The organism is Aerococcaceae bacterium zg-252 (assembly GCA_016237705.1).
GTDB lineage: Bacteria > Bacillota > Bacilli > Lactobacillales > Aerococcaceae > Globicatella > Globicatella yangjingiae.
Map to the genome: position 1 here is coordinate 1,725,344 of CP066204.1, position 115,343 is coordinate 1,840,686.

The 115,343-nt window shown below is 36.3% G+C and carries 114 protein-coding genes, 1 pseudogene, 1 riboswitch and 1 other annotated feature (2 of these 117 running past the window's edge); of the genes and pseudogenes, 18 read left to right on the forward strand and 97 right to left on the reverse strand.

All coding sequences use genetic code 11. The features are described from left to right. On the forward strand, positions 1-239 hold the 3' portion of the coding sequence (locus JDW14_08050; GenBank protein ID QQD65236.1) for a helix-turn-helix transcriptional regulator. It extends 103 nt beyond the left edge of the window; only the last 239 of its 342 coding nucleotides appear in the window; its start codon lies off the left edge, out of view; it ends in the stop codon at positions 237-239. Positions 240-389: 150 nt separating this feature from the next. Here JDW14_08050 and thrS read toward each other — a convergent pair whose 3' ends face one another. Both thrS and JDW14_08060 read right to left on the reverse strand, forming a co-directional pair. Continuing rightward, positions 390-2,333: a threonine--tRNA ligase gene (thrS, locus tag JDW14_08055; GenBank protein QQD65237.1), complete on the reverse strand. Its 1,944-nt coding sequence runs from the start codon at positions 2,331-2,333 to the stop codon at positions 390-392. Between the two features lie 497 nt (positions 2,334-2,830). Then, entirely contained in the window at positions 2,831-4,015 is a 1,185-nt protein-coding gene (locus tag JDW14_08060; GenBank protein ID QQD65238.1) for a methionine adenosyltransferase, read from the reverse strand. Continuing rightward, positions 4,013-4,099: riboswitch (SAM riboswitch) on the reverse strand. It overlaps the preceding gene by 3 nt. A gap of 78 nt (positions 4,100-4,177) precedes the next feature. On the opposite strand from JDW14_08060, the gene JDW14_08065 reads away from it, so the two are divergent. Next, positions 4,178-4,972: a hypothetical protein gene (locus JDW14_08065; protein QQD65239.1), complete on the forward strand. Its 795-nt coding sequence runs from the start codon at positions 4,178-4,180 to the stop codon at positions 4,970-4,972. A gap of 98 nt (positions 4,973-5,070) precedes the next feature. Here JDW14_08065 and JDW14_08070 read toward each other — a convergent pair whose 3' ends face one another. The 13 genes from JDW14_08070 to rlmH all read right to left on the reverse strand — a co-directional run bounded on the left by JDW14_08070 (position 5,071) and on the right by rlmH (position 17,236). Beyond that, the gene (locus JDW14_08070) at positions 5,071-6,426 is read right to left on the reverse strand and encodes an FAD-dependent oxidoreductase (protein ID QQD65240.1); all 1,356 of its coding nucleotides are present in this window, start codon (positions 6,424-6,426) and stop codon (positions 5,071-5,073) included. A gap of 386 nt (positions 6,427-6,812) precedes the next feature. Beyond that, positions 6,813-7,127: a thioredoxin family protein gene (locus JDW14_08075; protein ID QQD65241.1), complete on the reverse strand. Its 315-nt coding sequence runs from the start codon at positions 7,125-7,127 to the stop codon at positions 6,813-6,815. Between the two features lie 14 nt (positions 7,128-7,141). After that, a complete protein-coding gene (locus tag JDW14_08080) occupies positions 7,142-8,185 on the reverse strand; it encodes a M42 family metallopeptidase (GenBank protein QQD65242.1) in 1,044 nt (347 codons plus the stop codon). A 27-nt stretch (positions 8,186-8,212) separates the two neighbouring features. Further along, a complete protein-coding gene (locus tag JDW14_08085; GenBank protein QQD65243.1) occupies positions 8,213-9,220 on the reverse strand; it encodes an alpha/beta hydrolase in 1,008 nt (335 codons plus the stop codon). A 185-nt stretch (positions 9,221-9,405) separates the two neighbouring features. After that, positions 9,406-10,443, reverse strand: coding sequence for a PhnD/SsuA/transferrin family substrate-binding protein (locus tag JDW14_08090; GenBank protein QQD65244.1), 1,038 nt, complete (start codon positions 10,441-10,443; stop codon positions 9,406-9,408). Positions 10,444-10,798: 355 nt separating this feature from the next. After that, the gene (locus tag JDW14_08095; protein ID QQD65245.1) at positions 10,799-11,014 is read right to left on the reverse strand and encodes a CsbD family protein; all 216 of its coding nucleotides are present in this window, start codon (positions 11,012-11,014) and stop codon (positions 10,799-10,801) included. Between the two features lie 64 nt (positions 11,015-11,078). After that, a complete protein-coding gene (locus tag JDW14_08100; GenBank protein ID QQD65246.1) occupies positions 11,079-11,411 on the reverse strand; it encodes a hypothetical protein in 333 nt (110 codons plus the stop codon). A gap of 8 nt (positions 11,412-11,419) precedes the next feature. Beyond that, positions 11,420-12,262 carry an HAD family phosphatase gene (locus JDW14_08105; GenBank protein ID QQD65247.1) on the reverse strand — a complete coding sequence of 281 codons (843 nt, stop codon included), beginning with the start codon at positions 12,260-12,262 and terminating at the stop codon, positions 11,420-11,422. Positions 12,263-12,420: 158 nt separating this feature from the next. Then, the gene (locus JDW14_08110; GenBank protein QQD65248.1) at positions 12,421-13,338 is read right to left on the reverse strand and encodes an aldo/keto reductase; all 918 of its coding nucleotides are present in this window, start codon (positions 13,336-13,338) and stop codon (positions 12,421-12,423) included. Positions 13,339-13,401: 63 nt separating this feature from the next. Then, entirely contained in the window at positions 13,402-14,448 is a 1,047-nt protein-coding gene (locus JDW14_08115) for a galactose mutarotase (protein ID QQD65249.1), read from the reverse strand. Positions 14,449-14,580: 132 nt separating this feature from the next. Beyond that, entirely contained in the window at positions 14,581-15,750 is a 1,170-nt protein-coding gene (locus tag JDW14_08120; GenBank protein QQD65250.1) for a galactokinase, read from the reverse strand. A 132-nt stretch (positions 15,751-15,882) separates the two neighbouring features. After that, entirely contained in the window at positions 15,883-16,584 is a 702-nt protein-coding gene (locus JDW14_08125; protein ID QQD65251.1) for a hypothetical protein, read from the reverse strand. Between the two features lie 172 nt (positions 16,585-16,756). Next, positions 16,757-17,236 carry a 23S rRNA (pseudouridine(1915)-N(3))-methyltransferase RlmH gene (rlmH, locus tag JDW14_08130; protein ID QQD65252.1) on the reverse strand — a complete coding sequence of 160 codons (480 nt, stop codon included), beginning with the start codon at positions 17,234-17,236 and terminating at the stop codon, positions 16,757-16,759. A 99-nt stretch (positions 17,237-17,335) separates the two neighbouring features. Between rlmH and JDW14_08135 the strand changes: the two genes are divergently transcribed. Continuing rightward, a complete protein-coding gene (locus tag JDW14_08135) occupies positions 17,336-18,007 on the forward strand; it encodes a TrkA family potassium uptake protein (GenBank protein QQD65253.1) in 672 nt (223 codons plus the stop codon). Positions 18,008-18,082: 75 nt separating this feature from the next. Here the strand turns inward: JDW14_08135 and JDW14_08140 are convergent, their stop codons facing one another. Further along, positions 18,083-19,807, reverse strand: coding sequence for a phospho-sugar mutase (locus tag JDW14_08140; protein ID QQD65254.1), 1,725 nt, complete (start codon positions 19,805-19,807; stop codon positions 18,083-18,085). A 453-nt stretch (positions 19,808-20,260) separates the two neighbouring features. On the opposite strand from JDW14_08140, the pseudogene JDW14_08145 reads away from it, so the two are divergent. Beyond that, a pseudogene (locus JDW14_08145) lies at positions 20,261-20,555 on the forward strand (DUF898 family protein). Between the two features lie 169 nt (positions 20,556-20,724). Here the strand turns inward: JDW14_08145 and JDW14_08150 are convergent. The 10 genes from JDW14_08150 to JDW14_08195 form a co-directional block, all read right to left on the reverse strand. Beyond that, positions 20,725-20,988 (reverse strand): type B 50S ribosomal protein L31, encoded by a 264-nt coding sequence (locus JDW14_08150; GenBank protein ID QQD65255.1) that lies wholly within the window; start codon positions 20,986-20,988, stop codon positions 20,725-20,727. A 148-nt stretch (positions 20,989-21,136) separates the two neighbouring features. Then, a complete protein-coding gene (locus tag JDW14_08155) occupies positions 21,137-22,234 on the reverse strand; it encodes an aminoglycoside phosphotransferase family protein (protein ID QQD65256.1) in 1,098 nt (365 codons plus the stop codon). Next, complete coding sequence (locus JDW14_08160) at positions 22,231-23,130, reverse strand: NTP transferase domain-containing protein (protein QQD65257.1); 900 nt, start codon at positions 23,128-23,130, stop codon at positions 22,231-22,233. Before JDW14_08160 ends, JDW14_08155 begins: the two co-directional genes overlap by 4 nt. A 382-nt stretch (positions 23,131-23,512) precedes the next feature. After that, a complete protein-coding gene (locus tag JDW14_08165) occupies positions 23,513-23,845 on the reverse strand; it encodes a hypothetical protein (protein ID QQD65258.1) in 333 nt (110 codons plus the stop codon). 62 nt (positions 23,846-23,907) lie between these two features. Further along, on the reverse strand, positions 23,908-24,189 hold the full coding sequence (locus JDW14_08170; protein QQD65259.1) for an N-acetyltransferase: 282 nt from the start codon (positions 24,187-24,189) through the stop codon (positions 23,908-23,910). A gap of 13 nt (positions 24,190-24,202) precedes the next feature. After that, positions 24,203-24,352: a hypothetical protein gene (locus JDW14_08175; protein ID QQD65260.1), complete on the reverse strand. Its 150-nt coding sequence runs from the start codon at positions 24,350-24,352 to the stop codon at positions 24,203-24,205. Between the two features lie 78 nt (positions 24,353-24,430). Next, positions 24,431-24,784: a helix-turn-helix transcriptional regulator gene (locus JDW14_08180; GenBank protein ID QQD65261.1), complete on the reverse strand. Its 354-nt coding sequence runs from the start codon at positions 24,782-24,784 to the stop codon at positions 24,431-24,433. A gap of 131 nt (positions 24,785-24,915) precedes the next feature. Continuing rightward, positions 24,916-25,839, reverse strand: a complete 924-nt coding sequence (locus tag JDW14_08185) for a hypothetical protein (protein ID QQD65262.1) — start codon at positions 25,837-25,839, stop codon at positions 24,916-24,918. A 16-nt stretch (positions 25,840-25,855) separates the two neighbouring features. Further along, positions 25,856-26,212 (reverse strand): Spx/MgsR family RNA polymerase-binding regulatory protein, encoded by a 357-nt coding sequence (locus JDW14_08190; GenBank protein ID QQD65263.1) that lies wholly within the window; start codon positions 26,210-26,212, stop codon positions 25,856-25,858. Between the two features lie 92 nt (positions 26,213-26,304). Further along, a complete protein-coding gene (locus JDW14_08195) occupies positions 26,305-26,892 on the reverse strand; it encodes a hypothetical protein (GenBank protein QQD65264.1) in 588 nt (195 codons plus the stop codon). Between the two features lie 384 nt (positions 26,893-27,276). Between JDW14_08195 and nagB the strand changes: the two genes are divergently transcribed. Then, positions 27,277-27,978, forward strand: coding sequence for a glucosamine-6-phosphate deaminase (gene nagB, locus JDW14_08200; protein ID QQD65265.1), 702 nt, complete (start codon positions 27,277-27,279; stop codon positions 27,976-27,978). Positions 27,979-28,032: 54 nt separating this feature from the next. Here nagB and JDW14_08205 read toward each other — a convergent pair whose 3' ends face one another. The 12 genes from JDW14_08205 to JDW14_08260 form a co-directional block, all read right to left on the reverse strand. Further along, entirely contained in the window at positions 28,033-29,577 is a 1,545-nt protein-coding gene (locus tag JDW14_08205; protein ID QQD65266.1) for an ABC-F family ATP-binding cassette domain-containing protein, read from the reverse strand. A 385-nt stretch (positions 29,578-29,962) separates the two neighbouring features. Then, the gene (locus JDW14_08210; GenBank protein QQD65267.1) at positions 29,963-30,844 is read right to left on the reverse strand and encodes a DMT family transporter; all 882 of its coding nucleotides are present in this window, start codon (positions 30,842-30,844) and stop codon (positions 29,963-29,965) included. Positions 30,845-30,981: 137 nt separating this feature from the next. After that, entirely contained in the window at positions 30,982-31,158 is a 177-nt protein-coding gene (rpmF, locus tag JDW14_08215) for a 50S ribosomal protein L32 (protein QQD65268.1), read from the reverse strand. A gap of 29 nt (positions 31,159-31,187) precedes the next feature. Beyond that, positions 31,188-31,736: a DUF177 domain-containing protein gene (locus tag JDW14_08220; protein ID QQD65269.1), complete on the reverse strand. Its 549-nt coding sequence runs from the start codon at positions 31,734-31,736 to the stop codon at positions 31,188-31,190. Positions 31,737-31,895: 159 nt separating this feature from the next. Beyond that, the gene (locus JDW14_08225) at positions 31,896-33,053 is read right to left on the reverse strand and encodes a nucleotidyltransferase family protein (GenBank protein QQD65270.1); all 1,158 of its coding nucleotides are present in this window, start codon (positions 33,051-33,053) and stop codon (positions 31,896-31,898) included. Beyond that, positions 33,050-33,793, reverse strand: a complete 744-nt coding sequence (locus JDW14_08230) for a class I SAM-dependent methyltransferase (GenBank protein ID QQD65271.1) — start codon at positions 33,791-33,793, stop codon at positions 33,050-33,052. Before JDW14_08230 ends, JDW14_08225 begins: the two co-directional genes overlap by 4 nt. After that, a complete protein-coding gene (gene rsfS / locus JDW14_08235; protein ID QQD65272.1) occupies positions 33,783-34,157 on the reverse strand; it encodes a ribosome silencing factor in 375 nt (124 codons plus the stop codon). The genes JDW14_08230 and rsfS overlap by 11 nt, the downstream gene beginning before the upstream one ends. A 107-nt stretch (positions 34,158-34,264) precedes the next feature. Beyond that, positions 34,265-34,858: a bis(5'-nucleosyl)-tetraphosphatase (symmetrical) YqeK gene (gene yqeK, locus JDW14_08240; protein ID QQD65273.1), complete on the reverse strand. Its 594-nt coding sequence runs from the start codon at positions 34,856-34,858 to the stop codon at positions 34,265-34,267. A 3-nt stretch (positions 34,859-34,861) separates the two neighbouring features. After that, a complete protein-coding gene (locus JDW14_08245) occupies positions 34,862-35,536 on the reverse strand; it encodes a nicotinate-nucleotide adenylyltransferase (protein QQD65274.1) in 675 nt (224 codons plus the stop codon). 33 nt (positions 35,537-35,569) lie between these two features. Continuing rightward, on the reverse strand, positions 35,570-35,884 hold the full coding sequence (gene yhbY, locus JDW14_08250; GenBank protein ID QQD65275.1) for a ribosome assembly RNA-binding protein YhbY: 315 nt from the start codon (positions 35,882-35,884) through the stop codon (positions 35,570-35,572). A gap of 16 nt (positions 35,885-35,900) precedes the next feature. After that, complete coding sequence (gene yqeH / locus JDW14_08255; protein ID QQD66540.1) at positions 35,901-37,028, reverse strand: ribosome biogenesis GTPase YqeH; 1,128 nt, start codon at positions 37,026-37,028, stop codon at positions 35,901-35,903. After that, positions 37,006-37,524, reverse strand: a complete 519-nt coding sequence (locus tag JDW14_08260; GenBank protein QQD65276.1) for a YqeG family HAD IIIA-type phosphatase — start codon at positions 37,522-37,524, stop codon at positions 37,006-37,008. Before JDW14_08260 ends, yqeH begins: the two co-directional genes overlap by 23 nt. Positions 37,525-37,692: 168 nt before the next feature. On the opposite strand from JDW14_08260, the gene JDW14_08265 reads away from it, so the two are divergent. Continuing rightward, the gene (locus JDW14_08265; GenBank protein QQD65277.1) at positions 37,693-38,133 is read left to right on the forward strand and encodes a DUF1836 domain-containing protein; all 441 of its coding nucleotides are present in this window, start codon (positions 37,693-37,695) and stop codon (positions 38,131-38,133) included. After that, positions 38,130-38,780, forward strand: coding sequence for a hemolysin III family protein (locus JDW14_08270; protein QQD65278.1), 651 nt, complete (start codon positions 38,130-38,132; stop codon positions 38,778-38,780). Before JDW14_08265 ends, JDW14_08270 begins: the two co-directional genes overlap by 4 nt. A gap of 70 nt (positions 38,781-38,850) precedes the next feature. Here the strand turns inward: JDW14_08270 and JDW14_08275 are convergent, their stop codons facing one another. From JDW14_08275 to JDW14_08330, 12 genes are all read right to left on the reverse strand, one after another. Then, entirely contained in the window at positions 38,851-39,273 is a 423-nt protein-coding gene (locus JDW14_08275; protein QQD65279.1) for an Ohr family peroxiredoxin, read from the reverse strand. A 152-nt stretch (positions 39,274-39,425) separates the two neighbouring features. Next, positions 39,426-39,656, reverse strand: coding sequence for a YkuJ family protein (locus JDW14_08280; GenBank protein ID QQD65280.1), 231 nt, complete (start codon positions 39,654-39,656; stop codon positions 39,426-39,428). A gap of 154 nt (positions 39,657-39,810) precedes the next feature. Next, complete coding sequence (locus JDW14_08285) at positions 39,811-41,043, reverse strand: glycosyltransferase (protein ID QQD65281.1); 1,233 nt, start codon at positions 41,041-41,043, stop codon at positions 39,811-39,813. 292 nt (positions 41,044-41,335) lie between these two features. Then, positions 41,336-41,773: a GNAT family N-acetyltransferase gene (locus JDW14_08290; protein ID QQD65282.1), complete on the reverse strand. Its 438-nt coding sequence runs from the start codon at positions 41,771-41,773 to the stop codon at positions 41,336-41,338. Positions 41,774-41,932: 159 nt separating this feature from the next. Then, complete coding sequence (ptsP, locus tag JDW14_08295; protein QQD65283.1) at positions 41,933-43,669, reverse strand: phosphoenolpyruvate--protein phosphotransferase; 1,737 nt, start codon at positions 43,667-43,669, stop codon at positions 41,933-41,935. Position 43,670: 1 nt separating this feature from the next. Further along, on the reverse strand, positions 43,671-43,937 hold the full coding sequence (locus JDW14_08300) for a phosphocarrier protein HPr (GenBank protein QQD65284.1): 267 nt from the start codon (positions 43,935-43,937) through the stop codon (positions 43,671-43,673). A 262-nt stretch (positions 43,938-44,199) separates the two neighbouring features. Next, on the reverse strand, positions 44,200-44,475 hold the full coding sequence (locus JDW14_08305) for a DUF1827 family protein (protein QQD65285.1): 276 nt from the start codon (positions 44,473-44,475) through the stop codon (positions 44,200-44,202). A gap of 281 nt (positions 44,476-44,756) precedes the next feature. Continuing rightward, positions 44,757-45,113 carry a 50S ribosomal protein L20 gene (gene rplT / locus JDW14_08310; GenBank protein ID QQD65286.1) on the reverse strand — a complete coding sequence of 119 codons (357 nt, stop codon included), beginning with the start codon at positions 45,111-45,113 and terminating at the stop codon, positions 44,757-44,759. 29 nt (positions 45,114-45,142) lie between these two features. Beyond that, complete coding sequence (rpmI, locus tag JDW14_08315; GenBank protein QQD65287.1) at positions 45,143-45,340, reverse strand: 50S ribosomal protein L35; 198 nt, start codon at positions 45,338-45,340, stop codon at positions 45,143-45,145. Between the two features lie 23 nt (positions 45,341-45,363). Continuing rightward, positions 45,364-45,897 (reverse strand): translation initiation factor IF-3, encoded by a 534-nt coding sequence (gene infC / locus JDW14_08320; protein QQD65288.1) that lies wholly within the window; start codon positions 45,895-45,897, stop codon positions 45,364-45,366. Positions 45,898-45,927: 30 nt separating this feature from the next. Next, positions 45,928-46,066: a sequence feature (ribosomal protein L20 leader region), on the reverse strand. 119 nt (positions 46,067-46,185) lie between these two features. Continuing rightward, positions 46,186-47,094: a homoserine O-succinyltransferase gene (gene metA, locus JDW14_08325; protein QQD65289.1), complete on the reverse strand. Its 909-nt coding sequence runs from the start codon at positions 47,092-47,094 to the stop codon at positions 46,186-46,188. 59 nt (positions 47,095-47,153) lie between these two features. After that, on the reverse strand, positions 47,154-48,311 hold the full coding sequence (locus JDW14_08330) for an O-antigen ligase family protein (GenBank protein QQD65290.1): 1,158 nt from the start codon (positions 48,309-48,311) through the stop codon (positions 47,154-47,156). A 216-nt stretch (positions 48,312-48,527) separates the two neighbouring features. Between JDW14_08330 and JDW14_08335 the strand changes: the two genes are divergently transcribed. Then, a complete protein-coding gene (locus tag JDW14_08335) occupies positions 48,528-49,754 on the forward strand; it encodes a D-alanyl-D-alanine carboxypeptidase (GenBank protein ID QQD65291.1) in 1,227 nt (408 codons plus the stop codon). 182 nt (positions 49,755-49,936) lie between these two features. Further along, a complete protein-coding gene (locus JDW14_08340) occupies positions 49,937-52,534 on the forward strand; it encodes a YfhO family protein (GenBank protein ID QQD65292.1) in 2,598 nt (865 codons plus the stop codon). A gap of 20 nt (positions 52,535-52,554) precedes the next feature. On the opposite strand, the gene JDW14_08345 is transcribed toward JDW14_08340, so the two are convergent. Both JDW14_08345 and JDW14_08350 read right to left on the reverse strand, forming a co-directional pair. Next, the gene (locus JDW14_08345) at positions 52,555-55,254 is read right to left on the reverse strand and encodes a cation-translocating P-type ATPase (GenBank protein ID QQD65293.1); all 2,700 of its coding nucleotides are present in this window, start codon (positions 55,252-55,254) and stop codon (positions 52,555-52,557) included. A 345-nt stretch (positions 55,255-55,599) separates the two neighbouring features. Next, a complete protein-coding gene (locus JDW14_08350) occupies positions 55,600-57,054 on the reverse strand; it encodes a hypothetical protein (GenBank protein ID QQD65294.1) in 1,455 nt (484 codons plus the stop codon). A 119-nt stretch (positions 57,055-57,173) separates the two neighbouring features. Between JDW14_08350 and JDW14_08355 the strand changes: the two genes are divergently transcribed. Next, on the forward strand, positions 57,174-57,521 hold the full coding sequence (locus JDW14_08355) for a carboxymuconolactone decarboxylase family protein (GenBank protein QQD65295.1): 348 nt from the start codon (positions 57,174-57,176) through the stop codon (positions 57,519-57,521). A 215-nt stretch (positions 57,522-57,736) separates the two neighbouring features. Here the strand turns inward: JDW14_08355 and JDW14_08360 are convergent, their stop codons facing one another. The 11 genes from JDW14_08360 to polA form a co-directional block, all read right to left on the reverse strand. Continuing rightward, positions 57,737-59,023, reverse strand: a complete 1,287-nt coding sequence (locus tag JDW14_08360) for a purine permease (GenBank protein ID QQD66541.1) — start codon at positions 59,021-59,023, stop codon at positions 57,737-57,739. A gap of 151 nt (positions 59,024-59,174) precedes the next feature. Next, a complete protein-coding gene (locus JDW14_08365) occupies positions 59,175-59,849 on the reverse strand; it encodes an amino acid ABC transporter ATP-binding protein (GenBank protein QQD65296.1) in 675 nt (224 codons plus the stop codon). Between the two features lie 2 nt (positions 59,850-59,851). Continuing rightward, the gene (locus tag JDW14_08370; GenBank protein ID QQD65297.1) at positions 59,852-60,484 is read right to left on the reverse strand and encodes an amino acid ABC transporter permease; all 633 of its coding nucleotides are present in this window, start codon (positions 60,482-60,484) and stop codon (positions 59,852-59,854) included. A gap of 36 nt (positions 60,485-60,520) precedes the next feature. After that, the gene (locus JDW14_08375; protein QQD65298.1) at positions 60,521-61,309 is read right to left on the reverse strand and encodes an amino acid ABC transporter substrate-binding protein; all 789 of its coding nucleotides are present in this window, start codon (positions 61,307-61,309) and stop codon (positions 60,521-60,523) included. 431 nt (positions 61,310-61,740) lie between these two features. Beyond that, positions 61,741-61,941 (reverse strand): hypothetical protein, encoded by a 201-nt coding sequence (locus JDW14_08380; protein QQD65299.1) that lies wholly within the window; start codon positions 61,939-61,941, stop codon positions 61,741-61,743. After that, entirely contained in the window at positions 61,938-62,876 is a 939-nt protein-coding gene (gene dnaI / locus JDW14_08385) for a primosomal protein DnaI (protein QQD65300.1), read from the reverse strand. The genes JDW14_08380 and dnaI overlap by 4 nt, the downstream gene beginning before the upstream one ends. Then, positions 62,876-64,288, reverse strand: a complete 1,413-nt coding sequence (locus tag JDW14_08390) for a hypothetical protein (protein ID QQD65301.1) — start codon at positions 64,286-64,288, stop codon at positions 62,876-62,878. Before JDW14_08390 ends, dnaI begins: the two co-directional genes overlap by 1 nt. Beyond that, positions 64,281-64,760, reverse strand: a complete 480-nt coding sequence (gene nrdR, locus JDW14_08395; protein QQD65302.1) for a transcriptional repressor NrdR — start codon at positions 64,758-64,760, stop codon at positions 64,281-64,283. The genes JDW14_08390 and nrdR overlap by 8 nt, the downstream gene beginning before the upstream one ends. A 154-nt stretch (positions 64,761-64,914) precedes the next feature. Beyond that, positions 64,915-65,499 carry a dephospho-CoA kinase gene (locus JDW14_08400; protein ID QQD65303.1) on the reverse strand — a complete coding sequence of 195 codons (585 nt, stop codon included), beginning with the start codon at positions 65,497-65,499 and terminating at the stop codon, positions 64,915-64,917. A gap of 159 nt (positions 65,500-65,658) precedes the next feature. After that, complete coding sequence (mutM, locus tag JDW14_08405) at positions 65,659-66,519, reverse strand: DNA-formamidopyrimidine glycosylase (protein QQD65304.1); 861 nt, start codon at positions 66,517-66,519, stop codon at positions 65,659-65,661. Between the two features lie 29 nt (positions 66,520-66,548). Continuing rightward, on the reverse strand, positions 66,549-69,203 hold the full coding sequence (polA, locus tag JDW14_08410; protein QQD65305.1) for a DNA polymerase I: 2,655 nt from the start codon (positions 69,201-69,203) through the stop codon (positions 66,549-66,551). Between the two features lie 585 nt (positions 69,204-69,788). Between polA and pflB the strand changes: the two genes are divergently transcribed. The 4 genes from pflB to JDW14_08430 all read left to right on the forward strand — a co-directional run bounded on the left by pflB (position 69,789) and on the right by JDW14_08430 (position 74,345). Beyond that, positions 69,789-72,056 (forward strand): formate C-acetyltransferase, encoded by a 2,268-nt coding sequence (gene pflB / locus JDW14_08415; protein ID QQD65306.1) that lies wholly within the window; start codon positions 69,789-69,791, stop codon positions 72,054-72,056. 174 nt (positions 72,057-72,230) lie between these two features. After that, complete coding sequence (locus JDW14_08420; GenBank protein ID QQD65307.1) at positions 72,231-72,701, forward strand: DUF2975 domain-containing protein; 471 nt, start codon at positions 72,231-72,233, stop codon at positions 72,699-72,701. 62 nt (positions 72,702-72,763) lie between these two features. Beyond that, entirely contained in the window at positions 72,764-72,991 is a 228-nt protein-coding gene (locus JDW14_08425; protein QQD65308.1) for a helix-turn-helix transcriptional regulator, read from the forward strand. After that, positions 72,984-74,345, forward strand: a complete 1,362-nt coding sequence (locus tag JDW14_08430; protein ID QQD65309.1) for a DUF4173 domain-containing protein — start codon at positions 72,984-72,986, stop codon at positions 74,343-74,345. The genes JDW14_08425 and JDW14_08430 overlap by 8 nt, the downstream gene beginning before the upstream one ends. Before the next feature lie 52 nt (positions 74,346-74,397). Here JDW14_08430 and JDW14_08435 read toward each other — a convergent pair whose 3' ends face one another. From JDW14_08435 to JDW14_08515, 17 genes are all read right to left on the reverse strand, one after another. Next, positions 74,398-74,958 carry a TIGR00730 family Rossman fold protein gene (locus tag JDW14_08435; GenBank protein QQD65310.1) on the reverse strand — a complete coding sequence of 187 codons (561 nt, stop codon included), beginning with the start codon at positions 74,956-74,958 and terminating at the stop codon, positions 74,398-74,400. A gap of 222 nt (positions 74,959-75,180) precedes the next feature. Beyond that, on the reverse strand, positions 75,181-76,488 hold the full coding sequence (gene eno / locus JDW14_08440) for a phosphopyruvate hydratase (protein ID QQD65311.1): 1,308 nt from the start codon (positions 76,486-76,488) through the stop codon (positions 75,181-75,183). A gap of 119 nt (positions 76,489-76,607) precedes the next feature. Then, positions 76,608-78,140 carry a 2,3-bisphosphoglycerate-independent phosphoglycerate mutase gene (locus JDW14_08445; protein QQD65312.1) on the reverse strand — a complete coding sequence of 511 codons (1,533 nt, stop codon included), beginning with the start codon at positions 78,138-78,140 and terminating at the stop codon, positions 76,608-76,610. Further along, a complete protein-coding gene (locus JDW14_08450) occupies positions 78,140-78,898 on the reverse strand; it encodes a triose-phosphate isomerase (protein QQD65313.1) in 759 nt (252 codons plus the stop codon). Before JDW14_08450 ends, JDW14_08445 begins: the two co-directional genes overlap by 1 nt. Positions 78,899-79,002: 104 nt before the next feature. Beyond that, a complete protein-coding gene (locus tag JDW14_08455; protein QQD65314.1) occupies positions 79,003-80,193 on the reverse strand; it encodes a phosphoglycerate kinase in 1,191 nt (396 codons plus the stop codon). A gap of 156 nt (positions 80,194-80,349) precedes the next feature. Next, complete coding sequence (gene gap, locus JDW14_08460; protein QQD65315.1) at positions 80,350-81,351, reverse strand: type I glyceraldehyde-3-phosphate dehydrogenase; 1,002 nt, start codon at positions 81,349-81,351, stop codon at positions 80,350-80,352. 31 nt (positions 81,352-81,382) lie between these two features. After that, positions 81,383-82,423: a hypothetical protein gene (locus JDW14_08465; protein ID QQD65316.1), complete on the reverse strand. Its 1,041-nt coding sequence runs from the start codon at positions 82,421-82,423 to the stop codon at positions 81,383-81,385. Between the two features lie 239 nt (positions 82,424-82,662). Next, positions 82,663-83,259, reverse strand: a complete 597-nt coding sequence (gene clpP / locus JDW14_08470; GenBank protein QQD65317.1) for an ATP-dependent Clp endopeptidase proteolytic subunit ClpP — start codon at positions 83,257-83,259, stop codon at positions 82,663-82,665. A 212-nt stretch (positions 83,260-83,471) separates the two neighbouring features. Beyond that, a complete protein-coding gene (locus JDW14_08475) occupies positions 83,472-84,737 on the reverse strand; it encodes an ABC transporter substrate-binding protein (protein QQD65318.1) in 1,266 nt (421 codons plus the stop codon). A gap of 129 nt (positions 84,738-84,866) precedes the next feature. Then, the gene (locus JDW14_08480; protein ID QQD65319.1) at positions 84,867-85,688 is read right to left on the reverse strand and encodes a carbohydrate ABC transporter permease; all 822 of its coding nucleotides are present in this window, start codon (positions 85,686-85,688) and stop codon (positions 84,867-84,869) included. 1 nt (position 85,689) lies between these two features. After that, positions 85,690-86,586, reverse strand: coding sequence for a sugar ABC transporter permease (locus JDW14_08485; GenBank protein QQD65320.1), 897 nt, complete (start codon positions 86,584-86,586; stop codon positions 85,690-85,692). 1 nt (position 86,587) lies between these two features. Further along, positions 86,588-87,613 (reverse strand): ABC transporter ATP-binding protein, encoded by a 1,026-nt coding sequence (locus JDW14_08490; protein ID QQD65321.1) that lies wholly within the window; start codon positions 87,611-87,613, stop codon positions 86,588-86,590. Continuing rightward, a complete protein-coding gene (locus JDW14_08495) occupies positions 87,604-89,199 on the reverse strand; it encodes a bifunctional metallophosphatase/5'-nucleotidase (protein QQD65322.1) in 1,596 nt (531 codons plus the stop codon). Before JDW14_08495 ends, JDW14_08490 begins: the two co-directional genes overlap by 10 nt. Continuing rightward, positions 89,186-90,529 (reverse strand): MBL fold metallo-hydrolase, encoded by a 1,344-nt coding sequence (locus JDW14_08500; GenBank protein QQD65323.1) that lies wholly within the window; start codon positions 90,527-90,529, stop codon positions 89,186-89,188. Before JDW14_08500 ends, JDW14_08495 begins: the two co-directional genes overlap by 14 nt. Before the next feature lie 249 nt (positions 90,530-90,778). Next, positions 90,779-92,392, reverse strand: a complete 1,614-nt coding sequence (gene groL, locus JDW14_08505; GenBank protein ID QQD65324.1) for a chaperonin GroEL — start codon at positions 92,390-92,392, stop codon at positions 90,779-90,781. Positions 92,393-92,641: 249 nt separating this feature from the next. Further along, positions 92,642-92,908, reverse strand: coding sequence for a co-chaperone GroES (locus JDW14_08510; protein QQD65325.1), 267 nt, complete (start codon positions 92,906-92,908; stop codon positions 92,642-92,644). 254 nt (positions 92,909-93,162) lie between these two features. Beyond that, positions 93,163-94,338, reverse strand: a complete 1,176-nt coding sequence (locus JDW14_08515) for an iron-containing alcohol dehydrogenase (protein QQD65326.1) — start codon at positions 94,336-94,338, stop codon at positions 93,163-93,165. 321 nt (positions 94,339-94,659) lie between these two features. Between JDW14_08515 and JDW14_08520 the strand changes: the two genes are divergently transcribed. Next, positions 94,660-95,469, forward strand: coding sequence for a helix-turn-helix transcriptional regulator (locus JDW14_08520; protein ID QQD65327.1), 810 nt, complete (start codon positions 94,660-94,662; stop codon positions 95,467-95,469). A 57-nt stretch (positions 95,470-95,526) separates the two neighbouring features. On the opposite strand, the gene JDW14_08525 is transcribed toward JDW14_08520, so the two are convergent. The 11 genes from JDW14_08525 to JDW14_08575 all read right to left on the reverse strand — a co-directional run bounded on the left by JDW14_08525 (position 95,527) and on the right by JDW14_08575 (position 106,946). Further along, on the reverse strand, positions 95,527-96,207 hold the full coding sequence (locus JDW14_08525) for a redox-sensing transcriptional repressor Rex (GenBank protein QQD65328.1): 681 nt from the start codon (positions 96,205-96,207) through the stop codon (positions 95,527-95,529). 172 nt (positions 96,208-96,379) lie between these two features. Continuing rightward, a complete protein-coding gene (locus JDW14_08530; protein QQD65329.1) occupies positions 96,380-97,279 on the reverse strand; it encodes a serine hydrolase in 900 nt (299 codons plus the stop codon). 224 nt (positions 97,280-97,503) lie between these two features. Then, positions 97,504-98,547 (reverse strand): recombinase RecA, encoded by a 1,044-nt coding sequence (gene recA / locus JDW14_08535; GenBank protein QQD65330.1) that lies wholly within the window; start codon positions 98,545-98,547, stop codon positions 97,504-97,506. Positions 98,548-98,607: 60 nt separating this feature from the next. Further along, positions 98,608-99,492, reverse strand: coding sequence for a UTP--glucose-1-phosphate uridylyltransferase GalU (gene galU / locus JDW14_08540; GenBank protein ID QQD65331.1), 885 nt, complete (start codon positions 99,490-99,492; stop codon positions 98,608-98,610). 120 nt (positions 99,493-99,612) lie between these two features. Beyond that, the gene (locus JDW14_08545; GenBank protein ID QQD65332.1) at positions 99,613-101,205 is read right to left on the reverse strand and encodes a C40 family peptidase; all 1,593 of its coding nucleotides are present in this window, start codon (positions 101,203-101,205) and stop codon (positions 99,613-99,615) included. Between the two features lie 244 nt (positions 101,206-101,449). Continuing rightward, positions 101,450-102,718 (reverse strand): tyrosine--tRNA ligase, encoded by a 1,269-nt coding sequence (locus tag JDW14_08550; protein QQD66542.1) that lies wholly within the window; start codon positions 102,716-102,718, stop codon positions 101,450-101,452. A gap of 31 nt (positions 102,719-102,749) precedes the next feature. Then, positions 102,750-102,914 (reverse strand): hypothetical protein, encoded by a 165-nt coding sequence (locus JDW14_08555; protein QQD65333.1) that lies wholly within the window; start codon positions 102,912-102,914, stop codon positions 102,750-102,752. 4 nt (positions 102,915-102,918) lie between these two features. Beyond that, positions 102,919-103,593: an NAD(P)H-dependent oxidoreductase gene (locus tag JDW14_08560; GenBank protein QQD65334.1), complete on the reverse strand. Its 675-nt coding sequence runs from the start codon at positions 103,591-103,593 to the stop codon at positions 102,919-102,921. Between the two features lie 89 nt (positions 103,594-103,682). Continuing rightward, a complete protein-coding gene (locus JDW14_08565) occupies positions 103,683-104,726 on the reverse strand; it encodes a hypothetical protein (GenBank protein ID QQD65335.1) in 1,044 nt (347 codons plus the stop codon). A 95-nt stretch (positions 104,727-104,821) separates the two neighbouring features. Then, the gene (locus JDW14_08570) at positions 104,822-106,231 is read right to left on the reverse strand and encodes a HAMP domain-containing histidine kinase (protein ID QQD65336.1); all 1,410 of its coding nucleotides are present in this window, start codon (positions 106,229-106,231) and stop codon (positions 104,822-104,824) included. Between the two features lies 1 nt (position 106,232). Beyond that, positions 106,233-106,946 carry a response regulator transcription factor gene (locus JDW14_08575; GenBank protein ID QQD65337.1) on the reverse strand — a complete coding sequence of 238 codons (714 nt, stop codon included), beginning with the start codon at positions 106,944-106,946 and terminating at the stop codon, positions 106,233-106,235. Positions 106,947-107,103: 157 nt separating this feature from the next. Between JDW14_08575 and JDW14_08580 the strand changes: the two genes are divergently transcribed. After that, positions 107,104-107,505: a single-stranded DNA-binding protein gene (locus JDW14_08580; GenBank protein QQD65338.1), complete on the forward strand. Its 402-nt coding sequence runs from the start codon at positions 107,104-107,106 to the stop codon at positions 107,503-107,505. A 124-nt stretch (positions 107,506-107,629) separates the two neighbouring features. On the opposite strand, the gene whiA is transcribed toward JDW14_08580, so the two are convergent. Genes whiA through rapZ form a run of 3 tightly spaced genes read right to left on the reverse strand, consistent with a single transcriptional unit; the run spans position 107,630 to position 110,483 of the window. After that, positions 107,630-108,559, reverse strand: a complete 930-nt coding sequence (gene whiA / locus JDW14_08585) for a DNA-binding protein WhiA (GenBank protein ID QQD66543.1) — start codon at positions 108,557-108,559, stop codon at positions 107,630-107,632. Between the two features lie 29 nt (positions 108,560-108,588). Continuing rightward, complete coding sequence (locus JDW14_08590) at positions 108,589-109,599, reverse strand: YvcK family protein (GenBank protein QQD65339.1); 1,011 nt, start codon at positions 109,597-109,599, stop codon at positions 108,589-108,591. Continuing rightward, positions 109,596-110,483 (reverse strand): RNase adapter RapZ, encoded by an 888-nt coding sequence (gene rapZ / locus JDW14_08595; protein ID QQD65340.1) that lies wholly within the window; start codon positions 110,481-110,483, stop codon positions 109,596-109,598. Before rapZ ends, JDW14_08590 begins: the two co-directional genes overlap by 4 nt. Positions 110,484-110,732: 249 nt before the next feature. Between rapZ and JDW14_08600 the strand changes: the two genes are divergently transcribed. Further along, a complete protein-coding gene (locus tag JDW14_08600) occupies positions 110,733-112,691 on the forward strand; it encodes an ABC-F family ATP-binding cassette domain-containing protein (GenBank protein ID QQD65341.1) in 1,959 nt (652 codons plus the stop codon). A 151-nt stretch (positions 112,692-112,842) separates the two neighbouring features. On the opposite strand, the gene fba is transcribed toward JDW14_08600, so the two are convergent. The 3 genes from fba to JDW14_08615 form a co-directional block, all read right to left on the reverse strand. Next, positions 112,843-113,700 carry a class II fructose-1,6-bisphosphate aldolase gene (gene fba, locus JDW14_08605; GenBank protein QQD65342.1) on the reverse strand — a complete coding sequence of 286 codons (858 nt, stop codon included), beginning with the start codon at positions 113,698-113,700 and terminating at the stop codon, positions 112,843-112,845. Between the two features lie 214 nt (positions 113,701-113,914). Beyond that, complete coding sequence (gene rpoE / locus JDW14_08610) at positions 113,915-114,553, reverse strand: DNA-directed RNA polymerase subunit delta (GenBank protein ID QQD65343.1); 639 nt, start codon at positions 114,551-114,553, stop codon at positions 113,915-113,917. 42 nt (positions 114,554-114,595) lie between these two features. Continuing rightward, the gene (locus tag JDW14_08615; GenBank protein ID QQD65344.1) at positions 114,596-114,991 is read right to left on the reverse strand and encodes a DUF1934 family protein; all 396 of its coding nucleotides are present in this window, start codon (positions 114,989-114,991) and stop codon (positions 114,596-114,598) included. Positions 114,992-115,148: 157 nt separating this feature from the next. Between JDW14_08615 and JDW14_08620 the strand changes: the two genes are divergently transcribed. Further along, positions 115,149-115,343, forward strand: the beginning of a protein-coding gene (locus JDW14_08620; protein ID QQD65345.1) for a hypothetical protein. 642 nt of this gene lie beyond the right edge of the window; the window shows 195 of its 837 coding nt (coding positions 1-195); the start codon lies at positions 115,149-115,151; the stop codon falls past the right edge of the window.

A 115,343-nucleotide genomic window follows, 5' to 3' on the forward strand; every position in this document is an offset into this window, starting at 1 on the left:
TCGAAAATGACATTGATGTTTCGATTTCTACTGCTATCAGTTTTGCACAATATTTTAGAGTATCCTTAGACTATTTATGTGGACTATCGACAAGCAAATACCCTCATGTTGCTCATGCCGACTTTTCTGATGACCATACACAAGGATTACTTTATCATTACAACACAATAGAAAAGACGCATCAAGATATTGTCTACGATTTAGTAGAGCAATTTTCCAAAAAATTCCCAAAAGAATAGCCTTGAAATCACACATACGATTCCAAGGCTATTTGTTGTTCATCTATTTGCTAGAGTTTTCTTGACGTCCACTTCAAAAATCGTTTCTGTGCGATTCTCGCACGTCAGCGACTTTCTCCAGTGATTCGTGGCAGAACGTCCTTTCTCTCACTATAGTTTACGGCTTTTGTTTTCTACTTCTGTTGTTAATTGGCTAACAAATGCATCAAATGATAGGGTTTCTGAATTTGTCGCACCGTATTGGCGTACATTAACTGTACCGTCTGCTACTTCTTGGTCACCAATAACGATTTGATATGGTACTTTAGATGTCTGAGCTTCACGAATCTTGTACCCTAATTTTTCATTTCGTAAGTCCATTTCCACACGGAAACCTTTCGCTTTCAATGTTTCATAAATTTCTTGAACACGGTCGCCATGTGCATCTAAGTTAACCGGTAAAATAACTGCTTGAACTGGTGCTAACCAAGTTGGGAAAGCTCCTTTATACTCTTCAATTAAGTAAGCCACGAAACGTTCCATTGTTGAAACAACACCACGGTGAATCACGACTGGACGGTGAATGTCTAATCCATCTTCACCCACATAAGTCAAATCAAAACGTTCTGGTAATAAGAAGTCTAACTGGATTGTTGACATTGTTTCTTCGATACCAATTGCTGTTTTAAATTGAATATCTAATTTTGGCCCATAGAAAGCAGCTTCTCCTGTCGCTTCGAAGTACTCTAAACCTAAATCGTCCATTGCTTCTTTCAACATACCTTGAGCTTTTTCCCACATTTCATCATCGTCAAAGTATTTCTCTTTGTTTTCAGGGTCACGATAAGATAAACGGAAACGATAATCAGTAATGTTGAAATCTTTGTACACATCTTCAACTAAGTTAACCACACGTTTAAACTCATCTTTAATTTGGTCTGGACGAACGAAAATATGTGCATCATTTAAAGTCATTTCACGTACACGTTGTAAACCAGATAAAGCACCTGATTTTTCATAACGATGCATCATACCTAATTCGGCAATACGAATTGGCAATTCACGATAAGAATGAATATCATCTTTATAAATCATCATATGATGTGGGCAGTTCATTGGACGCAATACTAACATTTCGCCGTCACCCATATCCATTGGTGGGAACATATCTTCTTGATAATGTGCCCAGTGACCTGATGTTTTATATAAATCGACTTTCGCCATAATCGGTGTATACACATGGTCATAACCGAGTGCAATTTCTTTATCCATAATGTAACGTTCGATAATACGACGAATTGTTGCACCTTTCGGCAACCAGAATGGCAAACCAGAACCAACTTCTTGGCTCACCATGAATAAACCAAGTTCTTTACCTAATTTACGGTGGTCACGCTCACGTGCCTCTTGACGTAGACGCATAAATTCATCTAAGTCTGCTTGATTGAAAAAGGCAGTACCGTACACACGTTGCATCATTTTATTATTCGAATTACCCCTCCAATAAGCACCAGCTAATGATAATAATTTGAATACTTTGATTTTGCCTGTTGACGGCACATGAATTCCACGACATAAGTCTGTAAAGTCTTCTTGTGTGTAAACAGTAATCACTTCATCTTCAGGTAAATCATTAATCAATTCTACTTTATATGGGTCTTTAGCAAAAATTTCTAACGCTTCTTGCCGTGATACTTCACGACGTACAATCGGATAATTTTGTGAAATAATTTTTTTCATTTCTTTTTCGATTGCTGGTAAATCTTCTTCTGTAATTTGGACTTCTTTATCCGTATCGTAGTAGAAACCTGAATCAATTGCTGGTCCAACACCAAAATGTACATCTGGAAATAGACGTGTCATCGCATGAGCCATTAAATGAGCAGTTGAATGACGCATAATTTGTAATGCTTCTTCACTTTTATCGGTAATAATTTCAATCGCACCGTCTGATTCAATCGGACGAGTAAAATCGATTAATTCCCCATTTAATTTACCTGCTAAAGCAACCTTAGCAAGTGATTTACTAATTGATTCTGCTACTTCTTGTGTTGTTACACCAACTGGATACTGACGCTCATTTCCGTCAGGAAATTTTAACGTAATCTTTGACATTTTTTCTTCCTCCTAATGCTTGAACTATGCTCTAAATCATTTTGGACAGCAACGAAAAAAATCCCATTGTATACCAAATAAGATATACAATGGGACGATTTACTCGTGGTTCCACCCAATTTTAATTGAAATAGAGTCCTATGCCTACTTCAATCCTCACTCAGTTTAACGCACTGCACGTCTACCGTTTTAAAATCCCGATAGCATCTAACAAAGTGGTCTATCATAAGTCGATACAAGACGTTTCACCAACCCGTCTCTCGCTAATTCTCGTACTTATCATCGCTGTCTTTGCTCAAGTCAATTTATGTTTATATTTTGGTTCGTTCGGCTTGACTTGCCCTCCACTTCAGAAAATCACAGTGTGTGTTTTATGCACGCCGATATTTTCCCCCGATGATTCAAGCTAAAGCCGCATCTCTCATACCATGTTCATTATGCCACTAAATTTTCTGAAATTCAAGTGGTATTTATTAGCTATTCTAAACTATTTTCGATTATTTGTTTATGGCTGCTTTCAAAGCATCGACCCTATCTAACCGTTCCCATGGCAATGCCACATCTGTACGACCAAAATGTCCGTAAGCTGCAGTTTTAGAATAAATCGGTCGACGTAAATCCAACATATTGATAATACCACGTGGAGTTAATTGGAATACTTCACGTACGGCAGCAATCAATGCTGATTCATCTACGGTACTCGTTCCAAATGTATCTAATGAAATCGAAACCGGCTCTGCAACACCAATTGCATACGCTAATTGTACTTCACAACGTTTTGCTAAACCAGCAGCTACGATGTGTTTTGCAATATAACGAGCTGCATAACTAGCTGAACGGTCAACCTTAGTTGCATCTTTACCTGAAAAAGCACCACCACCATGACGAGCGTACCCGCCATAAGTATCTACGATAATTTTACGTCCTGTTAAACCAGAGTCACCAACTGGCCCACCAATAATGAATTTACCAGTTGGATTGATAAAGTATTTAGTTGCTTCATCTAATAATTCTGCTGGAATAATTGGTTTAATGACATACTCAATCATATCTTGATAAATTTGTTCTAGCGTTACATCTTCTGAATGTTGTGTACTAATAACCACTGTATCGACACGTTTCGCCACTTGCTTTTCATCATATTCAATGGTAACTTGTGTTTTTCCGTCTGGACCTAAATAAGCTAACTCACCTGATTTACGTACTTGTGCTAAACGAAACGCTAAGCGATGACTTAACGAAATTGGTAAAGGCATTAATTCTTCTGTTTCGTCCGTTGCGTAACCAAACATTAATCCTTGATCGCCGGCACCAATTTCAGCTTCTTTTTGACTATCACGAGTTTCAATCGCATTATCAACCCCTTGTGCAATATCCGGTGACTGCTCGTCTAATGACACTAACACAGCAACATTTTTAGCATCAAAACCATATTGTTGTTTATTATAGCCAATTTCATCAATCTTTTGACGTACAATTTGTTGAATATCAACATATGCTGATGTTGTAATTTCTCCGAAAACTAAAACTAAGCCAGTATTAACTGCCGTCTCACACGCAACACGTGCATAAGGGTCTTGTTCTAAAATCGCATCTAAAATCGCATCACTAATTTGGTCGGCGATTTTATCTGGGTGCCCTTCGGTTACTGACTCTGATGTAAATAAACGTTTTTCTGACATTTATATTCCCCCATATTTCAATTTGGTTACAAGGCATTTTCACTTTTAATAAAGTGAACCCTATCGGGAAGATTTGTATTGTAACTGTTAAGATTATAACTTAAAATATAACTAATAGAAAGCATTTTAACTGTTTAAATCATCAAATTCAGGAGGGAATTTATGACGACTATATTAAAGATACTACAAAATCCATTATTGAAAATCTTTTTATCTCCGATTTCAGTTATTCTCATTGGACTAGCTGTCGGTTTAACCAACACGACAAATCCGCAATGGTTAAGCATACTTTATCTCGTAGTAATTGCTATCAGTTCTCAATTAATCGACCATTTTTTCCATCAGAAATTTATCAAACAACACGATAATGCAACTCCTGAAATCATTCTATTCATCAGTGAGTTTCTATTGATTGGTGCCAGTATCTTATTCGCACTCTCTAATCACTGGATTTTAAATGTGTTACTTGTTTTTTATATTCTCTTTATTCATATCCAATATAAGCCATTCATCATGGTCAATAGCTTTTATCAATTTATTTTGTCGATTTTCTTTAACGGCTTTGTTTTAAATTGTATCGCTTATTATAGCCAAACAGCTACACTTACAACGCAATATCTAATTTTACTGATTCCATTTTTATTATTAGTTCTCGGTATTACGATTGATTCAATGCATTTAAAATATGGATTTATTAGTAGACGCCCACAATCGTCGCTCTACCACTGGACAGCTATTGCATTATCTTTTGTTTCATTACCAATTGCATTTTACCTTGCTTTGCCGAGCAAAAGTTATTTTTTAGTTCAATTATTATTTATCGTTATTTCCGGATTAGTAATGATACCTTTAGTAGTGAATGTCAACAATGAAAAGCGTCGTCAAAATAAACTAAATTACTTAAATGCAGTATTATTTATTTTCAGTATATTTTATTGTCTAGCTATACTATTTTAAAAAACAGGTGGCATATTCGTGACGTTTCGGCACGAATATACCACCTATTTTTATGCAAATAAAGAGCCAGTCAAATTACCGACTAGCTCTTAAATAAATTAGTTTTCTGAAATTGTACGTTCTTGTTCTACTGCAGCTTGTGCTAAGATATTTAAGTAGTTCCAAGGACGATCGAATACTGGTTGGAAGAAGAAGTCTACATATGCTAAATCATCAATTGTCATTTTGTTTTGAACCGCTAATGACAATGTGTTAGCTGATGCAGTACAGTCATATTTAGACATTACTTGTCCACCAACGATACGATTTGTTCCTACTTCATATACTAATTTCATGTAGATTTTTTCGTTTGTTGGCATAAATTCTGGACGGTAATTATCTTCCACGTATACTGAACGTGTTTCTAAACCAAACATTTTAGCTGAATTATCAGTTACACCAGTTGAACCGATATTCCAACCGAATAAGTGTAAACCAGAAGTTGCTTGTGTACCACGGTAAGCTACTTTATCACCATTGATGTTTTTACCAACTAATGAACCCATACGAACAGCATTTGTTGCTAATGGAATATATGCATGACCATTGTTAGGGTTGTAGTTAACAGCTGCAGAATCTCCCGCTGCAAAAACATCTGGGTGAGAAGTTTTCATGTAGTTATCAACAATAATCGCACCGTTAGGCATTGTTTCTAATTGGTCTTTAACTAAGTCAGTATTTGGACGGAAACCAACACAGACAATTACCATATCTGCATCGTATTCACCTTTATCCGTAATTACTTTCGTTACTTTTCCATTTTCACCTTGGAAACCTTTAACCATTTCGTTTAATTGAACAGTAATATTACGGTCACGTAAATCTGCTTCTAATACATCTGTAAATTCTTTGTCTAAGTATTTGTTTAAGATACGATCTAAACCGTCGATTAAAGTTACTTGCTTACCTTCTAAACCAAATGCTTCTACTAATTCGATACCGATGTATCCACCCCCGATTACGACTACTTTTTCAGCATCGCCTTTGCGTGCAAAAATTTCTTTCGCTTGGTTATAGTTTTTACATAATAATACGTTTTCTAAATCATAACCTTCAAATGGTGGTAAGATTGGCCAAGAACCTGTTGTCACAACTAATTTATCGAATGAAGTTTCTGTTACTTCACCTGATTTTAAGTCTTTAACAGTTACTTTTTTGCCATTAATATCTACATTTGTTACATCATGTTCCATATGAACTTCTGCACCTAATGCAGCTAATTCTTCTGGGTTTGAGTAGAATAAACCTTGAGGGTCTTTTACTACACCACCAACATATAAGGCAATCCCACAAGATAAGAATGAGATATTATCATTGCGTTCATACACTACTACTTCTGCTTCTGGGTTCTCATTTAAAATTGTTTTAACCGCTGCAGTCCCAGCATGTGTACATCCAATTACTACTACTTTCATGTTAACCTCCTAAGATTAAAAACAAAAATTGTATTGCTATGTTTTTAATATACCACACATTTCACAAAAAGATAGCGTTTATGTTATAAACGTTTTTTATAAACAAACACTATCTTTCTTTATCACATCAACATTTATCAAATGTTTATCAGTGAATCTTATACTATTTTCACATGAAAGTTAAATTTTTACGAATTTTAATTCACAAATCATCTTATAAATAACTATAAATATCACGTTTCACTTGCTCACACTTTTTGAGTGCTTAACAAACCGAAAAAGTTTTTCACAACATTTTATCGTAAGTATCACCGTCAAAAATATTTATATAAATTTATTATAAGAACACAATGACTTCTCTAAATTAAGATAATAGTAATCTCTTACTAGGCTTCCATTAACTGCTTCATGCGATAATCCAATACATCAAAATCAATAATTCGTGCTTGACGATGCCATTCTTTCCCTTGATAAAACAAGAGAACAACGGGGGCTGTAAACAATTGAAATTGTCCAGCAGCTTCGGGTATTTCATTAGCCTTAATCTCAAATGCTGGTATTTTAACATCGTTTACTAATGTCTCAACTCGTGGCTTATCCGCTGTACAGACACTACAATTCTCCATTGACACATAAATCAATACTTTTTCTAACTGCTCAATTTTTGTTAATAAGTGGTCAAATTGCGTAATTTTTTCCAATCAAACATTCCTTTCTATTTCACGACAACCAATGCACTTTTTAAGTATGCATCTACCAAACGTTCCGTTGCTTCAATCGACTCTCGATGTGTTCGTTCATAAGAGTGGCTCGATTCAATTCCTGCACCTAATAACGCATGCTTCACTTCTGCTCCTGCACTCATCGCTGCTGATGCATCACTACCATAATATGGATAAATATCTAATTTATATGGAATCTCTTGTTCTTCACACAATGCAACTAAATGTTGACGGAACTCATAATGATATGGCCCACTAGCATCTTTCACACAAATTGATGTCGTATATTCATCGGTTTGTTGGTCATCTCCCATTGCTCCCATATCCACTGCCAAATACTCCACAACTTTATCTGAAATCGTACTATTGGCACCATGCCCTACTTCTTCAAATACACTAAACATAAAATGTGTCGTTTGTGGCAAGATGACTTGTTCCTGTTGATACACTGTCAATAAATTCAGCAAAATACTAGCTGATACTTTATCATCTAAAAAGCGTGATTTAACAAATCCAGTCGGTGTAATAATTGTTCTAGGGTCAAATGAAATAAAGTCCCCTACTTCAATCCCTAAATCACGTGCTTCTTGAGCATTCGTCACTTTAGCATCTAAACGCACTTCCATATTATCTTGTGTCCGTTCAGCTGTCCCAGCATCACGGTAAACATGTGTACTCGTTTGATGAATCAAGATTGTTCCACTGATAACTTCCCCTGTTTTAGCACTGTGAACTAAACAATTTTCTCCCTCAATCATATTCCAAGGAAATCCACCAATTTTGTCCATTTTCAAACGACCGTCACCTTTAACTGCACGAACAATCGCACCTAAGGTATCGATATGTGCCGTTACCACACGATGATGTTCATCATCAGCACCTAGAACGGTAACAATCACATTTCCTTTTGCCGTACGATAAGGCTTATAGCCCAAATTCTCTAATACATTGATTAAATAATTCGTCACACCTGTCGTAAAACCTGTAGGTGACGGAATTTCAAGTAATTGTGTCAAATAATCTAAAGTTTTATTCATATTATTTATTCCTTTCATTTAATTGGTTTATTTCGTTTCAAAAAAGGCAAGCATATCTTGATATACCTGTTGTGCATTTTCTTCATGAATAATTTCATGACGCATTTCAGGATAAATATGTTGTTGAATCTGATGATAACCAGCACGTTTTAATGGCATCAGAGAACGTTGCAGTCCCTTTTCACCACCAGTAATAACAGTATCTTCTTCTCCCACCAAGTTTAAAATTGGTAAATTAGGATTTTTGGCCTTGAATGATTCCTCAAATTGTAAGGCTGCATTCATTTCAATTACCGATAAATTTCCTGCGTTCATAAATAGTGGTGTAGATAAACGGTCTTGTGCAATAGCTTTGATATTTTCTTCATTGCGACTCAACCAATCTGACCCTTTTGGCAAAATATTTAATAACCGATTGTACTCATGTTCACCTTGATAAAAACTCACCATTCTTGCCAACCATACACCTACTGGAGCGACTTCACTAGGATACGGAGTTCCACTTAATACCAGCTTATCAATTTTAACATCATGCTCTTTTAGGTAAAGTCTCGCTAACATCGAACCCATTGAATGTCCATATAAATAAATTGGTAAATCCGGATACAAAGTTTGTCCGAAATCTGTTACTAATGCTAAATCACTAATCAATTCATTGAAACCATTTAAGTAGCCTTTTGGATATTTTGTTGTTAAAGAACGACCATGTCCACGATGATCATTGGCAATGACGGCATATCCCTTTTGATTCAAAAATTGGATTAAAGGTGCATAACGACCTTGATGCTCCAAAGCCCCATGTACAATTTGGACAAGCCCTCTAGGCTCTTTCACGTCATAACACTTCACAAATAACGGAAAATTACCACTTGCTTTTAAGCGATATTCTGTTTCTCTTTTTCTTACTTTACTCTCATCTAAAATTTGCACCGGTTGTATCTTACCACGATGAAACCAACGTTTCTGTGCGTAAAATATTTGTGGTAAAGCAATCGCAACACCTGCTGCCAATCCTAAAAATCGTTTAATTTTCATCTTTATATACCCTCCTCGTCATACCAAAGATTCATACACCTATTCTCTTTACTATTAGTTTAACATATTTCGACTACGACTCCCAACAAATGAACCGACACATTCTGTACAACATTCTTCCGTAATACAAAAAGGAGTTGGGCTTTACCCCAACTCCGATAAGGAAGTATTGTATAAATTAAAGATTAATTTCCGTTGTTTTGTTCACGTAAAATACGTTGTGCTTCACGCTCTGTTTCATAATCATCAGCCGATGCTGGTTTGTAACCTTCATGACTGTAAATAGCGATAACTTTTTTCCCTTCTTCTGTTTGAGAAATATTAATTAACGCTTGTTGGAATGCTTTCTTAAATTCTGGTGTCATAATATCTGATGCTAAACTTACAGAAATTGTATCATTGTAAACATTTGGTGTTACACCGATAACATTTGTTTCTTCCCAGATAGATACTTTACGACCCATGTCTTTCGTCCAGTCATCAGCATTATCTGAACGTAAATCAGCATATCCTACCATAACGTCTACTTGTTCAGCAGCTAAACGTGCAACAGCACTACCGTATGATTCAGCTTGAACTACATTTGATAAATCAGAAAGTGATTTACCTTCAAATTGTTTACCTAACCAAATAGATGGGTAAATATAACCTGAAGATGATGATGATGACATAACTGCCCATTTAGCACTGTCTAAATCTTCCCATGTTAATTTTTCACCAGCATTGATTTTTGCAGCTAATTCTTTACCTTTAGCTGACGGTCCAGCGATAATTAACCCTTTGTAATAAGTTACTTGATCTTCTGTACGCTCAGTTGGTTTGCCGTCATTCCAATCAGCTGGATTTTCAGAATCTTTATTCAATCCTCTTCGTGTTGACGTTAAAATAACTTCCATTTCATCTTCATATAAAACAAAAGTTCCTCCAGGAATAAAACCAGCGTCAGCTGTACCTGCTGCTAAAGCTTCACCTGCTGCTTCGTAGTTTGTACCTACTGTAATATCTACTGCTCCTACTTTAAAGCCTAATTTAGCCAATTCATCAATTAATAATTGTTTCAATGGCTCTGTTGTTGTGATAATATCTTCAGGATCACGAGACGGAACGAACATTAAACGTAATGTTTCAATTTCTTCTTCTGCACTTACCTTTGTAGCAAATAAACCTGTGAACAATGTTGCGACTAAACTTAATAACGCGACATAACGCCATACTTTTGTCATGAGAAAATTCCCTCCAAAATAATGTTATGAGTGAGTTCCCTAGAATACTTGACTCCAGTGCCCTACTCAACTTCATTATAACAAACGTTTTTTCAGGTTGGTAGGTGCTCTAAGGCTTTTCAGCAAATATTCTCGTAACAAAACTTAGATACTCATTCAAAGCCCGTCATTATCACTTTTTCACCCCATAAAAAACACGAACATTTAAAAGACTGCAAGTTAATATTGTTAGATTCACTATTTTTTCACATGAATGGTGTGGACATGGGCGTAAAACTTAGGATTTTACTGAAGTAAAAAAATAGTACATGAAGTTAATCACCCAACTCCATGTACTTGATTTTAATTCGACTTATTATTTGTCAAAGATGTTTTTTACACCGTCAACAGCACCTTTAATCGTTTCTGATACATCATCAGCTGCTTTTGATACTGATTCAACTGTTTGAGCAGCTTTTTCTTTTAGATTTTCTAATGTCGATTCAACTGCACCCTCTGCTTCAGTATGTTTATCTCCTAAAGCTTTACCTAATAATTCTTTACCTTTTGCTGTTAATTCTTCTAATGACATATTATAACACTCCTTTTATTCAGCTAGTCTTATTATACCGTACCATTCCTATTTTCTCAAATTATTACTGTATAAATGATTCAATAAATTTATCTAATTGGTCACGGTCACGAGCTTTTTGAGCTAACGAAATATTTTGTGGGTTCAAATAAATACGCACCACTTCTTCTTGGCTATCAGTTAAAGCAACGATTGCTTCTCCCTCTTCTTTATGCCGAATACGTTCGACCACTGGATAGCGTGTTGATAAAAATTCGTTTATATCTTCGGCAACTGCTTCTCGTAAAATACGATACATCTCTGCTTGCGGCTCTGGTATCATATAGGCATCAATTTGCACAAAGGCTTCTTTTGATTGTTTTTTCTGTGACTGTTTCTCTCTTTTTTTATTTGCCATATTTTCACCTACCGTTTAATAACATATTGTTCCATAAAACGTGCCTCAGCATCGTCTACTAATTGCTCTAAAACATCAATAACTGCCTGACTTTCATTATCGCCAATTTGATAGTGACTATGCAATACTAAATCTTGGTCAGCATTTGCCATTGCGACACTATAAGTTGCCTCTGACATCATCGTTTGGTCGTTCAAACTATCACCAAACACTATTGTTTCATCTTTTGAAACATTTAACTGTTGTTGCAACCATGCAACTGCTCTTCCTTTACCACCTTGTCGATGATAAATATCAATCCATTCATCGCCACTCGTCACGATTGAGATATCTGAAAATTTATCTTGAACCGTACGAACTATTGCCTTATTTTTTGCTAGAGTATGGCGACTATAAATCGCAATTTTAACAACTGGCGCATCATTAGGCAATTGGCTAAACGAATCAAGATGTTCAACTTGGTTATTGTAACGCATCACTTTATCATAAGCAGGACCCGATGTTTCTCTAAAATAAGTAGTCATCCCTGTACTCATATTCAAATAGTATCCGTCCATTTCATCAAAATAATTCGCTAAACGTAGCACCAAATCTTTTTCCATGCCTACAACACGTTGTACTTTTTGATTAATCATCAAATAATTTCCATTATCAGCAGCAAAATGCAACTTAGACTGCGTTTCCTCATCGAAAAATTCTGTCAATTTATGATACGAATTTCCACTCGCAATGCAAATTGTCATACCTAACGAAATCAGTTTAGGTATAACTGCCGCAAACCGCTCTCGGTCATAACTTTTGTCACGTCGCAGTAAAGTTTGGTCCATATCAATACAGATTAACTTAATCATTATATTATCCCTTTCATATCACAATCTCTCCGAGTGATTAAATTATACCAAATAATCGTCTTAGACGCTAATGAGGTTTTGCAAATAATCATTTCAAAAAAGCCTTGGAGCTACTCGCCCCAAAGCTAAAAAATCATTTCTCTTTCGCATCATCATACTTATGGCAATACGTTCCCTGCACTGCGATAAATGTCATACCACTCTTCACGGCTCAACTGCACTTCACTAGCTTGTGCCATTGATGCAATGCGCTCCGGATTCATCGAACCAACAATCGGTTGCATCTTAGCTGGATGACGCATAATCCATGCCATAACCATTGCTTCAAAAGATACACCTTTGTCTTTGGCATATAAATGCAAAGTAGTCGTTAATTTCTGATATTTCGGATGCTCCATAAATAACCCTTGTCCTAAATCAACTTGAAACGGTGACCATGGCTGAATCGTCATTTCGTGCAGACGACTAAATTCTAATAACCCACCAGTATGATTAACCGATGCATCATTTAACATATTCACATTCAAACCCTCATCAATTAACGGCGTATGTGCTGGTCCAAATTGTAATTGGTTTACAGCTAAAGGTTGCGTGACAAAATGCTGTAATAATTCAATTTGCGCTCGATTTTGATTACTAACACCAAAATACCGCACTTTACCACTTTCAAATAATGTATCAAAAGCAGCAGCTACTTCTTCAGGCTCCATTAATGTATCTGGACGATGTAATAATAAAAAGTCCAAATAATCTGTTTGTAACCTTGATAAAATTTGCTCAACAGATGATACAATATGCTCTTTTGAAAAATCAAAGAATCCTTTACGGATACCCACTTTTGATTGCAAAAAGATATCACTACGTTGAATGGCTGTTTGACTTAACCCTTGTGCAAAAATAGTTTCTGATTGACCACCCCCATAAATATCAGCATGGTCAAAAAAATTAATGCCTACATTATACGCTGTTTCAATTACTTTCGCTGCCTCTTGTGTAGTTAAAGCTGCCATTCGCATACAACCATGTGCTAATTGACTTGCTTTAACCGGTGTTTTCCCAATATTAATTGTCTTCATTCACTATCCTCCAAATATTTAAAATAGAGCTAGAACCCACTTCATTCTAGCTCATTTCACACTCTATACTTCAAGCTCAAGTCGATACATAGTTGAACTACGATAAACTTCTTCCGGACGCAAGATTGTATCGCCGAAATAGCCATAGGTAGTAGCTCCCGGAACATTTTGCGTTTCCAATGTAATACCAGCAAATTGCTCTAATGGATGACCCCAAATTTCATCAATCGCCACTAAATAACCATGCGTATAAATAACCACTGCCACTTCATCAGTCGTCATGACAATACGACGTTTCGTATCCGCACAATAAATTTCTGCATGAACAGAATCTGTTTTATCTAATACAAACGGATGATCAAATCCTTTGGTAAATACAAATTGTGGTTCAGCAGATTCAATACAATCAGCTAATAATTGAGGCTGCCGCAAATCGAATACCGTTCCCTCAACTGACGCAATCGGCCCAACCGGTGTAGTATCTTCTTTTAATGGCAAATAACGACTACTATTTACTTTTAATGTATGATTGGTCGCCGGCTTTTTGTTATCGCCATTTAAATTGAAGTACACATGATTAGTCGGATTAAATAAGGTCGCTTTATCCGTTGTCGCTTCATATGTCACACGCCATTCATTTTGCTCATTAAACGAATGGATAACTGTTAATCTCAACTCACCAGGATACCCATTTTTCCCATCGGGGACAACCAAGGTAAACACTATACGAACTTCATCTGCAAATTCTTCAATTGTGTAATCAAATAATTGTTCATCAATCGAGTTAGGGCCACCATGGAGATGATTGGCACCATTATTGAGTGGCAATTGATAATTTTCTCCGTCAATTGAAAACTGACCTTTTTCAATACGACCAGCTACACGTCCAACCGTTGAACCATAGTAACTTCCTGATTCAAACACATCACTTGCTGTATTATGACCTAAAATAATTTGTTCGTACTCACCCGAATTAGTTTGAATCCCCCAACGATTGATACGTGCCCCTAAATTTGAAAAGCCAATTTGCACACCTTGTTGATTCGTAATTAAAATTTCATCATATTGTTGCTCTTGAAAAGTACCAAATGGTTTTACTTCAACCTTCATACTGACAATCTCCTATTCTGGTTCGTTCGGGCAGCCTCGACGTCCACTTCAAAAACCGCCTCTGTGCGTTTTATGCACGCCGTTGGTTTTCTCCAGTGGTTCGAGGCTGAACGCCCTCTCTCTCACCATGTTCTAAACTTCTAAAGCACGAGCACCGTCGCCCACTTGTGCTACATAAAATTCAGCTGGATAACCTACCGTATTTTCGTACACCGCTTGAATCGCAGATTGGATTGCTTCTACTTTGTCCTTATTCACTAACGCAATCGCACAACCACCCATTCCAGCTCCAGTCATACGTGCACCTAATACACCCGGTTGTTCCCAAGCAGTATGCACTAAAGTATCTAATTCTAACCCTGTTACTTCATAATCATCACGCAAACTAATATGTGATTCATTCAATAATTGACCAAATCGTACTAAGTCACCTGACGTCAACGCTTCTTTCGCTAATTTTGTTCGTTCATTTTCATAAACAGCATGTTTAGCACGACGCTCTAATACTTCGTCGTCAATCAAATGACGGTTTGCTTCAAATTGTTCAATTGTCAATTCGCCTAGTGCCTTAATGTCCAGTTCAGCTTGCAAACGGCGTAAAGCCTCTTCACATTGACTACGACGCTCATTATAATTCGATTCCACTAACTCACGACGTTTTTTAGTATTCATAATTAAAACAACATTATCACCAAATTCAGCCGGTACTAACTCATATTCCAATGTATTAGTATCTAAATAAATAGCTTGCTCTTTCGCTGCCATACCAATCGCAAATTGGTCCATAATGCCTGAATTAACACCGATAAAATGATTTTCAACACGTTGACCGATTTTCACTAATTCAACACGGTCAATATCAAAGTTAAATAAGTTCTCAAGTGTTACCCCTACTAATAATTCAAGTGATGAAGAAGAAGATAAACCAGACCCATTTGGAATATTTCCATAGATTAAAATATCGAATCCTTTATCGACATGATAGCCTGCTTCTCCTAAATATTTAATAACACCTTTAACAAAGTTCGTCCAACTATCTTCTTTGCGATTAACTAATTCAGATAACTCAAACGAAATAATCCCTACTTCGTCAAAATTCATCGAATAACACCGCACAGTTGTGTCATCACGTAAGGCTGCTACAGCATATGTACCATTCGTAATCGCACAAGGAAAAACTCGTCCACCATTATAATCTGTATGCTCACCAATTAAATTAATACGTCCCGGTGCAAAAAATACTTTGCCGTCCTCTCGTTTAAAGACTTCCGTAAATTTTTCTTTTAGTGTTTGACTATTCATTCGATACCCTCCTAAGAATACTAATGCAAATGTTAAGTAGAAAAAATATAATAACTCTTTCAACTTAACAGGATAATCTCATTATATAACTAATTTGAAATCGCTTCAATAATTTTCAAAAAAAATACTTTTTTATCCATCATCTTCCTCATACACTTCTAGCTCCTCTCGAACACTACTTGATGTAAGCATTAAAGCGTACAACGTCTTATATAATTCCGGTTTACGCAATTTGACAAAAGTATGTTTGAATAATGCCCCCTGCCCCAATAAATCAGAAAAATAAAAACAGTTATTATGCTGACATTTACGGATGATTGTTTCAGATTCATACATTTCATTAATTAATGTAATATCTCCTTGACGATAGTCAGCCTCAGTTTTCAATTGAAATAATTGATTACACACACACCAAAATTCTTTCCAATCAATATGAGAAAAATATTGATATAAACATTCTATGGGCACCTTATCAAAAAAAGAATCTTGTTTTCCATACAATAAATTTTCAAATTGTGAATGATTCGGTTTCCAATGGAGTAACGTATTACAAAACACAGTCTGCCCCTTTTGATGTTCACTAACGCTAATATAATGAAACTGATTAATTGAAGATAATATTTTATTTTGAATTAAAAATCCACGCATTACCCATTCAGCATAAAAATAATATTGCGACTGCGTATGAACCAGCGGAAATCTTGTAAAATGATAGGCGTTATCAGGATGGTACATCAATTGACACAGCAGTTTCTGCTGACACGCAACTTCTTTTGTGCCATAACAAATCGGAACAAATAGACTATATCCATAAATATTTCGTAATACTCCCATGCAAATCCTCCCTTTACTTTATATCGTGTATATATTATTCTTTTTATAATTTTATATTATAATGTTAACATATTTGATAACTTATTTCAATTGCCTTGTACATAAAAAAACACCTGAGAACTAGCTAATTATCCTCAGGTAAAATCTATTGATTAAACTAATAAAATCAAACTTATTTATGATACGCATGCCCATTAATAATACGAAACGCACGATAAATTTGCTCCACTAAAATCAATCGCATCAATTGATGTGGTAAAGTAATCCGACCAAAACTAACTCTTAAATTCGCTCGTCTTTTTAAACGCTCTGCTAAGCCTAATGAACCACCAATAATAAACGTTACCTTGCTATCACCATAGATTGCATAATCATTTAGTTGTTGGGCTAATTCTTCCGAAGAGATAAGTTTCCCCTCAATTGCTAGCACGATTACTTTACGCTGTTCATCTAGACGTTGTGCAATTTTATCTGCTTCTTTTTCCAATACTTGATTTATCTCTACCTCACTCATATTTTCATCAGTCGACTCATCACTCACTTCGATAACCGATACTTTCGCATAAGCTTGTAGTCGTTTGAGATACTCATCAATTCCTTGTTTTAAATACTTTTCTTTCAATTTGCCAACACAAATAATTTCAATATTCATCTTTATTTCTCCAATTATCACATTCTTTATATCTAATCATAGCATTATTTGCAATTTTTTTGTATGATTAAATTAATGATTCACGAACGGAGTGTTTTTTTGAAACCATCAATTATTGGAGTATTAGGATTAGGTATTTTCGGTCGAACTGTCGCTAAAGAATTAAGTAGATACGGAAAAGAAGTCATTGCTATCGACAATAACGCTAGCCACGTCGAATTAGTTGCTGATGACGTAACCACTGCCACTATTGGTGACTTTACTGATTTTGAGTTACTTGAAGAAGTGGGATTAGCTAATTGTGAAGTGGTTATCATTGCTACTGGTACTAATTTAGAGAGTGCTGTATTAGCTGTCATGCACTGCAAACGTCTAGGTATCCCTAAAATTATTGCTAAAGCACGCAGCACTTCCTTTGAAGAAGTATTGAACGAATTAGGTGCTACAACTATCATTTCACCTGAGCGTGATTCTGGCAAGCAATTGGCATCTAAACTATTGAGAACCTATATCGAAGAAATTTTACCATTAGATGAAGACACATCAATTATTGAATTTGAAGCCCCTGAAAAATGGGTAGGCAAAAATCTATTGACTTTAGATTTAAGAAATCAATATGACATGAATATTATCGGTATGCGAAAATCTCGCAAAGAAAAAATGCGAACGCAATTCGATATCCAAGCCCCAGTCGAAGCTGGTACAATTTTCATCGCTATTACAAGCGAAAAAACATTTGAAACATACGATTACTTAGACCGCATAAAGTAATGAGCCGTAATAAAAAACGAGAGAAACATCGATAGTGTTCTCTCGTTTTTCTATTTGATTGCTCACACGATGTTATTACTCATCTGCGATTAAGATTTGAATGTCTTCTTCGATTTTTTCTGCTTTTGCTTTTACTTCTTCGTGAGAATTACCGGCAGTACCTAAATATAATTTAATTTTCGGTTCTGTTCCACTCGGTCTAAACGCTACCCAACTACCGTCTTCCAATGTATATTTCAACGCATCAGACTTCGGATAAGACAATTTCAATGTTTTGCCGTCAGCATAAGACATCGTACCTAATAAATAGTCTGCTGAAATTTCAACTTTCAGGCCACCCATTGATTGAATTCCTTCTTGACGAATTTTTTCCATAATCGCTGACATTTTTGCCTGTCCTGATAATCCAGGGAAATCAAGCGAAATGGTTTTTTCATAGAAGTAACCATATTTTTCATAAATCCCGTTCAGCGCATCTGCTAATGTTTTACCTGCTTTTTTATGATAAGCAGTCAGCTCTGCCAAAACGACTAATGCTTGAATCGCATCTTTATCACGTACAAATGGCTTAATCAAGTAACCATAACTTTCTTCAAATCCCATTAAGAACGTATACTCACCTGACAACTCATACTGATGAATTTTTTCAGCGATAAATTTGAACCCAGTAAGTACTTCGACCATTTCAAGTCCATTCGCTTCCATAATAGCATCTGCTAATTTTGTCGATACAATCGATTTCACTGCCACACTATTTGGCACTAATTCGCCTTTTTCTTTTTTCGCTTGAATCAAGTAATCCAACATTAAGGCTGCAATTTGGTTACCAGTTAATAAATCATAAGAACCACTTGCTGTTTTGACTTTCGCACCTAAACGGTCTGCATCTGGGTCTGTCGCAAGTAAAATATCAGCATCAACTTGTCTACCTAATACTTCAGCTAAATCAAAAGCTGCGTCCGATTCAGGGTTTGGTGACTTAACAGTAGGAAAATCACCGTCCGGTTGTGACTGCTCATCAACTACTTTTACATCGGTGAATCCAGCTTGCACTAATGCTTTCATACCTAAATACATACCTGTTCCATGAAGTGGTGTAAAGACAATATTCACTTTATCAGCCATTTCAGCAACTAACTCAGGATTAATCGTCACAGCTTGCATTTCTTTTAAATACGCTTGGTCGATACGGTCGCCGATAATTTCAACCAATCCACTACCTAAACTTTCCGTTTTATCTGCAATTTCTACTGTTAATGGATTTTCAATCGCACGAACATATTGTGTTAAATGATTCGCATCTTCAGGCGGCATTTGACCACCGTCTGCACCATAAACTTTGTAACCATTGTATGCTGCTGGGTTATGACTTGCAGTAATCATAATACCAGCAAACGCATTTAAATAACGCACTGCGAATGATAATACTGGCGTTGGTCGTAAACTTTCGTACACATAACTTTTAATACCATGTTTAGCTAAAACTAATGCTGATTCCATTGCAAATTCGGGTGAAAAATGTCGAGAATCATACGCAATAGCCACACCACGTTTTTTCGCATCTTCTCCATTATCGAGAATCAATTGCGCTAATCCTTCCGTCGCTTGACGAACAGTATAGCGATTCATTCGATTTGGTCCTGCACCTAATATGCCACGCATACCAGCAGTCCCAAAATTTAATACAGATGCAAATGCATCCTCTAATTGTGTTTCATCTGCTGTTTCTATTTCATGTCTCAACGCTGAATCTAGCGTTTCGAACGCTTTCCAAATCGCTAATGTATCTTGCCAAGTCATTAGAAATCTCTCCTTTTGAATGTAAAAAATATAGTTATTTTAATTATCACTACATGTATAGCAGCTTCTCAATACTCCATTACACACTACTCTCGTCAACTAACTTCAACATCATCATATGTCTTGAAAATATCTCAACGCTTTCATTATAGCATTTTTTTCAAATTCCGACTATATTTATTGTAGAATATTTACTTTTCTATGAAAATCAGTAAATTCCGTTAATTATTCACAAATCTGAATTTTATTTCTTCTCTTATTTTTTTGAAAATTAATTTACACCTTAGATTTGTCAGCGTATAATTAAATTAGCGTAATCATTAGTCCGTCAACTATTAAAATGATTTGTGCGTTTTTTAACATATAAATTTCTGCAGAAAGGTGCGCCATATATTCCAAACTCGTTGCTTTCGCAATTATATCAAACATTAATAAATAAGGAATGTTAGTTTTATGAAAAGTTACTTTGACGGTGGATTATTGAGTTTAGTTGGGTGGACATTACTAGGCAGTATCATTACCTTTTGCACACTCGGTATTTGCTACCCATGGGCATTTGGTGTATGGTTGGAAAATCAATCACACTGTTATTGAGGGACGTCGATTACGTTTTACAGGAACAGCCATAGGACTATTCGGCAATTGGATTAAATGGTTTTTATTAACAGTCATCACATTTGGTATTTACGGATTTTGGCTTGGAATCAAACTAGAACAGTGGAAAGTTAAGCATACAACGTTTTATTAAAAGCGTAGGCGATGCTGCACAAACGTTATTTAGAGATATATTAAATCAGAAGATGCATAAAATTTAAATATACATGAAAAATTTTAACAAATAAGTTAGTACAAGTCAAAAACAGCACTCTCTGACCCTATCAGAAAGTGCTGAAAATGTTGATTTAATAACCTGTCGATTACTCTGCAGCGTTTGCGTCTTTGAAACCGTACTTTTTGTTGAAACGATCCACACGACCATCTGCTTGAGTGAATTTTTGACGACCAGTATAGAATGGATGAGAATCAGATGAAATCTCAACACGAATTAATGGATAAGTGTTTCCGTCTTCCCATTCTACTGTTTCGTTTGAAGATTTAGTAGAACCTGATAAGAATTGGAAACCAGTAGTAGTATCCATAAATACAACTTTTTGATATTCTGGATGAATTCCTTGTTTCATAATTTTTACGTCCTTTCTGCCCTAAACTATTTGCTAATCTAGAGTTATTCCTTTGCATTTCTGCAACGATAATATCATACCATGCAACACAGTAAAATGCAAAGACTTTTTGCACCCCAACATTAAAAATGCGTTACGCTTATATCAACTATACGAAACGTTGAACCACTTCATTCATCTCTTCCCAGAGCACTTCCATTTCCTTCACTAATTTAAACTGAACTCGTGTTCGGTCAATATTTTGATGTGGACGAGTTGTTCCATAGTACACATCACCATTAAGATAATCTGTTAAAAAGCGAATACCTTGTTCTAAAGTAATCACTTTTGCTCCCCATGGTAATAACGCTATCTCTCGCTCCGTCAAAATTCCCTTACTACCTTCTAAATACCCTTTAACATAAACTTCATATAACGATAAATCAAATGAAACTTTAGTTAAATCTGGCTCATCTTCTGCAGCTGTATTCGCACCAAAACGAATTGCATCACCAAAATCAAACAATACTAATCCTGGCATAATCGTATCTAAATCAACAATACAAATCCCTTTTTGTGTCTGTTCATCTAATAAAATATTATTCAATTTCGTATCGTTATGCGTCACACGCAATGGCAACTCCCCTGCATCCAATAAATCATACAAGTAGTAACAATCATCACGTCGACTACGCACAAATTCAATTTCTTCAGTCAAATCTTTTACACGTCCAGCAGCATCATTCGCAACTGCTTCTTCAAATTGACGATAACGGTCACGTGTATCATGGAATTTCGGAATGACTTCCACCAACTCTCTTGCATCAAAATGATGTAACTTAGCAGCAAAATCTCCAAACGCACGAGCTGCCTCAAAAAAGTGTGCTTCTTCTTCTACACGATTAAGACAAAAAGTTCCGTCTACAAAACGATAAATACGCCAATACGTTTCATCATCTGTTTTAGCAAATAGTTTGCCGTCCTTTGTCAATTCAACCGTCATCGTTTCACGTTCAGGATTTCCACCACGCTCACGTGCTTCATCTTTCAAAAATCGTGTTACTTTATCAATATTATTCATTAATCCCTCCACATCTGGAAAAATTTGATTATTGATTTGTTGTAAAATATACGCTACTTCATTACCATTCACACGATGAATAATCTTATAGGTCTTATTAATTAAACCACTACCAAATCCCGTTAACGAAACTAATTCTCCTGGCAATTGATAATATTCATAGGCTTTCATTGCTAACTCTGTCATAACTCTCTCCCTTTTCTATTTACTTTTGCTAACTGTTCTTTTACAAATGCTTTATCTTCCTTATACGTAACGCCAAACCAACGTGCATCCGTTTCTAATACCGTTACCGTAGCAACCCCTGTACTAATTTGACGTTCAACAACGCTTGGTAGATAACATTCTTCTTTTAGTAACGCTTCTTTTGTCATCGTTTGCAACATGCGAATTAATTCTCTTTCCAATACATCTAAAAATTCAACTGGAAATCCCCATAAGTTCATTGAAACAATTCTATCTAATGCTACTTCCTGCCAATTTGAACTGTTCTCTTCACGATACCTCGCACTCGACTCAAATGCTTCAATTTGTGTCAATTCTTTAATCTCCAACAATTCATGATTCATTCCAAGTGTACAAAGCCCTCGAGATACTACACCATTTGGTGAAAGTGTTTGACCTAATGCATATCCTACCATTGCATAATGCTGATGCTGTTTTAAATTAGATAAAAACGCATACATTTGTTGGTACGCATGTACCCCATAGTAATCATCAGCATTGATAACAGCAAATGGTGCATCAATACTCTCTTTAGCACACCATACAGCATGGGCTGTTCCTAATGGTTTTTGTCGTTCTAATGGCAAATTCACATCAACTGGCAACTGATTTAAAGATTGAATCACATACTCCACCGTCATCAATTCACTAGCCGGCAACCCTATTTTACGCTCGAACTCTGCTTTAAATTCTTCCTTAACAATAAAAATTACTCGCCTAAAACCTGCGTCAAAAGCATCACGAATTGAAAAATCTAAAATTGTTTCCCCATTTGGCCCTAATTCGTCCATTTGCTTTAATCCACCATAACGACTTCCCATTCCAGCAGCCATTACAACTAATATTGGTTCTTTCATCAAGACACTCCTAATTTTAGCTCGCTCAGATTAACTTAGAGTTCACTTCACAAATTACTTGCGGTGGAATACTTTTTGTTCCAGTAATTCAACAAGCCCAAGCCACCCTTGCTCACACTATATTATTCCAGCTACAATGAGATAAAAAGAATTCTACTGCAAAACACTCATTGTCGCACTATATAAATATACAAGAGATATATTTCTCTGTTTTTCATAATTTATCATACCTTTTCTTCAACTATTTGTGAAGTGCTTTCAAAAAATTTTATTAAATTTCTCGCTATCGAATTATACACTATAGTCCAATAACACCTTGTTGCTACCCAAACAAAAAAGCACTGACATTTCCTTAGAAACATCAGTGTTCTCTTTATCATTATTATGATTCCACAACATCTACTGAACCATGGTCATCAATATGGTCCCCATGAACATGTTGCAAGCGACCATTTACTAAATAATCAACATGGTCACCGTGTGGCACTTGTTCGTGTCCACAGTCTTCGTTATGTAAACAAGTCGTTTCAACGACATGACAGTCATCAGGATTCACATCACTTACTTCAATTGTACACTCATCCCAATGTTCACCGTGTTGATGATGCAAATGCCCGTCATGAATATAGTCAACATGGTTGCCATGTTGAATTTTTGTATGCCCACAATTTTCACCATGAACATGGTCGTGGTGCGTATGATGTTCACAACTCATTCAAAAACCACCTTTCAAATAGTTTGTACTCTATCAAACTTTATTATCAAACAAAATTCCCTTTATTTATCTGCGTTAATCGCATCATATTTTTCAGGTTCTTCGTCAAATTTCTTCACTACATAGCTACACTGCGCTTTAATTTGCTTACCTTCTGCTTTCATTTCTTGAACTAGATAATCCAACAATTTTTCAGCCACACCTTGTCCACGCAAGACTGCATCAACAAATGTATGATCAGCAATCACTGTCTTTTCATCAACAGGCATAAACGTAATTTCTGCAATAATTTTACCATTCTCATCTCGATGAACAAAACCATTGCCTTCTCGTTCGAATTTCATACAATCAATCCTTTTACTCATTAAGCGCACGAACTAATTCTTGGAATTCTTCCTCTGAAGAAATCACGTGACAATCTGCATCTAAGGCATCAACAACACCTTCGATAACTAAATCATTATCTTCTTCAGACAATTTTTCCCAGCTGACTTCTTTATCATTCATTTTAACACCTCATTTATAATAATTATTAATAGCTACATTTACATTATACATGAAAGCGTTAAAATTTTCAGCCTATTTCTACTTTTTTTCTAGGTATTTGTTATAAACATCAAATAAATCGTTCACTAATGACGTATCAAGTTTATAAATAACAAATTTACCCTCTTTAACCGATTCGATAATTCCTTGTTTCTTCAAAGCGATTAAGTGATGCGAAGTTGTTGCGATTGTTGCACCAATTAAAGTTGAAATTTCATTCACACATAATTGTGGATATTGTAATAATAATTCAATAATTTTCATACGATTGGTATCGCCAAACATTTTAAAGAAACTAACTCTTTTTGCTAATGCTTGACTATTTAATACCTTTTCCATTTCAGATTTTGCTCTATCAAGTTCGTTGGTTTGTAATCCATAATATTCTACCATACGACTCCACCTCATTTTTCATTTGTATTGGATTGGTGCATTCACACTACCTACCCTACACCAAGAATCAGATTATAGCACCTCATTAGGTGAATAACAACTATTATTTTAATAAATTTTTTACGCTTACATCATTCAATATTTTGTTGGAATAAGTCGACCCCTACCATTTTTGTAAATTCATCAGCCGTCATAATTTGATTTTCATCTGGTTTACGCAATTTACTCTCTTCCGTACCCAATACAAATTCAATAATATCTGACCCGTCTACTGTCGCAACACTTAATGCGACATCACCTGTTTCCACAGAGAACCCAAGCGTTCCAACATATCCTTTTTCCAACTGCTCAACAAAACCTGTTAACATCTTATTATTTTTCGCTAAAGGCTTCGCCAATGATAATAAAGTATTAGCAGCTGCTTCATCAATCGTATAAGTATACACTTCCCCTATCGCATCTAGCGTTTTAATTTCAGGTTGAATATCTTGTTGTACAAATTGTGTCAATAATTCTAACATGAACCTTTCCATATCTTTCGATTCATCAAATAATGCTTTATGCTGGCTTGCTACTTGATTATTTTGAATATGAATTCCTTTCAATTCTTCCATATGTTCCTGTGCATACTGGTGGTACGATTCAATCGGTGTGCCTGCATAAGTCTTAGAATACTTATCTAAGGCCTCTGCTGCGAATTTTGCTAAATCTTCTGCCAACACAAGTGAACGTTGATACTGTCCCTCTTTCGTTTCAATCAATACCGATGAACTAATTGTTTCTGGCGCACTAGAAATAAAGTAATAATAATCACCGTCACGAATATAAGCTCGACTCACTATCGCATATTCCGCTTCCGATACTGCATGAAGAATATTTAATGAAGATGATATATGTTCAGGCTGTTCTTTTAAGTTCATCAAAGCAGCTTGTGGATTTTTTGCGTATTCAGTAGTAGCAGAAACAGTCTGCCCACTATTTGTCGTTTCTTGTGCCTGCACAGCTACATTAAATATTCCGAATATAAGTGCCGATAGTACGATTTCTTTTATCAAATACATCAATCCTTTTCTATAATTGCTCTAAAAACTGCAACACTTCTTTTCCAATATAGAGATTTCCGTCACTTGTTTCTAAAATCGGTCGCTTAATCAGCATTCCGTCGCTCGCCAACAGGGATATTTTATCCTCAGTCGTCAGCAAATCCCACTTATCTTTAAGCTGCAATTCTCGGTAACGCATACCCGAAGTGTTCACTAATTTTTTGATACTCACTTCTCCGATTTGCTCCACCCATTTTTGCACTTGAGATTCAGTTGGCCGCTCTTGACGCACATCTTGATATAAATAGTCAATCTCTTTTGCTTTAAGTTGCTTTTCAATTGCCTTACAGGTACTGCAAGTTGTCAATCCTATTAAACGCAACATTCAATCATCTCTCCCATTTCATTTAGATTTTTAACAAAGGATGTAAAAAAACTTCACTTATCGAGTCACACTTGACTGCCAAAATTTTAACATTATTGTAGCATTCGCCCAATAACTGACCAACTAACATCATAAATTTCAAGCATTATAGACTGTCTAAAAATCACTTGCGTTAATACAATGCCTACAAAACGTTGCTGATGATAAAAGTGGGGCAAATAATGTTGTGCAATACTTTCAAAATTTATATTACTTTTTGGCTGACGTGGTTGCGTTATCACTGTATATTGTGTAGCATTTTGATGCGTAACAGGTGCTTTAACTGTTGCTACTATTGTACTTTCAGCTATTTCATCACTCTTTATCGTACTATCGTCTAAGCGTCCAGGTGGGCCAGGTATCAATGTTGCATCTTCATTGTAATCAATAATTTCCTCATAGCGATTTCGCTCTGGAATATCCCAGTATTCTTCAGTTTGCGTAACGTTTTCTGTTACAGTTTCCACAGTCGTTCCCATTGATTGTTCTGTCAATTGCTCAACAGTGGTTTCAATCGTTGTATTTCCCTCAACGGTTTCTGCTTGAGCCAATAACTTTGATGCTAGAGCAAATACTATTAGAATACTTAACAATGTCGAAAATATAAATTTACTTTTACTTGCGATTTGCTTACACCACATGCTATTGTCACCCTCCTCCAGCCAATTTTCCACTATTCATCCTTATTTTACCATACTCCATTTCTACTTTGAGTAATGTTACCATTTTGTATTAGAACATTAATACGTTGTTATCTTATGTACTCAACTTGAAAATGTATGAACAAAAATATTACAACTTTGTTAAATTTAGTCATATAGACTAAAACCCATTCAATTCACATTTGTTGTATGTTAAAATATAGACAAGAAAACTATATAAAAAACAATCACCAATTATCACTTTAATTAATAAGGTTTATTTATTGTACACTCTCAACTAAAAACGCAAACATTAATCTGTGTCACTTTTTTAAATACGGGTACAAGACCCCCATTAAATCAATATTACAAGGAGAAATAATTATGCAATTACTAATCTATCCAACAAGTGCGATTGCTTCAGAACAAGCATTTAATCGCATTCAACAAGCTATCCAACAAGGTGCTAAAACGCTTGGTCTTGCTACTGGTGGGACACCAGAACAACTTTATACCTTAATGCGTGAATCGGATATTGATTTCTCAGAAATGACTTCTATTAATTTAGATGAATATTATGGACTAGCTCCTACTCATCCAAAAAGCTATCATGTTTATATGAATCAAAATTTATTTGATGCTAAACCATTTAAACAATCCTTTATTCCAAATGGTGAAAACAAAAATGTCGAAGAAGAAACATCACGTTACGAAGAAATTTTAACTACCTATCCGATTGATTTACAAATTTTAGGGATTGGTAGCAATGGACACATTGGTTTTAACGAACCTGGTACGGCATTTGATTCAAAAACATCATTGGTTCAACTGACTGACTCAACCATTCAAGCGAATAAACGTTATTTCCAATCTGAAGAAGAAGTACCAAAACAAGCGTATAGCATGGGTATCGGCTCTATCTTAAAAGCAAAAGAAATCATCTTACTCGCTTTCGGAGAACAAAAAGCTAAAGCAATACAAGCACTAATGTCAGAAAAAATTACAACCGATAATCCAGCTAGTGCATTGCATCAACACCCTAATGTAACTATAATTGTAGACGAAGCTGCTGCCAGTTTATTATAAGATACTAAAACACCTACTTATTTACAATCTTGCAAATAAGTAGGTGTCCTATTTTTATGCTAATTCACTAAAATTCCATACATCGTCTACCCAATCTTCATAAAAATCAGGTTCGTGGCAAACCATTAATATGCTACCCTTGTATTCTTTTAATGCTCGCTTCAATTCGTCTTTAGCATCAACATCTAAGTGGTTCGTTGGCTCGTCTAATACTAGGACATTGTGTTCACGATTCATCAACAAACAAAAACGTACTTTCGCTTGTTCGCCACCACTCAACACTTGAATTTGACTATCAATATGTTTAGCCGTTAAGCCTACATGTGCTAAAGCTGCTCTTACTTCTGCTTGATTCAACGCAGGAAAAGCTTCCCATACTGCTTCCAACGGTGTTTGGCGATTCCCGCCCGGTACTTCTTGGGCAAAATACCCTAACTCTAAATAATCACCTTGCTCCACTGACCCACTGATTGGTTCGATTAAACCTAATAAGCTTTTCAGTAAAGTAGTCTTACCAATACCATTCGCACCGACAATCGCAATTTTTTGATTGCGTTCAAAGGTCAATTGCAGTGGTTTCGTTAAAGGAAAATCATACCCAATTACTAAATCAGTTGTTTGGAAAATAAAACGACCTGGTGTACGTGCCGTTTTAAACTCAAATTTCGGTTTCGGTTTTTCGCCTTTCAATTCGATAATATCCATTTTATCCAATTTCTTTTGACGTGACATCGCCATATTTCGTGTAGCAACACGTGCTTTATTACGATTGACAAAATCTTTCAAATCAGCAATTTCTTTTTGCTGACGTTCATACGCAGCCTCTAGTTGTGCCTGTTTCATAGCATAGACTTCTTTAAATTGCTCATAATTTCCAGCATAGCGAGTAATTTGTAAATTATCCACATGATAGACAATATTAATCACTTCATTTAAAAATGGAATATCATGCGAAATTAAAATAAAAGCATTCTCATAGTTCAATAAATAACGTTTTAACCATTCAATATGTTCAGCGTCTAAATAGTTTGTCGGCTCATCTAAGAGTAAAATATCAGGTTTTGCTAACAATAATTTCGCCAATAAAATTTTAGTCCGTTGCCCTCCACTGAGTGTCGTGACATCAGTTGCCATGCCATAATCCATAACCCCTAATGCACGAGCTACTTCATCAATTTTAGCGTCTAAAATATAAAAATCATGCACGTCTAATCGTTCTTGAAGTTCTCCTACTTCTTCCATTAGAGCATTAAGTTGGTCGCCTTCAGCCTCTGACATTTCCATATAAATATCATTGATTCGTGCTTCTACTTCAAATAATTCTTCAAATGCTGTTCGTAAAACATCACGTACTGTTTGTCCTTGTTGTAAAACACTATGTTGGTCAAGATATCCGACTTTCACATTGCGTGCCCATTCAATTTTTCCTTCATCAGGGTAACGCTGCCCAGTCACAATATTCATGAAAGTAGATTTTCCTTCACCATTAGCACCCACCAAACCGATGTGTTCACCCTTTAATAAACGGAACGAAACATCTTCAAAAATGGCACGGTCTCCAAATCCATGTGTTAAATTTGATACAGATAATAAACTCATGCTTACTCCTTATTCTTGCTCGCTCGGGTCGCCCTTCAAAAGTTCTCTCTGTGCGTTACACTCACTTCCGTAACTTCTTCCAGTGGTCTGCCCTCGCTCGCACTATGTTTTATTCATCATTAATTTCATTCCCACTTATTATACGTTATTACGGTCGGTTTGTTAACAATTAATCTTTAACTAACTTCCCAAAAAGCTAGCTAATCGCTCTACAACAACCGTTGCAATCATTGTCACTACTGTCATTGTCGTACTCGACACTACTAATAAACGTAAAAAATCTGTTGTCTTCATGATTTTCACCTCTTTAGATTTAATTTATCATAATTTATCATAATTTAATCAATTAAATCTAAACTAAAAATCACTTCCAACAACAAATTCATTAATTGCTAATTTTATGCTGATTGACCTTAAAAGACAGCCAGCCTGCAAAAATAATCACACAGTAACCGATAATACTCACATAATCCGGTACTTGATTTAAGAAAATAAATCCTAATACCCCTGTAAAAAGAATCATTGTATAATCAAATATCGAAATTTGTGCCGCTGGTGCAAATTTATACGCCATTGTAATACCAAATTGCCCAATTGCTGCCATACCACCAACAAACACTAGCATTACAAACGAACGCAGCGACATTGGTTCATACGATAATATTAATTGCGGTAAGCTCGCAATACAAGAAAATAAAGAGAAAAACGCAATCGTAACAGCTGGTGTTACATTTTCATTATTCAATTTACGAACAGTTGTATACGCAGCTCCAGCACTCAAACCACCTATAATTCCCATTAAATACGGAAATAAATCTGTATTGGCTAATGTTGGTTTAACAACTAGTATTACACCGACAAATGCAAAAAATAATGCAACTAAATGTCCACGTTTCATCGGCTCTTTTAAAAATAAGTAAGAAAAAACAAGGGTCGCAAAGGGTGAAATTTTATTCAAAACAGACGCATCTGAAATGAATAAATGGTCCATTGCGTAGAAATTACACCAAATACCAATCGTTCCCAAAATAGAGCGAACAAACAACCATTTCCAAGCAATCGGCTCACCTTTTTGAAACTCACGCACTGGTTGTTTACGATTCGTACGCCATAAGACTATTAAAGCAATGGCTAACGCAACTAAATTTCTAAAAAAACTCTTTTGTATGGTTGGTAATGCCCCTGCTAATGGAATAAATAAATTCATCAAAGCAAAACCAGATGCAGACACTAAAATTGATAGCACACCTTTTGTATAATTCGACATAGCATTTCCTTTCTATAATATAAATAAAAAAGTGGCCTAGAAATCGGATTTCCCATACAGAAAATCACTGTTCTAAACCACTCACGATTAATGATTCGCTTGGGCTGCCGCAGCGTCCAAGCGAATCAAAATGTTAATTATTCACCTTTTTCAGTTGACTTACCGTCATAGAAACCACATGATGAACATACACGGTGACTTAATTTTAATTCACCACATTCAGAACAAGCGTTCATTCCAGGTACTTCTAATTTGAAGTGTGTACGACGTTTTCTTTTAGCTGCTTTAGACGTTTTACGTTTTGGTACTGCCATGTTTTACACCTCCTGATAATTGACTGAGCTTACTCAGCATCATTGTTTGCGTTTAATAGGGACTGCAACTTAGCCAAACGTGGATCAATTTCCGGTTTAGCTGCTTGTTGTTGCTGCTGGTATTCATCTTCGGTTAAGACTGCCCAATCATTACCTTTTGGTAATGTTGCTTGCTCTTCTGTTTCACTTACCACTCGTCGTGGCAAATTCAACAAAATCGATTCAAGAACAGCCTGTTCGAGGTCGATATAATCGTGTTCAAGAACGATCGTAATCTCCTCATGTTCATTTGCATCTACATCATATTCTGGATAGATATAACGTTCCTTAATCGGTACGTTCATCGACACCACTACCGGTTCTAATGTCCGGGTAGACGGTAATGTAATCACTACATCGGCTGTACAATGTAATACGATATCTTGTTCTCGAACAACAAAATAACCTGATACGTGAACGGGTTCTAAATGAATAATTGAAGCTTCTCGCAAAGTCGCTTGCTCCGCTATATCCAATACTTCATCAAATGATAACAGTTCTTGCTTACTTTCACGTAGTTTTCGAATCGTCCATTTCATTTTTATCACCTCTAAAACGACAGTCCTTATTATACATTAAAAAGTCCGTCGCTGTCAATTTTCTCTTTTGCATATTTACGCATATTTTCAAAAAATCGCATGAAATTCAGCAAAAATAACCACATAGATGCCACATGGAGTGTACCAAATGCTTCTCTACTACACTCCCAACGCATGCCTTGTCACTATCTGTTCATCAATCGATTGAACTGAATTTAATTGATAAATACGATCCATACGCATCATCAATTGACATGTTTCATTATAAGATTGTTTCCAATTATTCATAATATGTAGCGACTGTTGACGCAATTCTTTCAAATAACGAGTACTAGTTTGACGATAGGCTAATAATCGTGTCATCGGCTGCGTCATAAATAATTGCTTTTCTCGTTGCATCTCATCTATTGAAATATCACCTAATACAGACATCAATACACGCTGAATCGCTGCTCGTGTCCAGCGTTTCGATACCATACGTGTCACCAAATCTTGCCAACTATTGGCAGCTACTACTTCTTGCAACAACTTGTATTCAATACCCTCTTTAATACCAAAAATCTGTTGCAAAGACATAGGTGTATGTGTCATTAAGCGATAACGTAATAATGGCCAATAGTCCTCCATTTGCACAACCGGTACTTGTTGCAGTGCATTCCATGTTGAACTCGGAACATTCATCGACTTTAATCGCTGCTGTAATACGGCTTTTCTAATTTGAGTAGCACTCATCAATTGTTGCGAATCCGATTGCATAATACGTGGAATTGCATGAGCACTCATTGGTTTCTCTAATTGACGATTCGTTACTAAATATCGCAAGCCTAATTGTTGATTCGCTAAACTCATATCAAAAGCTAACTGCGGAAAACACTGTTCGATTGCCTCAGCATATGCTTTTGCATAACCCATACCTTGATTTAAGCCTTTTTGAACAATATTATCAATCGCAGCCTTTTGCGTCTCAATACTATTCAATAACTGATTCATTTGAACGACAGTCGCTTCTTCTGAGCCAAAATAAAAATCCTGACATTGTAAATGCGACAAAAGCTGCACACCAACTTGAGCAAAATAATCAGCAGATTGCAAACTAGCAATAATAGGTAGTTCAAACACTACGTCTACCCCAGCCTCCACTGCCAATTGTGCTCGAGTCCATTTATCAATAATCGCAAATTCTCCACGCTGTACAACATTTCCACTCATCACTACAACCAAGACATCGCACTGACTACGACGTCTAATCTCATTGAGCTGATAAATATGTCCTGCATGAAGTGGATTATATTCTGTAATTACACCAACTATTTTCATCGTTTCACAACTCTAAAAAACCAACGCTCTGCCTCTTGATGTGTCATCTCATCATAGATTGCTTCGCCAAAATTAACTAATACTTCAACAGAAGCGACTTCATCAATATCAAAAGCAGCTTGATAAACCGATAAGGGATAAGCATGCTCCGTTAATACCACTTCTTCTCGGTCATATCGTCCGTCTTGTTGCTGCATAAATACCGTTAAATAATGTTCCATAGTTAACGTTTCAGCATCAACAGCACTATCCCATAACAATGCAGCCGTTTCGTCTGAATCAAAATAACTAAAACCGTCAAACCCAGTCGTCACTTGATAAGGTGTCCAAACATCAAACAACAAAGTACCACCTGGTGCTAAACGATTTAACATTTGACGAATCGCTTGTTGTACTTGTTCAGCATTTTCTAAAAAGCAAAGTGAGTCTGCGTAACAAGTAACTAAATCGTAATCCGATGCGAAAGTTTCCATTGAAAGCATATCTCCTTGTACATACTGTACAACTTGCCCAGGGTCTTCACTGCGTGCAATCTCAAGCATTTCGTTATCAATATCCATACCTGTAATGCTCGTAACAAATGGTGCTAAAAGGCTGGTAAACCAACCTGTACCACAGGCTACATCTAATACCTTTTGTGGCTGTTGGTCAACAGAATTTAACGTAAAATCCAACCATTGTTCATAGACTTCTAAATCATTAAATCGGTCATATACTTTAGCAATACGACTAAAACTCATTATTCTCACTTACCCATGCAGAAATATCAACCGCTGGCGCATCTTGCCAAATTTTTTCTAAATTGTAGTGTGTACGCTCTGAATAGTAGAACACATGCACGATAATATCAACTAAATCGATTAATACCCATTTTCCACCGTCTTTTCCTTCTACTTGCTTTACTTCAATAGCTGCTTTATGTGCTGCTTCTAATATTGATTGCACCACTGCATCTAATTGTTTTTCATTTCGTGCATGCATGATTATAAAATAATCAGCAATCGGTGTTACACTAGCTACATCCAATGCCATAATATCTTGTGCCATACGGTCATCAGCTGCACGTACGATAATTTCTAATTTTTCTAATGTTGTTTTTGTCATATAAATCTCCTTTTCTAGTTCCAATAAGCTGAAATGATGTCTACTTCAACAGTCTTCTCTGTGCAATATTAGCACACCAGCGACTTTCTCCAGCGTTTTCCCCTCGCTCACACCATGTTGTTTTTAATCCATTGGTTATAAAAATCAATGGTTGGTAAAAATAATGGTTGTTGTTGTTGTAATAAATATTGAATATTATGCGTTAATTTATAGCCTACTGCTTGGTCTAACGATTGCTGCGTTATCTGACGCACTGTTTCGACACCAGGAAAATTACGCCCCGGCTCGATATAATCAGCAATAAAGATAACCGACATCAAAGGCGTCATCGCATGCCACCCAATCGTATGAACAGCAATGGCATTTAAAATATCTTTATCCGTAATCCCATAATCTTGTTTAGCAATAATTGCTGCTGCAAAACCATGCCATATATTGCCACCTGCTTCATTCAATAGTGGATAATTCCAATATTGCTGTGCTAATGCTTTCATCTCATCCAATGGATAATCTTTAGCATAATCATGCATCAAAGCAGCAATACTTGCTTTTTCAATATCAACTTGATTAGCTTGTGCCAATTCAATCGCCGTCTGTTCAACACGCAGCACATGCTGATAGCGACTAGGCTTAATTTTTTCAGCTAAATCCTTTAATAACTCATCACGTGATACTTTAATCCATTTCGTTGAATAATTCATGACTTATCCCTCTTTATACAATTCATGCTGCATGATATATTTTTCCACTGCCAATGGCACTTGGTAACGAATCGACTGTTCCAAATAAACACGTAAACGAATTTCAGTAGAACTCAAGTCAACTAAAGGTGAATCGACCCATAAAATAGAATGACGGCCATTATACGGTGGTTGTCCCGGTCGGCGAACACCAACAAATTGAACTAATTTAGTCAGTTCATCAATTTCATGCCAAGTATCCAAATCATTAGCACTATCCGTTCCTATAATGAAATAAAAATCAGCCTCCGGATATTCTTTTGTAAAATGACGCATCGTATCAACCGTATAATTTTTACCGCCTCGATTAACTTCATAAGGCTGCAACTTAAATAAAGGATTCTCAGCAATCGCTTTTTGTACCATTTGAATACGATGCTGAACGGCAATCGTTTTTTTACCAGGTCTATGTGGAGGCTTAGCTGTCGGCATAAACCATACTTCATCTAATTCAAGCTGTCTTCCAACTTGTTCCGCCATTAATAAATGTCCTAAATGCGGTGGATTAAACGTCCCCCCCATGATACCGATACGATAACGGCCCACATGCGTTGGTTGTAACGCTTCTTGGGAAAATGTTGTTAAATCTACACCTTCTGCTAAGGCAATATCTAATAAGTCTTCCGTTTTTACCGTCATATTTCACCTCTACCTATCTTTACTTCTATATACTTAGCGAATTGCTTTTACCTTTTTAGATAAAACTTGATACTTTTCCTTATCCGATTCACGATATAAAACAGCCGTATGCCCAATCGTTTGTACAACTTCTGCCTCAATGGCATCAGCTACTTCATTGGCAGCCTCTTTAATTTCTTCCATTGAATTTTGTAAAATATTAAACTTTATCAATTCATGCTTTTCTAAAGCTAAATCAATTTGCTCAATGAAATTATCAGATAAGCCTAATTTTCCTACTTGATAATTCGATTTGATTTCATGAGCTAATTTTCTTAAATATTTAACTTGTGCTTTTGTTAATGTCATATTTATTTCCTTTCATCTATATAATGGCATCTCGCATTAATAAAGTAACCCCTTTGGGTACCCATACGTCCAATTCTACTGGAACATTTGTGGTTAGCCACCCTAAACCAGATATAGCCACATCTTGATTTGCTTGTAATTTTAATGATTTTTTTACGAGTGGTGGAAATGTATCCAATCGCTCACTTGACGGTGGGCTTAACAATTCTCCACGATGACGCTCATATAGGGCATCAGCCTCCGATAATTTCGTACGGTGAATGTATAAATCATTCGACACATAAAATGTTAATGCTGCTCGTTGCCCTTTAACAAAATCAATGCGTGCAAGACCTCCTAAGAAAATCGTCTGCTCTGCGTTCAATTGATACGTTTTCGGTTTTAACGGTTTATTCGGCAAGACTTTTCGAATTTCGTCACGTGATAAATAATGTGCTAATTGCGAACGTCGAATAATACCTGGAGTATCAACAATTGCATGGTCTTCATTCATTGGAATCTCAATCAAGTCCAATGTTGTACCAGGATGATTCGATGTTGTAATAATTGATTTCTCGCCACCATAATAACTAATTAATTGATTGATTAAAGTAGATTTTCCAACATTAGTGACCCCGACAATATAAACATTTTTCTTCGTTATCACTCGCTCAATCAACTCAATTAATGGTTCTAGCGTTTGTTTTTTATTCGCACTTGCTAACAAGACATCTTCTGGGTATAAGCCATTTTTGTTTAATACCACTTTAATCCAATGTTTCAAACGCCGTTGATTCGTCACTTTCGGCAATAAGTCCACTTTATTTGCCAAAACAACGAAAGGTTGATTACCAATAAAACGTGACAATCCATGAATTATGCTACCTTCAATATCAAAAATATCAATTACTTTTACCACTAAGGCATCGTCGTCTGCGATTTGGCTTAGCTTTTCCAAAAATACATCGTCAGAAATCTGCACGTCTTGTAATTCATTATAATTTCTCAATCGAAAGCATCGTTGGCAATAAAATTCGCCTTTTTCAATACCTTTTTGTAATGCACTATTCGGTAAGTAACCAATCGCATTCGTATCTTCTGTTTGTATCATTGCACCACAACCGATACATTGATAAGTATTTTCACTCAAGTGTATTCCCCCAATCTTCGTGTCGATTAATTCCAATCGCTCTGTATATTAAACGCTCAATCGTCCGATTTACCCATGTATAAACATTATCTTTCTTGACCAATGGTTTAACCAAAATAATATCCATTTCCATTCGTTTAGCACCTATCAAGTCCGTTAATAGTTGGTCGCCAACAACGATGACTTTCTCTTTCGGCATTTGAAAAAAACTTAGTGCCTGTTGAAACCCAAATTTTCTTGGCTTTAACGCATCTGCTGTATAAGACAAACCTAAAGGTTGCAAAATAGTTCGTGCACGTCGCTCACGATTATTCGATAATATGTATAACTGCAAACCACACTCTCGAGCCTTAGTTATCCATTGCTTCATTTCAGATGTTACGGTCGTGCTATGCGATGCAATTAAAGTATTATCCAAGTCAACAATCGCTGCTCGATAACCACGATTCACCAACTCTATCGGCTGAATATCATAGACTGAGTTAATACGCCATTTCGGCTGTAAATTCATATTCGCTCTATTCTCCTGTTACACTTTACTCTTCAATAGTATATCACAAAACACTCTCTACATATAGTAAACATTTTTGAATGACGAGCCTAACACTTTAATCATTCAGTTGCATATATTTTAATAAAACGTTATAATCTAGTTATCAAAACTAGATAAGGTGATACTATGTCTTCTGCAAAACTACCTTCATGGAATGCACTACCTGACTTAGAATTATATTTAGATCAAGTATTGCTCTATGTTAATCAAGTCGTTGCACCACATATTTCAACTAAAAAAGACAATTTAACAGCTTCAATGGTAAATAATTATGTAAAGCATCATTATATTGCTAAACCCGTTAAAAAGAAATACAACAAGGAACAACTGGCTTACTTAATTGCTATTTCTTTATTTAAAGAAATCTTTGCAATTCAAGATTTAGCCCATATTATTCAAAAATTAAGCACTCTATACGATATACATACGCTTTATGATTCACTGGTACAAGCGATTAATGGCGATGTCCAAACAGAAATAGATCCTTTAATTATTTCAGCTAGCCAAACATTCTTACTACATCAACAAACCAAACAATTAGCACATCAATTGGGGGTACTATCATGAGACGTCAATATAAATTTAGCACACCTTTATCATTTGCTGAAGAAGTCGCCAATAGTGTGACACATGGAATAGGGGCACTAGCCATGCTGATTCTATTACCTATTTCAGCCAATTATGCCTTTCAACATTATGATGTAAAAGCTGTAGTCGGATTTTCAATCTTTATTATCAGCTTATTCTTGATGTTTTTATCTTCTACCATTTATCACGCAATGGGTTATGGAACAACGCAAAAATACGTTTGTCGAATCATCGACCACAGCATGATTTATGTAGCAATCGCCGGAAGTTACACACCTGTCGCCCTATCATTAGTAGGTGGGTGGCTCGGTTACACGATTATTGTGATTCAATGGGGGATTACCTTATTTGGAATCTTCTATAAAATTTTTGCCAGAGAAATTAATGAACGCTTTAGTTTAGCACTCTATTTAATTATGGGCTGGTTAGTTATTTTAATTGTCCCAGTTGTATTGAAAAACGCCACAATGACATTTAGTTTGTTAATGTTAGCCGGTGGTGTAGCCTATACGATTGGAGCTATTTTTTACGCACGCAAACGTCCCTACGCACACATGATTTGGCATTTATTCATTTTACTTGCATCAGTTATGCAATATATTGCGATTGTCTATTTTATGTTATAAAATGCCAACGTACTGATAAAAATAAAAAAGGGTGATTGATTTTTTGAACCAATCACTCTTTTTTAATGGATTAAATTGATGCTACTGCTTTAACAGTCACTTCAATATTACCGTCTACTGCACGTGAGTACGGACATACTTGATGTGCCTCATCTAATAATGCTTGCGCTGTTTCTAAGTCAACACCTTCGATAGCTCCCTCGATAGCAACACCTAATTTTACATCTGGTAATTTACGGTCGCTAACTGCATATAATGAAACATTAGCTGAAATAACAGCCTTACCTTCAATATTACGCTCAGCCATTACAGCACTTAATGCACCATTAAAACAAGCACTATATCCTGCTGCAAATAATTGTTCTGGGTTTGTTGCACCAGCAACTTTTTGTCCTGGTTGAACCACTTGGAAAGCGATTGAGTTATCTGGTGAGTGCACTTCACCAACACGTCCACCAGTATTAATCATTTTTGTTGTATGGATTTTTTTCATTTATGCCACACTCCTTTGTATTTTATACCTTTAGCATAACATGGATTAATTAAAATTCCAAGTATTGTGTTATTACTTCTATTCTTGCACAACAAAAACCACTGCGTCTATTTCCATATAACGCAGCGGCTTAATAAAGGCGTTAAAACCTCTTATTCTGACAATAATTCATAAATTTCCATAGCAACTAAATCAATATCATCAAACTGATAAACACTATTAGTTGCACGGTCTGTCATTTCAAATGAATCGCTCTCTACATAATAAGTAACTAAACATTTTTCCACACCCTCAACTTCAAAACGGCGGGCCTCTACTTCATTTCCTGAGTTGATCATTGATGTTAAACGTTGGATAACACCAGCTAATACAGAAGGTTTCATTGAAACATTCCTTTCTTTGTTAAAGATTTGCTCGGCTAAATACAGCGTGATTCTCCCACTGAACCCTTATAAAAAGCTTACATACAATATGTTATCAAAATCTCCTTAAATTGCAAGAATTGTCCTGTATTTTTTTCAATTTTTTGAAGTTTTATTATCTTTCTGACGAATCTCGCTCCGGTCCTAACACAACATCACGAATTAAATTTTTTAATCGTGGCATTACAATATCCGGAATATTAAATAAGGAGTGCTTTTTCTTACAGGATACTTCTTGATAATAAGACATCACATCATTACCAAATGTTTCTACCGAAATCGCCTGTAAGGCTTTGGTATCAATCGGTGTAATATTTCCAGCTTTCATCTCTTGATGAAAATGAATCGCTGTCTGCGATAAACTCCGTTCCTCATCAAACAACTCTCCAAAACATTTTTCTGGCATCAACGATTCTAAATACGGATTGCGTTTAGCAATAATCGGCAGACGATTAGCAAATGCCTCCAAATACGTTAGCCCTTGCGTTTCCGATTCACTCGCATTCAAATAAATATCGCATAATTGATAGTAATCACTAACTTGACTATGATTGACTTCACCAATAAATTCAATTTTATCCGATGTAGCTTGTGCTTGCATTTCCAAATCTTGACGTGCAGGCCCATCACCAACAAATAATAATCGAGCTTGTGGAATCGACTCTACAATTTCACCAAATGCGTCAATCACTTTGTCTAAACTCTTTTCTTTTGATAAGCGTGATAATGATAAAAAGAGTACATCATCTTCTTGTACACGATATTGCTCTTTTAAGGACTTGACAACGAGTTCATTATAGTCCGGTATTTTAACCCCTGTTGGAATGACACGAATATCGCTTTTAATCCCATATTCTCTCAATTTTGCATACGTCATCTCACTCGGCACAATAATTCCGTCCACTTGATTACAAAATAACTTTGTCAATGCACCAACATGCTTGGCTTGAATCAAATCTCCGTCCAAAATATAATGCGTATATTTTTCATACAAAGTATGATAGGTATGAACCACTGGTATTTTCATACGACTGGCTACATATAATCCACTTAAACCAAGCGAAAATTCTGTGTGTGTGTGAATCAAATCAAGTTTAAAACGTCGAGCCGTCCGTAGAGCCTTATCAAATCCAGCATAAGCGATACGACGATCTTCAAAACTCACAAAAGGAATACTTGGAAGACGAATAATCGTTTCATCTTCACGATCAGCGGCATTCGGATCGGTTGTTGTAAAAATAACCACAAAATGCCCTTGACGCACCAGTTCATCACGCAGCGATTTAATGGATGTCGAAACTCCACTCACCTGGGGAAAATAGGTATCGGTAAATAATCCAATGTTCATACTGTCACCTCTCTCATCTTCAAAAATTACTTCATATTCCATTGAAACGATACGTTAATTGACACAACGTATTAGTGTTCATTTATAACAATCTATCTTAGAAAGTTTCTATGTCGATGAATCGTAATCTTTATCGACTGTGTATTATCATTATAAAAAAATTCATCTGAAATGAAAAGAACTTTCTGGATAATAGCAACAAAATCAAACTTTTGTATGAGAAATTGGGCATTCAATATTTAAGGCAATGGTCGTATAATGATTCACTCGTATAACCTATCCAACTATTTAATTAGTCAAACTTTTTAATAAAGCGACGTTGCATTTTATCGCCAGCATAACCGATATGTTCATAAAACTGATGTGCCTCTTCTCGTTGTGAACCTGAGTTTAACCTTATACCTCCATAATGTTGTTGTTGAGCAATCATTTCAATCCTTGACATTAACGCTTTGCCGATAGACTGCCCTTGATACTGAGCATCCACTGCCAATGCCATAATATTAAGCCATGCTTGTTCAGCCAGTAGGCTATCATAGCGTTGTGCATGGACATAACCCACAACTTGATTATCTATTTCAGCTACAAATAAATAGTGATGATTGGACTCCTGTAACAAAGTAACAATCCGCTCTTCCATTTGTTCTAGCAAAATAGTGTACCCTAGTTCCATTGCATTAATTTTTTGAATAGCCGGTGCATCACTTACTTGTATTGGTCGGATTATCATATTTATCTTCCTTTCCAGTCCGTTCAGCCAACTTTGACGTCCACTTCAATCATCACTTTACGCATACTAGCTACTTTCTCCAGTGGTTCAAAGCTGAACTCTCTCACTCGTACTATATCAAAAAAAAGCCGAGCATGGCTCGACTTTTTCTCTTAATAATTATGCATTTGCAGCTTCAACGGCTGCGTTTACTAGGGCAACAACTTCATCAGCTGTTGTACATTCATTAATTGCTTTATCAGCTAATGCTTGCATATCAGATAAGTTCAATTTACTAATTAAGCTACGAGTTTTTAATACACTTGTAGCACTCATTGAGAACTCATCTAATCCCATACCTAATAATAATGGCACAGCTGTTTGATCTCCCGCCATCTCACCACACATACCTGTCCATTTACCTTCTTTATGAGAAGAATCAATGACATGTTTGATTAATGTTAAGATAGACGGATTATACGGTTGATACAAGTATGACACTTGTTCATTCATACGGTCTGCAGCCATTGTATATTGAATTAAATCATTTGTTCCGATTGAGAAGAAATCTACTTCCTTAGCAAATTGATGTGCCAATACTGCTGCTGCAGGAATTTCAATCATGATACCTACTTGAATAGCATCTGAAACAGCTACACCTTCTTTTACTAATTCTGCTTTAGTTTCATCTAAGATTGCTTTAGCTGAACGGAATTCTGCTAATGTCGCAATCATTGGGAACATAATACGCAAGTTACCATGTACAGACGCACGCAATAAAGCACGCAATTGTGTTTTAAACATATCTTTACGGTCTAATGAAATACGAATCGCACGATAACCTAAGAATGGGTTCATTTCGTGTGGCAATGTTAAGTAAGGTAACTCTTTATCCCCACCGATATCCATTGTACGAACGACAACACCTTTACCTTCCATTGATTCCAATACAGTTTTGTATGCTTCGTATTGCTCATCTTCAGTTGGAAAATCTGATGCATCCATATATAAGAATTCAGTACGGTATAAACCAACACCTTCAGCACCATTTTCTAAAACACCTTTGACATCTTTAGGTGTTCCGATATTGGCAGCTATTTCAACATGATGTCCGTCTTTTGTAACAGACGGTGCAGCCACTAATTTTTCCCATTCTGCTTTTTGTGCATCATAGGCAGCTGCTTTCGCTTGATATTCAGCGATTTCATCTTGCGTTGGGTTCACTAAAACAACACCTTCTAACGCATCAACGATTAATACATCGCCGTCTTTAACGATTTCAGTAACATTTTTTGTACCTACAATCGCTGGTATTTCTAATGAACGTGCCATGATAGCAGAATGCGATGTACGTCCACCAATATTTGTCACAAATGCTTTAACAAATTGTTTATTCAATTGTGCCGTATCACTTGGTGTTAAATCATGAGCGATAACAATTACTTCTTCATCAATTGTTGCTGGGCTTGGTAATTTCACACCTAATAATGCTGCTAATACACGTTCAGAAACATCTTTGATGTCTGCTGCACGCTCTTGCATATAAGGATTATCTTCCATACCAGCAAATAAATTAATAAAGAAAGTCGATACTTGATGTAATGCTGCTTCTGCATTTACTTTTTCAGTTTGAATATGATTTTTTACTTGATCCGTAAATTCAGGATCTTGTAAAACTAATAAATGTGCCTCAAATACTTGCGCTTCTTCTGCGCCTAATGATTCTTTCGCAATATCACGAATTTTTGAAACTTCTGTAATTGCTTGAGCATAGGCAGCATCCAAACGTGCAATTTCTAATTGGCTATCTTCGGTCTGTTTGGTTTCAAAACTTAAATCAGGTTCGGTTAAAAGATAAACAGGAGCAATAGCAATGCCATCACTCGCTGCAATCCCAGTTAGTTTCACTGTACTCATATTAATTCGCTAAACCTTCATTTTTCATTGTTTCAGCAACTGCTGCGATTGCTTCTGCTTCATCAGCACCTTCAGCTGTAATCGTAACATCAGCACCTTGACCAACACCTAAAGACATAACGCCCATGATTGATTTTAAGTTAACTGATTTACCTTTATACTCTAAGTTTAAATCTGAAGAAAACTTGCTCGCAGTTTGCACTAATAAAGTTGCAGGACGTGCGTGGATTCCTGTTTCAGCTACTACATGAAATTCTTTCTTTTCCATAATACAATACCCCTTTAATAATAGTTGTTTGTTCAGAGTCTATTTGAATACTTCAAATACACCCTATCATAGTTAAGAATAACATTTTTTTTATATTTGAACAACCTTTAACCACTATTTTAATGCAATTTTTCGGTTTTTCTTATCAAAAATCTTTCTACTTTAATCTCCGGTCCTTTAAACAATTCAAAGAGTGCTAATAAGCATTCCTACTTATCAGCACTCTTCAATTTTTCTGCCTTTAACACAATATTAAACATAATTAACGCAATTCAATTTCAATGAAATTATTCCCATGTAAAATTTCTAAATCTTTGACATTACAATTAGGAAATAACTTACCGATGACAAAATCAATTTCGCGTTCACGTATTGGACGTTGTTTATTGATGATAACAAGGTTTTGATGCGTACTTGCTTTAGTGTTTATTACAGTACTTTTTCCTAAAGAAAATACACGAACAGATTCTGTATCAGTATTTTCTAGTTGACGGCATACCAGGTCGGAGTGACTATTCGTAACATCAATTAATTTCATATAATTATTCCTTTCGATGCATAGAGCAAGACGTAAAATCTAAGGGCTGGTGCATAATGACAATCTGTTTTCCAATATCATTTTCGGCTAACCATGAACTGTATATTACTTAATTTTAATTATAAGCCTCTTTACATCAAAATAACAGTGAAATTATAAAAAAAACATGAAAAACACACAGAATTTCTGCTGCACTGTCTTTATCTCCCGAACAAATCAAATAAAAGCACTTGAATCGAAATCCAAGTGCTTTATTGTAGTTCTCACGAACCTATTTTTAATTATGCTAATGCTTTTTTAGCTTGTTCAACTAATGCAGTGAAAGCTGCAGCGTCGTTGATTGCTAATTCAGATAACATTTTACGGTTTACTTCAATACCAGCTTTTTTCAAACCATTCATTAATACTGAGTAGCTGATGCCGTTCATACGAGCAGCTGCATTGATACGTGTAATCCATAAGCGACGGAAGTCACGTTTTTTCTGACGACGGTCACGGTATGCATAAGTGTATGATTTCATTACTTGCTGTTTAGCAGTTTTGAATAATACGCTCTTTGCTCCATAGTAACCTTTAGCTAATTTTAATGTACGTTTACGACGTTGACGAGTAACATATCCACCTTTAACACGTGCCATGTTTCATTACCTCCTTGAATTATTTAGAATTATAGTGCTGAAATCATTTGTTTAACACGCTTGTAATCTGTTGCGTGAACTAAACCTGATTTACGTAAGTGACGTTTTTGTTTAGTAGTTTTACGTGGTGCTAAGTGGCTACGGTATGCTTTAGCACGTTTTAATTTTCCTGTACCTGTACGTTTAACACGTTTAGCTAATCCGCGGTGAGTTTTTTGTTTTGGCATGATAATTCCTCCTGAAAAAAATATTATTCTGCTGATTTAAGTGGTGCTAGCATAATAAACATACTACGCCCGTCCATTTTTGGTTGAGACTCAACAGTTGATACTTCTTTTGTATCTTCAATGAAATCTTCTAAGACATCACGTCCTAAATCTTTATGCGTAATCGCACGTCCTCTAAAACGAATAGTTGCTTTTACTTTATCGCCACTTTCCAAAAACTTAATTGCTTGGCGCAATTTTGTGTTGTAATCGTGGTCTTCAATCGAAGGACTCAGTCTTACTTCTTTCACTGTGATAATTTTTTGATTTTTACGTTGTTCTTTCTCTTTCTTTTGCATTTCGTATCGATACTTACCGTAATCCATGATTCTGGCAACAGGTGGTTGAGCTTGTGGCGATACTAATACTAAGTCAAGTCCGAAAGATTCTGCAATGGTTAACGCATCATTAAGAGATTTTACTCCGATTTGTTCACCATCTCCACCAATCACACGTAATTCGCGTGCTCGGATTTCTTCGTTAATTGGTAATTCTTTAACGATAAAGTCCACCTCCATATATTTCTTGAGCGGCAAGTAGTATCCGCAATGCAATAAAAAAAGCCAGTTTAACTTTTGTTAAACTCGCCGTGTTCTGTACACAAGTCAAAATAAATGACTGTCGTATAATATTTGCCAACACACTTACAGCATGTCTGGCGAGAAACGGCGGTTTCTACTTGTTTTCTCAACTTTTATATCTTAACATATAAAAAATAGCATTGCAACTAATTTTTACAGGAATTATTTTGTTGCAAGTAGCCACCGTTTTTATTCTCTACCATAACAAATCGTTGTCGTACTCTATCACATCGGTGTGCCGTCTATGTCTTCCAAACGGTAATGTGTCGATTGATAGACGTCATTAATCCAATTATGATAGAACAAATAGGCATGTGAACGCCATGTATTCATCGGTTGATTTTGTAAGTAATAATGCTCCGGCTCAGCCGTATCCATTCCTTTAGCCTGGTCACGTTGATATTCACCATCTAAAGAATGCGTATCATACTCCCAATGCCCCAAAATAAAAATATTATGGTCATCATCGGAAATTAAGATGCTCGGTCCAAATGCTTGATGATTATCAATCATATGCACCGGTGCTTTTTTCAGTTGTTCGATATTCAAACCCGTATAACGTGATTGAGGCACCATAAATTGGTCATCAAAGCCTCTAAATAGACGATGTGGTTTTAATAGATGTGACGGATACACACCAAATAATTTTTTATCATACTGAACTTTATCAACTTGATAATGGTGATATAAGCCCGCTTGAGCTCCCCAACAAATATGTAAAGTGGAAGTGGTATGATTTTGACTCCAATCCATAATCTCTTGTAACTCGTTCCAGTAATCAACTTGTTCAAATGGCAAAGTTTCTACTGGCGCCCCCGTAATAATCATCGCATCATAACGGTGTTGTCGTATCTCTTCAAACGTATAATAAAATTTGGACAGATGCCCTAAACTTGTATTTTTATGTTCGTGCGTTGAAATACGCAAAAAATCAACTTCTATTTGCAATGGACTTTGACTAATTAAACGCAATAATTGTGTTTCCGTATCAATTTTATTCGGCATTAAATTTAAAATAATAAATTTCAACGGGCGAATATCTTGATGTTTCGCTCTTTCGTCATTAATCGCAAAAATATCTTCTTGTTTCAAAATAGCTTTCGCTGGAAAATCATCTTTCAATGTAATTGGCATGCTGTTCCTCCTATCTCTGCTCATTCAGACTGCCTTAACAGTCGCACTCACACTTTGTTTTATTCTGTTTTGTCATAAAAACGTTCAATCGGTACACTCACAATAATCAAAAATACATATGCTGTCTGCAACCAGACTATTGAAACATCCATTAGTCCATGAACTAAAACAGCACATATCGTAGCAGCAATTAACGCTACTTCTTTAATTCCCTGACGTGCTCGTAACTGTCGTAAAATTGTTCTAATAAATGGGACTAACGCATTCACTAGCAGCATCAGTCCAATCAGTCCATAATTCGCTAATAAATCAATTAATAACTGATGCGAGTGCATATCAGCCTTATCAGTAAATAAATAATATAAGTTCAAATAAGCAAAAGCTCCCCTACCGGTTAATGCTCTCGTTTTAAAAATACGCCACCCATTCTCCCAAATCATAAACCGGTCCTCAAAGCCATAGGCTAAGGATGTAAAACGTGGAAATAAACTCGGCTTCACAATTATAGCCACCAAGCCAATGACTCCTAGCACCAGCAATATCCATGCAATTTTCGGCTTATTCAATAAGACTAATAAAAACACACTCACTAATATCGTCGGAATTAACATTCTTGAGGCTGTCAACACAACTGCAATATTCATCACACATAACATCAAGAATACACAAGCATACTCCCAACATTTAGTTGCGATTGTCATCCAATAGACACTTACCAATATTGTCATCACTAAAAATAGCCCAAAATAATTCGCATTAAAGAAAAATGACTCAGCACGAAATTGGGGATTAGACTCTGTTATTATATATCGCCAACCATAATGATGCTCTTGAATGTAACGCCAGTAAGTCCAAATCGCATGAAAGCTCGACAATGCACCTAGAACACTTATTGTTTTCATTAATACTCGATAGTACGAGAGTGTAACATTTTTACGATAACAAATGACAAAAAAAGTAAATGCGAAAAAAACAATCGGCAATAAGCTCCCTTTCAAATTATCATTCAATATTGCACTTATTAAAGCAAATAAAATAAATAACCACCAATCTTTTGATTGGTTAAGAAATGCTGACCATTCACCACGATATAACCAAAGTAAATATCCGACCACTCCTATAAAAATCGGCCCACTTATGTAAAATGGTAGTATGATACAGGTAGTTACAATAAAATAAACAATCGGCACCTTTAAGATTGCGAGATTTTTTATCATACGATTCACCTACCATTCAAATTAAAAATCTATCATTATTATATAATACCTTATTCATTTTCTCTACTAAATTTATGATTTTTTTGTGAAGTTTTCATGTTCTGCATTCAAGTCATGTACACCGAAACGTGTTTTTGTTATAATAAATTTTGAAATTTATTTAACGGTTTAATAAAAACTTTAAACCATTAGCACTAAGTTCTAGGAGGTTCTACGTTGAAAATATCAAAAAAATTAATCCACAGCTCGATGCTTGCCCTATTAGCGTCTGCCACATTATTTTCACCTTTAGCTGCACAGGCACAAGTTTCGAAAGTTCCTAATTTATCTGGAGCAGTTCCGGATACTGCAGTAGCTGACCCTTTCACAATGCCAGAGGACTACCCGCAAGAGATTATCGATTGGTTTGATAAAAATATTGATTCTCGTTCTTATGTTGTGGTTGACGGTGAAACTAATCGTGTTTTAGCTCAACAAGAAGGAAATGTTCGTTATCCTATCGCATCAATGTCAAAAGTTGCGTCAATGTATTTGGTCTATCAAGCCATTGCAGACGGTAAACTCAAATTAACAGACAATATTACGATTCCACAAGAAATTGAAGACCACATGTCATTCAACCCTGAAATGTCAGCAATGGGGCTCCATGCTGGTGTGGAATACACTGTTGAGGAATTAATTTATGGTGTAATGTTACTTTCAGGTAATGATGCAACTTCTACCTTAATGTGGCACCTATATGGTTCTGAACAAGAAGCTGTCAAAGCAGTTCGTCAATTATTAACTTCATGGGGTATTACAAATTTCGAGTTTTACACAACTTCAGGTATTCCAATTAAATATTTACCTGAATCTATGTGGATTGAAGGCTCTAACGAAACAAACGAGAACAAAATGAGTGCTGCTGATGTTGCCTTAATGGCACAGCACATCGTTACTGATTTTCCAGAAATCTTAAAAGTAACTTCTTCAATGTCTTATGTTGCGAAAGAAGGCACTGAGTATCAAGTCAACATGGGCAATCCGAACCAATTACTACCTGATTCAGGAAGTGAACACGCACGCGAAGGTATCACCGGTCTAAAATCAGGTTTTACCGATGATGCTGGTAAAAACTTTGTAGCCGTCGGTACTGAAAATGGCCGTCAAATCTTCGCTGTTGCAATGGGGCTATTTGACACAGAAGGACAAGGATGGACAAGTTATTGGGAAATTGAAATTTTATTAAATAAATTAGCTGAATTCCCTGATTTATACAAAAACGAAGCATTACCAAGCAACTTGCCAAAAGAGCCTGAAATGCCTGAAGAAGAAACAACACAATCTGACTCAACAGATAAAGATACTAAAGAGATGTTACGTGAACAAGGAATTTCTGACGAAAATCGTCGAGATAATCCAATTACCAACTTCATGAAAGGTATCTTCAATATTTTCAAATAACATTATTCAAAATACTCAAGGTCATTTTTCGACTTTGAGTATTTTTATTCCGCTGTTCGCTCGGCTTAACTTAACACCCACCTTAGAAAACTTGCTCACACTATTTCTATTATTTTTCGATTGTTATTTGAATTTCATGCTATGAAAACGTAAAATAGACTTAACATGTTATGGAGGCATTTATGAAAAAAAGAAGTCTATATATATTAAGTTTCACGATTCCTATTTTAACGATGGCTTTAGTCTTTTGTTGTTTACAATTTTATCCCTTATCAGATAAAACGATTACTTCGGGGGATTTTACTGCACAATACTTACCCCTGTATGTCGCCTTGAAAAATGCCATATTAAATTTCGATTTATCACAATTTTACTGGTCATTCAGTAAAGGTCTCGGTGGTGCAACACCGTCAGTACTCGGTTTCAACAGTATTAGCCCTTTGACATTGTTATATGCTATTTTTCCAGTTAGCCAATATAGTATCTTGACAGTTATCGTTACGCTATTGCGTCATGGTCTATGTGGCTTAACTTTCAGTTACTATTTAGTAAAATGCAAAAATGGTAATCAAGATACTCAATCCAGTATGTTAACGCTAATATTTTCAAGTATCTATGCGCTATCTGGATTTATTATTTCTCAGCAAATCAATCCAAACTTTCTCGATAATTTAGTATATTTACCACTATTAGCTATCGGCATTGAGTGCATTTTAAATGGCAAATTCAATATAAAATTCTCTATTGTCTTAGCTATCATGTATCTGACTCAGTTTTATACTGCTTACATGGCAACACTTTTTATTGTATTTTATGGGTTATACTATCTTTTATCTTTAAATCTCACTTGGAAACAACGATTATTGCGTTATAGCTCACTCGCTATCGCATCATTTTTAGGTATCTTTTTGTGTGGCTTTTGGGTATTTCCCTTGTTATCTAATTTAATTGAGAGCAAGGCATCTGCCGATAGTATTTTTGCAGTCAATTTTGATGTACTCTACCAACCCTTGTTAATCTTCACCAAATTTTTTGTTGGTGCTTTTAGTGGTGAAGAATGGGGCGATTCAGCTGCACGTCCACAAATCTATATCGCGGTTATTGGGCTAATCGGTTTGTGCCATTACTTTATTTCAACAAAAATTTCTTTGCGTGAAAAATATAGTGCAGTGATACTGTTGGGCATTTTTCTAATGAGTTTTACTATTCACTTTTTCGACCAAATTTGGCACATGGGACAACGTCCTGTCGGCTTTTATTTTAGAAACTCATGGATTTTTATTTTTATCGCCTTGACGCTAGGATATACAGCTTTCCAACAACAAAATCATATTAAAAAACAAGATATTCCAAAATATTTACTGGTACTGCTCGGCATCTGCATAGTGGGTTTCACAGCTAAAGTAGATTACTTAAATTCGACAAAAATATTTATCTCTGTCCTATTATTTGAATTTACTATCATGATACTGTCAACTACTAAAAAACAACGACTAACACTTGTATTATTATTAACCGTCGGCGAATTATTCACCAATGCCTTTCTCGGCTTACCGTCTGCCCTATGGTTTATCTCCAATGATAATTTCACACAGGTCAGCAATACCTATAACAATACAGCACTAGATACACTGCAAGATTCATCACCTTTTTACCGTGTGGAATCCTATAAGCCACCTATTTATGCCAACTATAATTATTATTCAAGAACCAATAGTGTGACCCATTTTTCATCGAGTTTAGAGTTTAACCAAATTGAGCTTTATTCAAAATTAGGACTGCCGTCTTCCACTGCGATGACAAATTATGTGTCATTACCATTGACAGATGCCTTGTTTAATTTGAAATATTTTATTGATAGCAATGAACATCATGCACAAACACTTGATTTAGAACAACGTTATATGCGTTTGAGTAAATACGATAAATGGCAATCCATTTTTTATAATCCCTACATACTAAATTTAGGATTCTTAGTGGATGAATCATTCACAGCCTATGAAATGAATGAGCATGACCCATTTTTCAATCAAAACGAACTGATGAAACGCTTGTTCCAAATTGACGATAATTTATTTGAACAAGAACATTTTTCATCAATACAAATGGAAAATCTCGCTGAAAATAACGGCCAATATACTCGCATGGACGAAAATCAACCAACCAAACTTAGTTTTCAATTGATGAATGCGAATAGCGACTATTTATACTTTTTGCGTGTACCGAGTGCCGTACGTTATGAATTCACACAATCACAATTGACACAAAATGATAAACCTTATCCATACCAAGACAGGTTTAAACGTGACCAAATTTGGCCATTGCACATCGCTGATAATCAAACCATTACCTTTACGATTGACGGCACAAAACCAGATTTCTATGCTTTGCAAGACTTCAAACTTTATCGTTTTGATTTAGCTCGCTTTAAAGCTCTCATTACAGCAAAGCAAGCAGATAATATCAAAATTTTATCAGTCAAGCACAATAAAATCAAAGCAAATGTAACAGTTAACAACGAACAAATGTCTACTACATTTTTCTCCATTCCATATAGTCGTGGTTGGCATGTCAAAGCAAATGGTCAAACAATCTCCACTAAAGCTGCTTGGGGCAGTTTCCTCAGCTTTAAGTTGCCAATTGGAGAGCAGCATTTAGAGTTGTATTATCGCCCACCTGGTTTAATTTTAGGGTGTTTAGCGTCCATTTTATCAGCAGCTATCTTATTAGCGATACATTATCACAATCGATTACGAAAAAAGAGGTTCATCGAACGATGAACCCCTTTTTTTATTGATTCTTATTTAATTGAACTTGAACCTGATTTTTCATATTTATTTGCAAAACCAGTCGCTCGTAAAATGAATTTAATTACTTCAACGAAAACAATAATACTTGCTGCTGCCGCTAACATGATTGACCACTCCGTCATTGACAATTCTACTACGTCAAATAAATTGCGTAAAAACGGAATAATAACAACCATTAATAGCATCGCACCTGAACCTACAAAAGCATAGTTCAAGTACTTATTCGCAAATGGATTGCTGCTGAATAATGATTTGAATACTGACTTCACATTATAAGCATGGAACAATTGAATCATACCTAATGTTAAGAATGCCATTGTTTCACCATGGTCATTACCTAAGCCCATTACATGAGTTGAATACCAGTAAACAAATAAAGTAATACTTGCCTCTAATACTCCTTGATACACAATACTTGGGAAAACACCAAATGATAAGAAATTATCTTTCGATGTACGTGGTGCGTATTTCATTGAATCTTTTTCGGCACCCTCCATACCTAATGCAATCGCTGGGAAAACGTCCGTTACTAAGTTAATCCATAAAATATGTACTGGCTCTAAAATTGTCCAACCTAACATTGTCGCAACGAATAAGGTAATCACCTCACCCAAGTTAGCTGATAATAAGAACTGAACCGCTTTTTGAATATTAGAGAATACTTTACGTCCCTCTTCAACGGCTACAACAATCGTTTCAAAGTTATCATCGGCTAAGACCATATCAGACGCACCTTTTGATACTTCAGTACCAGTAATCCCCATACCAACACCGATGTCAGCTTGTTTAAGTGACGGTGCATCATTTACACCATCTCCTGTCATTGATACGACAACATCATTTGCTTGCCACGCACGAATAATACGCACTTTATGTTCTGGTGATACACGTGCATATACTGAGTAGTTTGCTACACGTTTTGCTAATTCATCATCTGAAATCTCATCTAATTCAGCACCTGTTAATACGTGAGTTTCATTGTTTGCTTCATTTGGATCTAAGATACCTAAACGCTCAGCAATCGCTTGAGCTGTTACAGCATGGTCACCAGTAATCATAACTGTACGAATACCTGCCTCACGTGCTACTTTAATCGCATCGCCAGCTTCTTTACGCTCAGGGTCAATCATTCCGACTAAACCAGCAAAGATTAAGTCGTGCTCTAGCGTATCAGAATTTAATTCTGTTGGTAAAGTATCAATAATTTTATACGCACCTGCTAACACACGCAATGCTTCACGTGCTAAGGCTGTGTTTTTCGCTAAAATATCATCTACTTGTGCTTGTGAGATTGGCTCAACATGTCCATTCACATCAACTAAAGTACAACGTTTTAATAATTGATCCGGTGCACCTTTTACAGCCACTGCGTAACGACCGTCAGCTAATTGATGAATTGTTGACATTAATTTACGTGTCGAATCAAATGGCACTTCAGCCACACGTGGTGTTTCTGCTAAAGCAACTTGTAAATCAAATGATTTGTCTAAAGCATATTTAATCATTGCCGTTTCAGTTGGGTCACCGATTAACGCACCTTGTGCATCAATTTCAGTGTCATTGGCAAAACTGATAGCCTTTAATAAAGGTGTGTTCAAATCAATTTGTTCTGACGCATCATGTAATTCACCATTATAGTAAACTTTTTCAATCGTCATTTTATTGACCGTTAATGTACCTGTTTTATCCGAACAGATAACCTGTGTACTACCTAAAGTTTCAACGGCTGGTAAAGTACGCACTAATGCTTTACGGTCTGCCATTGTACGAGTTCCTAATGACAGGATAATCGTTGAAATCGCTGGTAATCCCTCTGGAATCGCTGCTACTGCCAATGAAATTGCTACTAATAACATTTCAAGTGGTGCACGTCCACGTAAAAGTCCCACAACAAATGTCACCGCTGCAATAATTAAAATAAGAATTGTTAACGTCTTACCTAGTTGCTCTTGGTCACGTTGTAAAGGTGTTTGTTGTTTTTCAGTACTTGATAACATTGATGCGATATGCCCTACTTCAGTATTCATACCTGTTCCTGTTACCACTGCTAAACCACGACCATATGTCACATTCGTACTTGAAAATGCCATATTATTACGGTCACCTATACCAGCTTCTTCTCCTGCAGCAAGTGTAACAATTGATTTTTCAACTGGAACAGACTCCCCTGTTAAAGCTGATTCTTCGATTTGTAATGAATTTGCCTCAATCAAACGTACGTCTGCTGGCACAACATCTCCAGCCTCTAATAGAACAATGTCACCTGGTACTAATTCGCTACTCTTAACACTTTGTACATTACCATTACGTCTTACACGAGCAGCTGGTGATGCCATTTTACGCAATGCATCAATCGCTTCTTCAGCTTTCGCTTCTTGGAACACACCGATAATCGCATTTAAAATAACTACAAGTAAAATAATCATCGCATCGGTTAATCCATGTACACCCTCAGCAATTACCGAAACTAATGCTGCTGCCAATAATACGATAATCATGAAATCTTTAAATTGAGCGAAGAACTTTTGTAAAAGCGTTGTTTTTTCTTCTGCTTCTAACTCATTTAAACCAAACTCCTCATGACGTTTCGTTGCTTCCTGATCCGTCAAACCATTTGCTACATCTGATTGCAATTTTGCAACAACTTCTTCAGCCGATAATTGATATGCAATAAAATCCTTTTCCAACAATATATGCCTCCTAAATCTTTTCGTTAATCCATAAAATTTCACTCAACAAAAATGAGACTTCTACGCTTACCTATCCTATGATAGATTAAACGCACAAGTCTCACTTTTTAAGTACAGTACCAGTAGGGTATCCTACTTGTCGTTGTTGATACTGACGAGATGCTAACATCTCAAGTTACTCCCTCATGAATCTTAACTTGTCATTATTATACCAAACTCACCAAAGATTGCAATCATTTTTTAACAAACTCTTTAAATGGCACTTTGATTCAAGTCAACAAACATTAAAGAAAAGCAATCAGTGCGTGCTACCTCCTCACCACTGATTGCCAACTAATTAATCAATTATTTTAATACATCCCATAATTTTTTATCGATATTTCCCAATACTAAGTTAGGATTAATCGCATTAAAACGACTGAAATTCAATGTCGTCAAAGTTGAAACACTACCTTCTCCTGGAGTAGCTACCCATAAATAAACCGACACCAATTGTTGCGTCTTTCTATCAATTCGATAGTCCACACCATATATAGCTTCACCTTCACGAACTAAATGTGATATATCGACTTTTCCAGCTGCAGCTTGGAACGACTCTAAATCATATTCAAATAATTCACGCAATACATAAACATCAGACTCTTCATCCACTTCTAATGCATCAAGCACATCATGTTTTTCTAACACACGATTGACAAAATATTCGTAATAATTTTCAAGAGGCTCATCGCTAGTCGCTACATTTTCTTTATCAAGCGCATAGCGTTTTTGTTGTGCAATTAGACTTGTATCACTCAATTCACTATCTTTTACCGTACCTTCAACCGCCATATACGGTACACCTGCAAAATAATTACCTAACACTAATGTTGTCTGAGTGTCATCACCGTCGATTTGATTAGTATAGAGTTCATAGTAAGTCAAGGCTTTTGTTGGATTCTTCTCTTTGAAATATTGAGCAAATTCTGTTGATTCTGTATCCAATCCTGCAAATTCTGCAGCCGTATCAATCTTCCAATCTGCAAATTCTGCATTAGTATTCGTACGGATTTGCACACTATGTTGAATCGTTTGCCCTAAATCAGTGGCCTCTAAACGAATCGTTGCCACACTAATCGCACCATTTTCGTCATCTACTTGATAATCTAGTGTCACCGTTTTTTTAGCATTCGGTGTTAACATCATTGGAAAATCAATATACTGATAAATCGATTCTAATAATTCCGCATCTGTCACTTTTTTTGTCATATGAAGTTGTGATAATCCGTCTTCTACTTCAATGACATCATTACCTTCTAGCATCAATTTTACTAAATAAAGGTAAACTGTCGGCGTTTTAGTACTCCCTTTTAATTCTTGCCAAGCCATTTTATCCATATTTAAGAAATATTTTTCACCATTATAATAATACTCTTGCTTGATGGACTCATCAGCTGCTTTCGTTTCATTTTCGATATAGTACCCTTTCAAAGTACCTTCTTCATATTTTTCTTGTGTTTTCAAATGCGAAGTGACTGTTTTGTCATTCCATGTCGTTTCAGTTGCAATATCCATTTCTGCCTTACTTATTTTTGAATAATGCGCAGAAATCAAACTCATTAACTGATTAACTTGTTCTGTCTGCTTTTGCTTTTCTACCGCAAAGTCAGTTGAATAATCATCGTCAGAACGCTTTACTTTTTTGTCTTCCCCGGTAATCGGATTTCCTCCTGTACTACCCGGTTTAACAGGGCGTAAATCCACACAGCCTGCTAACATACATGTCCCTAGCAGGACAACACTCTTCTTAATCCAATGCATATACTCGCCTCACTTATTACTTTCTGTACCCTATTATAAACTAAGCAATATATTACCACAATGTTTATTTGTTAGCTATAATCAAGATGATACTGATAATTTGAAAGGAATGATTAAATATGACCGATTTTAAACAAGTTCTTGCCAATGCACAACATAATACTAAAGCTGTCACAAAGGAAATTCCAGATGTTATTAAACAACGCAATGCATTGCATCACACTGCCTTTAAGGATGGAGCTTTAACTGAAAAAACAAAAGAATTAATTGCTCTAGCTTTTGGTATCGCTGATAAATGTGACGCTTGTATTGCACATCATGTCAAAAAACTAATCACACTAGGAGTAACACGTGCTGAAATAGCTGAATTAACAAGTGTCGCAATTTTAATGAACGGTGGTCCTGGAATGGTCTACGCCGCTAAGGCATTAGAGGCATTTGACCAATTGAGTGAGGAGTACGTATAATAGATGTCGCACCACAGCATCAGACAATAACATCATGGGACTGAGCAAAAAGTCAAAAATTCTAACAAATCGAATGATAAGATTATTGTTAAATCAATATCTTTAATTCCAGTTATTAAAATTTATAGACTTTCTACCCAGCCCCAGTAACATCGCCCTTTCAATCCCAAAACCAAAGGAGCCAATAAAGTAAGTTCATTACATTGCCAAAATCTTTAAGCCTTTTCTTTTAAAACGATGTTTAAAATAATCGCAGCTAATGTCCCTGTCGAAATTCCTGAAGATAAAATCATTTGAATACTTGTTGGCAAGCCTGATAAAATTTCTGGACGAACTGTTACACCAATACCTAAAGCAAAAGCAACAGAAATAATTAATAATTCTCGGTCACCTAATTTAATTTGTGCCAATGTTTTCAATCCTTGAGCTGCTACTAATCCAAACATAATAACACCTACACCACCTAAAACAGGTTGCGGCATTACAGAAATCAATGCTGATAATTTAGGAAAGACACCTAGTATAGTTAAAATAATACCTGCTACAATCATTACATGCGTACTTGCTACTTTTGTTAAAGTAATCAAACCAACGTTTTGTGAAAAAGCTGTGTTTGGCCCTGCTCCAAAAATACCTGAAATCATTGAACCAACACCGTCTGCCAACACACCATTCGCAGCTCGCTCACTCGAAATTTTCTCTCCAGATGCCTCACCAATCGCCATCATAATCCCTACTGTTCCAATCAAGGATACGACATAAGCCGGAACGAATGATAAAGTTGAAGCTAAATCAAATGCGACACCATAACGAAATACTGACGGCAATGCAAACCATGCAGCTGATTGAACTGTTGATAAATCAACCATACCTAATGGAATACAAATAATATATCCAAATACCATACCAATAAATACAGAAGCGGTACTCCACATTCCTTTACCATAATGACTTAAAAACAAAGTGAAAATCATAATGATAACTGCTACGGAAATATTACGCACTGAACCATAATCACTAGAGCCAAAGCCTCCACCAGCCCAGTCAATACTTACTGGTAATAAGGTAATCCCAATTAATGACACAACTGTCCCAGTAATTAATGGTGGGAAGAATCGAATTAACGGCTTAATAAAACGACTTAAAATAATTTCAACAAATGACCCTAAAATAGTCGCACCGACAATTCCAGCCACTCCTAATTGAGAACCCACACTAATTGACGGATTCACAAAAGTAAAGTCTGTTCCCATCATACCGGATACTCTTGACCCAATTGGTCCTACCCCTTTAGATTGCAAAACAGTCGTAATACCCGACGCAAAAATTGTGGCACTGACCATTAACGAAGTTTGTTGTGGGTCAAAACCTAACGCACTACAAACAACCAACGGAACAGCTACTATCCCAGCAAAAGCTGCTAAAATATGTTGCAATGCCAAAACAATCGTAACTCCTACTGGTGGTTTATCATTAATACCGTATTTTAATTCGTGATTCATCTCAGACACAAAAACACCCCTTAAATTGAATTTACTGACTATCAGTCGAAATCTTTCGTTAATAATCTGATAGCTCAACTATAAATTCATTCGAAGAGGAATTCAACAAAATATTAATTTTAAAACTATTTTTTTATTTAATGTTCGTGTTTCAGAAAGATACTTTCAGTTCCTTAGCATCTATAACTGTAGAAATAGATTTTAATTGTTCGATTAAAAATTGGTCATGCGTCACAATAATCATCATTGTTTGCATTGCCTGTAACTCTTTAACTATTTGCACAAATTCACGAGTATTCTGTTCATCTAGTGCCGATGTCGGCTCATCACAACACAACAACGCTGGATTCATCATCATCGCACGAATAATAGCTACTCGTTGTTTTTGCCCACCTGATAAAATAGTGGGATACGCCATTGCTTTATCTGCTAATCCTAATCGTTCCAACCATTGTGTCGCTTGTTTTTCTAATTCATTTCGTGAGCCTACTTGATTACTCAAAGGGGCAAGCAAAATATTTTCCAACACTGATAATTGCGGAAACAATTGATAATCTTGAAACACATAACCAATAGAACGTTGGTAAATTTTCAAGTCTTGGTTTGCCACATATTTTCCGTCACGCACTAAATAATTATCATTAATCGCAACAGTTCCATTATCAACTGTTTCTAAATGATTTAACATTCTGAGCACTGTCGTTTTACCACTACCCGATTCACCTACCAACAAGGTAATCTCACCCGAATTCATTTTCAAACTAAAATCCAAGCAGATTGTCTGTGAACCAAATTGTTTTTGCAAATTTTCAACAACCAATCCCATTTTTATCCCTCCATTCTACTTTCAATTTTTCTCAATACCACACTGACAACTCCTGTAAAAATTAAATAGATAATCCCAACATAAACATATGGTAATAAACTCGCTTGTTGATTTGCTAACGTTTTACCTACTTTTAATAAATCATCTAAGCCCAATACATAGATTAAAGACGTATCCTTTATCAAGGTGATGACCTCGTTGCTAATAGACGGCATAACAATTCGCCATACTTGAGGAAGAATCACCTTTCGCCAACCAACCCAGCCATTAATTGATAACACTTTAAGTGCCTCAAACTGTCCCATAGGCACTGCTTGAATCCCACCACGAAATATTTCGATGAAATAAGCCGTATAATTTAAAACCAAGGTCATCAAGGCAGCTTGTTCACGCTGCAAGACAATTCCCAAAGTCGGCAACCCAAAATACACGAACATAATTTGTAATAACAGCGGAGTGCCTCTAAATATATAAACATAGCCTCGAATCAGTAGCCGTAACCAATTAGGTAGATATCGTTGCACTATGGCTAAGCATAAGCCTAACGGAATACTCATCACTAATGTTCCTACAAAATAATATAGCGTCAATAAAAATCCTCTACCTAATGGCTGAAACCATTGCCACTCTAACATCTAATCACTCCCTATATATTCGACTTGCACCTTGTTTTACTCTAAATCTTCAAACCATTTTTTTGAAATTTCAGCAAATGTTCCGTCTTGTTTTACTGCTGCTAATGCTTGATTAAATTGCTCCACAAAGGCTGCATCTGATTTTCTAAAGCCCACTGCATACTTTTCTTCACCAAAATTCTCTTTTAAAATACGGTAAGCGTCACCTTGTTTATTTTTACTTAGGAAATAAGTCGCTAATGTTTCGTCAACTACAATAGCATCTGCTCGTCCATTGTCCAAATCAGCAAATACTTCCACAAAAGTAGCATAGGTAATCGGTGCTTGACCGTCGATACTCTCGACAAAAGCACTATCCTTTAAAATTCCTTCTAATGAAGATGACTCCGCTTGAGTTGCGACAATTTTACCAGCTAAATCTGCTTTTGTTTGAATCTCACTCTCTTTTTTTACAATAATAATTTGACGATTATCTACATAAGAATCTGAAAATTGCAATACCTTTTCTCTTTCTTCCGTTATCGTATAACCATTCCAAATCATATCGATATTTCCAGTTGCTAATTCTGCTTCTTTCGTTGACCAGTCTATCGGTTGAAATTCATACGATACACCCATACGACTGAATACTACCTCTGCCAAATCAACATCAAATCCTACAATCTCACCTTGCTCATTTTTAAAACCAAACGGTGCAAAAGTATCATCAAATCCTATCGTAACCTTTTGCCCTGTTTCAATCTTCGATTCTGCTGATATATTCATTCCATTTACTAAATTCATCATAATTAAAGCAGCTGCGATACATTTTTTCCAAGTTTTCATTATTCATTCTCTCCTCTTCCTCAGACACACAATCCCACAACAAAAAAATCGTCCCTCACTCACAATACATTGTAAGCAAAGGACGTCTTATTAACGCGGTTCCACCTTTTTTCGTGACGACTTCACAGTCATCACCTCATTGAGAAATCAAATGATTTTCTCTAGCTATAACGTTGCCACCGAACATCTTCTTACTGGCTGTGTCTTCATCTAATCGCATTATTTACTCACACCACACGTAAACTCTCTCAAAATGTCATAGATCTCTTTGTCCAAGACGTATTTATTTTTATCATAAAATTATATTAATATAAAATTAAATAGATGTCAACGGTTATATTTAATTTATTTTTAATTTTATTATGTTTTTTTAAAAATAAAAGGTAGAATCCTATTATTTCAGAATTCTACCCAATATCATATCAAATCGTTTAATCACGCATCCCATAGCTATAAAACAAAGCCACCGCAGTACAGAAAATGCCCAGTAACATCGGAAAAGCCAAAACCACCTGTTTTTCTCCGAAATAGTAAACAGACACCACTACAATTTGTACAATTAAACTAGTAATTAATAATAATTTAATCAATTTCAAAAACTCTAACTGATCTTGCGGATCAAATTTTTTCATTCAACAACACCTCTTTGTTTTTGTCTCAAATTCTCACCGTCTACTTGCACTTCTTTTGCAACATAACGCACACGTTCCATTAAACGTGCTGCTTTAACTTTTTCAATACCCTCACGTGTCGATTCTAAATATACCGCTAATTCATCCATTGAAAAGTTAGAAGTGAAAAATGTCGGTAATGATTCTTTCATACGATATTCCAGAATAACCGCTAAAATATCATCACGTATCCATGCCGTAATATTTTCTGCACCAACATCATCCAACATCAATATCGGAACTTTTTTAACTTCAGTCACAAGGTCGTGAACACTATTATCTTGGATAGATTTTCGTGCATCCTGAGCAAAGGTCGGAAAATGCAACATCGTCACTTTAACACCCGACTGAGCTAGAGCATTCGCTAAAGCCCCTAAAATATATGTTTTCCCCACACCAAAGGGACCAGATAAATACAGACCTTGCGTTGATTCTGGGTGTTTGCGATAATTCGAAATAAATAATGCAATTTCATCAGCAATACGTTTACGTGATGGTGTATCAAGTTTCAACGCATTCCAACTCGCTTCTCGAACATCTTTGCTCATCATACGATTTTCCAACAGCGCTTTCGCTTTACGCTCTTGTTTACGTTTCAAATAACTTTCAGTCGGCTGATAAGCAATATCAATATAGTTTTGATTGACGAATAATATCGGAACGAACCCTGGATTTTTTCCTGGCTCACCTTTTTGGTACGCATCATGTTCCAATACAAATTCATTTAATTTCGATAATGAATTTTGTATCATTTCTTGAGAAATTTGGTCGGCATGTTCATTGATAAACTGTTGCACAGCCTCATGATGCAAAATACGCTCCACTGTCGCTTGAAAAGATTCATTAAAATGAGGTCGATCCATAATTTGCTTTAATATTTCTTGAACTGTCTGCATTACTTCTCACTTCCTTCATTAAATAACTGCCCTAATTGATTTCGTAGTTCTGCTTCCGATTGAGTTGTTTTTTCAGTTGATTGAATCTGGTCTTGCGATTGCTGTTTCATCCAATAAGGTTGTGGTTCTATCTTCTTAGGCTGTTGCTTACGATACGGCTGTATTCTCCCAGCTTGTTTTTGTTGAACTTGCTTCACTTTCATTTGCTGATGAATATAACTGATGACTTTCGCTGGCGAATCTAAATGCTGCTGCTGCCATTCATTCGCAACCCTTTCACTTTCACCTTTTTGAAAATCCGTACGTTTTTTGATAACCAACAAATAATACACCAAAAAGGACTGAACACTTTGTGGCAAACTTGTCAATTGTGCAATATTTTGAATATACAGTTGTTCTTGCGCCGAAACAAAGCCATTTTTATCACGTTTAATTTGCGTAAGCATCGCCAATGGCGAAACTTGTTCGCATAATAAGGCTATTTCAATCTCTTTGTCTTGCAACTGTGGAAATTGCTGTTTCAATGCTGTTCGACCACTTACATCAGCACTCGTTTTCGATTCTTGTAACATTGTATCGGCCGACAAGTCCGACTTCATGCTTTGCTTAGCTTTCGCAGCCGTCACTCTTAATTGCTCATAATCAACTTGTTTTTCCTTAGCATCATAATGCTTCAAAATCAATGCCACTAAAGCCGTCTCATCATAATTATAAATAGTATGCAGTGCCAACACTTCTTGTTTTAAACGATTATCAAATGCACTATGATCCACATGAGCTGACATCAATTTTCTTAAAAATAGTGCGTAATCAAAAAACTCACTCGCTTGTCGCTGCGGCTGGGAAGTTGAATGTTGTTGCAGCGTTCGACCTTTCAACATCTCATCAATTTGATGCTGATAATCGGTATGATTGGTCGAAAATATCGTTTCAAACGATACACTTACCTCTTCAAATTCAGCTAGTTCAATACTCGGCACTTCCCACTGCTTCAAAATTTCAAAAAATTGTAAATCACCTAATTGATTAATCAAAGCATTGGATAAATAAGGATTGGCTACAAAATCTTCCAACAACAATGGATATTGAATATCATACAATAAAGTTGGGTGCACCGTTCCAACACGTGCTTCTTTATATGTATGCAATAAACCTACTGCCTCTAATTTTAAGCGAGCTTCATCAATTGTACCTAATGCCCCTTCAACATATGGAAATAAATAGGAATGTACTCTACGCTGCGACATTTTTTGCTCATTGACAGGCTGCTGCAATAGCAGTAGATATAAATTAACCGCTCGATGTCCGATAATTGGTTGGTAAAGCTGAATTAAACTTTTTAGCTCTAACTCAGATAAAACACCACTTTGTCGAACAATAAATGGCTGTAAAGGACTTGTTAACTCACTCATGGTCTTCTTGCACTTGTGCCTCTCGCTTCATCATACTTTCTAATTCTTTGATGAACATTTCTCGTGATTGGAACTGACGATAAACACTAGCAAAACGAATGTACGACACTTCGTCTAGCTGCATTAATCGTGGCATGACAAATTCACCAATGCGTTCGCTCGCAATTTCAGCATCTGCCACTTTACTAATATCATTTTCAACTTCCGATACCAATTTTTCCATTTGGCCTCGTGTAATCGGACGCTTTTCAGCTGCACGTACAATACCACGCAATAATTTATCACGACTAAACTCTTCTCGTGTGCCGTCACGCTTCACGACCAACAAGGGCGTACGCTCCACTCGCTCGTAAGTATTAAAACGATACGCACAAGACATACATTCACGACGACGGCGAATTGCAATTGAGTCATCTACTGAGCGTGAATCAATTACTTTTGTTTGTTCACAATGACATTTTGGACATTGCATAAAGCACGTCTCCTTTCTCCACATATTTTTCATTAGATTTCATACAAATTATTCCTTATGAAACCCATTAATCGTACCGTTATTGTATCATACTTTAATCGGTTACACACCCTACAAATTTTATCTACTCGCAAGGTTTCTATTATTTAACTTACTAATCTTTAAGCTTTAACAGTGCTTGCTCAACTTGCTGATAAGTTGCTTTAACTGACCCACTATTATCAATAATAGTCGTCACCAATTGACGTTTTTGTTCGATTGGCCATTGCGAAGATAATCTCTCCTTTGCCAAATCCATGGACAAACTATCTCGTTCCATTAAACGAGTTAACTGCACGTCCTTGGAAACATAGACCAACCAAACTTCATCCACCTGTTTCTCATATCCCACTTCAAACAACAAGGGCATATCAATAAACAATATCGCTTGATTTGATTGCTCACGTTTTCTACGAATACGCTCAAAAATATAAGGGTGCAGCAGCTCATTTACCATTTGGCGTTTAGGCACATCTGAAAAAATTAATGTCCCTAATCGTTTACGGTCTAACTGTCCGTCCACCGTTAAAATCGATGAACCGAAAGACTGTACCAGTGCTACCAAGCCAGGTTGCCCTACTTCAACCACTTCTCTAGCTACTAAATCAGCATCAATCACTTCATATCCCTTACTTATTAAATACTGAGATACCGTCGATTTCCCAGTGGCGATTCCACCTGTTAAACCAATGACTTTCACATTGCATTACTCCTTATTTTTTGTTTCAACGCACTCTAACAACTTATATGCACGGTCGCTCACACTATGTTTTATTCCGGTTCGCTTGGGCTGCCTCGACGTCCACTTCAGAAATCGCTCGGAGTGCTAACGCACTCTTTCGCTTTTTGCTCCCGTGATTCATTTCAGAACGCTTGTTGTCGCACTATTTTTTTGGCATTGTGGACAAAAATGAGTGCCACGTCCTTTTAGTTGAATTTTATAAATTGGGTGTCCACATCGAGCACATGGTTCATTTTGTCGTCCATACACTTGCAATTGTTCTTGATAAGTGCCGGCTTCGCCCAATGAATTTAAGTACGTCCGGACACTTGACCCACCTGCTCGCACCGCTGCTTCCATTACTTGAATTATCGCATCATACAGACGTAAAACATCTTGTTCATTCAATTGATTTGCTATCATAATAGGATGCAGCTGACTTTTGTATAGCACTTCATCTACATAAATATTTCCCAATCCTGCTACAAGCGACTGGTCTAGCAATAATGGTTTCAACATCTTTTTGGATTGTTCCAACTGTTCAGCAAACCGTTCGCAATCGAAGTCTGCCCTTGTTGGCTCAGGCCCTAATTTCTTCTGAATAAAATAGCTCATATAATCAGCTTTATTTATCCATTCCATGCGTCCAAATTTACGGACATCGTGATAGTGCAATTGACTGCCGTCTGTAAACACAAAGCGACAATGCGTATGTTTTCCCTTTTGCTTTGGAATCTCATTGGCAGTAAAATACTGGTATTTCCCCTCCATACGCAAATGAGAAATCAATAGTCCATTTGTCATTTCAAAAATAAGATATTTACCTCGACGACCGATATTTTCAATTTGTTCACCTAGCAATTGTTGTTGCCATTCTCTTATATCTAAATCAGTGATAATAATTCGTGGCCAATCAACATAGATTGTTTCAATTTTCTTACCCACCACTAAGCTACTCAAACCACGTCGAACACTTTCTACTTCTGGTAATTCCGGCATTCAATTCCCCTCTTCACTTCATCATGACGCTATTTTATATCGTACCAGTTGATACCACTATTATAATCCACTTTTAATGGTACTGCTAAAGCAACTGCCTCTTCCATAACTTGTGGCACTAACTCTGCTAAACGTTCCAATTCTGCTTCTGGAGCTTCCAAAATCAATTCATCATGCACTTGCAACAGTAATTTTGCCGATAATTTTTCTTCTCTCAATGCTTCATCCAAACGAATCATCGCCACTTTAATAATATCTGCTGCCGTTCCTTGAATTGGCGAATTCATAGCTGTACGCTCTGCAAACGAACGTAAATTAAAGTTACTTGAATAAATATCCGGTAAATAACGACGTCGATTGAACAATGTGCTCACGTAACCTTGTTCTTTCGCCTCTTTCACAATATCTTCCATGAATTGAGCCACACCTGGATATTTTTCAAAATAGCGGTCAATAAATGTTTTCGCTGCTTTACGAGTAATATTTAAGTTTTGCGACAAACCATAATCACTAATACCATAGACAATACCGAAGTTAACAGCTTTAGCTTGACGACGATGTTGACTATCTACTTCTTCTGTATCAGACAAACCAAATACACGTCTAGCAGTAGCTGAGTGAATATCCTCTCCGTCAATGAATGCTTGACGCAAATGTTCATCGCCACAAATATGTGCCAGTACACGTAATTCAATTTGAGAATAATCAGCACCAAACAATTGCCAACCTGGCTGACTTGGTATAAAGGCTTGACGGATTTTACGTCCCTCTTCTAAACGAATTGGAATATTTTGTAAGTTTGGATCAGCACTACTTAATCGTCCAGTTTGTGTCAATGTCTGAACAAAACGAGTATGGATTTTACCGTCTTTATGAATATAACGTGGTAACCCCTCTACATACGTTCCTTTTAACTTCGAAATTTGACGATAGTCTAAAATTTTCTCGACAATCGCATGTTCATAGCGTAATTTTTCTAGCACATCCGCTGCCGTACTATAACCTGTCTTCGTTTTCTTAATAGCAGGCAAACCTAATTCATCAAATAAAACTTCTCCTAATTGTTTTGGTGAATTAATATTAAATTCTCGTTGTGCCAATTGATAAATTTCTTGTTCCATAATAACTAATCGCTGACTCAATGTTTTATCCATTGATTGTAACACTTCTTCATCAACCGCAATCCCTTGTATTTCCATATTCGCCAATACTTGTGCCAATGGCATTTCAATTGTATGATACAATTCCATAGCACCTACCGCTTCAAGCTGATTTGTCAAAGGTTGAACAGCAGCTACTAAAGTCATTACTTTATTAACTAAATGCTGATTTACCACTTGCTCATCTTCAGGTACAGCTAATTTAGCCCCTTTACCATAAATCATTTCATCAGATTGTAAACCGGTTTTCAGTGATAAAGATTGTGCAATAGACTCCAATGCTTGACTCTGATTTGGGTCGACAAGATACATCGCAATCGCAACATCAAATGTCACTTCTTTGAAATCTGCATTAAAACGACTTGCCAACACACGATCACGTTTATAATCCCAACTCACTTTGGTCGCTAAAGGTGACGCTAACCAATCAACAAATAGTTTTGATGCGAAAGCCTGTTCAGCTGATGCTATATAGACTTTTTCTGCCTCAATATCAGCCCATGCAATACGAATAATCTCTGCTTCATGGTAATTTTCAATTAATGTTTCAAAATAAATTACCGTTTGATTCGGTAAATGCTCTGTACCAATCTCCGATAAGACTTCAATAGCATAATGCATTGTCGGTTCATCAACTATTTCAGTTGGCACTTCGACTTCTAATTGATTTAAAAAAGAATTAAATTCCATTTGACGATAGTAGTCAATCAATGTTTCCTGATTTTTTTCACGCAATTCAATTTGTTCTAAACGAACCTCAATCGGTGCTTCTACCAAAATACGTGCTAAATCTTTACTCATGCGTGCATTTGCTTCATCACTAATAATATTATCTTTCATTTTTGACGGTTTTAATTCGTCCAAACGTTCATACATCGCTTCAACCGAACCAAATTGATGTAATAATTTCAATGCCGTCTTTTCTCCGATACGAGTAATACCGGGATAATTATCCGAAGAATCACCCATTAATCCTTTTAAATCAATAATTTGTTCCGGTGTTAAAGCGTATTTTTCTGCGATTGTAGCTGGAGTATAAGCTTCAAGGTCGCTAACTCCTTTACGCGTAATATAAACCGTCGTATTATCACTCGCCAATTGGATTAAGTCTTTATCTCCAGAAATTACGATGACTTCATCTTGAGCGTCTGCTTGATGTGCCAGTGTCCCAATAATATCATCTGCTTCGTATTCAGCTACTTCATAATGTTTAATACCATAAGCATCTAAAAACACACGCAAATATGGCATTTGCTCCTTAAACTCAGGTGGTGTTTTCTGACGACCACCTTTGTAATCTGCGTATTTCTCCGTACGAAACGTCGGACCAGCCTTATCAAAAGCCACCAAGACATGAGTCGGCTGAAACATTTCCAGTACAGAATCAATCATTCGATGAAAGCTATACAATGCATTGGTATGCAGTCCTGCTTTATTTTTAAATTTTTCAATATCTAAAATCGAGTAAAATGCTCGAAAGGCTAAACTACTTCCGTCTATTAGCATAATTTTTCTTTTTGCCATGCTGTTCTCCTTATTTTGTCTGGTTCACTTGGGTTGGTTTCTACTTCAAATGTCCTCTCTCACTCTATTTTATATCGCCATTTGTCTTTATAAATTATAGCATAGATTTACCAAATTACCTATTCAGCTCATTTAGATTAGACAGACTTTCACTCTACATTCATAACGCACCTGGATTACTCCCTAAAAATTTTTTTGCCGAAAAATTTTAACATTTCATAATCTGTATCAATCATCAAACAAAGAAAAAGACGATGATTTTTCTTCGTTATTCTCAAACTAATTATTTGTTTTTGTGTCAGTTTTTCATTCGCAACCTTTATCTATAACAACAGTGCTCAAAACTTTGTGAATGTTTTTCACAACTTCACAATCACTATCAATTTTCTATATCAAACCATTCATCACCTATGATACAGAAAACGGATTCTTTTCAAAAACTGTGGCACCTTTTTGAAACAGAAATGTTGATTTAATGCGTTTTTTAACCCATAATCCCCTTGACGAACTGTGTTATAATTATATATAATAAGTGCATAGCTTATTTGTGAAGCACTATGCATTATAAAACAGGAGGAATTTATTATGACAGAAACATTGAACCCATGGCGCGGTTTCCAAGGTGATGCTTGGCGTGAAAGCATTGACGTAGCACAATTTATTCGTGATAACTACACTGAATATACTGGCGACGAATCTTTCTTAGCAGAAGCAACTGAAGGAACAAAACAATTAAACAAAGTATTTAACGATTTATTAGCTTACGAAGTTGAACATGGCGTAGCTGATATGGAAGAAAAAATTGTTTCTACTGTATTATCTCACCCAGCTTCATATATCAATAAAGATTTAGAAAAAATCGTTGGTTTACAAACTGACAAACCATTAAAACAAGGTCTTAACCCATTCGGTGGGGTTCGTATGGCTAAACAAGCATTAGAAGCATACGGATACAAATTAGACGAAGAAGTAGAACACATCTTTACTGATTGGGTTCAAACTCATAACCAAGGTGTATTCGATGTTTACGATAGCGATATTCGTGCTGCTCGTAAAAATAAAATCATCACTGGTTTACCAGATGCTTACGGACGTGGACGTATCATCGGTGACTACCGTCGTGTAGCATTATACGGTGTTGACTTCTTAATGAAAGAAAAATTAAACGATTGGAAATCATTAGAAAAAGAAGTTTATACTGACGAAGAAATGCAATTGCGTGAAGAAGTTTCTAAACAATATCGTGCATTAGGTGAATTAGCTAAATTAGGTGATTTACACGGATTTGACTTACGTCAACCAGCACGCACTGCACAAGAAGCAATCCAATGGACTTACTTCGCATTCTTAGCTGCTGCTAAACAAACAAACGGTGCTGCTACTTCTCTAGGACGTATGGACGCATTCTTCGATATTTATATCGAACGTGACTTACAAGCTGGCTTAATCACTGAAGAAGAAGCTCAAGAATTTATCGACCACTTCGTTATGAAATTACGTATGATTCGTTTCGCACGTACACCAGACTTCAACGATGTATTCTCAGGTATGCCAACTTGGGTAACATTGTCAATTGCTGGTATGAATAATGACGGTCGTTCATTAGTAACAAAAACTGCATTCCGTTGCTTACATACATTGTATACAATGGGTGAATCACCCGAACCAAACTTAACTATTTTCTACAACGAAAAATTACCACGTGCTTACCGTGAATACTGTGCTAAAGTATCAATCGACACTTCAGCAATTCAATACGAAAATGACCAAGTAATGGCTGACACAATGAACAGTACAGATATTTCTATCGCTTGCTGTGTATCACCAGCTGTTATGGGACATGAACATCAATACTTCGGAGCTCGTTTCTCTGGTCCTAAAGCATTATTATATGCTGTATCTGGTGGTCGTGACGAAAAAACTCGTGATTTAGTCATCAAAGGTTTAGAACCAATCAAAGGTGACTACTTAGAATACGATGAATTAGTTGAAAAATTAGACAAAGTTTTAGACTGGACAGCAAAAACTTACATGCGTGCATTGAACATCATTCACCGTGCTCATGACCGTTATGCTTATGAGTCTACACAAATGGCTTTATTAGATACACATCCACACCGTTACTTTGCAACTGGTATCGCTGGTTTAGCATTAGTTGGGGATATGTTATCAGCTGTTAAATACTCTAAAGTACGTATCGTTCGTGACGAAGAAGGATTCCCAGTTGACTATGTTGTTGAAGGTGAACAATTCCCTACATTCGGTAACAATGACGAACGTGTTGATACATTAGTAACTGGATTCTTACATGACTTCATGGAACGTTTACGTAAATTACCAACTTACCGTAATGCTGAAGTAACTACATCAATCTTAACAATTACTTCAAACATCGTTTACGGTAAATCATTAGGTAACGTGTTTACAGGTTCTGATCCTAAATATGTTGGATATCGTGAACCATGGACACCAATCGCACCAGGAGCTAACCCTCAATATAACTCTGTTAAATCAGGTGCTTTAGCAGCATTATCATCAGTTGCTAAAATTCCATTTGAAGATGCTCGTGACGGTAGCTCATATACATTTGCGATTCATCCAAAAGCATTAGGTCGTGAAGATGTAGACCGTAAAGCTAACTTAGCTACAATGTTAGACGGATACTTCAAAAAAGGTGGTCACCACTTAAACGTTAACGTTTTAAACCGTGACAAATTAATTGAAATCTTAAAACACCCTGAAGAAAATCCACACGCTGTATTACGTGTATCAGGTTACGCTTTATACTTAAATAAAGCTACAAAAGCTCAAATCGCTGACATCTTAGAACGTGTTATCCATAACCAATTCTAATTAATGTCTGAAAGGCTGGACCTTATGGTCCAGCTTTTTTGTTCTCTAAGAGAAGTAACATCGGATACCTTTTATTCTTTATCAATCAATTTTTATCGAAAAACGATAAAACTTGATTGATAAACAGAAATCTCTATGATATATTATATTCAACAAAATTTAGGAGGTATTCTGATGACTCAACCAAAATCACTTGTTGAAGTACAAATTAAAATTACAAAAAGTAGTATTATATTATTTGCATTGATTGCCATAGTATTACTATTCACTGGCACACATATTGTTCAATACATTATGCCACGTTCAACTCCCTTATTCACTGACCAACTACGTTTTAACGTATTATTATCTTCAGGTTATATCAGTGGCACACTCGCACTCTTTTTCTTATTTCAATTATATCGCCTAATCACCAACATTGAAAATGGCAACATCTTTATTGATGAAAACGTCAAAACACTCGACTGGATTACACATGCCATTACAATCGTTTCAATTATCGCTATTCTAGTCGGATTCACTTGCTATCTACCAATTTTATTTATCGCACTCGCTTGTGGTTTTACGGCACTCATTATCCAAATTGTGCGTAACGCATTTGCCAAAGCAATTCAAATGCAAGATGAATTAGATTATACGGTATAGAGTAAGTGTGGGATTTCAGCTTGAAAATCAAGCCCCAGCGAACCAGAATAGGAGGAAAGTAAATGATTCAAATAAACTTAGATGTCGTAATGGCAAAACGTAAAATCAGTTCAAATGCATTGGCAGAACAAATCGGAATTACATCAGCCAATCTATCAATTTTAAAAAATAATAAGGCAAAAGCAATCCGTTTTTCGACGCTGAATGCATTATGCAAAGCATTGGATTGCCAACCAGGTGATTTAATCGAATATATTGATAATGGAGAGGAGTTAGTCACTTATGAATAACGAAATAATAGTAGAACAGAAAAAATCCACCTTACCACTACTTGATGCACAACAAATTCGAGTAGCAAAACTTAATACTCTATGGATATTTATTATTGCCTACTTATATACTTATACAGTGTGGGATTTACATACACACTACTACTTATTACTAACTCTAGCACTCATTGCTTTTGTTGAATATTTCAATCACATAATGAAACGAAACATAGCATCTGTTACTGCAAAACTTGAATATGCTGTACTGCTCATCAGTTGCCTGATACAATCCTTTTTACTATCAACTCAGTATGACCGCTATTCAGCAGAAGATTTTTTATTTTTCCAAGTAATAGCATTGCATTTTCTTTTTATTGGCTATGTACTAGTACGGAGTAATCAATTAATTGGAGAACAATTCAATTGGCTATCAGGAATTGATGTATGGCGTGGTTCAATTACCATTCCATTTTCACATTTCTTCACTGCCACAAAAGTATTACTTTTGCCGTCTAATCACGAAAATGCTACTTACTCATTAAAAGACAGGGTCATACAAACTTTAAAATTACTTGTCACTGTTTTCATTACCACCAGACTGGTAGTCTTTGCAGTTGATCAATTAAGTGAAATTTCTAGCATTTTTGACCAGTTCGCACAACAATATTTCATCCATAATATGCAATCATTTTTCAAAAATTGGTTCAATAGCACTTTTTGGACGGATACTATTTCTTTTGCGATTTTAAGTATTCCAGTAAGTTTGTGGTTATACGGTTTAATCGCTGGTGCAATTTTTTCAAATCGCTCTACGATAACCCCTGAGCGTACAGAAGAAACATTATCACGCATCCGAATATTTTCAACACTAAATGTAACAATCATCGCTACAGCTCTATGCTTATTATATGGTCTATTCTTTATCATTTCGCTACAAGATTTAGCAACTCAATTAAGTAGCATTCCAACACAACAAGTGATACGAGCAGCTCAAGCATCACATTTAGCAGTCAGTGGTTTTTGGCAACTCGTTCAAATCACTTTACTCAACTTTTTTGTACTAGGATTTGCTTTTCTATTTGGAAATCGTGCACTATGGCACACACAATATGCAAAAATATCACTTGTCATCTTATTCAGCTTTAATTTATTATTCTCATGTTTAGCTGCATGGAAATTAATCGGCATTTACATTTGGTTTTACGGACTGACACCATTACGATTGCAGTCAACTTGGTTGATTTCAATCATCATTGTTGCCACAATATTAACATTAATTCGACTATTTAAGCCAATCACTGCATTTCGTTATGGTATTCTCTACTTTATTCTCAGCTACACACTATTATGCGTCATTTATTATTGCGTATTTTAATAGAAAACAAACTGCACTCCTTGTTTATCTAGAGTGCAGTTTGATTTATTCATTAATATTTACGAACATCGGGAGCTGAATAATTCAAAATAAATTGTTCAATTTCTAAAATATCATCTGAAAAAAGAACATTATCTCGGTCGCTTTGACTAAGAAAGCCCTCAGCAACCATATGGTCAAACAGCGCTTTTAATTGGTCAAAGTAACCATTAATATTAAACAGGACACAAGGTTTGTCATTCTGTCCGATACGAGCCCAAGAAATCACTTCCGATATTTCTTCCAATGTACCTGGCCCACCTGGTAAAGCGATAAAGGCTTCTCCTAACATCATCATTTTCGCTTTACGTTGCGGCATATCTTCAACTACTATCAATTCAGATAAGTTCTGATGTGCAATTTCTCGTTCTACTAAAAATGTCGGCATCACACCGATTGCACGACCACCATTTTCAATCACTGTATCAGCCATAATTCCCATTAATCCAACATTACCACCACCATAGACTAAATCATGAAGATTTTCAGACATCCATAAAGCTAATTCGTTCGTTCTCTCACTATAAATCGGATTACGCCCTGTACTTGCCCCACAATAAATTGTTATTTTCACTCTTCAACACGCTCTTTTCGGTTAATATATATTTACTGCTCATTTTGGTAAAAGGATATCAAACCATAAGAGAATTGTAAAGACTCTTCCACTTCAGCATTCTCCGCACCACAAAAATAGACTAGGAATCCAAAAATTCCTAGTCCACCACTTTAGTTCGCTTGAGCTACCTCATCATCCACTTAGAATGGTTCAAAGCATAATACTCTCACTTATACTAAATTATTTATTCTTTAAGTTGTAGAATGATTGTAAACCGTCGTATTTAGCAACTTCACCTAATTCATCTTCAATACGTAATAATTGGTTGTATTTAGCGATACGGTCTGTACGGCTTAATGAACCTGTTTTGATTTGACCAGCGTTAGTTGCAACAGCGATGTCAGAGATTGTAGAATCTTCTGTTTCACCAGAGCGGTGAGAAACAACTGCTGTGTAACCAGCTTTTTTAGCCATTTCAATCGCATCAAATGTTTCAGTTAAAGTACCGATTTGGTTAACTTTGATTAAGATTGAGTTTGCGATACCTTGTTCGATACCACGAGATAAGATTTCAGTGTTTGTTACGAATAAATCGTCACCTACTAATTGAACTTTGTGACCGATACGTTCAGTTAATAATTTCCAACCGTCCCAGTCATTTTCGTCCATACCATCTTCGATTGAGATAATTGGATATTTGTCAACTAATTCTTCTAAATAGTCAACTTGCTCTTCAGCTGTACGAACTTTACCTTTTTCACCTTCGAATTTAGTATAGTCGTAAACTTTTTTCTCTTTGTCATAGAATTCAGAAGATGCACAGTCGAAACCTAAGAATACATCTTTACCTGGCTCTAAACCAGCTTTTTTGATTGCTTCTAAGATTGTTTCAACACCGTCTTCAGTTCCTTCAAATGCAGGAGCGAAACCACCTTCGTCACCTACAGCTGTTACTAAACCACGGTCATGTAAGATTGATTTCAATGCGTGGAATACTTCAGCACCCCAACGTAATGCTTCTTTAAATGTTGGTGCACCAACTGGTAAAATCATGAATTCTTGGAAAGCGATAGGTGCATCAGAGTGAGAACCACCGTTTACGATATTCATCATTGGAGTTGGTAATACTTTAGTATTGAAACCACCTAAGTATTGGTATACTGGTACGTTTAAGTAATCAGCAGCAGCACGTGCAACAGCGATAGAAACACCTAAAATAGCGTTCGCACCTAATTTACCTTTGTTTGGAGTTCCGTCTAATTCGATCATTAATTTATCGATTGCTTGTTGTTGTAAAACATCATAACCTAATAATGCTTCAGCAATAATGTTGTTTACATTATCAACAGCTTTAGAAACACCTTTACCTAAGTAACGAGATTTGTCGCCATCACGTAATTCAACTGCTTCGTGTTCACCAGTAGACGCACCTGACGGTACCATACCGCGTCCGAAAGCACCGCTTTCTGTATAAACTTCTACTTCGATTGTTGGGTTACCACGTGAATCTAATACTTCGCGTGCATATACATCTGTAATAAATGGCATATTGTTTTCTCCTTTATTTTCGGCTTTATTTCCATGCAATAATACATGAACACCTATATTATATTTTAATAATCTTCTGCATAAAAAGCAAAAGTTTTTCTAACAAATTGATTATTTATTTATTTTTTAATCAATGATTCTCCAGTCATTTCAACTGGTTGTGCTACATTTAATAAATCTAACAATGTTGGTGCTAAATCAGCTAAACGTCCACCGTCACGCAATTCAACACCATGTTTTGTTACAATAACTGGCACTGGATTGGTTGTATGAGCTGTCATCGGTTGGTCATCTAAAGTAATCACTTCATCTGAGTTACCATGGTCAGCCGTAATAATCGCATAACCACCTTTTGAGATGATTAAATCTACAACTTCACCTAAACACTCATCAACAGCTTCAATTGCTTTTACAGTTGGTTCTAACATACCACTGTGTCCAACCATGTCAGGGTTAGCAAAGTTCAAGATAATCGCATCTAATGTATCTTCGTTGATAGCTGCTACTAAAGCATCTTTTACTTCATAAGCTGACATTTCTGGTTTTAAATCATAAGTCGCAACTTTTGGTGACGGAATTAAAATACGTGATTCTCCTTCAAACTCTTCGTGACGTCCACCACTCATAAAGAATGTAACATGTGGATATTTTTCAGTTTCAGCGATGCGTAACTGTGTTTTGCCAGCACTTGCTAACACTTCACCTACTGTATTCACTAAATCTTGCTTTTTAAATGCAATCTCAGCAATAACATCGGCACTGTACTCAGTAAATGTCACAAATTTAGCTGTTTTAGGTGCATGTTCACCACGATCAAATCCGTCAAATGCTGGATTTGTTAATGCTGTTCCTAATTGAATTGCTCGGTCAGGACGGAAGTTGAAGAAGATTACTGAATCACCGTCTTCAATCGTAGCAACCGGTGCATCACCTTTCGTTACAACAAATGGTAATACAAATTCATCGAATACTTCTTTATCGTATGACGCTTGAACACCCTCAGCTGCACTTGCAAATGTTTCACCTTTAGCATAAACCATTGCGTCGTATGCTAATTGCACACGTTCCCAACGTTTGTCACGGTCCATTGCATAGTAACGACCAGAGATTGTCGCAAATTCACCTACACCGATTTCATCAAACTTCTCTTCAGTTGTCTTAACAAAGTCAATTGCAGAAGACGGTGCTACATCACGACCATCTAAAAATCCATGTACATATACTTTTTCTAAGCCATGGTCTTTAGCTAATTGTAATAAAGCGAATAAATGTTCATAATGTGAATGAACCCCACCGTCAGACAATAAGCCCATTAAGTGTAATGCTTTACCACTTTCTTTCGCTGCTTTAACAGCTTCTACTAGTTCAGGAATTTCAAAGAAGTCTTTTTCACGAATTGAAATATTAATGCGTGTTAATGACTGGTACACAATACGTCCAGCACCAATATTCATGTGTCCTACTTCTGAGTTACCCATTTGACCGTCTGGTAAACCAACATCTTCTCCACTAGCTTTTAATTGATTATGTGGAAATTCTGCCCAATAACGGTCAAAATTTGGTTTATGCGCTGCTTTAACAGCATTTCCTTTTACTTCATCTCGAATGGCAAAACCATCTAAGATAATTAAAGCTACAGGTGCTTTACTCATTATTTAACTGCCTCCAATAATGCTAAGAATGACTCAGCTTGTAAACTTGCGCCACCAACTAATGCACCGTCCACATCTGGACATGCCATGTAGTCAGCAATGTTTTCTGGTTTCACAGAACCACCGTATTGTACACGAACTTTGTCTGCAACTTCTTGACCAAAGTCTTGCGCAACAACGTCACGTACTGCTTTACACATTTTTTGTGCATCATCTTGAGTTGCTGATTTACCAGTTCCGATTGCCCAAATTGGTTCATAAGCAATTACTAATGAAGCCACTTGTTCAGCTGATAAACCTTTTAATGCTGCAGATACTTGTGCACCAACAAATTCAACTGCTTCACCAGCCTCATACGTTTCCAATGTTTCACCACAACAAATAATTGGTGTCATACCATTACGGAAAATCGCATGTGCTTTTTTATTAATATCTTCATCTGTTTCGTGGAAATACTCACGACGTTCAGAGTGACCAATAATAACATAGTCCACTTCTAACGCACCTAATGCTTTAGGACTTACTTCACCAGTGAATGCTCCCTCATCTTCAAAATAACAGTTTTGCGCTGCTACTTTAACTTCTGATTCACGAACACCTTTTTTCATGCCCTCTAAGAATAATGCTGGTGCACCAATAACAGTATCCACTAATTCATTTGACGGAATATTATTTTTCACTGCTGAAACAAATTCACGTGCTTCGCTATGTGTTTTGTTCATCTTCCAGTTACCTGCAATAATTGGTTTACGACTCATCAAATCCACTCCTTTTTTTATATTGTAGTATTCACCTTGAAGACGCCATACAAAGTTTATTAATCGATAAACTTCATATCCAGCGTCTTAAGATTTTTTACTTATTATTTATCTTCAATTGACACAACACCTGGTAATTCTACGCCTTCTAAGTAAGTTAATGACGCACCACCACCTGTTGAAATGTGAGTAAATTTATCTTCATAACCTAATTGTGCAACAGCTGCAGCAGAATCTCCACCACCAACAACTGTCGTAGCATCTGTTAAATGAGCAATCGCTTCACACACACCAATTGTACCTTTAGCAAAGTTTGGTAATTCAAATACACCCATTGGTCCGTTCCAAACAACTGTTTTAGCTGTTGATAAAACATCAGTAAATAATTTAACTGATTCAGGACCACAATCTAAACCTTCCCAATCAGCAGGAATCTCATCAACTGATACAACTTTACGGTTTGCATCATTAGAGAAGTCATCCGCTACAACGATGTCCACAGGTAATACTAATTTATCGCCTGCACGTTCTAACAATTCTTTTGCTAATTCAACACGGTCTAATTCTAATAATGATTTACCAACTTCTTTACCTTGTGCTTTTAAGAACGTATAAGCCATACCACCACCGATAATAACTTTATCCGCTTTTTCTAACAAGTTTTCGATTACTTTAATTTTATCTGAAACTTTCGCTCCACCTAAAATTGCTACAAATGGACGAACTGGAGCATCAACTGCTTCACCTAAGAATTTTACTTCTTTTTCCATTAAGTAACCAACTGCATTTGGTAAGTTTGATGCAATACCGATGTTTGATGCATGTGCACGGTGTGCTGTACCAAATGCATCGTTTACATATAAATCACCTAAAGATGCCCAATATTTACCTAATTCTGGATCATTTTTAGATTCTTTCTTACCGTCGATATCTTCAAAACGTGTATTTTCAACAACTAATACATCGCCTTCATTCAATGCTTTAACAGCTGCTTCTAATTCAGCACCACGAGTTTCTGGTGAAAATGCAACCGGTTGTCCTAATAATTCAGCTAAACGGTCTGCTGCTGGTTTTAATGATTTACTTGCTTTATCAGCTTCTTCTTTCACTTTTCCTAAGTGAGAGAATAATACCACTTTAGCTTTGTTATTAATTAAATATTTAATTGTATCTAAAGCTGCTACAATACGGTTATCGTTTGTAATAACGCCCTCTTTCATTGGAACGTTAAAGTCAACACGTACTAATACTGTTTTACCTTGAACTTGTAAATCTTCAACTGTTCTTTTTGCCATTCAGTTACCCTCCTAAGGTTATCAAATTTATTTAAAAAGTTTTATTCGCTCTTAACTCTATAAAAAATGCGAGGAAGCGTCATGCCTCCCCGCTGTCTTGGATAGACGCTCTTTTTTATAAGACGCTATACTAATCGCAAGCTCTCACACTTAATATTATAAGTTAGCGAAGTACTCTAAAGTACGAACTAATTGAGCAGTATATGACATTTCGTTATCATACCAAGCAACAGTTTTAACTAATTGTTTGTCGCCAACTGTCATAACTTTTGTTTGAGTTGCATCGAATAATGAACCAAATGTGATACCTACGATATCAGAAGATACGATTGGATCTTCAGTATATCCGTAAGATTCGTTAGCAGCTTCTTTCATTGCTGCATTAATTTCGTCAGCTGTTACGTTTTTCTCTAAAACAGTTACTAACTCAGTTAATGAACCTGTTGGAACTGGAACACGTTGTGCAGCACCGTCTAATTTACCGTTTAATTCAGGAATTACTAAACCGATAGCTTTAGCAGCACCTGTTGTGTTAGGTACGATGTTTGCAGCAGCAGCACGAGCACGACGTAAGTCACCTTTACCGTGTGGTGCATCTAAAGTATTTTGGTCACCAGTGTAAGCATGGATAGTTGTCATTAAACCTTCAACAACACCAAATTTGTCTTGTAATACTTTAGCCATAGGAGCTAAACAGTTTGTAGTACATGAAGCACCAGAAATTACTGTTTCGTCACCTTTTAAGATGTCGTGGTTTACGTTGTAAACAACTGTTGGTACATCGTTACCACCAGGAGCAGAGATTACAACACGTTTAGCGCCACCTTTTAAGTGTAATTCAGCTTTTTCTTTTGAAGTGAAGAAACCAGTACATTCTAATACGATGTCTACTCCTAATTCACCCCAAGGTAATTCTTCAGGGTTACGGTTAGCTAATACTTTAACTTCTTTACCGTTTACACGGAATGCTCCTTCTAATACTTCAACTTCACCATTGAAACGGCCTTGAGTTGTGTCATATTTTAATAAGTGAGCTAATGTTTTAGCATCTGTTAAGTCGTTGATTGCAACTACTTCAATGCCTTCCACTTCTTGAATACGACGGAATGCTAAACGACCAATACGTCCGAAACCATTAATACCTACTTTTACTGTCATAATTTGACTTCCTCCTTAAGGATATTTTATTTTAATGAGTTCCCTCATTTAAAATCATATTTGCGACGCCCTCGTCACAGATGAGCCACCCATGATGTTGGACTAGTTGACAATAGCCTTTTACCGCTTCTGCTTTAGAAGCACCTGCTACTACTGTCACAACTAAAGGAATTTGACTGAGTTCTTCGATTTGAATACCAATTCTCGGTAATCGTAACACTTCATTCCCTTGTTCATTGAAAAATACACCAAACGCTTCACCTATCGCCTGCTGTTCACGCAATAATTGCTGCTGTTCACTTGTCAGTTCACGACGCTCTGCCATAGTCTTGGCAGAACCCACACTCACCAATAAGCAGTCTGCTTGTTTTCCCAACATCACTGCTTGATTGATAGCTGGGTCATTCAATAGTGCTTTAGACGCCAATTCTTCCATCATATCGGGGATAAACAACGGAACATATTGTGCTCCAGTTTTTTGAGCCATAAGCCCCCCCACCATATTTGATTGAATATTGAATCGTCCACCAACACCACCTCGTGCTGGAACAAATACTAGCTCTCTATCTTTCGATAGAATTTGCGTCAAGCCCTCGCCTACATGTGCGAGCGTTTCGCCACCAGTTACTGCAATTGTATTTTGCCCATATTTTAAATAGCGATTCAACACTTGCTCAACTGCTCGGCTTAATTCTGCATAGACGCTCGTATCTTGTTCGACATTCCCACTCACTACCATGCAACCGTCCAATCCTAAACGAGATTGTAACTTTGCTGATAACTCATGCAAATAATTCGTGCTCACCATTTTATCGGCAATAACAGCAGCCACTTCTTGTCCTCTGGACGTCAAACGTATACCTGAATGTCCTACTTCAACTAAGTGCTGTTCTTTCATTAACTGAATAATTGTACGCAGTGAACGCTCGGATAAATTCACCTTTTGTGCTAATGTTTTTCGTCCAATTGCCTGATGTGTTGACTGTAATTGATACAAAATCGAACAACGGACTTGCAACATCTCATTTAAATCTGGTGCAATGTCTTGCATTATAGAAAAAACATCCTGCATGGTGTTCCTCCTTTTTGGGCAATATACGACCATAAATTAAAATCCGAATAATTTCTCTCATTTTACAAAATTAGGTCGCTTACCACATTAATACTATAACATTTATCTGCATAATTTGCAAACTAAACTCGAGTACACTTCATTAATATTTTTTATTAGAAAGTGGTCGATATTCGACCACGATGTGCGGTTACATTCAAAAAAAAGACTAAGTCCTGTCAAACTTAGTCTTCACTTAATTATTTAGTTAACGATTGATTGTTCTCCATAATATTATCAATCAAACCATATTCTTTTGCCTCTTGAGCGCTCTTATAATTATCACGATCTGTATCACGTGCAATCACTTCAATTGGTTGCCCTGTACGCTCTGCTAAGATTTCATTCAAACGTTCACGTGTACGTAAAATATGACGTGCAGCAATTTCAATTTCAGTCGCTTGTCCTTGTGCTCCACCTAATGGTTGGTGAATCATAATTTCTGCATTCGGTAAAGCATGACGTTTTCCTTTTTGACCAGCTGCTAATAAAAATGCACCCATTGACGCAGCCATACCCATAACAATTGTTTGAACATCAGACTTAATGAAATTCATCGTATCATAAATTGCCATACCTGCCGTAACACTACCACCAGGAGAATTGATATATAGATAAATATCTTTTTCTGAATCTTGAGCTTCTAAAAATAGTAATTGTGCAATTACACTATTCGCTACATTATCATCAATTGGCCCACTTAACATAATAATTCTATCTTTTAATAATCGTGAATAAATATCATATGCACGCTCTCCACGTGATGATTGTTCAATAACCGTTGGAATTAAGTTCATCTTTTATTACTCCTCTACTTCGATAAATAGTTCATTCAAAATACTAGAAACCATCTATTGCTAATTTATACTTAACAATTTAAGTAAACTTGTTAAGTAATGTGTCATTATTATACCGTTTTAGTCAAAGAAGGTCAATTAAGATGCACAATTTATCTTCCACTCCTAAAAAAACACACTCCCTTTCAGGAGTGCATTTAATAGGTTTAAGATTATTGACCTAAATGGCCTTTAACTAAACTTTCGATTTTACCCATTTCTTCTGCAAAATCACTACCATTAATTAAAATGTTTTCTAAAGCAATTTTTAATTCTGAGTAAACTTCACTAGCACCAACATATGCTGGTTGAGACATACCGAATTCTAATTCTTCAGATGCTGCTTTTACTAATGGGTTTTCTTCTAAGTATTTTGTCCAAACTTCTGACTCAACACCTTGTTTTGTTACTGGTAAGTAACCTGTTTCAGATGCCCAACGAGCAGTGTTATTTAACAAGAATGAAATGAATTGAATCGCACCTTTTTGTTGTTCTTCAGACGCAGATGAGAATACACCTAAGTCATTTCCAGCAAAAATTGTTAATTCTTCACCACCACCGAATACTGGTACGTGAGCTGTTTTTAATTCAATATTGTTTTCTTCAACACCTGGTAATACATATGGTAAACCAGCTGATGAACCGATATATAATGCAGATTCACCAGATGAGAATGGACCACTCATGTAACCATCTTCACCAGCAGTACGTGCATGACCTGCATCAATTAATTCTTTAATGAATTGAATTGGTTCTAACGCTTCTTTTGATGTAAAGTCAACTTTAGATAAGTCTGATGAAATCCAAGCAGCACCATTTTGACGTGCCATTGTTTCATATTCAGCAGCCACATCATTTTCAAATCCCATTGCTGGTTTTTCGATACCTGCTTTATCTAATGCTTCACCTAATGCTTTTACTTCTTCCCAAGTTTTTGGTACTTCTGCACCAACTTCATTTAACATTGTTTGGTTAACAAACATTAAACGAACTGATTTGGCGAATGGTAAAGCATAAATTTTATCACCAAAAGTTACACCTGTCATAAATCCAGGGAAAATTCCTTCACGTAATTCATCTGTAAAGCCATTTTCAGCTGTTAAAATATCATTTAAAGGCATTAATAAACCTTGATCCATGTAGTCCGGTGTATTAGATGCTGTTAATTGTGCGATTGTTGGTAATTGACCAGATACACCTGATGCCATAACACTTTGTTGTAATGAGCTATAATCACCTTGGTTTTGTTCGATTACTTCAACTGTATCTTGAGAATTATTAAATTCTTCAACCAATTTTGTAATCGTTTCTTGGTGCTTACCATTCATGGCATGCCAGAAAGTTACCTGAACTTTTTCTTGAGCAGAAGCAGTTGGAACAAAAGTGCTCAACGCTGAAGCTGTTAATAAAGTTGCTGCTAATGTGCGTAATTTTTTCATTAAAATTTTTCCTCCTAAAATAGCACGTTCAACGGCATCACAGTACCGCCAACTACATTTTCGTAAAAGAATAAGATTTTGTCAACTCATAATAGAATTAATTTTATATTTTTTTGTTAATGTTCGCCTTTACCCTTTCAAACCAGAACTTGCAATACCTTGCATAATGTATTTTTGTAATAATAAATAGATGACAACCATTGGTACCACTACTAATGTCGAAGCTGCCATTAACAATTCAAATTGTGTTCCAGCCTCAGTCGTAAATGCTTGTAATCCGACAGGCAATGTACGCAATGCCTTATCATTCGTTACAATCAATGGCCACATAAATGAGTTCCAACTACCGATAACTTTTAAAATCATTACTGCGATAATTGATGAACGTGATAATGGCACTAACATTTCCCATAAGAAACGCCAGTCACTCGCACCATCAGTTTTCGCTGCATAATACAATTGGTCTGGTACCGATTGAAATGATTGTTTTAAAGTAAAGACTGAGAACACACTCGCTAACCATGGAATAATCAATGCCCAATAAGTATTAATCATTCCCCAACCAGACAAGGTCACGAAGTTCGGAATCGTCATCAACTCACCTGGCACCATCATCGTTCCTAGTAAAATAATGAACAATATATCTTTACCCCAGAATTTTAACTTCGCAAATGCAAACGCAGCTAAAATACTTGTCACTAATTCCCCTGAAGTTGTTGCTAATGTAACGAACACACTGTTTAAGAAATAACGAGCGAATGGAGCTACTTCCAATGCTTTTTCATAGTTTGAAAACAACCAATTTTGTGGCAACCACGTTGGTGGTATCATTATCGCTTCACCAGATGACTTCAAACTCGTTGCCAACATCCAGTAGAATGGCAAAATCATAAAGATTCCACCTAAAAACAGGATAGCGTAAAGCGCTAAATTTTTAACGATGCCCTTCATTTTAGCCACCTCTCTTTTCTAAGTAACGGTTACCTGCATTTTGAACTAAGGTAATACCTAATACAATCACAAATAAAATAATACCTGTTGCAGCTGCTTCACCGTATTTAAATTGCACATAGAATTTTTGGAATAAATAATAAACTAATGTAGTAGCAGAACCGGCTGGCCCAGGACGCCCACTAAATAAAGCATACACTTCGTCAAATACTTTAAATCCACTGATAACCCCAAGAGTTGACAATAAGAATAAAGTCGGACGCAATAACGGAATCGTTATATTCGTGAAACGACGAAATGCATTAGCCCCGTCAATTTTGGCTGCTTTATAGTAATTTTCATTAATATTTCCTAACCCTACAAGTAGGAGTAAGATATTAAACCCTAATCCTTTCCATATCGCCATAATCATAACGGCTGGCAAAGCATTATCCGGCGAATTTAACCAATTGATAGCATCAACTCCGAACAATCCAAGAATATAGTTGAAAAATCCATAACGTGAATGATAGAGCCAACTCCACACAACCGATACGGCTACAGTACTGGTTACATAAGGTAAAAAATAGACCGTTCTAAAAATTCCTTTTAAAAATGGAATACTATTCAACATCATCGCAATCAATAGCGAAATAAAAATCGTTGTCGGCACAACACCAATAACATAGATAACCGTATTGCGTAAAGCTGCATGGAAGTTCTTATCAGTTAAAACCGTTCTATAATTGTCTAAACCACGTGCAGATACTTCACCTGTAAAGAGATTGAATTTAGTATAAAAACTCATCGCAATCGACTTAAAAATAGGGAAAATCGTAAAAATCCCACTAATCGTTAACATTGGTGCTAAATATAACAAAGCCTGCAAAGAACTTTTGAGTGTTGGTTTTTTATTCATGTTACACTACCTCAACACGATTCGCTTTTTGATTGAAGAACATCAAATGTTTTGGCTCAACCGTTAAGAATATTTGCTCTCCAACAGGTAATTCAGCATCAATATCCGATACCACAAATGTTTCACCATTACACTCGCAATGAATCGTCACATCTTTTCCGACTTGCTCAACTCGTTGCACTGTTGCACTCACTAAATGGTCAGCTAAAGTTCCTAGACGGAAATGCTCTGAACGAATTCCTAATGTTTCCCAATCATGATTCATTACCCAAGCATTTGGATTTAATGGCGGCGAATTTTTAGTAAATGTATTGATAATTGGTGTTCCGATAAATTTAGCAACAAATAAATTACTTGGTTCACGATACAAGGTTACTGGGTCTGTCATCTGTTGAATTTCACCTTGATTTAACACCATAACATTATCTGCAATACTCAATGCTTCTTCTTGGTCATGGGTAACAAATACCGTCGTAACACCAGTTTCTTGTTGAATGCGTCTGATTTCTTCACGCATTTCAATCCGTAAACGAGCATCTAAGTTCGATAAAGGTTCGTCCATTAATAAAATAGACGGTGATTTCGCTAATGCACGACTAATCGCAACACGTTGTTGTTGACCACCTGATAATTGACGTGGGTATTTATCTAATTGGTCATGAATTTGAGTTAATGCTGCCATTTCTTTTCCAATTTCAATACGTTGTGCCTTAGGCATTTTCGCCATTTTCAATGGAAACATAATGTTTTCTAATACCGTTAAATGTGGATATAACGCATAATTTTGAAACACTAATCCCACTTGACGTTTTACAGGATCTAATTTTGTTACATCTTTATCGTCAAAATAAATGTTTCCAGATGTTGCATTTAACAAACCAGAAATCAAGTACAATGTCGTAGACTTCCCACAACCACTTGGCCCTAAAAATGAAATTAATTCACCACTCGGTAATGTAAAATTAATATTATCTAATACTTTTTTATTTTCAAACTGCATCGTGACATTATCAAATCTTACTTGCACGTTTCCACCTCATCCTTTACTGTGATACTTTCTCCACTATGCCAAATTACATGACTATAATCTTGATTAATCTGCTGCCATTTTGCTGCGTCAAATGTCTGCAACGCTTTTACTAATGCTGTTGCAATATCAATCTCAGAAATTGATTGAATTTTATCTTTCGTAAACATTTTATAGTCACCACCACCGACAGCACGATATTGCGAAATCGCTAGTGTATATTCCTTATCCAACTCAATCGGCTCACCTGTTCGCTCATCAATAATGCTGACAATCCGTTCTCTTTTATCCTTTGTCATATCGACATGCGTTGTAAAACCTGAGTACAAATCATAATTATAGTGCTTAGGTTTCGGATAAATATATGACGGATTCACTGCAATAGCTCCTGTTTCGTCCAATTGATAATATTCAAAATCAAATGCCATGACCTCATATATTTCTTGTCCAGTCAGTTTAACTGTTGCAATCAAATTAAAATACGGATATGCTTTCAACAATATTTCGTTCGTTATGTTGCCCTCAAACAATGCAAAAAACTCATTTACCAAGGCAACACCACTAAAATCAGCTTGCGTCACTTCTTTTTGCACTTGATTTAACAATTCCACAAAAGGATGACCTTGCAATCTCGCTTGGAATAATTCTTTCGTTGGCTGCACGATTGGTGCTTGCCCTAATACCGTTTCAAGCCATAATTTTCCATTAGAAAATTGTGGTTCTAATACTGTAACTAATGCTGACTCAGTAGACACACTCGCAGTATCATGCAAATACCCTACAGAATCTACCACTCGATTGTTTTCATCGACCGATACAACCACTTCTGCCACAAATTCTCCAGCATGACCTGGCTGAATCGCCCATGTATTATTTACTTTTTGATTAATATGACGGTGCTGATGCCCTGTTAACAATACATCAATTTCAGAAATTTCTTGCAGCATTTTAACCCCTTGATTTTCACCGGTCAAATCTTCCAATGGTTCAAAGGTATCCAAATCACATTCAAAACCACCATGATATGCTACCACTAACACATCTACTTGTGGTCGTAATTGCTGACACCAATATTTTGTCGTTTCAAACGCATCATCAAACCGTAAACCTGCATAATGAGCCGGCAATTCCCAGTTAGGAATATAATGCGTTGTAACTCCGACAATACCGATTTTGACACCCTCACGTTCAATGATTGCATACGGTTGCCCCATAAAAGGTTGATTTGTTTGCTCATCAATAATATTACTCACTAATAACTGTGCATTTAACTGATTCAAAATCCCATTTCGATAATCCGAACCGAAATTAAACTCATGATTCCCAATAATTTGAAAATCATAATTCAACGCATTCATCGCACGAGCAAAGCAATCGCCATTTTTTGCCACTTGACTACAATAAGTTGCAAATGAAGAACCTTGAATAAAATCTCCTAAATCAATCGCAATCGTAGTATGTGAATTATTCTGACGAATTGTATTCAACACATGTGCTGTATTGAGTAAACTCGCATTTGGATTAATTGGACGGTCTAGCCAATACCCATGCGTATCACTGGTCATTAAAAAACTAATTTTTTTCATCGATTACTCCTAACGACGCTGCTAAAGTTGACCAAGTATAAGTTTGGTCGTATTCTGGCAACCAAGCTAACTGCCCTTGTTCTTGCAATGCTTTCGCATAAGTTTCCGGTTGGAATGTATGCCAAGGCACAATCACTTTTGGTCTAATCACTGCATTCATTAATAATAAATCTCGTGTTGATGCATGACCAGTCGCTGCTGCAATCACAAATTCCCAACCAGCATCTACAATACGATTGACAAACGGCTCGTAGCTTGGCATATAACTGCCCAATGGCATCCCATTTGAATGTAAATAAAGACCTGCTGGAAAACTCAACAGTGTATCAATAGAATCTTCTTCGACTTGTAGCATATACTTTTCTGGTTCAGCCTGAATCATTTCAACCGTAACATCATGTTCGCTTAACTTACGCACTCGTAAATCTGCTGGCACATAATCTTGAATCATTTGATAAAATGCCGAATTAAAAACAAACTCACGACCCATTTTATTTGCTACTTTTACTAATTCAATCATACGACGAACATTTTGTGGATACCCATTAAATGCTACTAAACGCCCATCATAATCTGCCATTGCTTTTTTAATATTTTCAATCAAATGCCATTCATTGCGTGCACGCAAATCTGTCGTTTTAGCTGCAATACGAATATCTACTTCACTAGGATCTGTATTAACATGGCTAAAAGTCGTGCCCTCCATTAATAACAAGTCTGCATTAAAAGCATTGGCTTTTTGAGCCCATGACATCATCTTCTCCGGCTCAAATCCAGTCAGACGCCAATCACCAGAATAAATCAATTTTGTATCCGGTGCTGTCACAAAAACACTTGCAGCACCCATTGTATCATGATCAACTGGAACAAACTCAATTGAGAAAGGCCCATGTTCAATCACTTCACCCGGTTGCACCCCTTGCCAATTAACATTATAGGCTGGCAATAAATTAGTTTCTTTTAATTTTGCATAAAAATCAACCGATTCTTGCAAAGCATAAACAGGTGTCTTATCACTCAATTGTCCAAATGAACCAATATGATCTAAATGTAAATGAGACAAACAAAGAATCGTTTTAATTGAACTATCTTCTAATGACTCTAATGGATAAGTCGCTAATGTCGCTTGATCATATAAGCCGTCAATTTTTGGCAATAAATTTTCGCTTAACAATGAGTATCCCTCGGATTTATGACACAAACGATTAATATCTGCTCCAGCTAATGCACCGAAATCCATAATTAATCGGTAGTCACCATTTTGTAGACTTACAATATTACTACCAATGGTATGAAGACCACTCCAAAACCGAATGACTGTTTCTTTCAAATACACCACTCCTTCGCTTATTAGAATACTATAAATCGCAAAAAAAAACATCTATTGTAAGTGTATTTTCCGAAACATTTTGTAAGAAATCGATTTCAAAACAATTGATAGAATCGGTGTATTTTAGCTATTATTTCTACTGTTTAAAAACTCACTTGGAACCACCTAAGAACTTTCATCTTTGATTTATACATAAAAAATCGCTACAAGTACCACCAGTCGATACTTATAGCGATTCATTGACTTTTCTTACATCATCCCTGGCATGCCACCCATTGGCATTTCAGGTGACTCTTTTGGAATCTCTGCGACAACTGCTTCAGTTGTTAATAATAAAGCAGCTACTGACGCAGCATTTTGTAAAGCAGAACGTGTTACTTTCGTTGGATCTACAATACCTGATTCAATCATGTTTTCAAATGTATCATTCGCAGCATTATAACCGATGCCTTTTTCTGAACGATGAAGTTCATTGACTACAACTGAACCCTCTTTACCTGCATTTTCAGCAATTTGACGTACTGGTTCTTCCAAAGCACGTGCAACAATCGCTACACCAGTCGCTTCATCACCAGTCGCTTCAATTGCTAATACTTTATCTTGTACATTCACCAATGCTGTACCACCACCAGCAACAATTCCTTCTTCGACGGCTGCACGTGTTGCATTTAAAGCATCTTCAATACGCAATTTACGTTCTTTTTGTTCTGTTTCAGTAGCAGCACCTACCTTAATCACTGCCACCCCACCAGATAATTTTGCTAAACGCTCTTGTAATTTTTCTTTATCAAAGCTAGAAGTTGTTTCTTCTGCTTGAGCACGAATAATAGCGATACGATTCGCAATCGCTTGTTTATCGCCTGCTCCCTCAACAATCGTTGTTGCATCTTTGGTTACCGTTACTTTGCCTGCATGACCTAAATGTGCTACTGTTGCATCTTTCAACTCATAACCTAATTCTTCTGAAATAACTGTCGCACCTGTTAAGACAGCAATATCTTCTAACATTGCTTTACGACGGTCACCAAATCCAGGTGCTTTAACCGCCACAACATTTAATGTACCACGTAATTTATTCAATACTAATGTCGGTAAAGCTTCACCGTCAACATCTTCTGCAATAATTAACAATGGACGTCCAGATTGCATTACTTCTTCCAATAATGGTAATACATCTTGAATGTTTGTCACTTTACGGTCCGTAATGAAAATAAGTGGTGCTTCTAAATTTGCTACCATTTTTTCATTGTCTGAAACCATATATTGTGATAAATAACCACGATCAAATTGCATTCCCTCTACAACAGATAGTTCTGTTTCAATAGATTTAGACTCTTCAATCGTAATAACACCGTCATTACCTACTCGTTCCATTGCATCTGCAATCAACGCACCAATCTCATGATCACCTGAAGAAACTGCTGCAACTTGTGCAATTGCTTCTTTTGATGAAACTGGTTGTGATAACTCTTGTAATGCTTCCACTGCTACACGAGTTGCTAAATCAATCCCACGACGGATACCTACTGGGTTAGCTCCAGCCGTCACATTTTTCATTCCCTCACGTGCAATTGCTTGCGTCAATACTGTAGCCGTTGTCGTTCCGTCACCAGCTACGTCATTCGTTTTAGATGCAACTTCCATTACTAACTGTGCACCCATATTTTCAAAACGGTCTTCTAATTCGATTTCACGCGCAATTGTCACACCGTCATTTGTAATCAATGGAGAACCAAATGTTTTATCTAATACTACATTGCGTCCCTTTGGTCCTAATGTTGTTTTTACTGTATTTGCTAAAATATCAACCCCACGCAACAAAGCTGCACGTGCATCTTCTGAAAATTTCAATTCTTTTGCCATTCTATACACTCCTATTCTGGTTCCAATGAGCTGAAATGACCTCCACTTTAAAAACTTCTCTATGTGCTGTCGCACACGCCGTATGTTTTCTCCAGTGATTCATTTCAAAACGCTCATTGTCACACTATGCTTATTCTGGTTCGTTCGGGTTGACTTGACATCCACTTCGTAAATCCCCTCTGTGCGTTTCTCGAACGCCGGTGATTTTCTCCAGTGATTCAAGTCAGAACACCCTCGCTCACACTATGTTTATTCAATAACTGCTAATACTTCGTCTAATTCAACTACTAAATAATCTTTACCTTCATGTTGCACCTTTGTGCCACTAAAGTTGCTAACAACAACTGAATCGTCAACTTTTACAACATCTTCATCTGTAACTGTATGCCCAACAGCAATAACTGTTCCTACTGCAGTGTCTTCTTTTACTGCACTTGCTAGTACCAAACCACCCGCAGATACTTGTTCAACAGGATTTAAACTTAATAAAACACGTTTTCCTAAAGGTTTTAACATTGTTATTCCTCCATTAGTTAAATTTTAGCACTCTCTTCAACAGAGTGCTAACCCACTTATTATAATAGGTCATTTTTGGTCAAATTGCAAGTAGTTTAACTTAAATTTCAATTTCTCGGCATTATCGGATACAAAAATGAAAAAGACATTTATACGAGCATTAATTAAGTAATCTATTTTTAAATATTATATAGATATTTTATCTGTTATCAAAAAAAGACTAAGCAGTCAACCCACTTAGCCCCTAAAAACTATTATCGATATGTCACACCTGGTGTCATACAATCTTCTAAAATCGCAACAACTGCGTCTTTATCCAATGGTACATAGCTATTTGTTAAACGTGGTGCTACACGTTCTGCCATTTCATCGAAATGTTCCGCATCAATTTCAACTTCTGGCAATGTCATCGGCATATCAGCATCTACAAAGAATTGATAAGTTTTCTCAATCGCTTCTTTTGCCATTGCATATAAATCATCTTGGTAGGCAATTTTCCACACTCGATTTGCATACATCGCAAAACGTTCAACCGTATCTTCATTTAAACAATATGCCATCCAACGTGGTGTTAAAATTGCTAAACCTACTGCATGCGTAATATCATAGTAAGCCGATAACATATGTTCAATCGGGTGACAAGTCCACGCACCATTACGTCCCATACGCGTCAAACCATTTAACGCTAAAGTAGATGCCCACATCAAATTAGCACGAGCTTCATAATTATCTGGCTCTTTCAATGCAATCGGTAAATAATGGATACACGCTTCTAAAATCCCTTCAGCCATACGGTCTTGCACAAACACACCTGGTTCATGATTGAAATAAATTTCAAACGTATGACTCATAATATCTGCCGTTCCAGCTGCTGTTTGATTATGTGGCACAGTAAATGTATATGTTGGGTCACAAATAGACGCATACGGATACATTACATAAGCACCTGTCCCACTCTTATCTTTCGTTGCAAAATTCGTAATGACAGCCCCAGTATTCATCTCTGTTCCAGTGGCTGATAATGTTAATATATCAATTAAAGGTAATGCAGCCTCAATTAATGTTGGATTCTCAACTAAATCCCATGCATCGCCGTCATATTTCGCTGCGGCAGCAATGACTTTTGAGCAATCAATCGTTGAACCACCACCAACTGCTAAGACAACATCAATTTTATGCTCCTTACATAGAGCTGCACCCTCACGTACTGACTCAATTCTCGGATTAGGGTCAATGCCGGATAATTCGAATATTTCGCAATCAGATAATAATTCTTTTACCTTATCATAAAGACCATTACGCTTAATACTGCCACCACCATAAGTCAGTAAGACACGCTTACCAAACTTCGCCACTAATTTTGGCAATTGTTCAATTTGACCCTCACCAAAAAATACTTTCGTTGGAATATCATAAATAAAATTTTGCATCTAATCATTACTCCTTATTTAGTTCGCTTGGGTTGACTTGACTTCCACTTAGCTTGGCACTTGAACATTTCTTCTCCCATTGCTCCAGTGATTCAAGTCAAGACGTCCACGCTCACACTTTATTTCATTAATTCCATTATAGCAAGTGTTGTTAACATTGTTAATCAATAACACTTTAATTTTTTCGAAATATTACAAATTTATTATAATCTTGACTTATGTATATTTTTGTCTTGTATTCTTTTTTTGATTTTTTGTATAATAGAGTTAGTAGCAATTTTAACCATTTAATGTCTAATCAAATAAAAGGAAGAGGTCAATATGTACATTTCAAACGTCAATTCGGCTTCAATTAAGCTGCATCAGATACAATCAAACAATATCCAAGAGTCGCATACTACAACCTTAGCCTCGCATGACTATTTAACACTCATTTATATCCATAAAGGAGCTGCACATTATGAAACGCAGCAGGCTGAGCAAGTTGAACTTAAAAAGCGTGAAGTGTTAATCTTAAACCCAGGTCATAGCATTACCTTGTCACCTATTCGCAGAATCGAGTATATCTGTGTTCAATTAACAGGTATCATTTTTACATCATCAATGCAATTAGATACATCAGATTCATTCTTCCATATCAAGCAAACATCAAGTACCTTTAAAGACTACCTTGATCTTGCCTTGACGGAAACTAAAAAAAGCTATCGTGGCACTGATTTACTTTTGAAAAAATTAATTGAATGTTTGTTAATTCAAATTTTACGTCATAATGAATTATCCATTAAAGATGCTAGCATGCAATCAAAAAGTCATGAAATTGAGCAAATTCAAGCGTATATCCGAGCAAACTATGCTCAAAAAATTACACTTGATTCTCTTTCAGAAGTGGCTGATATTAATAAATACTACTTAATCCGTCTATTTAAACAGTTTACGGGTTTATCACCAATCGACTATTTAATTCATGTCAGGTTAAAAGAAGCAGAGAAATTATTAATTTCTACCCACCAATCTGTCGCTCAAATTTCAGACCAAGTCGGTTTCCATTCACCGTCACATTTTTCAAAAACATTTAAAGAATTTAACCATATTACACCGACGAAATACCGTCACACTTATACTCCGCACTAGAATAGAGAAGCAGAAGAAGCAATCCATTGTGAATACTTCTTCTGCTATTTCATTATGCTAAAATCTAAAATTATATGGCACATCCATATACGATTCATCTTCATCTCCGTCTGCCAAATCACTGTCAATGAAATAAATCAATGTTTGCAACTCAGTCGTTAAGTCAACATTTTGTACTCGAACAGAACGTGGTACATCAAAACGTAATGGTGTAAAGTTCATAATACCTTTTATCCCAACTGACACTAAACGCTCAACTACTTCTGCAGCTGTTTCTTGTGGAACTGTCAAGATAACAATTTCAATCGCTTGTTCTTCAATTTGTTTTTCAAGTTCCTCCATTGAGTACACTGGAACTCCTGATAATACTTTACCGACTAAATCTTGATTGACATCAAAAGCTGCACCAATCCGCACATTATTGTTTTTTCTAAAATTGTAGTTCAACAACGCATTTCCAAGATGTCCTACCCCAATTAATCCAATTGATGTTAAACGATCTTGATTCAATGTTTTACTAAAGAAATCAAGTAAATAATCGACATCATAGCCATATCCTCTTTTACCCAATGCCCCAAAATACGAAAAATCTCGACGAATAGTGGCACTATCAACTTTCACTGCCTCACTCAATTCGGTAGACGAAATACGTCTTTTACCCGCATTATGCAAGAAACGAAGATAGCGATGATAAATTGGCAAACGTCGTGCCGTCGCACGTGGAATTTCTTTGTGCATAATTTCTCCTACCTTTTCACTAAATAATGGTTACTTTCGTTTATATTACCATGATTATAACAAACTTTCACAAACTATGCTACTGTTTTTAATAACTTTGTGTTTTACGTCACATGCTAATGAATCAAAACGAAAAAAATTACCTTCAAATATTATCGGAAAATTCATTACATTAGTTATCTCCAACAATCAATTGACCAACTTCATATCCAAGTTTTTGCATCGCTTGCTGCTGTTGCGTCATTTCACCGTTATTAGATAAAACAACAAAAACATACCGATGATTACGATATTCCATAATACCTGCGTCAGCTAACACACCCCGTTCAGCAAATGTTCCTGTTTTATTATACACTTTAATATCTTTTGACATTCTTGCAAAGAGTTTCTCATGGTCGTGCTGTTGTTCCAAAATATCTAGCATTGATTGGCTTGCTGATTTAGACACCAATTCCCCTTGAGCCAGTCGTGTCAATAAATTACCCACATCAATCACAGTCGTTTCATTGTCAATTCCATTTTCTAACGCTTTAAAATCCAACATTTTCCGTCTTAATTGCGTTTGTTTAAATCCCATTTGATGAATCTGTTGATTAACAAATTGCACGCCACCTAGTTCGTTAATTAAAATATTCGTTGCTGTATTATCACTAGAAATAATCATCTCCTTTGCTAATTGCTGCAAAGAATATATCGTGCCAATCGGAGCATTTTGAATAGAGCCAGTACCACCGACAATATCAGCTGCTTGCAATGAATACATCGAATTCAAATCAATCATACCCTTTTCACTCTGCTCAAATAATACTGCTAAAATATACAGCTTAATGATACTAGCAGAACGAGCCGGTTGATTATTATAAACAATTGGTGCTGTATTTTCAGATACTTTTCTAAAATACAATTGATGTTTGCCCTTTATATTAGCAAAATTCATTTTAAATAGTGCAGAAGCTTTGGAACGAACGATTGAAAGCATTGATACAGGAGCGTTCATTTGATAATAATCGATGGCATCGATACTATACGGCGCACCTAGTAACAATAGTTGAACAAGTATTATTCGAAACATGTGCCTATCACCTCCATTAAGCGTATTACAACTCAACTTTTTTATAACCTATTTCCTCCAATATTTTGTACTTTCGAAAGGAAGAATATATCTAGTACTATTATATCTCTGTTCTATCCAGGTCACTAGTTTCAGCGTACTTTAATTTGAACCAAAAGACCTGCCGATGGATAACTTATTCCTCCACTCGACAGGCGATTCTTCATCAAAACTCATCTAAAATTTTATTCAACATCAAAAAGTGTATCTTTAACATCTTCGGCAGTTTCTGGCACTGCATCACCTATATTATAGTGTGCTCTAACTTTCGCAAATATTTCTTTATACAATTCTTGATTCGCTTCTAAAAATTCTTTTGCAGTTTCACGCCCTTGACCAAGACGTGTTTCACCATAAGAGTACCAAGAACCTGCTTTTTTAACGATATCTGCTTCTGCTGCTAAATCGAGCATTTCTCCTAATTGAGAAATACCTTTTCCGTACATAATATCAACTTGAACTTCTTTAAAAGGTGGTGCTACTTTATTTTTAACAATCTTAATTTTTGCACGATTCCCTACCATATCAGAGCCGTCTTTAATAATTTCAGAACGACGTACTTCCATTCGGATTGTTGAATAGAATTTTAATGCTCTTCCCCCTGGAGTTACTTCTGGATTACCATACATAACACCCACTTTTTCACGCAATTGGTTGATAAAGAAACAAATCGTTTTTGTTTTATTAATCGTTCCCGATAATTTTCTCAAAGCCTGAGACATTAAACGAGCTTGCAAACCAACGTGAGCATCACCCATTTCACCTTCAATTTCAGCACGTGGTACAAGAGCTGCTACCGAATCGATAACAATAATATCAATTGCACCCGTCCCTACTAATGCATCAGCGATAGCCAAACCTTGTTCTCCAGTATCTGGCTGCGATAATAGTAATTCATCTATATTTACACCTAAATTTGTCGCATAGGCTGGATCTAGAGCATGCTCAGCATCGATAAAAGCAGCTGTCCCTCCTTGTTTTTGGACTTCTGCAATTGCATGCAGTGCAACGGTTGTTTTCCCTGATGACTCTGGACCATAACACTCAATAATTCGACCACGAGGATACCCACCTACTCCCAGTGCGATATCAAGTAGCAATGACCCCGATGGAACGGTTGAAATCTTCGTCTCCGTTTTTTCCCCCATTCTCATGATTGAGCCTTTCCCAAAGTTCTTTTCAATTTCTTTTAATGCTTTGTCTAGCGCTTTCTGACGTTCTGCGTCCATAATAACCTCCTATTGTTCCTTAATTCCCTCTAAATAATAAATACACTAATTATCAAGCAATTATTTTTTTAATTTTTTACTTAGTTGGATTAAATATTCCTTTAGTTCATCTTTAGTTTCATCATGACTTAAACCATACTGAATACTATATTCCATATACCCCATTTTGTTTCCTACATCATATCGTTTCCCTGTAACTTTTTTAGCAAATACTCTTTGATGATGATTAAGCAAATTGATAGCATCTGTCAACTGTAATTCATCTTCTGCTCCTGGTACAATACGTTCTAATTCTTGGAATACTTCAGGTGTTAAAACATATCGTCCAGCAATCGCCAGATTACTTGATGTGGAACTCGATTTTGGTTTTTCAATAAATTCACGGACATGATAAACAGCATCTTGATTCTTGATACTATTTTCTCGTTCAATTTCTACCATTCCATACCGTTCAATGTCCTTAGGCTCAACTTCGACAGCTGCAACACACGCTGCACGATGTTCTTCATAGAAGTCTATCAATTGCTTTGTAACTGGAACTTCAGCTTCAAAAATATTATCACCTAACAATACAGCAAATGGTTCGTTATCAACAAATGCTTTCGCTTGTAAAATAGCATCTCCCAATCCAACTGGATATGATTGGCGTACAAAAAATAAATTTTCTTTTGTAGTCGAACGAACAATTGATAATAATTCTTCTTTCCCTTTAGATTTTAAATTTTCTTCCAATTCATAATTAGAATCAAAATGGTCTTCTATTGAACGTTTCTGTTTACCTGTTATGATAAGAATTTCTTCGATGCCTGATTCAATCGCTTCTTCCACGATAAATTGAATAACTGGTTTATCAACAATCGGAAGTAACTCTTTTGAACTTGCTTTTGTTGCTGGAAGAAATCCCGTTCCATACCCAGCTGCAGGAATTATCGCTTTTTTAATCATAAAACACACCTCTTTTCAAACACTTTCTCATTCATTATATCACACGCAACTTGCAAGTGATACATTTAATCCTTAATAAAAAAAAGCCGGACAAACAGTCCGACCAGATAATCCAATAAATTATTTATTTACACGCAATGCAAAACTTGGTGAGAAGTATGAACTAATTGCATTATACTCTAACGGAGTACCAGGTTGTGATGCATGGATATATTTTCCATCACCTGTTGCAATCGCTACGTGGTAAGTGCTACCAGGTTCTCCCCAGAAATATAAATCTCCTGGTTGTGCTTCTGAAACGCTGATACGTTGACCTGAATGCTCTTGAGCACCAGTCCAGCCACCGATATCAACTCCATAAGTTTGACGATAAACATATTGAACAAAGCCTGAGCAATCAAATCCACTTGGAGATTTACCCCCCCATACATATGGAGTACCTAAAAATTGAGATGCATTACTTAATAATGCTTCAACATTTCCAGTCGCTACGACTGCTGCTTCTTGCGCTGCTTGGGCTTGAGCCGCTGCCTCTTGGGCTGCTTGAAGTTTGGCTTCTGCCTCTTCACGTGCTACTCGAGCTGTTTCTTCAGCTGCTGCCTGCGCTGCTTGGGCCGCAACTTCTGCTTGTCTTGCCGCCTCTTCGGCTGCTGCCACATCAACAGGATTTACTGTTTCAACTACTGGTGTTTCTGTAGCAACAGATTCAGCTATTGCAGCTTCTGTTGTTGCATTTTCAACAACTGCTGGCTCAACTACTGATTCTTCCGTTGCTGGAGCAACTTCTTCAGTTTCTGAAGTCACTGGTGCCTCAGTTTCAACTGGAGTTGACACTTCAGGTACTGCTGTTTCCAACGCTTCTGCTTTAGCCACAGCTTCTTCAGCCGCTTGTGCTTGAAGTTGAGCTTCTGCTTGCGCTTGCGCTGCTACCTCTTGGGCTGCCTGTGCTTGCGCTTGAGCTTCAGCAATCGCTTGAGCCGCTGCTGCAGCTGCTGCTTCTTGCTCTGCAATAATTCTCATTTGTTCTTCATATGCTTGTTTTTCAGCAATTAACGCATCACGTTGTTCAGCTGCCAATGTAATATCATTAGTTAACTGATTATAGATAGCTTCGTTTTCAGCTTGCTTAACTTCTAATGTTTCTTTTAATTTTTCAAGTTCAATTTGTTTATTAACTTTTTCTTTCTTAGCTGTTTCAACTTCAGCTCGTTTTGTTTCAACAGCTTCTTTATCTTCTTTTTGTGTTGTTAATAAACTTTTGTTTGAAGAAACCATTCGACGGATAACATCTAAACGCCCCACAAAATCACTAATTGATTCAGAAGATGCAACTAAATTTAAATAATTAGTTGTACCACCATTCACTTGCACAGCACGTGCTTGATCAGCTAATAAATCTTCTCTTTTCTCAATTAATTTTTCCAATTCTGAAATTTGGCTATTTAATTCGTTGATTTTATCATCATCTGTTGCAATGTTTTTTAACAATTCAGATGCTTCAGCACGCATCGCTTCCAAAGCTTCATATCCTAAAGCTAATTCACCATGTAATACTGCTTGTTGAGCAGATAGATTGTCAATCGCATATTGCGTGTCATTAATTAACGTATCATAATCCTGTGCTAAAGCAATTGCTGGTGCAGTCACAGTACTTAAAACTATTGACGAGGCAAATACAGTTGCCATTGTTTTGATTGAAAACATTTTACGCATACACTTTTCTCCTATTTCATTTATATATATATCTTTATTTTAAATCAAGGCACACCGCCTTCTATAACTGATACTATACTATCATAATTTTTTTTGTTTTTGTGGCTTTTCAATAAATCGTATCTTGATTGTAACCTTGCTGTAATATTGTTCTGTAATCAAGTTTTATATAAAAATTTCCGTATGAAATACCTATTTTTAGAAGGATTCCATACGGATTATACTTTATTTAACTATCATTTCTTTAATCTATTAAAGTTACTAAGTGATATTGTTTTTTACCTCGACGCACCACGATATATTTGCCACCAATTGCTAGCTCTTCGCTAACTTCAGCCTCTGCATCAGTTATTTTCTCACCATTCAATGAAATGGCACCATTATTAATAAATTCACGGGCTTCTCTCCTTGATTTAACAATACCAGTATCAACTAACCATACAGCTAAATTAGCCGCTGCTTTTGGAGCTTGAGACTGTGGCATATTACTTAAACCAGTTTCGATTTGTTTTTCTGTCAAGCTACGAATATCCCCAGAAAACAGTGCTGCTGTAATCTGTTGTGCATCTTCTAATTCTTTTTCACCATGCACAAATTTTGTGATTTCTTCAGCCAATGTTCTTTGAGCCAAACGCTCATGCGGTGCATCTCTCACTGCTTGTTCTAATGCGTCAATTTCTTCTTTTGATAAGAATGTGAAGTATTTTAAGAATTTAACAACATCTTCATCAGCTTGATTTAACCAAAATTGGTAAAATTCATATGGTGTTGTTTTTTCTGGATCTAACCATACAGCTCCACCGGCAGTTTTCCCAAATTTAGTTCCGTCTGATTTTAACATCAAAGGTATTGTTAAACCGTAAACTTCTCGTTCATGCCCTTGTGTACGGCGAATATAATCCAAACCAGATGTAATATTCCCCCATTGATCTGCACCACCTATTTGCAATTGAACATCTTGATGCTCATGCAAATAAGCAAAGTCAATTGACTGTAAAATTTGATACGAAAATTCCGTAAAGGAAATCCCATTTTCAAGACGGCTCGCTACAACATCTTTTGCTAACATTGTATTAATATTAAAATGTTTTCCGTAATCACGTAAAAAATCTAATAAAGTAATCGTACTGAGCCAGTCATGATTGTTTACAATTCTAAAACCACTCGCTGCAACATCACCTTTTAAAAACAGTTTATCCATTTGAGCAGCTAATTTACGAGCATTTTCATTCACAACGTCCATCGTTTGCAATGAACGTTCGCTTGTTCGTCCACTTGGATCGCCAATCGAACCGGTTGCCCCACCAATCAAAACAACTGGTTTATGTCCGGCTAATTGAAATCTTTTCAACACCATGAACGGAATTAAATGTCCGATATGCATCGAATCTCCCGTTGGATCGACCCCACAATATAAACCAATTGATTTTTCTTTAGTTAATTTTTTTAATCCGTCTGCATCTGTTTGCTGATTAATCGCTCCACGCCACTCTAATTCTTCAATAATTGACATCATTCTTCTCTCCTTTTTACTTTGACTATTTTTACCACTCTGCAGGGCTCCACATTTTACCGTCGATTTCATCCTGCAATAATTCCAGCCTGTCACACTGCTGTTGCGACAATTCAAGTAATACTTCTAACAATGCTTTCGTTGGATAATCTTTTGCTTGAGTGGATAATTCGTTTATCAATTGTTCTTCCCACATTATATTACCATTCCTTTTTCAAATCCACTATCTCTTCAATGGCATAGGCTGAATGCTCTAATTTTTGCAAAAACATTTCCCATTGCATTTTTTGAGCATCACTAGTAAACGATAATTCCGACTCCGTTAACTGATGCGCTCGATTTAAAATATATCGTTGCATACTCATAAAATCACCTGCGTCTAAATGCTCTAAATAATAACCATATCGCCACAACAATTTCACTTTCTGCTTTTCCGTCAAATAATGAAATTGATAAATTGGAAAAATAGGTTTAAATCGCATCTGAGAATACTTAGCAATCAATTCAAAACTAACCAATAATTCTGAAATTGACCGCCCCTCTGTTCCACCTAATTGATAACGCTGTGCTTTTTGACCTACAATCACCACAACACCCATTGTCTTGCCAGCCAATTCTGCCTTGCTATATAAATGCCAATTTTCATCTATCCATTTTTTTAAAATAGCAGGTGCTTGATACCAATACAGTGGAAACTGGAAGATAATTTGATGATATTTTGAGAAGTCAATCTTTGCTTTGCTTGAATCCAATTTTGCCAAATCAATATACTCTGTGTGGGTAATGCTTTTCCCTGTTTGAATAAGAAATTGCTGACTACCCGATTCTTCAATCGCTGGATGAGCCACAATACACAATGTATGAATTTCGGTCATCATTTCACCCCCAATATAGTTGACTAAAAATATATGAATAGCAGGTAGCATGAAGACGATGCTTTACCGCCTCCTCTACCTGCTCATAATTATTCTTGCGTTTCTTCATTATTCTCAATCGGATTTTCGTCTACTCCAGTATTTGTATCAGCTGCACTTTCCGAAGAAACCGGTGGCTCTACCGATTCTGTAATAATCGGAGCCGTTTCTCTTACGGTTTCAACCTCTACATATTCAATAACTGTTTCGAATTCTGCTTCAGTCGTTTGAATGAAAGCAGCTTGATTTTTATTCAATAATTCTGTTAAGAACACAGATGGTTCTACCGCTACTTTAGCAATGTCATAGTAGCCCGGAATTTCTTGTGCAATTTCAGTAAAGCTAGCTAAAAACTTACCCAAATAGCGTTCGACTTGCACTTTAACTTTAGGAACCATACCTTTATCCGTTACATTTTTTTGTGCTGCCTCAAATTCACGCATTTTCTTCGCTATATTACCAATCTGTCCGTCTTCAATCGCAATTTTTTGTACATCTTCCAATAATGAAACAGCTTTGTCATACGCTTCGACTTGTTCCTTAGCTTTTTCAAGCATCTCACGAATCAAATCAATAAATGCGTCTTGTTTCATTTCATCATCATTATTTTCAGATACCCGTTGCGGAACTTTATTAATAAATTGTTGCTCCAATTGTTGAAGTTGCTCCGATGTTAATGAATCTACTAATTGCCGTTCTTCCTGAACAGTTTCTCCTTTAATAACAGGTTCATTCGAATTAGCCCCTATGTAGATAGCATTAAGTGCATTTTGTGCCTCTCTTTTCCATTCAACAATCATTAATTCTGATAAAACCTTATTTTTTTCAGCAGTTGACGTATTTAGTTTTGCTACTTCTGTTTTGATTATTTCAAGTTCTTCTGCTTGAATTTCCTCTGCTCTTAAAAATGTTTTTTCTTGGGGATTAGCATAAAAAGCCTCGACTTTATCTAATAATTGTTCAATCATTTGTACTTGATTATTTTCAAGACTCATCGGTTCTTTAACTGCACTCCGTTGAGAATATATCTTTAACAATCCGACTAAGATAAGCGATAAAACTATGACAATCAAAAATTTAATAACTTTTTTCATCGACATCTCCTATCTGTTTTATTTTTCTTAATAAGAATATCAGTCTACTCCAAAAATGTAAACCATAACGGTATTCATATCAATTTTACGATTCATTACGATTCAGCATGTGGAAAATACATAATAAAAGTTGTGCCTTTACCTAGATGACTCTCCACTCGAATCCACCCCTCATGTGCCTCAACCAATGATTTTACAACTGCCAAACCAATACCTGACTCTCCAAATTTAGTGTTTTTTCGAGAAATATCCGCTTTATAAAATCTTTCCCAAATATTTTCTACTTGTTCAGCATCAATACCAATACCATTGTCCTCAACTTTAATCAAAATACCCTTATCTACCGCCTGCCCTATGAGCCTAACCGGTGCATTCTCTGAAAATTGAATCGCATTAGTAACGATATTAATCAATATTTGAATCATACGATCATAATCTGCACAAACCGTCAATTGTGATTCTGCATCAACAATAATCTGAATACCCTTTTGTTCTGCTTTTGTCAACAATTGCGTTTGAATTTGCTCTAACAATTGTTTTACATTTAATGGCTGTTTTTTGAGCACAATTTGTCGATTACGAATTTTTTCATAATCTAAATTCTCATTTACCAAACGAATTAAACGCTGTGTTTCTTTCATAATCAAAGCTAAACTGCGTTCTTTTTGATTTTCTGGAATTAAATCATACTGCAAGCCCTCTAACACACCGCTCATGGTCGTTAATGGCGTTCGCATTTCATGAGCAGCATCCATCATCATTTGCCGGCGAATATTTTCCTGCCGTTGAATTTCTTCTTCCGACTTACGCAAAGCATCTGCCATGTGTTGAAAATCCCGTGCTAAATCACCAAATTCATCTTGATTTTGTGTATTGAGTGTCAGTTGATAATTGCCAGAAATAATTTCTTCAGTCGCTAATTGAAGTCGTTTGATACGTTTCACTTGATACATTGCATATACCACTGCCATGGTAATTCCAATAGCAGCTGATATTAAAAATGCAAACATAATATTATGTTGAACTGCACGCACTTGCTCGTCTAAATCAGATAGAGGAGCTCCGATACTAATAAATCCTTCTGGAAACTCACTGTATCCCCCTTTATTCGAAACATATACCGTTGCCATACTGACACGCTGCTCATCTCGATTGTAACGAAAACTTCTTTGAATCCCAATCGTTTCATCATTAGTAATACGTTCTAATTGCTCTTGAGAGAGTTGCAACTTATTACGTTGATCGTATGACGGATAAATAACCGTACCGTCTGCTAAATAGACTTGAATGACAATATCATCATTTGCCATCAACTTGGTTACTCGTTCTAAGTCTTTTCGTGTAAATTTATTCGCAACAATATTCGTGCCATAAGCAACTAATTGTTTCTGCTTTTGTTCTATAATTTGGTTAGACATATAACTACTAATTAAGAATGCACTTAACCCTAATGCAACAAGCAATACAGACATCACACTAAGAATTTGTTGCCACAACAACTTCATGTTAGTCCCCTACTTCTTCGTATTTATAGCCGACACCCCAAACAGTTTGAATTACTTGTGGCCCTACCAACTCAATTTTTTGTCTTAATTTTTTGATATGAGCATCTACTGTTCGTTCATCGCCAAAAAACGGATCTTCCCATATACTCTTTAATAATTGGTCACGACTAAAGACTCGTTTAGGATATTTTGCGAACATCGCTAGCAATTCAAATTCTTTCGGCGTTAAATTTTCAATTACTGCATCACGATAATACGCCTCTCGATTTGAAGTATTAATCTTAATCGCATTAGTCCGAATATCAAATTCACTATCATTTCTATCTGTCGCACCCTGTTCATCAATCGCATGCGTACGACGATGTAAGGCTTTCATACGAGCTAACAAAGTTAACGGACTAAATGGCTTCGTGACATAATCATCCGCCCCCATTTCAAGACCAATCACTTGATCACTTTCTGAATCTTGTGCTGTTAACATAATAATCGGAAAAGTTTGCGAAATAGCACGCATCTTACGACAAATTTGAATACCGTCCATTGACGGTAAATTAATATCTAAAATAGCCAAATCCCAATTAGCTGGATTTTGTTCATACGCTTGAAATCCTTCTAAACCATCATGATAAAAACTCGCTTCAAAGCCTTCTTTTTCAAAAAACATCCCCATCATTTCAGTTACGGACTCATTATCTTCAATCATGATTATTTTCATTTTTTACAACCCCTTTCAATGTTCCATACTACTTATCTTTATCCAACAACTATTTCTGGGCAACTACACGATTATTCATTCAATAAAAAAGCATTTTTAACTTTTTTTGTGTAATTATTCTTAGAAGTTATAACAATTTTTGGAAAGGACTGATTCAATGAATCAAGTAAATTTTATCGGCCGTATTGTACGTGATATTCAAAGCAAATCCCTAAATGAACATCACCAAGTAGTCAACAACTCACTCGCAGTCCCGCGCAAACAACGTGATAAAAACGGTGAATTAGCTACTGATTTTATTCCCTTTGTTGCTTGGGACCAACAAGCCTCTATCTTACAAAAATATTGTCAAAAAGGCCAACGCATTGCGATTCAAGGCCGCATGCAAAGTCGTTCATACACTAATAGTGACAATCAACCACGTCAAATATTGGAATGTGTCGTCCAAGAAATCACCTTACTCGATCGTATGAGCACCGCATCTCAACAAACTGCCCCACAATTTTCTGAAATCCCCTCAGAACTAGAGTCATTACCATTTGATACGATTGAAACCTAACGCTATTAAATTAAAAATCATTTTGCAGACAAGTGCCAATCCCTTTATCCGTTCTATTCAGAATCACAATGGACTGGCACTTCTCAAATGAACTTCACTCTCCAAAATCAACCAAAGTACCTATCTAATCATCACCCAGTTCATTTGCTATTTGTACTAATTTACGCAAACGATGATTAACCCCCGACTTCGAGATTGGTCCACCTGGTATTAAGTCCCCTAATTCTTTCAAACCCATATCTGGATTATCCAGACGAAATTGAGCCATTGTTCGCAATTTTTCTGGCAAATAATCCAAGCCTTTTTTCTGCTGAATTTTTTCTATCGCTTCTCGTTGACGATTGGCTGCTTCAACCACTTTGTTTAAATTGGCATTTTCACAATTCACCAAACGATTAACGGAATTACGCATATCTCGAACGATACGAATATCTTCAAATTTTAACACAGCACTATTAGCACCAATAACCGCTAAAAAGTCAGCAATTTTCTCAGCTTCTTTGATATAAGTAATATACCCATTACGTCTCGCGATCGTTCGTGCATGTAAATTAAAATCATTCATCATCTGACAAATATTTTCATTATGTGATTCATAATTTGAATAGATTTCAAGATGATAACTATTTGCTTCCGGATTATTAACAGACCCTGCTGCCATAAAAGCACCACGTAAATAAGAACGTTTCTTCTGGTCACTATTCATAATGTCTTCCGATACTTCGGCACGAATGAACATCCCGTCAAAAATATCCAGTGCTTCTAATACTTCTCTCACATTTTGTCGGCAACGCACAATATAGACATTATTTTTTTTCAACTTCATTTTACGTCGTACAATCAGTTCACTATCCAGTGAAAAATGCTCTTTAAACAACGTGTAAATACGACGTGCAATGGCCGCATTCTCACTCTGTATATTCAATATTAATGCTTGCTGATAAATACTAACAGCACCATTCATACGAATTAAAGCTGTTAACTCTGCTTTTGCGTGCTCACGATGTACTTCAATTAACGTACACTCTTTTTTTACTTCAGACGCAAATGTCACGTACATCACCTCTCTTAACAGGCATCTCTTTATTCAACACCTGATTCTTTGGTCTGCTTATATAGCTTATGCGTATTTAACAAATGTGCCAACTCATCGACTACCAAATCCGTATCATGATAAGCTCCTCCATTTTTCATACTCAAGAAACTATTTGAAATCACACGAACATTTTCATTACGTAAACGTTGGAAATCATGATTAACCTGCAACAAATACTCTTCATTCGGTTGACTGATAATATATTCATGGGGAACTTCAGCAATATTCACTAATACCGTATCAATGTATTGTCCACCTAAATGTTGATGTAACACTTGTACATGATCAGCATCAGAGAAATTTTCTGTTTCGCCTAATTGCGTCATAATATTGCAAATGTAGACTATCTCTGCCGTCGTTTCTCGTACTGCTTCTCCAATTTCTTTAATCATCAAATTCGGCAAAATACTTGTGTACAAACTTCCAGGCCCTAAAACAATCATGTCTGCATCCATAATTGCTTGCACCACTTTCGGACTAGCAAATTCTGCTTGTTCACCCAAACGTGTTGTCACACTCACTTCTTTAATTTTTTTCCGATGCTTTGCAATCTGAGATTCCCCTACTGCAATCGTACCGTCTTCAAATAGAGCATTTAACACCAATGGTTCTTGTGCAGCTGGCAATATTTGCCCTTTTACTCCTAAAAAATTTGAAAGTATACTAATCGACTCGTCCAAAGAACCACGCATTTCTTTAAGAGCAGCAATTAATAAATTACCAATCGCATGCCCTGCCAAAAATGCATCATCACTATCAAATCGATATTGAAACACATCTAACAATAAATCATCAGCTTCAGCCAAAGCAACCATACAGTTCCGAATATCTCCTGGTGGAACGACGTTAATATAATCTCGGATAACACCGCTACTCCCACCGTCATCTGCTACTGTTACAACTGCAGTAATTTGAGCATCTAAATTTTTTAATCCTTTTAAAATAACTGGTAAGCCAGTCCCACCACCAATTACCACTACTTTATATTTCCCACTCATGATCGAACAACACTTTCTTTCTTTTTAAAACGATCACGATGCGATATTGTTGTATCATAGCCACTATTTTTCAAGTGATTTCCCACACGTTCTGCTAAAGCAATCGAACGATGTTGCCCCCCAGTACATCCAATTCCGATTACTACGCTTGATTTGCCTTCTTTTTTATAACCCGGCAAACAATATTCAATTAAATCGATAAATTTAGAATAAAAAACTTGTGTTTCAGGTTGCTTCATCACATAATCATACACTTCAGCATCCAAGCCTGTTTTTGGTCGCAACTCATCAATATAATGAGGATTCGGTAAAAATCGTACATCCATCAACACATCTGCATCAATCGGAGCACCATATTTAAAACCAAATGATACCACTTGCACATGGAAAGTCGATTGATTATCTGCTGCAAATTTATCCATTAATTGTTCACGTAACTGACGTGGCGTTATTTCACTTGTATTAATAATAACTTGAGCACGGCTACGTAAATCTCGCAACATTTCACGCTCTAAATGAACCCCTTCACTTACACGCCCTTGAACAGCCAATGGATGATTACGTCGTGTTTCTTTATATCGTGAAACCAACACTTGGTCGTCTGCTTCTAAAAATAGAATTTTAGAAGTAATCATTTGCGTATTATTCATCTTAGAAATCACTTGTGTTAATTCATCAAAAAATGCTCGCGATCTTAAATCAATCACTAATGCAATTTTTGTAATTTTCCCGGATTCCTTTATCAATTCCCAAAATGTCGGTAATAAACTCGGTGGCATATTATCCACACAGTAGTATCCTAAATCTTCAAAACTTTGTACAGCGACAGTTTTTCCTGCGCCACTCATCCCAGTGATAATAACTAATTCTAGCGCATCTGACATAAAATCGCCTCATTTCCTTTTTTCATACAGTATACCACATTCCCGGAAGTGTTGTCGTATTTTACGCAAGTTATTTAAATAATAGCAATTGCTGGTCTTATAAAATGACAACTTGCACACTTCTTGTAATTCAGTCGTTTTAATTTTCAATTAATTGCCCTATGATAACTTTCAAAAATTTTGCCGTCTCGGTTTTATCTTTGGTATAATGATGAGGATAGATTATGATATTTTAGGAGAACTATATTTATGATATTACTTCAAGCTAACGACATTGCCCGTCGATTTGCAGATGAAACTTTATATGAAAATATTTCATTTAATATTCAAACAAGAGATCGAATTGCTTTAGTTGGACGCAATGGAACCGGAAAATCCACTTTATTAAAACAAATTATGGGAGAAGAACCACTTTCTTCTGGTACTATTTCAAAAGCTAAAGGATTGAAAATTGGTTATTTAGAACAGCATGTGGCGATTGATTCCAATAAAACTATTTGGGAAGAAATGCTTTCAACCTTTTCTAACACACTCGCATTGCGTGACCAAGCACAACTTGCAGCTGAACAATTAGCTCAATTATCAGACGAGCCACATACTCCAGCTTATCAAACAGCATTAACGCAGTACGACCGTCTTCAAGAAGCCTTGACTGAAAAAAATGCTTATGCCATTGAATCTGAAATTCGCACAGTTTTACATGGATTTCAATTTTACGAAGAAGATTACCAAACACCTGTTCAATCATTATCAGGGGGACAAAAAACAAGACTTGCCTTAGCACAAATATTATTAATGGATTATGACTTACTCATTCTCGACGAGCCAACCAACCATTTAGATATGCAGACACTCGCTTGGCTAGAAACTTATCTTGTCGGCTATAAAGGGGCTCTACTCATCGTATCACATGACCGATATTTCTTAGATAAAGTAGCGAATCAAGTTATTGAATTACGACAAAACACCTTACACCTATACAAAGGCAATTATTCCTACTATATCCTTGAAAAAGAAGCGAGATTAGAACAAGCCTGGAAAGAATATCAAAAGCAACAAGTCACCATTGCGAAACTCGAAGATTTTATTCAAAAGAACATCGTTCGTGCTTCAACCACTAAACGTGCTCAAAGTCGTCGAAAACAATTAGAAAAAATTACACGTCTCGAAAAACCTCAACAAGATCAAAAAGCACCTCGCATACAATTTATAACGAATAAAGAAAGTGGGGACCAAGTTTTACAGGCTGACCATTTAACGATTGGCTATCAAAAAAATGTTATTGCACAACAGCTTGATTTACAAGTCAAAAAACAAGATGCTATTGCTATCGTGGGACCGAACGGCATTGGAAAATCAACCTTTCTCAAAACGATTATTGGTGAATTACCTTTGTTGCATGGAACTGTAACAATCGGTACTGGAGTTTCTATTGGTTACTATTCACAAAATATTAATCAATTAGATCCCAATTTATCTGTTTTAGAAACCTTATGGCGTGCACATGATACTACAGATGAATGGATTATTCGCAGTATTTTAGGAAGTTTTCTGTTTAGTGGAGAGAGTGTCGATAAAAAAGTTTCCATGCTCAGTGGTGGTGAAAAAGCAAGGTTAACTTTAGCCTTACTCGCTGCAAATCATGACAATACCTTAATTTTAGATGAACCTACCAACCATTTGGATATTGATAGCAAAGAAGTGTTGGAACAAGCCTTAATTGAATTTGACGGCACATTAATCTTTGTTTCGCACGACCGATATTTCATTAACCGAGTGGCGACTAAAATATTAGAAATAACGCCAACAGGAGCACAGCTATACTTAGGTGATTATGATTACTACTTAACGAAAAAAGAAGAGCTAGAGCTATTAGCCAAAAACAAATCCGAAAACAACATAGTTGAAAACTTATCTGAAGTATCGGCAGGCAAAGCACAACTATCCTATGAAGAATCTAAGCAACAAAAACGTGAACTGCGTCGATTGGCACAACTAGTCGATTCACTCTATGAAAAGGTAACACTGCTCGAAACAAAAATCAACGAGATTCATTCAGCCATGGCAGCTGCTTCATTGGAGAATGACCAATCTAAACTCATGGCTCTCAACACATCATTGGCTAAACTTGAAGCAGACTACGAGGATTCGATGAACCAGTGGGAAGTTGCTAGTATGGAATTAGATGAGTTCGAAAAGAATATGTAGTTTGGTGAGAGGATACATTGTTCCTCATCCATAAACGGATACTCTACTCATGCGCACATAAATTTTAATATCAGAGTACACTACAAAAATTCCCATAGAGACACTATCACAACCGTGTCTCTATGGGATATTTTTACATACTTTTAATCGATTAAGCCTTACCTGTAGATCCAAACATGTCCATGATTTCTTTTGTTGTTTTAACAATTGCATCATGACCTGGTGCGATAACTTTACGTGGATCGTATACTTTTGCGTCTGAATTTAATTTTTCACGAACTGCAGCAGTCCATTGTTGTTGTAATTCAGTGTTTACATTGATTTTAGCATGACCTAATTCAATCGCTTTTTTAATTTGATGTTCTGGAATACCTGAACCACCATGTAATACTAATGGTGCACCAGTTGCTTCAGAGATAGCTTTCATTTCATCAAAACCTAATACTGGTTCACCAGCATAAGTACCATGAACTGAACCTAAAGCAGCTGCCAACGCATCAATACCTGCTTCTGAAACCATACGTTTACATTCTTCTAAGTCAGCGTATTTAACACCACCGATAACGCCGTCTTCTTCTCCCCCTACAGTACCAACTTCAGCTTCAACTGAAGCACCTACAGCATGAGCGTAAGCGACAACTTCTTTTGTCAATTCAATGTTTTCATCGATTGGGAAGTGTGAGTGGTCATACATAACAGAACTGAAACCAGCATCGATATATGCTTTACAAGATTCTACTGATGAACCATGGTCAAGATGTAATGCAACCGGTACTTTTACATCCATTGATTCTAATAAACCATTAACCATACCTGCAACCGCAACTGGTCCACCCATATATTTACCAGCACCTTCAGATACACCTAAGATTACTGGAGAGTTATTTTCAACTGCAGCTTTTAAAATAGCTTGAGTCCATTCTAAGTTATTGATGTTGAATTGACCAACTGCATATTTTCCTTCTTTTGCTTTATTCAACATTTCTGTCATACTTACTAAACGAGTCATGTATGTTTCCTCCTTGAATTTAACTAGAAATAGTTACTTATTTCCATTACATTATACTTGATTTCCTAGTAGAACGCTAGTTAAATTACTTATTTGTTATTTCTATCGCAAACTTTTTTCTATTAAATCGCATACAATGCACTTTCCTATTAAAAAATAGCATGCAGCTTCATCTAAGCCACATGCTATTCAAAAAATCGAATGAAAGAATTAACTATTCGTCTTCGAATTCATCATCCTCATACTCATCATCGTATTCGTCTAATTCTTCATCATCTTCTTCATCATCTTCGTTTTCAAATTCAGCATCTTCATCGATTTCATCGTCAAAATTCGATAAATCACTTGCGTAAACTTCTAATTCTTCATCTTCATCGTCGTCATCTAAATCTTCAGCTGCGACAACGTCAGCGATATCATCCATATCACTATCTTCATCAAAGTCTTCGTCTTCATCATAGCTTTCGCCGTCTTCTGGATCATCATCATTGTAATCAATCATATCCTCATCATCACCAAACGCATTAATTTTACGTTTTTTACGGCGACGTTTTGGAGCTTCCTCTTCAGCTGATGTGATGGTTTCTTCATCGATTGAATCAATTGGATACCATAAACGTAATCCCCAACGGTTTTCACCTAACGAAATGAAACGTCCGTCAATATTCAAGTCAGTATAAAAACGAACCATATTCTGTTCTAATGCTGACTCATCTAATTTAAGAAATTCTTGAATCATTAATAATAATTCATTAAATTCAATAACATCACCTTTTTGAACGAGAATTTCATGTGCTACTTCAATTAAAGATAATTCTTCAAGGTTTTGTCCTTCAAATGCCTTTAATTCCATTGAATCACTTCCTTTTTCTTTGTACTTTATTATATTACCGATTTATCTACGATAAATCAATTGAAATTCGTATTGTCCCATTACTTCTTCACCAGAAAGAAGTTGATACGTGACTGATAAGCGATTTTGTCGGATTGTTAGTTGCTTGGTCACTACCACTAAAGGAATTTGCCCTTGAGCTGTAGCATACAACATCGACGTAGAATGATTTATATCAAACATAAATCGGTTCTGCCCATACTTGATTTCAAGATGAGATTGGTTTGGCATCCATTTTACTTCAACTGTCTGATTTTGTGCATCCTGATAGACAATTTTACTAAAGGTTGAAAGTTCATACCACATCGCTTCTGTCTGATGTTTAAATACTTCTACTTGTTTCGTTTCCATATCACGTACTTTTTGCTGGACTTCTATAAAGGTTTTCTTCTTTTCCACCGATTCACTCCCTTGATTCCTTTGTCTATTAAGACACCTCGAAAAAAACTCTTATTCTTCAATTATAATCGAATTTCTTAATAGATAATAGTGTAAAACTCAAATAATTTGCTATAATAGCTTTAATAGCAATATTTTTATGAACAAGGAGAATCTCATGCTTGAATTTTTTAATGCACATCAGTGGCTCTATACATCAATTGGTTCAGGAAATCATATTGCAGCTGGAACGGAATGTCTAGCTTGGCAAGATACTTTTATCCGGTATATTCAGGAGCTAAACAAAACGAATCAGGCTACTCCACCCTATGGCATTATTCATACGTATCATATAGAACAGCCGACAGTCATC

Excerpts from the sequence above, each read along its gene's own strand:
- thrS (QQD65237.1), bottom strand. The coding sequence starts at position 2,333 with ATGTCAAAGATTACGTTAAAATTTCCTGACGGAAATGAGCGTCAGTAT.
- JDW14_08060 (QQD65238.1), bottom strand. The coding sequence starts at position 4,015 with ATGTCAGAAAAACGTTTATTTACATCAGAGTCAGTAACCGAAGGGCAC.
- JDW14_08065 (QQD65239.1), top strand. The coding sequence starts at position 4,178 with ATGACGACTATATTAAAGATACTACAAAATCCATTATTGAAAATCTTT.
- JDW14_08070 (QQD65240.1), bottom strand. The coding sequence starts at position 6,426 with ATGAAAGTAGTAGTAATTGGATGTACACATGCTGGGACTGCAGCGGTT.
- JDW14_08080 (QQD65242.1), bottom strand. The coding sequence starts at position 8,185 with ATGAATAAAACTTTAGATTATTTGACACAATTACTTGAAATTCCGTCA.
- JDW14_08085 (QQD65243.1), bottom strand. The coding sequence starts at position 9,220 with ATGAAAATTAAACGATTTTTAGGATTGGCAGCAGGTGTTGCGATTGCT.
- JDW14_08090 (QQD65244.1), bottom strand. The coding sequence starts at position 10,443 with ATGACAAAAGTATGGCGTTATGTCGCGTTATTAAGTTTAGTCGCAACA.
- JDW14_08095 (QQD65245.1), bottom strand. The coding sequence starts at position 11,014 with ATGTCATTAGAAGAATTAACAGCAAAAGGTAAAGAATTATTAGGTAAA.
- JDW14_08100 (QQD65246.1), bottom strand. The coding sequence starts at position 11,411 with ATGGCAAATAAAAAAAGAGAGAAACAGTCACAGAAAAAACAATCAAAA.
- JDW14_08105 (QQD65247.1), bottom strand. The coding sequence starts at position 12,262 with ATGATTAAGTTAATCTGTATTGATATGGACCAAACTTTACTGCGACGT.
- JDW14_08110 (QQD65248.1), bottom strand. The coding sequence starts at position 13,338 with ATGAAGACAATTAATATTGGGAAAACACCGGTTAAAGCAAGTCAATTA.
- JDW14_08115 (QQD65249.1), bottom strand. The coding sequence starts at position 14,448 with ATGAAGGTTGAAGTAAAACCATTTGGTACTTTTCAAGAGCAACAATAT.
- JDW14_08120 (QQD65250.1), bottom strand. The coding sequence starts at position 15,750 with ATGAATAGTCAAACACTAAAAGAAAAATTTACGGAAGTCTTTAAACGA.
- JDW14_08125 (QQD65251.1), bottom strand. The coding sequence starts at position 16,584 with ATGGGAGTATTACGAAATATTTATGGATATAGTCTATTTGTTCCGATT.
- rlmH (QQD65252.1), bottom strand. The coding sequence starts at position 17,236 with ATGAATATTGAAATTATTTGTGTTGGCAAATTGAAAGAAAAGTATTTA.
- JDW14_08140 (QQD65254.1), bottom strand. The coding sequence starts at position 19,807 with ATGACTTGGCAAGATACATTAGCGATTTGGAAAGCGTTCGAAACGCTA.
- JDW14_08150 (QQD65255.1), bottom strand. The coding sequence starts at position 20,988 with ATGAAACAAGGAATTCATCCAGAATATCAAAAAGTTGTATTTATGGAT.
- JDW14_08155 (QQD65256.1), bottom strand. The coding sequence starts at position 22,234 with ATGACAGAGTTAGCAATGAAAGCCTATGAATATTATCAATTGCCAGGA.
- JDW14_08160 (QQD65257.1), bottom strand. The coding sequence starts at position 23,130 with ATGAAAGAACCAATATTAGTTGTAATGGCTGCTGGAATGGGAAGTCGT.
- JDW14_08165 (QQD65258.1), bottom strand. The coding sequence starts at position 23,845 with ATGAGTTGTGAACATCATACGCACCACGACCATGTTCATGGTGAAAAT.
- JDW14_08170 (QQD65259.1), bottom strand. The coding sequence starts at position 24,189 with ATGAAATTCGAACGAGAAGGCAATGGTTTTGTTCATCGAGATGAGAAT.
- JDW14_08175 (QQD65260.1), bottom strand. The coding sequence starts at position 24,352 with ATGAATGATAAAGAAGTCAGCTGGGAAAAATTGTCTGAAGAAGATAAT.
- JDW14_08180 (QQD65261.1), bottom strand. The coding sequence starts at position 24,784 with ATGGTAGAATATTATGGATTACAAACCAACGAACTTGATAGAGCAAAA.
- JDW14_08190 (QQD65263.1), bottom strand. The coding sequence starts at position 26,212 with ATGTTGCGTTTAATAGGATTGACAACTTGCAGTACCTGTAAGGCAATT.
- JDW14_08195 (QQD65264.1), bottom strand. The coding sequence starts at position 26,892 with ATGTGGTGTAAGCAAATCGCAAGTAAAAGTAAATTTATATTTTCGACA.
- nagB (QQD65265.1), top strand. The coding sequence starts at position 27,277 with ATGCAATTACTAATCTATCCAACAAGTGCGATTGCTTCAGAACAAGCA.
- JDW14_08205 (QQD65266.1), bottom strand. The coding sequence starts at position 29,577 with ATGAGTTTATTATCTGTATCAAATTTAACACATGGATTTGGAGACCGT.
- JDW14_08210 (QQD65267.1), bottom strand. The coding sequence starts at position 30,844 with ATGTCGAATTATACAAAAGGTGTGCTATCAATTTTAGTGTCTGCATCT.
- rpmF (QQD65268.1), bottom strand. The coding sequence starts at position 31,158 with ATGGCAGTACCAAAACGTAAAACGTCTAAAGCAGCTAAAAGAAAACGT.
- JDW14_08220 (QQD65269.1), bottom strand. The coding sequence starts at position 31,736 with ATGAAATGGACGATTCGAAAACTACGTGAAAGTAAGCAAGAACTGTTA.
- JDW14_08225 (QQD65270.1), bottom strand. The coding sequence starts at position 33,053 with ATGAAAATAGTTGGTGTAATTACAGAATATAATCCACTTCATGCAGGA.
- JDW14_08230 (QQD65271.1), bottom strand. The coding sequence starts at position 33,793 with ATGAGTTTTAGTCGTATTGCTAAAGTATATGACCGATTTAATGATTTA.
- rsfS (QQD65272.1), bottom strand. The coding sequence starts at position 34,157 with ATGACAAAAACAACATTAGAAAAATTAGAAATTATCGTACGTGCAGCT.
- yqeK (QQD65273.1), bottom strand. The coding sequence starts at position 34,858 with ATGAATTATTCAACGAAATGGATTAAAGTATCACGTGATGAGTTATTA.
- JDW14_08245 (QQD65274.1), bottom strand. The coding sequence starts at position 35,536 with ATGACGGTAAAAACGGAAGACTTATTAGATATTGCCTTAGCAGAAGGT.
- yhbY (QQD65275.1), bottom strand. The coding sequence starts at position 35,884 with ATGACATTAACAAAAGCACAAGTTAAATATTTAAGAAAATTAGCTCAT.
- JDW14_08260 (QQD65276.1), bottom strand. The coding sequence starts at position 37,524 with ATGAATTTACAGCCGAAATGGCGTATTAACTCAGTCTATGATATTCAG.
- JDW14_08265 (QQD65277.1), top strand. The coding sequence starts at position 37,693 with ATGTCTTCTGCAAAACTACCTTCATGGAATGCACTACCTGACTTAGAA.
- JDW14_08270 (QQD65278.1), top strand. The coding sequence starts at position 38,130 with ATGAGACGTCAATATAAATTTAGCACACCTTTATCATTTGCTGAAGAA.
- JDW14_08275 (QQD65279.1), bottom strand. The coding sequence starts at position 39,273 with ATGAAAAAAATCCATACAACAAAAATGATTAATACTGGTGGACGTGTT.
- JDW14_08280 (QQD65280.1), bottom strand. The coding sequence starts at position 39,656 with ATGAAACCTTCTGTATTAGCTGGTGTTATCCAACGTTTAACATCAATG.
- JDW14_08285 (QQD65281.1), bottom strand. The coding sequence starts at position 41,043 with ATGAACATTGGATTATTTACCGATACCTATTTTCCCCAGGTGAGTGGA.
- JDW14_08290 (QQD65282.1), bottom strand. The coding sequence starts at position 41,773 with ATGATAATCCGACCAATACAAGTAAGTGATGCACCGGCTATTCAAAAA.
- ptsP (QQD65283.1), bottom strand. The coding sequence starts at position 43,669 with ATGAGTACAGTGAAACTAACTGGGATTGCAGCGAGTGATGGCATTGCT.
- JDW14_08300 (QQD65284.1), bottom strand. The coding sequence starts at position 43,937 with ATGGAAAAGAAAGAATTTCATGTAGTAGCTGAAACAGGAATCCACGCA.
- JDW14_08305 (QQD65285.1), bottom strand. The coding sequence starts at position 44,475 with ATGAAATTAATTGATGTTACGAATAGTCACTCCGACCTGGTATGCCGT.
- rplT (QQD65286.1), bottom strand. The coding sequence starts at position 45,113 with ATGGCACGTGTTAAAGGTGGATATGTTACTCGTCAACGTCGTAAACGT.
- rpmI (QQD65287.1), bottom strand. The coding sequence starts at position 45,340 with ATGCCAAAACAAAAAACTCACCGCGGATTAGCTAAACGTGTTAAACGT.
- infC (QQD65288.1), bottom strand. The coding sequence starts at position 45,897 with ATGGAGGTGGACTTTATCGTTAAAGAATTACCAATTAACGAAGAAATC.
- metA (QQD65289.1), bottom strand. The coding sequence starts at position 47,094 with ATGCCAATTACATTGAAAGATGATTTTCCAGCGAAAGCTATTTTGAAA.
- JDW14_08330 (QQD65290.1), bottom strand. The coding sequence starts at position 48,311 with ATGATAAAAAATCTCGCAATCTTAAAGGTGCCGATTGTTTATTTTATT.
- JDW14_08340 (QQD65292.1), top strand. The coding sequence starts at position 49,937 with ATGAAAAAAAGAAGTCTATATATATTAAGTTTCACGATTCCTATTTTA.
- JDW14_08350 (QQD65294.1), bottom strand. The coding sequence starts at position 57,054 with ATGCATTGGATTAAGAAGAGTGTTGTCCTGCTAGGGACATGTATGTTA.
- JDW14_08355 (QQD65295.1), top strand. The coding sequence starts at position 57,174 with ATGACCGATTTTAAACAAGTTCTTGCCAATGCACAACATAATACTAAA.
- JDW14_08360 (QQD66541.1), bottom strand. The coding sequence starts at position 59,023 with ATGAATCACGAATTAAAATACGGTATTAATGATAAACCACCAGTAGGA.
- JDW14_08365 (QQD65296.1), bottom strand. The coding sequence starts at position 59,849 with ATGGGATTGGTTGTTGAAAATTTGCAAAAACAATTTGGTTCACAGACA.
- JDW14_08370 (QQD65297.1), bottom strand. The coding sequence starts at position 60,484 with ATGTTAGAGTGGCAATGGTTTCAGCCATTAGGTAGAGGATTTTTATTG.
- JDW14_08375 (QQD65298.1), bottom strand. The coding sequence starts at position 61,309 with ATGAAAACTTGGAAAAAATGTATCGCAGCTGCTTTAATTATGATGAAT.
- JDW14_08380 (QQD65299.1), bottom strand. The coding sequence starts at position 61,941 with ATGAAAAAATTTGATCCGCAAGATCAGTTAGAGTTTTTGAAATTGATT.
- dnaI (QQD65300.1), bottom strand. The coding sequence starts at position 62,876 with ATGCAGACAGTTCAAGAAATATTAAAGCAAATTATGGATCGACCTCAT.
- JDW14_08390 (QQD65301.1), bottom strand. The coding sequence starts at position 64,288 with ATGAGTGAGTTAACAAGTCCTTTACAGCCATTTATTGTTCGACAAAGT.
- nrdR (QQD65302.1), bottom strand. The coding sequence starts at position 64,760 with ATGCAATGTCCAAAATGTCATTGTGAACAAACAAAAGTAATTGATTCA.
- mutM (QQD65304.1), bottom strand. The coding sequence starts at position 66,519 with ATGCCGGAATTACCAGAAGTAGAAAGTGTTCGACGTGGTTTGAGTAGC.
- polA (QQD65305.1), bottom strand. The coding sequence starts at position 69,203 with ATGGCAAAAAGAAAAATTATGCTAATAGACGGAAGTAGTTTAGCCTTT.
- pflB (QQD65306.1), top strand. The coding sequence starts at position 69,789 with ATGACAGAAACATTGAACCCATGGCGCGGTTTCCAAGGTGATGCTTGG.
- JDW14_08420 (QQD65307.1), top strand. The coding sequence starts at position 72,231 with ATGACTCAACCAAAATCACTTGTTGAAGTACAAATTAAAATTACAAAA.
- JDW14_08425 (QQD65308.1), top strand. The coding sequence starts at position 72,764 with ATGATTCAAATAAACTTAGATGTCGTAATGGCAAAACGTAAAATCAGT.
- JDW14_08430 (QQD65309.1), top strand. The coding sequence starts at position 72,984 with ATGAATAACGAAATAATAGTAGAACAGAAAAAATCCACCTTACCACTA.
- eno (QQD65311.1), bottom strand. The coding sequence starts at position 76,488 with ATGCCATTTATTACAGATGTATATGCACGCGAAGTATTAGATTCACGT.
- JDW14_08445 (QQD65312.1), bottom strand. The coding sequence starts at position 78,140 with ATGAGTAAAGCACCTGTAGCTTTAATTATCTTAGATGGTTTTGCCATT.
- JDW14_08450 (QQD65313.1), bottom strand. The coding sequence starts at position 78,898 with ATGAGTCGTAAACCAATTATTGCAGGTAACTGGAAGATGAACAAAACA.
- JDW14_08455 (QQD65314.1), bottom strand. The coding sequence starts at position 80,193 with ATGGCAAAAAGAACAGTTGAAGATTTACAAGTTCAAGGTAAAACAGTA.
- gap (QQD65315.1), bottom strand. The coding sequence starts at position 81,351 with ATGACAGTAAAAGTAGGTATTAATGGTTTCGGACGTATTGGTCGTTTA.
- JDW14_08465 (QQD65316.1), bottom strand. The coding sequence starts at position 82,423 with ATGCAGGATGTTTTTTCTATAATGCAAGACATTGCACCAGATTTAAAT.
- clpP (QQD65317.1), bottom strand. The coding sequence starts at position 83,259 with ATGAACTTAATTCCAACGGTTATTGAACAATCATCACGTGGAGAGCGT.
- JDW14_08475 (QQD65318.1), bottom strand. The coding sequence starts at position 84,737 with ATGAAAAAATTACGCACATTAGCAGCAACTTTATTAACAGCTTCAGCG.
- JDW14_08480 (QQD65319.1), bottom strand. The coding sequence starts at position 85,688 with ATGAAGGGCATCGTTAAAAATTTAGCGCTTTACGCTATCCTGTTTTTA.
- JDW14_08485 (QQD65320.1), bottom strand. The coding sequence starts at position 86,586 with ATGAATAAAAAACCAACACTCAAAAGTTCTTTGCAGGCTTTGTTATAT.
- JDW14_08495 (QQD65322.1), bottom strand. The coding sequence starts at position 89,199 with ATGAAAAAAATTAGTTTTTTAATGACCAGTGATACGCATGGGTATTGG.
- groL (QQD65324.1), bottom strand. The coding sequence starts at position 92,392 with ATGGCAAAAGAATTGAAATTTTCAGAAGATGCACGTGCAGCTTTGTTG.
- JDW14_08510 (QQD65325.1), bottom strand. The coding sequence starts at position 92,908 with ATGTTAAAACCTTTAGGAAAACGTGTTTTATTAAGTTTAAATCCTGTT.
- JDW14_08515 (QQD65326.1), bottom strand. The coding sequence starts at position 94,338 with ATGCAAAATTTTATTTATGATATTCCAACGAAAGTATTTTTTGGTGAG.
- JDW14_08520 (QQD65327.1), top strand. The coding sequence starts at position 94,660 with ATGTACATTTCAAACGTCAATTCGGCTTCAATTAAGCTGCATCAGATA.
- JDW14_08525 (QQD65328.1), bottom strand. The coding sequence starts at position 96,207 with ATGCACAAAGAAATTCCACGTGCGACGGCACGACGTTTGCCAATTTAT.
- JDW14_08530 (QQD65329.1), bottom strand. The coding sequence starts at position 97,279 with ATGTTTCGAATAATACTTGTTCAACTATTGTTACTAGGTGCGCCGTAT.
- recA (QQD65330.1), bottom strand. The coding sequence starts at position 98,547 with ATGGACGCAGAACGTCAGAAAGCGCTAGACAAAGCATTAAAAGAAATT.
- galU (QQD65331.1), bottom strand. The coding sequence starts at position 99,492 with ATGATTAAAAAAGCGATAATTCCTGCAGCTGGGTATGGAACGGGATTT.
- JDW14_08545 (QQD65332.1), bottom strand. The coding sequence starts at position 101,205 with ATGCGTAAAATGTTTTCAATCAAAACAATGGCAACTGTATTTGCCTCG.
- JDW14_08550 (QQD66542.1), bottom strand. The coding sequence starts at position 102,718 with ATGTCAATTATTGAAGAATTAGAGTGGCGTGGAGCGATTAATCAGCAA.
- JDW14_08555 (QQD65333.1), bottom strand. The coding sequence starts at position 102,914 with ATGTGGGAAGAACAATTGATAAACGAATTATCCACTCAAGCAAAAGAT.
- JDW14_08560 (QQD65334.1), bottom strand. The coding sequence starts at position 103,593 with ATGACCGAAATTCATACATTGTGTATTGTGGCTCATCCAGCGATTGAA.
- JDW14_08565 (QQD65335.1), bottom strand. The coding sequence starts at position 104,726 with ATGAAAAAAGTTATTAAATTTTTGATTGTCATAGTTTTATCGCTTATC.
- JDW14_08570 (QQD65336.1), bottom strand. The coding sequence starts at position 106,231 with ATGAAGTTGTTGTGGCAACAAATTCTTAGTGTGATGTCTGTATTGCTT.
- JDW14_08575 (QQD65337.1), bottom strand. The coding sequence starts at position 106,946 with ATGAAAATAATCATGATTGAAGATAATGAGTCCGTAACTGAAATGATG.
- JDW14_08580 (QQD65338.1), top strand. The coding sequence starts at position 107,104 with ATGAATCAAGTAAATTTTATCGGCCGTATTGTACGTGATATTCAAAGC.
- JDW14_08590 (QQD65339.1), bottom strand. The coding sequence starts at position 109,599 with ATGAGTGGGAAATATAAAGTAGTGGTAATTGGTGGTGGGACTGGCTTA.
- rapZ (QQD65340.1), bottom strand. The coding sequence starts at position 110,483 with ATGTCAGATGCGCTAGAATTAGTTATTATCACTGGGATGAGTGGCGCA.
- JDW14_08600 (QQD65341.1), top strand. The coding sequence starts at position 110,733 with ATGATATTACTTCAAGCTAACGACATTGCCCGTCGATTTGCAGATGAA.
- fba (QQD65342.1), bottom strand. The coding sequence starts at position 113,700 with ATGACTCGTTTAGTAAGTATGACAGAAATGTTGAATAAAGCAAAAGAA.
- rpoE (QQD65343.1), bottom strand. The coding sequence starts at position 114,553 with ATGGAATTAAAGGCATTTGAAGGACAAAACCTTGAAGAATTATCTTTA.